At 71.2% G+C, this 106,960-nt stretch carries 94 protein-coding genes and 3 pseudogenes; 56 read left to right on the top strand and 41 right to left on the bottom strand.

What is annotated here, in order from left to right; genetic code table 11:
- A partial coding sequence (locus tag ABT294_RS17160; RefSeq protein ID WP_350806675.1) for an SDR family NAD(P)-dependent oxidoreductase occupies positions 1 to 650 on the top strand: 650 nt, incomplete at its 5' end.
- Here the strand turns inward: ABT294_RS17160 and hpnH are convergent.
- The 8 genes from hpnH to ABT294_RS17200 all read right to left on the bottom strand — a co-directional run bounded on the left by hpnH (position 616) and on the right by ABT294_RS17200 (position 9,487).
- Positions 616 to 1,614: an adenosyl-hopene transferase HpnH gene (hpnH, locus tag ABT294_RS17165; RefSeq protein WP_350807082.1), complete on the bottom strand. Its 999-nt coding sequence runs from the start codon at positions 1,612 to 1,614 to the stop codon at positions 616 to 618. The two genes, ABT294_RS17160 and hpnH, sit on opposite strands and share 35 nt — an antisense overlap.
- Before the next feature lie 2 nt (positions 1,615 to 1,616).
- Positions 1,617 to 2,240 carry a phosphorylase family protein gene (locus ABT294_RS17170; RefSeq protein ID WP_350806676.1) on the bottom strand — a complete coding sequence of 208 codons (624 nt, stop codon included), beginning with the start codon at positions 2,238 to 2,240 and terminating at the stop codon, positions 1,617 to 1,619.
- Complete coding sequence (shc, locus tag ABT294_RS17175) at positions 2,237 to 4,258, bottom strand: squalene--hopene cyclase (protein ID WP_350806677.1); 2,022 nt, start codon at positions 4,256 to 4,258, stop codon at positions 2,237 to 2,239. The genes ABT294_RS17170 and shc overlap by 4 nt, the downstream gene beginning before the upstream one ends.
- Before the next feature lies 1 nt (position 4,259).
- A complete protein-coding gene (locus ABT294_RS17180) occupies positions 4,260 to 5,270 on the bottom strand; it encodes a polyprenyl synthetase family protein (protein WP_350806678.1) in 1,011 nt (336 codons plus the stop codon).
- Positions 5,267 to 6,631 carry a hydroxysqualene dehydroxylase HpnE gene (gene hpnE, locus ABT294_RS17185; protein ID WP_350806679.1) on the bottom strand — a complete coding sequence of 455 codons (1,365 nt, stop codon included), beginning with the start codon at positions 6,629 to 6,631 and terminating at the stop codon, positions 5,267 to 5,269. The genes ABT294_RS17180 and hpnE overlap by 4 nt, the downstream gene beginning before the upstream one ends.
- A gap of 56 nt (positions 6,632 to 6,687) precedes the next feature.
- Positions 6,688 to 7,575 carry a presqualene diphosphate synthase HpnD gene (hpnD, locus tag ABT294_RS17190; RefSeq protein ID WP_350806680.1) on the bottom strand — a complete coding sequence of 296 codons (888 nt, stop codon included), beginning with the start codon at positions 7,573 to 7,575 and terminating at the stop codon, positions 6,688 to 6,690.
- Positions 7,562 to 8,386, bottom strand: coding sequence for a squalene synthase HpnC (gene hpnC / locus ABT294_RS17195; protein ID WP_350806681.1), 825 nt, complete (start codon positions 8,384 to 8,386; stop codon positions 7,562 to 7,564). The genes hpnD and hpnC overlap by 14 nt, the downstream gene beginning before the upstream one ends.
- A gap of 294 nt (positions 8,387 to 8,680) precedes the next feature.
- Positions 8,681 to 9,487: a polysaccharide deacetylase family protein gene (locus ABT294_RS17200; RefSeq protein WP_350806682.1), complete on the bottom strand. Its 807-nt coding sequence runs from the start codon at positions 9,485 to 9,487 to the stop codon at positions 8,681 to 8,683.
- A gap of 29 nt (positions 9,488 to 9,516) precedes the next feature.
- On the opposite strand from ABT294_RS17200, the gene ABT294_RS17205 reads away from it, so the two are divergent.
- On the top strand, positions 9,517 to 10,620 hold the full coding sequence (locus tag ABT294_RS17205; protein WP_350806683.1) for an MGDG synthase family glycosyltransferase: 1,104 nt from the start codon (positions 9,517 to 9,519) through the stop codon (positions 10,618 to 10,620).
- On the opposite strand, the gene ABT294_RS17210 is transcribed toward ABT294_RS17205, so the two are convergent.
- Entirely contained in the window at positions 10,562 to 11,434 is an 873-nt protein-coding gene (locus ABT294_RS17210; protein ID WP_350806684.1) for a DMT family transporter, read from the bottom strand. The two genes, ABT294_RS17205 and ABT294_RS17210, sit on opposite strands and share 59 nt — an antisense overlap.
- Before the next feature lie 409 nt (positions 11,435 to 11,843).
- On the opposite strand from ABT294_RS17210, the gene ABT294_RS17215 reads away from it, so the two are divergent.
- The 3 genes from ABT294_RS17215 to ABT294_RS17225 all read left to right on the top strand — a co-directional run bounded on the left by ABT294_RS17215 (position 11,844) and on the right by ABT294_RS17225 (position 14,483).
- On the top strand, positions 11,844 to 12,773 hold the full coding sequence (locus ABT294_RS17215; protein ID WP_350806686.1) for a CPBP family intramembrane glutamic endopeptidase: 930 nt from the start codon (positions 11,844 to 11,846) through the stop codon (positions 12,771 to 12,773).
- 172 nt (positions 12,774 to 12,945) lie between these two features.
- A complete protein-coding gene (locus ABT294_RS17220) occupies positions 12,946 to 13,794 on the top strand; it encodes an ion transporter (protein WP_350806687.1) in 849 nt (282 codons plus the stop codon).
- A 62-nt stretch (positions 13,795 to 13,856) separates the two neighbouring features.
- On the top strand, positions 13,857 to 14,483 hold the full coding sequence (locus ABT294_RS17225; protein ID WP_350806688.1) for a hypothetical protein: 627 nt from the start codon (positions 13,857 to 13,859) through the stop codon (positions 14,481 to 14,483).
- 5 nt (positions 14,484 to 14,488) lie between these two features.
- Here the strand turns inward: ABT294_RS17225 and ABT294_RS17230 are convergent, their stop codons facing one another.
- Both ABT294_RS17230 and aztA read right to left on the bottom strand, forming a co-directional pair.
- Positions 14,489 to 15,118, bottom strand: coding sequence for a hypothetical protein (locus tag ABT294_RS17230; RefSeq protein WP_350806690.1), 630 nt, complete (start codon positions 15,116 to 15,118; stop codon positions 14,489 to 14,491).
- A 39-nt stretch (positions 15,119 to 15,157) separates the two neighbouring features.
- Positions 15,158 to 15,868, bottom strand: a complete 711-nt coding sequence (gene aztA, locus ABT294_RS17235; protein WP_502912069.1) for a zinc ABC transporter ATP-binding protein AztA — start codon at positions 15,866 to 15,868, stop codon at positions 15,158 to 15,160.
- Positions 15,869 to 15,920: 52 nt separating this feature from the next.
- Between aztA and aztB the strand changes: the two are divergent.
- The 3 genes and pseudogenes from aztB to aztD form a co-directional block, all read left to right on the top strand.
- A pseudogene (aztB, locus tag ABT294_RS17240) lies at positions 15,921 to 16,739 on the top strand (zinc ABC transporter permease AztB); the annotation flags it as partial.
- Positions 16,740 to 17,905: 1,166 nt separating this feature from the next.
- The gene (aztC, locus tag ABT294_RS17245) at positions 17,906 to 18,811 is read left to right on the top strand and encodes a zinc ABC transporter substrate-binding protein AztC (RefSeq protein WP_350806692.1); all 906 of its coding nucleotides are present in this window, start codon (positions 17,906 to 17,908) and stop codon (positions 18,809 to 18,811) included.
- 37 nt (positions 18,812 to 18,848) lie between these two features.
- Positions 18,849 to 20,009, top strand: coding sequence for a zinc metallochaperone AztD (aztD, locus tag ABT294_RS17250; RefSeq protein WP_350806693.1), 1,161 nt, complete (start codon positions 18,849 to 18,851; stop codon positions 20,007 to 20,009).
- A gap of 21 nt (positions 20,010 to 20,030) precedes the next feature.
- Here aztD and ABT294_RS17255 read toward each other — a convergent pair whose 3' ends face one another.
- Complete coding sequence (locus ABT294_RS17255) at positions 20,031 to 21,152, bottom strand: aminotransferase class V-fold PLP-dependent enzyme (protein WP_350806694.1); 1,122 nt, start codon at positions 21,150 to 21,152, stop codon at positions 20,031 to 20,033.
- A gap of 98 nt (positions 21,153 to 21,250) precedes the next feature.
- Between ABT294_RS17255 and ABT294_RS17260 the strand changes: the two genes are divergently transcribed.
- The 3 genes from ABT294_RS17260 (at position 21,251) to ABT294_RS17270 (ending at position 23,311) form a co-directional block, all read left to right on the top strand.
- Positions 21,251 to 22,123, top strand: coding sequence for a LysR family transcriptional regulator (locus ABT294_RS17260; RefSeq protein WP_350806695.1), 873 nt, complete (start codon positions 21,251 to 21,253; stop codon positions 22,121 to 22,123).
- Positions 22,124 to 22,243: 120 nt separating this feature from the next.
- On the top strand, positions 22,244 to 22,948 hold the full coding sequence (locus tag ABT294_RS17265) for a ubiquinone/menaquinone biosynthesis methyltransferase (protein ID WP_350806697.1): 705 nt from the start codon (positions 22,244 to 22,246) through the stop codon (positions 22,946 to 22,948).
- 99 nt (positions 22,949 to 23,047) lie between these two features.
- Positions 23,048 to 23,311, top strand: coding sequence for a hypothetical protein (locus ABT294_RS17270; protein ID WP_350806699.1), 264 nt, complete (start codon positions 23,048 to 23,050; stop codon positions 23,309 to 23,311).
- Positions 23,312 to 23,627: 316 nt separating this feature from the next.
- Here ABT294_RS17270 and ABT294_RS17275 read toward each other — a convergent pair whose 3' ends face one another.
- Positions 23,628 to 23,981 carry a DUF6004 family protein gene (locus ABT294_RS17275; RefSeq protein WP_350806700.1) on the bottom strand — a complete coding sequence of 118 codons (354 nt, stop codon included), beginning with the start codon at positions 23,979 to 23,981 and terminating at the stop codon, positions 23,628 to 23,630.
- Between the two features lie 131 nt (positions 23,982 to 24,112).
- On the opposite strand from ABT294_RS17275, the gene ABT294_RS17280 reads away from it, so the two are divergent.
- The 4 genes from ABT294_RS17280 (at position 24,113) to ABT294_RS17295 (ending at position 27,218) form a co-directional block, all read left to right on the top strand.
- Positions 24,113 to 25,570: an FAD-binding protein gene (locus ABT294_RS17280; protein WP_350806702.1), complete on the top strand. Its 1,458-nt coding sequence runs from the start codon at positions 24,113 to 24,115 to the stop codon at positions 25,568 to 25,570.
- A 287-nt stretch (positions 25,571 to 25,857) separates the two neighbouring features.
- On the top strand, positions 25,858 to 26,238 hold the full coding sequence (locus tag ABT294_RS17285) for an RICIN domain-containing protein (protein ID WP_350806703.1): 381 nt from the start codon (positions 25,858 to 25,860) through the stop codon (positions 26,236 to 26,238).
- A gap of 226 nt (positions 26,239 to 26,464) precedes the next feature.
- Complete coding sequence (locus ABT294_RS17290) at positions 26,465 to 26,722, top strand: NucA/NucB deoxyribonuclease domain-containing protein (RefSeq protein WP_350807084.1); 258 nt, start codon at positions 26,465 to 26,467, stop codon at positions 26,720 to 26,722.
- Positions 26,723 to 26,726: 4 nt separating this feature from the next.
- Positions 26,727 to 27,218 (top strand): hypothetical protein, encoded by a 492-nt coding sequence (locus ABT294_RS17295; protein WP_350806705.1) that lies wholly within the window; start codon positions 26,727 to 26,729, stop codon positions 27,216 to 27,218.
- 15 nt (positions 27,219 to 27,233) lie between these two features.
- Here the strand turns inward: ABT294_RS17295 and ABT294_RS17300 are convergent, their stop codons facing one another.
- The 3 genes from ABT294_RS17300 to ABT294_RS17310 all read right to left on the bottom strand — a co-directional run bounded on the left by ABT294_RS17300 (position 27,234) and on the right by ABT294_RS17310 (position 28,794).
- Entirely contained in the window at positions 27,234 to 27,824 is a 591-nt protein-coding gene (locus tag ABT294_RS17300) for a hypothetical protein (RefSeq protein ID WP_350806708.1), read from the bottom strand.
- On the bottom strand, positions 27,785 to 28,027 hold the full coding sequence (locus ABT294_RS17305; RefSeq protein ID WP_350806710.1) for a DUF6545 domain-containing protein: 243 nt from the start codon (positions 28,025 to 28,027) through the stop codon (positions 27,785 to 27,787). Before ABT294_RS17305 ends, ABT294_RS17300 begins: the two co-directional genes overlap by 40 nt.
- A gap of 80 nt (positions 28,028 to 28,107) precedes the next feature.
- On the bottom strand, positions 28,108 to 28,794 hold the full coding sequence (locus ABT294_RS17310; protein WP_350806711.1) for an alpha/beta fold hydrolase: 687 nt from the start codon (positions 28,792 to 28,794) through the stop codon (positions 28,108 to 28,110).
- A gap of 236 nt (positions 28,795 to 29,030) precedes the next feature.
- Here ABT294_RS17310 and ABT294_RS17315 point away from each other — a divergent pair, with 236 nt between their 5' ends.
- Complete coding sequence (locus ABT294_RS17315) at positions 29,031 to 29,684, top strand: class I SAM-dependent DNA methyltransferase (protein WP_350806713.1); 654 nt, start codon at positions 29,031 to 29,033, stop codon at positions 29,682 to 29,684.
- A gap of 333 nt (positions 29,685 to 30,017) precedes the next feature.
- Complete coding sequence (locus ABT294_RS17320) at positions 30,018 to 30,767, top strand: phosphotransferase family protein (RefSeq protein WP_350806714.1); 750 nt, start codon at positions 30,018 to 30,020, stop codon at positions 30,765 to 30,767.
- On the opposite strand, the gene ABT294_RS17325 is transcribed toward ABT294_RS17320, so the two are convergent.
- On the bottom strand, positions 30,750 to 31,022 hold the full coding sequence (locus tag ABT294_RS17325) for a hypothetical protein (RefSeq protein WP_502912070.1): 273 nt from the start codon (positions 31,020 to 31,022) through the stop codon (positions 30,750 to 30,752). The genes ABT294_RS17320 and ABT294_RS17325 overlap by 18 nt on opposite strands.
- A 213-nt stretch (positions 31,023 to 31,235) precedes the next feature.
- On the opposite strand from ABT294_RS17325, the gene ABT294_RS17330 reads away from it, so the two are divergent.
- Positions 31,236 to 31,847 carry a major capsid protein gene (locus tag ABT294_RS17330; RefSeq protein WP_350806716.1) on the top strand — a complete coding sequence of 204 codons (612 nt, stop codon included), beginning with the start codon at positions 31,236 to 31,238 and terminating at the stop codon, positions 31,845 to 31,847.
- Between the two features lie 102 nt (positions 31,848 to 31,949).
- On the opposite strand, the gene ABT294_RS17335 is transcribed toward ABT294_RS17330, so the two are convergent.
- Positions 31,950 to 32,900, bottom strand: coding sequence for an AraC family transcriptional regulator (locus ABT294_RS17335; RefSeq protein ID WP_350806717.1), 951 nt, complete (start codon positions 32,898 to 32,900; stop codon positions 31,950 to 31,952).
- 81 nt (positions 32,901 to 32,981) lie between these two features.
- Between ABT294_RS17335 and ABT294_RS17340 the strand changes: the two genes are divergently transcribed.
- A complete protein-coding gene (locus ABT294_RS17340; RefSeq protein WP_350806718.1) occupies positions 32,982 to 33,827 on the top strand; it encodes an NmrA family NAD(P)-binding protein in 846 nt (281 codons plus the stop codon).
- A gap of 23 nt (positions 33,828 to 33,850) precedes the next feature.
- Here ABT294_RS17340 and ABT294_RS17345 read toward each other — a convergent pair whose 3' ends face one another.
- The 7 genes from ABT294_RS17345 to ABT294_RS17375 all read right to left on the bottom strand — a co-directional run bounded on the left by ABT294_RS17345 (position 33,851) and on the right by ABT294_RS17375 (position 41,401).
- Positions 33,851 to 35,083 carry an erythromycin esterase family protein gene (locus tag ABT294_RS17345; RefSeq protein WP_350806719.1) on the bottom strand — a complete coding sequence of 411 codons (1,233 nt, stop codon included), beginning with the start codon at positions 35,081 to 35,083 and terminating at the stop codon, positions 33,851 to 33,853.
- A gap of 1 nt (position 35,084) precedes the next feature.
- A complete protein-coding gene (locus ABT294_RS17350) occupies positions 35,085 to 35,840 on the bottom strand; it encodes a hypothetical protein (RefSeq protein ID WP_350806721.1) in 756 nt (251 codons plus the stop codon).
- Positions 35,837 to 36,550, bottom strand: coding sequence for an ABC transporter ATP-binding protein (locus ABT294_RS17355; protein WP_350806723.1), 714 nt, complete (start codon positions 36,548 to 36,550; stop codon positions 35,837 to 35,839). The genes ABT294_RS17350 and ABT294_RS17355 overlap by 4 nt, the downstream gene beginning before the upstream one ends.
- A gap of 128 nt (positions 36,551 to 36,678) precedes the next feature.
- Positions 36,679 to 36,948, bottom strand: coding sequence for a hypothetical protein (locus ABT294_RS17360; RefSeq protein WP_350806725.1), 270 nt, complete (start codon positions 36,946 to 36,948; stop codon positions 36,679 to 36,681).
- Between the two features lie 157 nt (positions 36,949 to 37,105).
- Positions 37,106 to 39,337 carry a catalase/peroxidase HPI gene (gene katG, locus ABT294_RS17365; protein ID WP_350806726.1) on the bottom strand — a complete coding sequence of 744 codons (2,232 nt, stop codon included), beginning with the start codon at positions 39,335 to 39,337 and terminating at the stop codon, positions 37,106 to 37,108.
- A 33-nt stretch (positions 39,338 to 39,370) separates the two neighbouring features.
- A complete protein-coding gene (locus ABT294_RS17370; protein ID WP_350806727.1) occupies positions 39,371 to 39,808 on the bottom strand; it encodes a Fur family transcriptional regulator in 438 nt (145 codons plus the stop codon).
- Positions 39,809 to 39,961: 153 nt separating this feature from the next.
- Positions 39,962 to 41,401 carry an MFS transporter gene (locus ABT294_RS17375; RefSeq protein WP_350806728.1) on the bottom strand — a complete coding sequence of 480 codons (1,440 nt, stop codon included), beginning with the start codon at positions 41,399 to 41,401 and terminating at the stop codon, positions 39,962 to 39,964.
- A gap of 170 nt (positions 41,402 to 41,571) precedes the next feature.
- Between ABT294_RS17375 and ABT294_RS17380 the strand changes: the two genes are divergently transcribed.
- Entirely contained in the window at positions 41,572 to 42,843 is a 1,272-nt protein-coding gene (locus ABT294_RS17380) for an MFS transporter (protein ID WP_350806730.1), read from the top strand.
- Here the strand turns inward: ABT294_RS17380 and ABT294_RS17385 are convergent.
- Both ABT294_RS17385 and ABT294_RS17390 read right to left on the bottom strand, forming a co-directional pair.
- A complete protein-coding gene (locus ABT294_RS17385) occupies positions 42,832 to 43,449 on the bottom strand; it encodes a beta/gamma crystallin domain-containing protein (RefSeq protein ID WP_350806731.1) in 618 nt (205 codons plus the stop codon). The genes ABT294_RS17380 and ABT294_RS17385 overlap by 12 nt on opposite strands.
- Before the next feature lie 229 nt (positions 43,450 to 43,678).
- Positions 43,679 to 44,086: a VOC family protein gene (locus ABT294_RS17390; protein ID WP_350806733.1), complete on the bottom strand. Its 408-nt coding sequence runs from the start codon at positions 44,084 to 44,086 to the stop codon at positions 43,679 to 43,681.
- 82 nt (positions 44,087 to 44,168) lie between these two features.
- Here ABT294_RS17390 and ABT294_RS17395 point away from each other — a divergent pair, with 82 nt between their 5' ends.
- The 3 genes and pseudogenes from ABT294_RS17395 to nuoH all read left to right on the top strand — a co-directional run bounded on the left by ABT294_RS17395 (position 44,169) and on the right by nuoH (position 46,926).
- The gene (locus ABT294_RS17395) at positions 44,169 to 44,780 is read left to right on the top strand and encodes a TetR/AcrR family transcriptional regulator (RefSeq protein ID WP_350807085.1); all 612 of its coding nucleotides are present in this window, start codon (positions 44,169 to 44,171) and stop codon (positions 44,778 to 44,780) included.
- Positions 44,781 to 44,991: 211 nt separating this feature from the next.
- Entirely contained in the window at positions 44,992 to 45,792 is an 801-nt protein-coding gene (locus ABT294_RS17400) for a helix-turn-helix transcriptional regulator (RefSeq protein WP_350806735.1), read from the top strand.
- 56 nt (positions 45,793 to 45,848) lie between these two features.
- Positions 45,849 to 46,926 (top strand): annotated as a pseudogene (gene nuoH / locus ABT294_RS17405) (NADH-quinone oxidoreductase subunit NuoH).
- Positions 46,927 to 47,036: 110 nt separating this feature from the next.
- Here nuoH and ABT294_RS17410 read toward each other — a convergent pair.
- Complete coding sequence (locus ABT294_RS17410) at positions 47,037 to 47,834, bottom strand: alpha/beta fold hydrolase (RefSeq protein ID WP_350806737.1); 798 nt, start codon at positions 47,832 to 47,834, stop codon at positions 47,037 to 47,039.
- Between the two features lie 92 nt (positions 47,835 to 47,926).
- Positions 47,927 to 49,468: an MFS transporter gene (locus ABT294_RS17415; RefSeq protein ID WP_350806738.1), complete on the bottom strand. Its 1,542-nt coding sequence runs from the start codon at positions 49,466 to 49,468 to the stop codon at positions 47,927 to 47,929.
- Positions 49,469 to 49,694: 226 nt separating this feature from the next.
- Here ABT294_RS17415 and ABT294_RS17420 point away from each other — a divergent pair, with 226 nt between their 5' ends.
- Positions 49,695 to 50,048 carry a YciI family protein gene (locus ABT294_RS17420; protein WP_350807087.1) on the top strand — a complete coding sequence of 118 codons (354 nt, stop codon included), beginning with the start codon at positions 49,695 to 49,697 and terminating at the stop codon, positions 50,046 to 50,048.
- Between the two features lie 186 nt (positions 50,049 to 50,234).
- On the opposite strand, the gene ABT294_RS17425 is transcribed toward ABT294_RS17420, so the two are convergent.
- The 3 genes from ABT294_RS17425 to ABT294_RS17435 form a co-directional block, all read right to left on the bottom strand.
- Complete coding sequence (locus ABT294_RS17425) at positions 50,235 to 51,929, bottom strand: hypothetical protein (protein ID WP_350806739.1); 1,695 nt, start codon at positions 51,927 to 51,929, stop codon at positions 50,235 to 50,237.
- Between the two features lie 295 nt (positions 51,930 to 52,224).
- A complete protein-coding gene (locus ABT294_RS17430; protein ID WP_350806741.1) occupies positions 52,225 to 57,762 on the bottom strand; it encodes an ATP-binding protein in 5,538 nt (1,845 codons plus the stop codon).
- 546 nt (positions 57,763 to 58,308) lie between these two features.
- Positions 58,309 to 59,046, bottom strand: a complete 738-nt coding sequence (locus tag ABT294_RS17435; RefSeq protein WP_350806743.1) for an SDR family oxidoreductase — start codon at positions 59,044 to 59,046, stop codon at positions 58,309 to 58,311.
- 98 nt (positions 59,047 to 59,144) lie between these two features.
- Between ABT294_RS17435 and ABT294_RS17440 the strand changes: the two genes are divergently transcribed.
- Positions 59,145 to 60,053 carry a LysR family transcriptional regulator gene (locus ABT294_RS17440; RefSeq protein ID WP_350806744.1) on the top strand — a complete coding sequence of 303 codons (909 nt, stop codon included), beginning with the start codon at positions 59,145 to 59,147 and terminating at the stop codon, positions 60,051 to 60,053.
- A 108-nt stretch (positions 60,054 to 60,161) separates the two neighbouring features.
- Here the strand turns inward: ABT294_RS17440 and ABT294_RS17445 are convergent, their stop codons facing one another.
- Both ABT294_RS17445 and ABT294_RS17450 read right to left on the bottom strand, forming a co-directional pair.
- Positions 60,162 to 60,818 carry a response regulator gene (locus ABT294_RS17445; protein WP_350806746.1) on the bottom strand — a complete coding sequence of 219 codons (657 nt, stop codon included), beginning with the start codon at positions 60,816 to 60,818 and terminating at the stop codon, positions 60,162 to 60,164.
- Positions 60,815 to 62,017 carry a sensor histidine kinase gene (locus ABT294_RS17450; RefSeq protein ID WP_350806748.1) on the bottom strand — a complete coding sequence of 401 codons (1,203 nt, stop codon included), beginning with the start codon at positions 62,015 to 62,017 and terminating at the stop codon, positions 60,815 to 60,817. Before ABT294_RS17450 ends, ABT294_RS17445 begins: the two co-directional genes overlap by 4 nt.
- Before the next feature lie 448 nt (positions 62,018 to 62,465).
- Between ABT294_RS17450 and ABT294_RS17455 the strand changes: the two genes are divergently transcribed.
- The 19 genes from ABT294_RS17455 (at position 62,466) to ABT294_RS17545 (ending at position 87,778) form a co-directional block, all read left to right on the top strand.
- Entirely contained in the window at positions 62,466 to 63,368 is a 903-nt protein-coding gene (locus ABT294_RS17455; protein ID WP_350806749.1) for an alpha/beta hydrolase, read from the top strand.
- A 33-nt stretch (positions 63,369 to 63,401) separates the two neighbouring features.
- The gene (locus tag ABT294_RS17460; protein ID WP_350806751.1) at positions 63,402 to 64,637 is read left to right on the top strand and encodes an acyltransferase family protein; all 1,236 of its coding nucleotides are present in this window, start codon (positions 63,402 to 63,404) and stop codon (positions 64,635 to 64,637) included.
- A 166-nt stretch (positions 64,638 to 64,803) separates the two neighbouring features.
- Complete coding sequence (locus ABT294_RS17465) at positions 64,804 to 65,127, top strand: YybH family protein (RefSeq protein ID WP_350806752.1); 324 nt, start codon at positions 64,804 to 64,806, stop codon at positions 65,125 to 65,127.
- 345 nt (positions 65,128 to 65,472) lie between these two features.
- Positions 65,473 to 66,759, top strand: coding sequence for an ROK family protein (locus ABT294_RS17470; RefSeq protein WP_350806753.1), 1,287 nt, complete (start codon positions 65,473 to 65,475; stop codon positions 66,757 to 66,759).
- 325 nt (positions 66,760 to 67,084) lie between these two features.
- Positions 67,085 to 68,605, top strand: a complete 1,521-nt coding sequence (locus tag ABT294_RS17475; protein ID WP_350806754.1) for a sugar ABC transporter ATP-binding protein — start codon at positions 67,085 to 67,087, stop codon at positions 68,603 to 68,605.
- Positions 68,602 to 69,630, top strand: a complete 1,029-nt coding sequence (locus ABT294_RS17480; RefSeq protein ID WP_350806756.1) for an ABC transporter permease — start codon at positions 68,602 to 68,604, stop codon at positions 69,628 to 69,630. Before ABT294_RS17475 ends, ABT294_RS17480 begins: the two co-directional genes overlap by 4 nt.
- 31 nt (positions 69,631 to 69,661) lie before the next feature.
- Positions 69,662 to 70,720, top strand: a complete 1,059-nt coding sequence (locus ABT294_RS17485) for an ABC transporter substrate-binding protein (RefSeq protein WP_350806757.1) — start codon at positions 69,662 to 69,664, stop codon at positions 70,718 to 70,720.
- Positions 70,717 to 71,874 carry a Gfo/Idh/MocA family protein gene (locus ABT294_RS17490; protein ID WP_350806758.1) on the top strand — a complete coding sequence of 386 codons (1,158 nt, stop codon included), beginning with the start codon at positions 70,717 to 70,719 and terminating at the stop codon, positions 71,872 to 71,874. Before ABT294_RS17485 ends, ABT294_RS17490 begins: the two co-directional genes overlap by 4 nt.
- On the top strand, positions 71,871 to 72,878 hold the full coding sequence (locus ABT294_RS17495) for a sugar phosphate isomerase/epimerase family protein (RefSeq protein ID WP_350806759.1): 1,008 nt from the start codon (positions 71,871 to 71,873) through the stop codon (positions 72,876 to 72,878). The genes ABT294_RS17490 and ABT294_RS17495 overlap by 4 nt, the downstream gene beginning before the upstream one ends.
- Before the next feature lie 60 nt (positions 72,879 to 72,938).
- Positions 72,939 to 74,090, top strand: a complete 1,152-nt coding sequence (locus ABT294_RS17500; protein WP_350806760.1) for an inositol-3-phosphate synthase — start codon at positions 72,939 to 72,941, stop codon at positions 74,088 to 74,090.
- The gene (locus ABT294_RS17505) at positions 74,087 to 74,314 is read left to right on the top strand and encodes a hypothetical protein (RefSeq protein ID WP_350806761.1); all 228 of its coding nucleotides are present in this window, start codon (positions 74,087 to 74,089) and stop codon (positions 74,312 to 74,314) included. Before ABT294_RS17500 ends, ABT294_RS17505 begins: the two co-directional genes overlap by 4 nt.
- Positions 74,295 to 75,440, top strand: a complete 1,146-nt coding sequence (xylA, locus tag ABT294_RS17510) for a xylose isomerase (RefSeq protein ID WP_350806762.1) — start codon at positions 74,295 to 74,297, stop codon at positions 75,438 to 75,440. The genes ABT294_RS17505 and xylA overlap by 20 nt, the downstream gene beginning before the upstream one ends.
- A gap of 176 nt (positions 75,441 to 75,616) precedes the next feature.
- A complete protein-coding gene (locus ABT294_RS17515; protein ID WP_350806765.1) occupies positions 75,617 to 81,391 on the top strand; it encodes a ThuA domain-containing protein in 5,775 nt (1,924 codons plus the stop codon).
- Positions 81,392 to 81,608: 217 nt separating this feature from the next.
- Positions 81,609 to 82,226 (top strand): hypothetical protein, encoded by a 618-nt coding sequence (locus tag ABT294_RS17520; protein ID WP_350806767.1) that lies wholly within the window; start codon positions 81,609 to 81,611, stop codon positions 82,224 to 82,226.
- Positions 82,223 to 82,810, top strand: coding sequence for a hypothetical protein (locus tag ABT294_RS17525; protein WP_350806768.1), 588 nt, complete (start codon positions 82,223 to 82,225; stop codon positions 82,808 to 82,810). The genes ABT294_RS17520 and ABT294_RS17525 overlap by 4 nt, the downstream gene beginning before the upstream one ends.
- Positions 82,811 to 82,858: 48 nt before the next feature.
- On the top strand, positions 82,859 to 84,259 hold the full coding sequence (gene xylB / locus ABT294_RS17530; RefSeq protein WP_350806769.1) for a xylulokinase: 1,401 nt from the start codon (positions 82,859 to 82,861) through the stop codon (positions 84,257 to 84,259).
- 334 nt (positions 84,260 to 84,593) lie between these two features.
- Entirely contained in the window at positions 84,594 to 85,550 is a 957-nt protein-coding gene (locus ABT294_RS17535; RefSeq protein WP_350806770.1) for a D-alanine--D-alanine ligase family protein, read from the top strand.
- Positions 85,547 to 86,926 carry a UDP-N-acetylmuramoyl-tripeptide--D-alanyl-D-alanine ligase gene (locus ABT294_RS17540; protein ID WP_350806771.1) on the top strand — a complete coding sequence of 460 codons (1,380 nt, stop codon included), beginning with the start codon at positions 85,547 to 85,549 and terminating at the stop codon, positions 86,924 to 86,926. The genes ABT294_RS17535 and ABT294_RS17540 overlap by 4 nt, the downstream gene beginning before the upstream one ends.
- 159 nt (positions 86,927 to 87,085) lie before the next feature.
- Complete coding sequence (locus tag ABT294_RS17545; RefSeq protein WP_350806772.1) at positions 87,086 to 87,778, top strand: aspartate/glutamate racemase family protein; 693 nt, start codon at positions 87,086 to 87,088, stop codon at positions 87,776 to 87,778.
- A gap of 28 nt (positions 87,779 to 87,806) precedes the next feature.
- Here the strand turns inward: ABT294_RS17545 and ABT294_RS17550 are convergent, their stop codons facing one another.
- Entirely contained in the window at positions 87,807 to 89,867 is a 2,061-nt protein-coding gene (locus ABT294_RS17550) for an ATP-binding protein (protein WP_350806774.1), read from the bottom strand.
- 120 nt (positions 89,868 to 89,987) lie between these two features.
- Positions 89,988 to 90,560, bottom strand: a complete 573-nt coding sequence (gene vanY-N / locus ABT294_RS17555) for a D,D-peptidase/D,D-carboxypeptidase VanY-N (RefSeq protein ID WP_350806775.1) — start codon at positions 90,558 to 90,560, stop codon at positions 89,988 to 89,990.
- A 190-nt stretch (positions 90,561 to 90,750) separates the two neighbouring features.
- Here vanY-N and ABT294_RS17560 point away from each other — a divergent pair, with 190 nt between their 5' ends.
- From ABT294_RS17560 to ABT294_RS17575, 4 genes are all read left to right on the top strand, one after another.
- Complete coding sequence (locus ABT294_RS17560) at positions 90,751 to 91,425, top strand: response regulator (protein ID WP_350806776.1); 675 nt, start codon at positions 90,751 to 90,753, stop codon at positions 91,423 to 91,425.
- A 7-nt stretch (positions 91,426 to 91,432) separates the two neighbouring features.
- Positions 91,433 to 92,920, top strand: coding sequence for an ATP-binding protein (locus ABT294_RS17565; RefSeq protein ID WP_350806779.1), 1,488 nt, complete (start codon positions 91,433 to 91,435; stop codon positions 92,918 to 92,920).
- Complete coding sequence (locus ABT294_RS17570) at positions 92,917 to 93,405, top strand: hypothetical protein (RefSeq protein ID WP_350806780.1); 489 nt, start codon at positions 92,917 to 92,919, stop codon at positions 93,403 to 93,405. Before ABT294_RS17565 ends, ABT294_RS17570 begins: the two co-directional genes overlap by 4 nt.
- 109 nt (positions 93,406 to 93,514) lie before the next feature.
- Complete coding sequence (locus ABT294_RS17575) at positions 93,515 to 93,970, top strand: ester cyclase (RefSeq protein ID WP_350806783.1); 456 nt, start codon at positions 93,515 to 93,517, stop codon at positions 93,968 to 93,970.
- 145 nt (positions 93,971 to 94,115) lie between these two features.
- Here the strand turns inward: ABT294_RS17575 and ABT294_RS17580 are convergent, their stop codons facing one another.
- Positions 94,116 to 95,519, bottom strand: coding sequence for a serine hydrolase domain-containing protein (locus ABT294_RS17580; RefSeq protein ID WP_350806785.1), 1,404 nt, complete (start codon positions 95,517 to 95,519; stop codon positions 94,116 to 94,118).
- A 159-nt stretch (positions 95,520 to 95,678) separates the two neighbouring features.
- Between ABT294_RS17580 and ABT294_RS17585 the strand changes: the two genes are divergently transcribed.
- From ABT294_RS17585 to ABT294_RS17605, 5 genes are all read left to right on the top strand, one after another.
- Entirely contained in the window at positions 95,679 to 96,593 is a 915-nt protein-coding gene (locus tag ABT294_RS17585; RefSeq protein ID WP_350806786.1) for an ABC transporter ATP-binding protein, read from the top strand.
- A 1-nt stretch (position 96,594) separates the two neighbouring features.
- Complete coding sequence (locus ABT294_RS17590) at positions 96,595 to 97,392, top strand: ABC transporter permease (RefSeq protein ID WP_350806789.1); 798 nt, start codon at positions 96,595 to 96,597, stop codon at positions 97,390 to 97,392.
- A gap of 10 nt (positions 97,393 to 97,402) precedes the next feature.
- Positions 97,403 to 98,551, top strand: a complete 1,149-nt coding sequence (locus ABT294_RS17595; protein WP_350806790.1) for a sensor histidine kinase — start codon at positions 97,403 to 97,405, stop codon at positions 98,549 to 98,551.
- Positions 98,542 to 99,186 carry a response regulator gene (locus tag ABT294_RS17600; RefSeq protein WP_350806793.1) on the top strand — a complete coding sequence of 215 codons (645 nt, stop codon included), beginning with the start codon at positions 98,542 to 98,544 and terminating at the stop codon, positions 99,184 to 99,186. Before ABT294_RS17595 ends, ABT294_RS17600 begins: the two co-directional genes overlap by 10 nt.
- A 102-nt stretch (positions 99,187 to 99,288) precedes the next feature.
- Positions 99,289 to 99,558: a GlsB/YeaQ/YmgE family stress response membrane protein gene (locus ABT294_RS17605; RefSeq protein ID WP_350806794.1), complete on the top strand. Its 270-nt coding sequence runs from the start codon at positions 99,289 to 99,291 to the stop codon at positions 99,556 to 99,558.
- A gap of 21 nt (positions 99,559 to 99,579) precedes the next feature.
- On the opposite strand, the gene ABT294_RS17610 is transcribed toward ABT294_RS17605, so the two are convergent.
- Positions 99,580 to 100,221, bottom strand: coding sequence for a class I SAM-dependent methyltransferase (locus ABT294_RS17610; protein WP_350806795.1), 642 nt, complete (start codon positions 100,219 to 100,221; stop codon positions 99,580 to 99,582).
- A gap of 90 nt (positions 100,222 to 100,311) precedes the next feature.
- On the opposite strand from ABT294_RS17610, the gene ABT294_RS17615 reads away from it, so the two are divergent.
- Together ABT294_RS17615 and ABT294_RS17620 are read left to right on the top strand one after the other, a co-directional pair.
- The gene (locus ABT294_RS17615) at positions 100,312 to 101,535 is read left to right on the top strand and encodes a hypothetical protein (RefSeq protein ID WP_350806797.1); all 1,224 of its coding nucleotides are present in this window, start codon (positions 100,312 to 100,314) and stop codon (positions 101,533 to 101,535) included.
- Between the two features lie 208 nt (positions 101,536 to 101,743).
- Positions 101,744 to 102,379: pseudogene (locus ABT294_RS17620) on the top strand (serine/threonine-protein kinase); the annotation flags it as partial.
- Positions 102,380 to 102,595: 216 nt separating this feature from the next.
- Here the strand turns inward: ABT294_RS17620 and ABT294_RS17625 are convergent.
- Entirely contained in the window at positions 102,596 to 103,342 is a 747-nt protein-coding gene (locus ABT294_RS17625) for a helix-turn-helix domain-containing protein (protein ID WP_350807090.1), read from the bottom strand.
- A gap of 96 nt (positions 103,343 to 103,438) precedes the next feature.
- On the opposite strand from ABT294_RS17625, the gene ABT294_RS17630 reads away from it, so the two are divergent.
- Positions 103,439 to 103,813 (top strand): DoxX-related protein, encoded by a 375-nt coding sequence (locus ABT294_RS17630; RefSeq protein WP_350807093.1) that lies wholly within the window; start codon positions 103,439 to 103,441, stop codon positions 103,811 to 103,813.
- A gap of 79 nt (positions 103,814 to 103,892) precedes the next feature.
- On the opposite strand, the gene ABT294_RS17635 is transcribed toward ABT294_RS17630, so the two are convergent.
- Together ABT294_RS17635 and ABT294_RS17640 are read right to left on the bottom strand one after the other, a co-directional pair.
- Positions 103,893 to 104,393: an anthrone oxygenase family protein gene (locus ABT294_RS17635; RefSeq protein ID WP_350806799.1), complete on the bottom strand. Its 501-nt coding sequence runs from the start codon at positions 104,391 to 104,393 to the stop codon at positions 103,893 to 103,895.
- Between the two features lie 403 nt (positions 104,394 to 104,796).
- Positions 104,797 to 106,407 (bottom strand): membrane dipeptidase, encoded by a 1,611-nt coding sequence (locus ABT294_RS17640; RefSeq protein ID WP_350806800.1) that lies wholly within the window; start codon positions 106,405 to 106,407, stop codon positions 104,797 to 104,799.
- Between the last annotated feature and the right edge of the window lie 553 nt (positions 106,408 to 106,960).

Below are 106,960 nucleotides of genomic sequence, written 5' to 3' on the forward strand. Positions count from 1 at the left end.
CCCGGCTCGCCGCCGTCGCCGCCGAGGTCGGCGGCCAGGCGCTCGCCGCGGACCTCGTCACGGAGGCCGCCGCCCTGGCCCGGCGCGCGGGGCCGGTCGACGTCCTGGTGAGCAACGCGGGCGTCGGCTGGGCGGGGCCGCTCACCGGGATGCCCGGCGGTACCGCCGAGGGGTTGATCGCGGCCAACCTGACGGCCCCCATCGAGCTGACCCGGCTGCTGCTGCCGGCCATGATCGACCGCGGCCGGGGGCACCTCGTCTTCGTGGCCTCGATCGCCGGCGCCGTCGGCGTGCGCGACGAGGCCGTGTACTCCGCGACCAAGGCCGGGCTCATCGCGTTCGCCGAGAGCCTGCGCTACGAGCTGGACGGGGTCGGCGTCTCCGTCGTGCTGCCCGGCGTCGTCGACACGCCGTTCTTCGCGCGGCGCGGCACGCCGTACGCCCGGCGACGGCCCGCGCCGATCCCGCCGGAGCGGGTCGCCCGGGCGATCGTGTCCGCCGTCGAGCGCGAACGGCCGGAGACGTACACGCCGGGCTGGCTGCGGCTGCCCGCCCGGCTGCGGGGCGCCGCGCCGGGGCCGTTCCGCGCGCTGGCCGGGGTGTTCGGCAAGCCGGTCAGCCGCCGCGCACGGCCCGGAGCGACTCCTTGAGCGAGGAGAGCGTGGCGAACACCGCCGTGGGCTCGTAGCCGCAGTGCGCCATGCAGTTGGCGCAGCGCGGGTCGCGGCCCCGGCCGTAGGAGTCCCAGTCGGTCTCCTCGACCAGCTCGCGGTAGCTGGCCGCGTACCCGTCCGACATCAGGTAGCAGGGACGCTGCCAGCCGAACAGCGAGTACGACGGGATCGCCCACGCCGTGCACGGGAAGTCGACCTTGCCCTCCAGGAAGTCGAGGAACAGAGGGGTGTGGTTGAGCCGCCACCGCCGGCGGTTGCCGCCGGAGAACGCCTTGCGGAACAGCGCGCGGGTCTCCTGGACGCCGAGGAAGTGCTCCTGGTCGGGAGCCTTCTCGTAGGCGTACCCGGGAGAGATCATCATCTCGTCGACGCGCAGGTCGTCGTTGAGGAAGTTGAGCACCTCGACGACCGTCCGCGGGCTGTCGGTGTTGAAGAACGTGGTGTTCGTGGTGACGCGGAAGCCGCGCCGCCGGCACTCCCGCACCGCGGCGACCGCCTCGTCGAACACCCCGTCCTTGCACACGGACGCGTCGTGCCGCTCGCGCAGCCCGTCGAGGTGCACCGTCCAGGCGAAGTACGGCGACGGCTTGAACTCGTCGATCTTCTTCGGGATGAGCAGCGCGTTGGTGCACAGGAACACGTAGGTCTTCCTGGCGACGAGCCGGCGCACCATCTCGCCGATCTGCGGGTGCATGAGCGGCTCGCCCCCGGCGATGGACACCATCGGCGCGCCGCACTGCTCGGCGGCGGCGAGGGCCTCCTCGACGGACATGCGCCGCTTCAGCACGCCGGCGGGGTGCTGGATCTTGCCGCAGCCCGAGCATTTCAGGTTGCAGGCGAACAGCGGCTCCAGCTCCAGCAGCAGCGGGAACTTCGAGCGGCCCCGCAGCTTCTGACGCAGGACGTAGCCGCCGATGCGCAGGGCCTGGCGGACGGGCATCGTCACGTTGACCGCACCTCCTCGGGGGGCGGGCACTGTTCGGGCTGCCCGCCGAGCCCGAGCGCCCAGCGCGCCAGCGCCCGGCCGACGTGCCGGAGCGTGCGCAGCGCACGCACGCCGCCGAGCAGCGTGGCCGGGTGCAGCAGCGGGGCGGCCGGCGTGTCGACGATGACGCGCACCGCCGCGAACGGCCGCCCGCCCGCCGCGGCGGCCACCGGCCCGGACTCCATGTCGACCGCGAGCGCCCCCCGCGCCGCCAGCCGACCGCGTTCCGCTCCCGTCACGAGATGGCCGGACGTCACCAGGGCGCCGGTGCGCACCGGCAGTCCCGCGCCGGCGAGCTCCTCGGCGACGAACGGCGCCGACGGGCAGGGCAGCACCCGCCCGTCGAAGCGGACCTCCTCGGCCACCACCACGTCGCCGGGACGCAGCCCCTCGTCGAGGGCGCCGCCGAACCCCGCCACGGCCAGCGCCTCGGCGTCGGCGAGAAGCGGGAAGGCGGACGCCGCGTTGCCGGGCCCCATCCCCATCCGGATCACCTCCACGCCGTCCGTCGTGGGCGTCAGCCCTTCCCGCAGGGCGCGCGCCTCGATGCCCAGCGCGGTGCAGATCAGCAGACCGGTCATGGCGCCGCCTTCTCCCCGACGCCATCGGCCCCGTCGCGGACGCCCGCGCCGTCGCGGGTCTTCGCGCCGTCGCCCACGCTCGCGCCGTCGCCCACGCTCGCGCCGTCGCCCACGCTCGCGGTGGCGCCCGCTCCCGGGCCGGAGTTCAGATAGCGGCCCAGCGCGCTGATCGGGAAGACCAGCCGGTAGAGGTGGTAGTTGATGAAGAAGTCGCCGGGGAACCCGGTGCCGGTGAAGAACGGCTCGTCCCAGGTGCCGTCCGGGCGCTGGCGGGCGACCAGCCACGCCACGCCGCGCTCCACCGCGGAGGTCCGCTCCCCGGCGGCGAGCAGCGCCAGCAGCGCCCACGCGGTCTGAGACGGCGTCGAGGCGCCCCGCCCGATCCACGCCGGATCGGTGTACGAGCGCAGGTCCTCGCCCCAGCCGCCGTCCTCGTTCTGGTGGCGTTCCAGCCAGGACACCGCCCGCCGGACGCACCGCGCCCCGGGCCGTACCCCGGCGGCGATCAGGGCGGGCACCACGGCGCCGGTGCCGTACACGTGGTTGGCCCCCCAGCGGCCGAACCACGACCCGTCCGCCTCCTGCGCCTTCAGCAGCCAGACGACCGCCCGCCGCACGACCTCGCGAGACGGCGGCGGCTCCACCGCCAGCGCCTCGACGACGTGCGCGGTGACGTCGGCGGACGGCGGGTCGATGACGGCTCCGAAGTCGCAGAACGGCAGGCGGGTGCAGAGCGTGCGCGTGTTGTCGGCGTCGAACGCGGCGAAGCCGCCGTCGCGCGACACCATGCCGGCCATCCAGCGGACCGCGCGGTCGACGGCGGGGCGGACGTCCGGATGCGCCACCCGCCGCAGGGCCAGGACGGCCTCGGCGGTGTCGTCCACGTCGGGGTAGCCGTCGTTGTCGAACTCGAACGCCCAGCCGCCGGGCGGCAGCGACGGCCGGCGCACGCTCCAGTCGCCGGGGCCGGTGATCTCCTCGTCCAGGACCCAGCCGGCCGCCCGCACCAGGGCGGGATGGTCGCGGGGGAGGCCCGCGTCGCGCAGCGCGTTGATCGCGAGCACGGTGTCCCACACCGGTGACTGGCACGCTTCCAGCCTGCGTCCCTGCTCGTCGCGGACGGTGAACCGGTCGAGCCCCTCGATGCCCTTGCGTATCACCGGGTGGTCCAGGCCGTAGCCGGACAGGCGCAGCGCGATCAGGGAGTAGACCCACGGCGGCTGGATGCCGCCCCAGGATCCGTCCCGCTCCTGCCGGGCCACGATCCACTCGGCCGCCCGCCGCAGCGCCGCCCGGCGCAGCCCGGGGACCGGACGCCGCTCGTAGCCGTGCAGCGCGCGGTCGAGGGCGGCGAACACCCCGTCCCAGCCGCCGCGCCCGCGCCGGACGGGACGCCCGGTGCGCAGCTCGGCCAGCCCGAAGGGCAGCGGACGGACCGGGCGGCGGGCGCTCACGATGGTCAGCGGCACGATCGTCTGCCGCGCCCAGCAGGCCCAGTCGTAGATGTTGAGCGGGAACCACGGCGGCAGGAACACCATCTCGGGCGGCAGGACGGGAAGGTCCTGCCAGCGCCACTGCCCGAACAGGGCGAGCCAGATGCGGGTGAACACCCGGCTCGCCTCGATCCCGCCGGACTCGCGGACGAAGCCGGCGGCCGCTCGCATGTGCGCGGCGTCGGCCGGGTCGCCGGCGAGCCGCAGCGCGGTGTACGCCTCGACCGTGGTGGACAGGTCGCCGGGGCCGCCGTGGAAGGTGGCCCACGTGCCGTCGTCGCGCTGCCGCGAGCGGATCCAGCGGGCCGCCTCCGCGGTGTCCCGCTCGGCGCGGATGCCGAGGAACTCGCGCAGCAGCAGGTCCTCGGCGTCCATGGTGATGTTGGTCTCCAGCTCGCCCTTCCACCATCCCTCGGACGCCTGGAGCCCGAGCAGGTGGTCGCACGCCGCGTCGAGGGCGAGCGCGGCGGCGGTGGACCCAGTGGAGGTGGGCCCAGTGGAGGTGGGCGCGGCGACTGTGGTCATGTCAGTGACCTCGCGAGGTGAGGAAGCGGGCGATGTCCAGGAACTCGGCGCGCACGGCCGGGGGCAGGTCGGCGTCGGCGAGGTGGCGTCCGGCGGTGTCGAGGCGGTGCTTGGCCTCGCTCTCCGCCCAGGAGCGTCCGCCCGCGTCCTCGACCAGCGCGGCGGCGTCGCGCAGGTCGCCTTCCGACAGCGGGTGCGGGGCGGACAGCAGGGCGGCCAGCCGCGCCGCCGCCCGGGTGCCGCTCGTGAGGGCGGCCACGACCGGCAGCGACTTCTTGCGGGCGCGCAGGTCCGACAGGACCGGCTTGCCGGTGGCCGCCGGGCTGCCCCAGATGCCGAGCAGGTCGTCGGCGAGCTGGAAGGCCAGGCCCACCTCGGCTCCGAACGCCGCCAGGGACGCAACCAGCGCCGCCGGGGCGTCCACCGCGATGGCGCCGATCGAGCAGGCGCAGGCCAGCAGCGCGCCGGTCTTGTGCGCGGACATGTGCCGGCATTCGTCCAGGCTCACGTCGTCGCGCCGCTCGAACTCCAGGTCGAGCGCCTGCCCGGCGATCAGCCTCCGGGTCGCGGTGGCCAGGCAGCGCGCCGCGGACACCCGGCCCGGGCAGGAGTCCTCCAGGAGCAGCTCGCCGGCCAGCGAGAGCAGGGCGTCGCCGGCGAGGATGGCCGCCGGCTGCCCGAAGACCGTCCAGGCGGCGCGGCGGTGCCTGCGCATCCGGTCGCCGTCCATGATGTCGTCGTGAAGCAGCGAGAACGCGTGCACCAGCTCGACCGCGGCCGCGGCGGCGAGTGCCCGCTCGGCGCCGGCCGCGCGGGCCGACAGCACGGCCAGGGCGGGACGCAGCGCCTTGCCGCCGCCGGCCGTGACGGGCAGGCCGTCCTCGTCGGCCCAGCCGAAGTGGTAGGCGGCGACGCGCGCGGTGATCGGATCGAGCCTGATCACCGCGGCGCGCAGGACGGGCTGGACGAGCTCGCGGGCGGCCACGACCGCGGGCGGGACGACGTCGCTCACCGGATCGCCTTCCGTTCCAGATGGTGCCTGGCCGATCTGGCGGCGTTGAGTCCGCTGCGCACGGCAGCCTCCATGGTGTCGGGCCAGCCCGTGTCGGTCCACGCGCCGGCGAGGAACAGTCCCGGCCATCGGGTGACGGCCTGGGGACGGAGCGCGCCGCTGCCGGGCCCCTGCCGGAACGTGGCGCGGCGCTCTCTGGTGACGAAGAAGTCGACGACCTGGGCGTGCCGCGCCTCGGGGAAGAGGCGTTCCAGCGCGGGCACGAAGACGGCGCGCGCCTGCGCGGCCGGGCAATCGATCCACCGGTCGGCGGCGGAGACGGAGACCGCCAGGTACTGGCCCCGGCGCAGCCCGCCCGCCCGCGTCTTGTCGAACACCCACTGCACCGGCGAGCCGACGACCGCGGCGAACGGCACGTCGGTGACCCGCCGGTCGTAGACGACGTGCACGTTGACGATGGGGCTGGCGGACAGGGCGCTCCACCGGTCCCGGTCGGGGACGGCGTCGAGCGGGGTCAGCGCCGCGGCCTGCTGGTGCGGCGTGGCGACGATCACCGCGGACGCCTCCACCCGCGTGCCGTCCACGACGATCGCCGGGCCGGGCTCGACGGCCGTGACCTTCGTCGCCAGCCGCACGGTGCCGCCCTGCCGGGTGATGGCGGACTGCGCCGCCTCGCCGTGCAACTGCCCGAGAGGAACGGCGGGCACGCCGATGTCGGCCGCGTCGGCCCGGCCGAGCAGCGCCGTCCTGAACACCATCGCCGCGAGCCCGAGCGCGGCGTCCTCCGCGCGGACGTTCAGGGCGGCCACCGCGAACAGCTCCCACAGGGCGTTCTTCGCGGCGTCGCGTTGCCCGTGCGCGGACAGCCAGCTCGCCAGGTCGATCCTGTCGAGCGCCGGGTCGGCCGGGTCGAGCCGGCGCAGCGCGAGCGAGCCCCGCAGCGCACGCAGCCGGTCCGCCGGACGAAGCAGCGGGTAGGACGCCAGCGACGGCACGAGGTGGAACGGGCCGGGCAGCGCGCGGCGCCGCAGCCGGGCCGATCGCCCGTCCGGGGTGAGCACCCGCACGTCGAACCGCTCCTGCAGCTCGACGTGCCGGGTGGCGCCGAGCCGGTCGAGCAGCCCCCGGTAGGCCGTGCAGCAGCGCAGGAAGACGTGCTGCCCGTTGTCCACCATGAGCCCGTCGCGGGCGAAGGAGTGCGTGGCGCCGCCCAGCCGGGGGCGGGCCTCGTACAGGGTGGTCCGGTAGCCGGCCTCTCCCAGCGCGAGCGCGGCGGCGATGCCGGCCAGCCCGCCGCCGACGATCGCGACCGGCGCGCCGCCCACGGGTCCGTCGCCTCCCCCGTCCGGTGCTCTGCCCATCGGTTCTCCGCTCGTTCGCTGGAGGTCCAGCGGTCTGTCCGCTGTCGGCGTCCCGTTCATCGGGCCGCCCTGGTGAGGGTGAGCGCCCGCGCCGCGATCATGGCCTTCTCCCACGCGGGCAGCGACAGGCGGGTGGCCAGCGCCCCGGCAGGGTCGGCCGTGATGCGCTCCAGCAGGGACCGGTAGATGCCCGCCATGGCCGCCGTGCAGGCGGCGCTGCGCGCGTCGAGCAGGGGCAGCAGGCGCATCCCGGTGGCGAACCAGTCGCGCGCCCGGCCCGCCTCGAACCTGAGGAGCTCGGCCAGCCGCTCCGGCGGGTCGGCGAAGAAGCGGCCGCTCGGATCGAGCTCCAGCGTGCAGCCGAAGCGTTCGAGGTCGGCGGCGGGCAGGTAGACCCGCCCGGCCAGCCGGTCCTCCCGGACGTCCCGCAGGATGTTGGTGATCTGCAGGGCCACGCCGAGGGCGTCCGCGAGCGGCCGGGCGGCGTCGGGGTCGTCGGCGCCGAACACGCCCAGCGACAGCCGGCCGACCGACCCGGCGACACACCGGCAGTAGGCGACCAGGTCGCCGAACGTCGCGTACGTCGTCCCGCGCACGTCGGCGGCGCAGCCGTCGATGAGCTCCGCGAACGCGCCCAGCGGCAGCCGATAGCGGAGGGTGGCATCGTGCAACGCCACCAGCACCAGGTCGGGCGAGCCGGGAACGCCGCCCGCCAGGCCGGAGGCGGGCGCGTCCAGCGTGTCGCGGGCCGCGGACAGGCGGGCCAGCCGCTCCCCGGTGGTGGCGTCCCCGTCGGCGATGTCGTCGATCCGGCGGGCGAACGCGTAGACGGCGCTCAGCGCGCGCCGCTTCGGCGCCGGCAGCAGCCGCATCCCGTAGGAGAAGTTACGCGCCTGCCTGCGCATGATCTGCTCACAGTGCCGGTACGCCTCAGGGACGCCCACCGCCGCACCCCCTTCGCGCGAGGATGCGCAGCCACGCCGTCAGCAGGGGCGTGCCACGCGGCCGTACCGCCTGGCCGAGCACGTCGAATCCGGCCTGCCGCAGCGCCGTGACCGTGGCCAGGCCGCCCGCGACGTACCCCGCGATGGCCAGCCGGGCCAGGCCGGTCACCGAGGCGACGAGCAGGTCGCCCTCGCGGAGCAGCCGCTCGGCGCGCTCCGTCTGGAGCGCGACGACCTCGCGGACGCGGTCCGGCGTGGCGGGTCCGGCCAGGTCGGACTCGGTGCAGCGGAACCGTGCCAGGTCCTGTTCCGGCAGGTAGATCCGGCCGCGCGCGTAGTCCTCGCCGACGTCCTGGCAGTGCTCGAGGAGCTGCAGCGCCGTGCAGATCCGGTCGGACAGGGGCAGGCGGCCGGGGCTGGCCATGCCGAACACGTGCAGCACGATGTGGCCCACCGGGTTGGCCGACAGGTCGCAGTAGTCCAGCAGGTCGGCGAAGGTCTTGTACCGGGTGACCGACTGGTCCCGCCGGTTGGCCTCCACCAGCTGCCGGAACGGTGCGAGGGGGATCGAGCAGGCCGTGACGGTCGGCTCCAGGTCGCGGACCGCCTTCAGGAGGGGGGCGCGTCCCGCGTACAGGCGGAGCAGGTCGGCTTCGACGGCGTCCAGCAGGCGCAGCGGGTCGTCGTGTCCGGGTTCGTCACCGATGTCGTCCACCAGGCGCGCGAAGCCGTACACCGCGAGCAGGTGACGGCGGTATCCGTTCGGCAGCAGCCGGGAAGCGACCGGGAAGTTCTCCCCACGTGCTCTCATTACGACGGTCACCTGTCACGTCTCCCCCCGGATGGCATGAATGAAGGCTGTCCGTCGCGAGCAGCCATAAAACGCGGCCACCTGCCTCATTGGGGTTTACCGGGCATGATCTGGGCGAATATTTGGGATCAGGACGTATGACCGCGTTTCTGGAAAGCCTGTGCATTTCTTTTATGTGTAGACAGGTCAAACGGTATCCAGATGAAAAGTGGCGTAAAAGATGGCACGGGTGTGATGCCGTTTCTGCCGGTGTATTCCACAGGAATCGTGAAATCGTGGAGGAAAGGCGTGTGCCTAACGCACTCCGTGCTCCCGCAGGGGGCCGACCCGCAGCCCCGCCTCCCGGCAGGCGTCCACCAGCAGAGGCAGGGCACCGAGGGCGGAACGCCACGAGCCGGGCGCCGAGGTGTGGTCCGAGTCGTGCAGGAGCAGGGTGGCTCCGCCCCGCAGACCGGACGCCATCGTCGCCGCCACGGACGCCGGGGTGGCCGAACGCGTCCAGTCCCTGCCCCAGGCGGTCCACAGCACCGGGCGCAGCCGCCGACGGCGCGCGGCGAGGAGGATCTCCGCGCTGAGCACCCCGTAGGGCGGCCGGTACCACCGCGGCGCCGTCCCGGTCACGTCGGCCACCAGGTCGGCGGCCCGCCCCATCTCGGCCGCCATCCGTCCGGGCCGGGTCAGCAGGGCGTTGTCGTGGTGCCAGCCGTGCACGGCGAGCTCGTGGCCGTCCGCCACGATGCGGCGGCCGAGCGCCGGGCACCGGTCGAGCATCTCGCCGAGGACGAAGAACGTGGCCCGGCAGCCCAGCCGGTCCAGCTCGTCGAGGAAGCACGGGGTGGACGTCGGGTCGGGCCCGTCGTCGAAGGTCAGCGCGACGTGCCCGGCCGCGCCCACCCCGGCCAGGCGGGGCAGCAGCCGCCGGACGGGCGGCAGCCAGGTCGCGGCGGGACCCGCGTGCACCAGCCCCAGCGCGCCGGCGGCCAGCGCCGCGCGGGCCGCCCCGCGCACCGCTCCACGCGCGACTCTCCCCGCGTCGGCTTGCCCGGCGGGCGGCCGTTCTGCGCGGGCCGAGCCGGGGCGGGTGGTATTTCCGCTGGTCATCACGGTAAGTCTGAGGGAGGGGCGCGGCGATGCCAACACGGCGCACGGTACTGATCCTGAGCGCGAGCATGGGCGCCGGGCACGACGCCGCGGCCGCCGAGCTGGCCCGGCGGCTGGCCGTCGCGGACGTCGACGCCGAGGTGGTGGACGTCCTCGGACTGCTCCCGCTGCGCCTGGGCGCGGCGCTGCGCGGCTGGTACGGCTGGATGATGCGCTCGGCCCCGTGGATGTACGCGCTGATCTACCGCATCTTCTTCGTGTCCGGCCACGCCGGATCGGCGTCTCCGCTGACGAGGCTCACCGCCGCGCGGCTGCGCGGGCTGCTGCGGCGCAGGCCGCCGGACGAGGTCGTCTCGGTCTTCCACCTGGCCGCCCAGGCCGCCGGGACGCTGCGGGAGCGCGGCCTGCTCCCCGTCCCGAGCACGGTGGTGCTGACGGACTTCGCCGCGCACCGGCTGTGGCTGCATCCCGGCAACGATCGCTACCTGTGCCCCGACGCGGCCACCGCGCGCCAGGTCAGCGCCGCCACCGGCCGTCCGGCATCCTGTTACGCCCCCCTCGTACGTCCCGCCTTCCCGCGAGGCGCGGCGCAGGCCCGTCACGGGGTGGGCCGCCGGCTGGTGCTGGTCTCGGCCGGAGCGTGGGGGGTGGGCGACGTCGAGCGGACGGCGCGCGTCCTGGCCCGCTCCGGCAGGTACCTGCCGGTCGTCCTCTGCGGGCGCAACGCCGGGCTGCGCCGCCGCGCCAGGCGTGCCGGGGGACTGGCGCTCGGCTGGTACGAGGACATGCCCGGCCTGATGGCGGCCGCGTACGCCCTGGTCGACAACGCCGCCGGGCTGACCAGCAGGGAGGCGATGGCGTCCGGGCTGCCGATCGTCACGTACCGGCCGATTCCCGGTCACGGCAGGGACGGCGTGCTGGCCATGGCGCGGGCCGGGCTGAGCGTCCACGCGCGGACCGCCGCCGAGCTTCTCGCGGCGCTGGACCGCCTGGACGCCGGCGAAGGGGCGGAAACGGGGAATCGGGACGCGCTGTTCGCCGCCGCGCCCGCCGAGTCGTTCTTCGCGGCACCCCTCATCTCGCCGGCTGCTGAGACCCCTTCCGGCGGATGTGCGGCGACTGAGACAGCTTGACGCTGCCGTAGAACACCAGCGCGACGCCGGCGAGCTCGGGGATCACCCAGGGGCCGAGCCGGATCGAGTCGTCGAACAACGCGACCCCGTACACGATGCTCGCCACCGGGTCGGTGATGGTGAGCGCCGGCTGCACGACCACCAGGGTCCCGGTGTGCAGGGCGTACTGCAGCAGGAACAGCGCGGTGATGCCCGCCGCGACCATGGCGTACACCGGCCACGTGGTCAGCAGGGCGGCCGGGTTCTCGGCGAGGACGCGCATGCTCTCCTTCATCAGCGCGGCGGTGAAGGCGAAGCACGCCCCGGACGCGACGCCGAGCAGCGCGGGCCGGTACGCGCCGCGGCCGATCCGCGCGGCGGCGACGAGGCAGGCGACGCCTCCGACGGTGGCCGCGGTGCTGAGCAGCCAGTCGGTGGCGTCCGGGATCTGCTCGCCGCTGCTCGGGTTGGCGGCGGACAGCAGCACGGCCAGCCCCGCGGTCACGGACAGCACGGCCAGCCAGTCGCCCCCGCCGAGCCTGGTCTTGAACAACCACCGGACGATGAACATGGTGAACGGCAGCTCGGTGACCAGGATCGGCTGCACGAGCGTCAGCCCGGCCAGGCTGAGCGCGCCCGCCTGCAGCAGGAACGCCAGGATGAGCACGCCGATGCCGGCCATCCAGGCGGGCTGCCGGGCCTGGCTCCATGCGACCGCGAGCGAGAAGTCCCGGTCGGGCGGGACGGCGCGGGCCGCCCGGCGTTGCAGCACCGAGGAGAGCGCGTTGGCGGCCGCCGCGCACAGCGCCAGGATCACCGCGATGGCTGTGCTCACCGGCGAGTGGCCTTCCGGTCCTGGGCTGTCCGCTGTCGGTCAGTGGCGGTCATCAGCGGGGTGGTCATCAGCGTTCCGGCGCGGCGCCCCTCCTCGAACGGGGACGACCCGCCAGCCTCCCTTCCACGGCTCTGACCTGGCAGTTACCACGAGCCAGGGCGTACGTGCCCCGCACGCGAACGCCCCACGCTGCTCGCGGCCATAGCAGGGACCAGCCTTTGCGCTTCGCGGGGACCGGTCCAGAGCTGCCCATCCGCTGTCGTACCCCGCACACCTTCACCAAACGGGGATGGCTTCCCCAGGTCGCAGGGGCACGCGTCGTCAGCGAACCCGCCGTATGACATTTGTCCTCACCAGGTCGTGACTTCGACGTCTACGTCGGCTGAGCCGGTCGTGCGGATCATGAGTCATGCGCTCGAAAACAACGCTCTTCCTCGGTGTCGCCCTCGTGGGCGCATGGTTGGTGGTCCTGCCTGCCTGGCTGTCGGGCAAGGGGCTGGAGTTCCCGCTTCTGCCCGTGCTCGCCGGGGCGATGATGTTCACGCCCGCCATCGCCGTGCTCGTCGTGTGGCTGCGGTCGCGACGCGAGGGCCTCACCTTCCGCCTCCTGGCCCGCGAGACCGGCCTGACGCTGGGCCCGCGAAAGGGCCGCACGCTGGCCGTCCTCGGCGCCATGTGGCTCGGCGTGCCGCTGCTGGTCGCCCTCACCCTCGCCGTCAGCGCGCTGGTGGGAGCCGCCGAACTCGACGTGGACGGACTGTCGGGGCTCAGGCGGGCCCTGGAGTCGGCCGGCGTCGACTCCTCCAAGACGTCGATCGTCGCGATCGGCATGCTCGTCGGCATGTTCGTGACCTCGCTGATCACCGCGGTCCTCGCCTTCGGTGAGGAGTGGGGCTGGCGGGGATGGCTGCTGCCGCGCCTGCTGCGGCACGGCACCCTGCCCGCCGTCCTCGTCTCGGGCGTGATCTGGGCGGCGTGGCACGCCCCGCTCACCCTGCTCGGCTACAACTACCCCGACCTGGGCCCGTGGGCGGCGTTGATGTTCGTGCCCTTCTGCACGGTGTTCGGAGCCGTCCTGGCGTGGACGCGGCTGGTCACGGGCAGCGTGTGGCCGGCGGTGATCGGACACGCCATCTTCAACGAGAGCGCCACCACGCTCATCGTGCTCAGCTCGGACGCCTCCGCACCCTTCAACCCGGTCCTCGCGGGACCGGGCGGCTTGGTCGGTGGGCTGATCATCGCCCCGCTCGCCGTCCTGCTGCTGCTGGGCGCGGGTCGAGGGGGACGGGCCCTGCCGCTGCCGGGCCACCGCCTCCCGACGGTTCCCGAACCACGCTGACGTCCCCGAGGGAACCGGCGCCGGGGGAGCGATCCTGCGACGGCCGGCGTGCCCTGGGACGGAAGCATCGAATGTGATCGGTATCTCACTCCTGCCGCCACGTGAGGGTGTCGCCCGCACCTACGATGATCAACAATTTGTTGGTTCCACCCCCGAGGGAGCGGTCGAAGAGGTGTCAGGGCAAGAACGCGTGCGCGCCCTCCTGGAAAACCGGCTCATGCAGCGGGCGATCATCGTGGTGATCGTGGTCAACGCGGTCACCATCGGCTGCGAGACCAGTTCCTCCCTGATGGAGCGGGCCGGCGACGTCCTGCACGCGATCGACCGGATGGCGCTCGCGATCTTCGCCGTCGAGCTGGCCGCCCGTCTGTACGCCTACCGCAGGTCGTTCTTCAGCGACCCGTGGAACTGGTTCGACGCCGTCATCGTCGTCGTCGCGCTCGTCCCCGCCTCGGGGCCGACGTCCGTGCTGCGGGCCCTGCGCATCCTGCGGGCCCTGCGCCTGGTGTCGGCGGTGCCCAGCATGCGCCGCGTCGTCAGCGCGCTGCTGGCGGCCGTGCCCGGCATGGCGTCCATCATCGGCCTGCTCGTGCTGATGATCTACATCGCGGCGGTGATCGCGACCAAGCTGTTCGGCGACCTCGTGCCCGAACGCTTCGACGAGCTGCCCCGCTCGCTGTTCACCCTGTTCCAGATCATGACCGGTGACGACTGGGGCAACGTCGCCCAGGAGGTGATGGAGCACAAGCCGTGGGCGTGGATCTTCTTCATCGCCTACATCCTGATGTCCACGTTCGTCGCGCTGAACCTGTTCATCGCGGTCGTCGTCAACGCCATGAACGACACCGAAGACTCACCGGCCGAAGCCCGCACCCAGGCCGAACTCGAGGTACTCAGGCAGGAACTCGCGGCGGTGAACGCGAAACTCGACCGGCTCTTGCTGCACTCGCCGGCGCCGCGCCCGCGGCCTCGCAGGGCCACCGTCGTCCGCAACCGGCGGGCGCGACCGCAACGCGGGTGAACCAGAGCGGTATCGCGTGCATCGAAGCAGTGGACTGATCATTCCAGGAAAGGGTGTTCACGATGAGACGTCTGATGACCGGGCTGCTGGCCGCGGGGGTGTCCGTCCTGTTCCTCGCTGCCCCGGCGGCCGCGGCCGCCGGGCTTCCCAAGGGCTTCCTGAAGTACGAGAGCGAGCAGGCGCGCAAGCCGTTCGGCGAGGCGGAGATCTCCTGGCGGGTGAGCGACAAGCGCACCGAGGTGGCGGCGCTGGAGCTCTGCGCCGGGGACGAGCTGCTCTCCCAGGCGAAGAGCCTGCGGTCGGTGTTCGCCGACGGGGACGCCGACTACCACTACCGCGAGCAGGTGGCCGTCTTCGCCGACGAGAAGGCGGCAGCCGGGGCGATGGCGAAACTCAGGAAGGCGGTCAAGGGGTGCGCCAAGGTGGTGATCTTTGGGGGCACGGCGGCCTACCGCGGCGCGAAGCTGCCGCTCGGTGACGAGGCGCTCCAGGTCAGCAGGTACAACCTGGAGTCCAAGAGCGCCTACGGGGAGAGGTCCGTCGTGGCGCGCAGGGGCAGCGCTGTGATCGTCTACGCGGAGGTAGCCCTGTACGCGAGCAAGAAGCCGAAGGCGAGCGACTTCAGGAGCCAGGTGCGCGACGCCAAGGCGATGGCCGTCAAGGTCTGCGACCTGCCGGGCGTGTGCTGACGGCGTTACGCGGAACCCGCGTCCGGACCCCTGAGCGGACGAGCCCGTCGGTAGGCCCAGGCGAGGCCCGCCACCGCGACCACCCCGGCCGCGACCACGATCGCCACCAGCCCGGTGCGGTCGGGAGCGGGCGCGCGGGCGGGCTTGGCGGGCCTCACCTGGGTGGGCGTGCCCAGGGCGCTGATCAGTTCGGCAGTGAGCGGCTCGATGCCCTGGGTGGCGTCCGAGAGCCGCAACGGCCGGTCCCCTGAGGGGAGGAGCCTGTTGCCCGAGCACAACGTCGTGACCAGCCCCGACCCCTGGGCCCTGGCGAACACCAGGTAGCGACCGCCCTTCACGAACTCGTATCCGCAGGCCGGCCCCTCCGCCCTGGTGAACACCGTGAACTCGGCGTCGACGTCGCCCTTGTAGACGTGGTCGGCACGCAGCGTGGCGGTGAGGCTGCCGCCGTTCAACGTCGGCTCATCCACACGGACCTCCGTGGCGGTGGCGGTGAAGACGGCCGTCGCCTCCTCGACGCGCTGCTTCGCCGTGGGCGCCGCGCAGGAGCAGGCGGCGCGGGCGCCCGCCGCACCGGCGGAGAGCATGAACAGCGGAGCCACCAGGCAGAGCACGGCGAGTATGCGCACCATCATGTCCAGCCAGACGTACGGCGGGCGTGATCGGTTCAGCCGTCACGCCTGAGACGCCGCCCGGAGCGGGTCGCGGAAGACCTGCCGCAGCGTCTCGGAGGTCAGGACGGCCGCGGGGGGACCTTCCGCGACGAGCCGTCCCTGATCGAGCAGAAGGCAGTGGTCCGCGCGCATGGCCGTGTCGAGGTCGTGCGTCGCGTGGACCACCGTGACGCCGCTCGCCTTGACGCTGTCGAGGACGTCGCGGACGTGCCGCTGGGCGTCCAGGTCGAGGCCGGTCGCCGGCTCGTCGAGCAGGAGCAGGCCCGATTCCTGTGCGAGGCCCTGGGCGACGAGGGCGCGCTGACGCTGCCCGCCCGACAGCGCGCCCAGCTGGCGCGAGGCCAGGTCGAGGACGCCGAGCCGGGCCATGCAGGCGTCGACGACCGACCAGTCCTGCTTCGACAGGCGTCGCCACGGGCCGCGGCGCGCCCAGCGGCCCATCGCCACGGTCTCGCGCACCGTGATCGGCAGCGCGTCGGAGACCGCGCTGCGCTGCACCACGAAGGCGGGACGGTCGGCGCCGCCGCGCTCGACCCCGCCCCGCGCCGGCTTGACGATCCCGGCGAGCACCCCCAGCAGGGTGGACTTGCCCGAACCGTTCGGCCCGATGATCGCCGTGACGCCGGAGCCCGGCAGCCGGGCGGTGAGGTGGTGCAGGACCATCCGCCGCCCGTACCCAGCCGTGACGTCGCGCAGCGTGCAGTCCTTCATGAGCCCCTCTGGGTTGAAATCGATAACGGTTTTCATTGTAGAGTCCTTTGCCATGGAATGGTTGCTTGATCCCTTTCAGGTGTCGTTAGTGCGGCAGGCGCTCTGGGGCGGGATCCTCGTCTCCCTCATCTGCGCCCTGGCCGGGACGTGGGTGGTGCTGCGCGGCATGGCCTTCCTCGGCGACGCGATGTCGCACGGGATGCTGCCCGGAGTGGCGCTCGCCTCGCTGGCCGGAGGCAGCCCGCTGGTCGGCGCCCTGGTCAGCGCGGGCGCGATGGCGGTCGGCGTGAGCGTGCTCAGCAGGTCGGCCCGGCTGTCGCAGGACACCGCCATCGGCCTGCTCTTCGCCGGGATGCTGTCCCTGGGAGTGATCGTCGTCTCGCACTCCCGCTCCTTCGCGGTCGACCTGACCGCCTTCCTGTTCGGCGACGTCCTGGCGGTCCGGCCACGCGACCTGGACAACCTGGCCGTCGCCCTCGGCGTCGCCGCCCTCGTCTCGGCCCTCGGGCACCGGCTCTTCGTCGCCCTCGCCTTCGACCCGCGCAAGGCGCGGACCCTGGGAATGCGGCCGAGGCTGGCCCACGCCCTGCTGGTGGGGCTGGTCACGCTGGCGATCGTCGCCTCGTTTCACATCGTCGGAACCCTGCTCGTGTTCGGCCTGCTCATCGCGCCACCGGCGGCGGCAGCCCTGTGGGCCCGCCGAATCCCGATGATCATGCTGGGGGCCGCGGCGCTCGGCGTCGCCTCGACCGTGACGGGGCTGGTCGTGTCGTGGCACGCCGGGACGGCGGCGGGCGCCACGATCGCCGCGGTCGCCGTGTCGCTGTTCTTCCTGTCGGCCCTCGCCGACTTCCTGCGGCGCCGGTCGAGGACGGCGGTGGCCGCGGTCGTCTCCGGGGGCACGCTGCTGACCGGGTGCGCTCCGGCGAACGGGACCGAGGTGGACGCCGGCACGCGGGACGTTCCGCACGGGTACGTCGAAGGCGCCGAGGAGGCGGCCGAGCCGCAGCCCCGCCTCGTCCTGGCCGCCGGCGACACGGGCGCGGTCCACGTCCTCGACCTGGCCTCCGAGAAGGTCACCCACGTCGGCGACGTCCAGGACGTCAGGGGAGTCGCCGGCGACGGCCGCTTCGCCCACCTGAGCGTCGGCACGGACGCGATGCGCGTCATCGACAGCGGCGCCTGGACCGTCGACCACGGCGACCACGTCCACTACTACCGGGCTGCGGCGCGCGACCTCGGCACCGTCACAGGGCAGCGCCCGCAGGCCGCCATCAGCGACACGGCGGTCACCGCCGTGCGGTTCGGCGACGGCACGGTCCAGCTCCTGGACCGCACCCGCCTGGACCGGGGTGAGATCGCCGGGACCGGCACGCCCGCCCTCGCCGCCGCCGCCGTCGTGCCGTACGGGGAGCGCCTGCTCGTGGCCGACGGCGACGCCGTGCGGGTGCTCACCAGAACGGGCGAACCAGACGGCACGGTCGAGGAACCCTGCCGCGAACCGCAGGGGACGGCCGTGACGCGCCGCGGCGTGGTGTTCGGCTGCGCGGACGGCGCCCTGCTGGTCAGCGAGGACGGCGGCACGTTCGGGGCCCGGAAGATCGGCTATCCCCGCAGGACGCCGGCACGCGACCGGGCCAGGGAGTTCCACCACCGGCCGGGGAGCACCACACTGGCGGCGAAGGCCGGTGACACCGGCATCTGGGTCCTCGACGTCGCGGCCGGGACGTGGAAGCGCGTGCGGAGCAGGTCCGTGGTGGCGGTGACGGGCGTCGGCGACGGCTCGCCGGTCCTGTCCCTGACCGGCGACGGCGTGTTGCACGCCCACGACCCCGCCTCCGGCAAGGAGACCGCCAGGAGGAGGCTGCTCTCCGTCCCTCTGACCGGTCGGCCGGTCATCCAGGTGGACACCGGCCGCGCCTACGTCAACGACCCGGCAGGGAAGGCCGTCCACGAGATCGACTACAACGACGGCCTCAGGCTCGCCCGCACGTTCACCCCCGGCTTCACGCCCACGTACATGGCGGAGACCGGACGATGACCGCGCTGCGCCGTGCCGCCTGCCTCCTCGCGGCGGTCGTGCTCCTGGCGGCCGGATGCGCGGGCACCGGCCGGAACGGCTCGGGGGTGGTCGTCACCACGAACATCCTCGGCGACGTCACCCGCAACGTCGTCGGCGACGAGGCCGGGGTGACCGTGCTGATGAAGCCGGACTCCGACCCGCACTCCTTCGGCGTCTCGGCCCGGCAGGCGGCCCTGATCGAGCAGGCCGGACTGGTCGTGTCGAACGGCCTCGGGCTCGAAGAGGGCGTGCTGCGCAACGTCCGGGCGGCCGAGGACGCCGGCGTGCCCGTGCTGGCGGTGGGGGAGCGCGTCGACCCGCTCCGGCTCACCGGCGGGCAGCCCGACCCGCACTTCTGGACCGACCCGCAGCGGGTGGCCGAGGCCGCCGATCTGATCGCCGAACGGGTCATCGCGGAGGTGGACGGCGTCGACGCCGCCGCGGTCCGCGCGAACGCGGCGGCCTACAGAAAGCGGCTCGGCGAGCTCGACACCTGGATGGGCGGGCAGTTCGCGGCCATCCCGCCCGACCGGCGCAACCTGGTGACCAACCACCACGTCTTCGGCTATCTCGCCCGGCGCCACGGCTTCACGGTCATCGGCGCCGTGATCCCCGGCGGCACGACGCTGGCCTCCCCGAGCGCCTCGGACCTGAGATCGCTGGCGGACGCCATCCGCCGCGCCAAGGCGAGGGCGATCTTCACGGACTCCTCCCAGCCTGACCGCCTCGCGCAGGTCCTCGCCTCGGAGGCCGGGCTGAACGTCCGGATCGTCCCCCTGTTCGCGGAGTCGCTGAGCCTGCGGGCACCAGGCGCCTCCACATATCTGGACATGATGCGGACCAACACCAAGGCCATGGTCGACGGCCTGAACGGGCGCTGATCCTTCCCCACTGTTTCCCAAGAAAGGTGCACAACACATGACCGTTCGGCTTCGGACCGGCTCCGCGCTGCTCGCCACGGGACTCCTGCTGGCGGCCTGCGGCTCCCAGCAGCCCGCGGCGAAGCAGGCGACCGCCACCCCGTCGCAGACGCCGGTGACCGCTCCCGTCGTCGCCACCTACGACGGCGGGCTCTACGTCCTCGACGGGCAGAGCCTCCGGCTCGCCAGGGACATCCCCCTCGCCGGGTACAACCGCGTCAACCCCGCGGGAGACGACCGGCACGTCCTCGTCTCCACCTCGACCGGGTTCCGCGTGCTCGACGCCGTCTCGTCCACGCTCAAGGACGAGTTCGCGGCGAGCAAGCCCGGCCACGTCGTCAGGCACGCCGGCACCACCGTCCTGTTCGCGGACGGGACCGGCGAGGTCACCGTCTTCGACCCCGCGGACCTCGCCCACGGCCTGCCCAAGGGCGAGGTCTACACCTCGGCCGCGCCGCACCACGGCGTCGCGATCCAGCTGGAGAACGGCGAGCTGGTCGTCACGCTCGGCACCGAGGAGAAACGCCTCGGCATCCTCGTCCTCGGCAAGGACCGCAAGGAGATCACCCGCAACGAGGACTGCCCGGGAGTCCACGGCGAGGCCACCGCCAAGGGCGAGGCCGTCGTGATCGGCTGCGAGGACGGCGTGCTCGTCTACGAGGACGGCAAGATCAGCAAGATCGACAGCCCGGACGACTACGGCCGCATCGGCAACCAGTCCGGCACCGACGCGTCGGCGGTCGTGCTCGGCGACTACAAGACCGACCCCGACGCCGAGCTGGAACGCCCCACGCGGATCTCCCTCATCGACACCGAGACCGGCACCATGAAACTTCTCGACCTCGGCACGAGTTACACCTTCCGCTCGCTGGCGCGTGGACCGCGCGGCGAGGCGCTCGTCCTCGGCACCGACGGCCGCGTCCACGTGATCGACCCCACCGCGGCGAAGGTCGTCGACACCATCCCGGTCATCGACCCGTGGACGGAACCGCTGGAGTGGCAGCAGCCCCGGCCGAACATCTTCGTCCGCGACCAGACGGTCTACGTGAGCGACCCGGCCCGGAAGCGGCTGCACTCCATCGACCTCGGCACAAGGAAGATCCTCGGGACCGCGGCACTGCCGGCGACCCCGAACGAGCTCACCGGGACGACCGGCTGAACCAGCGGGAGTCCGGGCCCGTCATCGGGCGGCCCCTGACGGCACCGCCGCCGCGAGCGCGGACAGGGCGCGCGAGACGTCCTCGGCGGTGTTGAAGCCGTGGAAGCCGAACCTGAGCACGCCGGCGCGCGCGGTGGCGCAGACCCCCTGGTCGTCCAGGGCGCGCACCGCGGCGTCGGCGTCCGGCACGACGAGCCCGACGATGTGGCTGGGACGCTCGCTGGGCAGGCACCGGAAGCCGAACTCGCCGGCGCCGTCGCGCAGCAGCCCCGCCAGGCCGAGGCTGTGCCGCTCCACCTGGACGGGGTCCAGGGAGCCGAGCAGGTCCAGTGCCGCGGTCGCGCCGGCCCAGGTCGGCCAGCACAGGGACATGTCGAGCTTGCGGGCGTCGGGGGCGTAGGACAACGGGCCTCCGTAGGAGTTCGCCCACGGGTGCGCGGTGGCCTTGGGGTTGGGGGCCAGGGGCGTGAGCGCGCCGAGCCGGTCGGGACGCACGTAGAGCCACGCGGCCCCGCGCGGGCACAGCAGCCACTTGTAGCCGTGCACGGCGACGTAGTCGGGGTCCACCGTGCCGGGCAGGGACAGCACGCCGGCGCTCTGCGTCGCGTCCACGAACAGCTGGGCCCCGACCTCGCGGCAGCGGGCGGCGACCGCCGCCAGGTCGGTACGCCAGCCCGTGGCCGACTGCACGTCGCTGACCGCCACCAGCGCCGTGTCCTCGGTGACGGCGGCGACCAGCGCCTCGGCGCCGAGGCGTCCCTGCGGCATCGGCACCTGGTGGACGCGCACGCCGCGCTCCTCGGCGGCGAGCCACGGGAAGAGGTTGCTGCGGTACTCCTGGGCGCCGACCACCACCCGGCTGCCCGCCGGCTGCGCGGCCGCCACGGTCGCGGCGGCCTCCGCCATGGACTGCACGAGCGCCACGTGCGCCGCTTCGACGCCGAGCAGCCCGGCGACCTGCTCGCGGCAGCGCTGGGCGGCGCGGTCGCGCCGCGGCCAGGAGACGTCGCTGGCGGCCCAGCCGTCCACCTCCTCGTGGAGGGCGCGGGTCACCTGCCGGGCTGCCGGGGCGCTGCTCGGCGTGGCCAGCCAGGCGACCCGCTCCAGGATGGGGAACTGCGCGCGAAACAGTTCGAGGTCCACGTCCGCTGCCTCCTTGGACTTGTCCGGTCTTACAACAGTGGGCAAGCTCGGCTTATGAGTCAAAGGACGGCTTCTCATGCCGATCATGAAAGCGATCGATGATGGAGTTGCAGCAGCTGCGGTGCTTGATCGCCGTGCTGGACACCGGTTCCTTCACGAAGGCGGCTGAGGCCCTCCAGGTGACGCAGGGCGCGGTCAGCCACGCGGTGAACGGGCTCGAGCGCCGGCTCGGCGTGCCACTGGTGCGGCGGGGGCGCGGCCTGGCGACCGCGACCGAGGCCGGCGAGCGGGTCTCGGTGCACGCGCGGGCGGTCTTCGCCCGCCTGCTGGCCGCCGAGGAGGAGGTCCTCGCGCTGCGGGGGTTGCGGGCGGGCCGCCTGCGGGTGGGCAGCTTCAGCAGCGCGTCGACGCGGCTGCTGCCCCGGCTGCTCGCCGCCTATCGCCGCCGACACCCCGAGATCGAGGTGACGCTGCGTGAGGGCAACGACGTGCAGGCCAGGGCCTGGCTCACCGGCGGCGAGGTGGACGTCGCCTTCGTCGTGCTGCCGGCCGACGGTCTTGACGTGATGCCGCTGGCAGAGGACGAACTCGTCCTGGTGCTTCCGCGGGAGCACCGGCTGGCGGGGGAGGAGGTCGTCCAGCTCGCGCGGCTCGCCGAGGAGCCGATGATCCTGTCCACCGGAGGCTGCGCGGCGCTCGTGCGGTCCGCCTTCCAGCGGCACGGGCTCGAGCCGCGCGAGGCCGGCGTGACCCAGGAGGGGGCCACCGCCCTGGCCATGGTCGAGGGCGGTCTCGGGGTGACGCTCATGCCGCAGCTCGCGGTGCCGCCCCTGCCCGACGCCCTGACCGTCCGTCCGGTCAGCCCGGCCGGACGGCGCCGCCTCGGGCTCGCCACCCGCCACGAACCACGCGGCCCAGCCGTCGAGGCGTTCCTCGCACTCGCGGACGAGCAGGCTCCGGGCAGGCCCTGACAGCCTCACCCACGCGAGCCCGATGATCCCCCGCGCGAGGGGCATGATCCCCCGTGCGGGGGAGGAGGGCCGGGCGATGACCCCGGCAGGGTGGCAGGGTGACTGAGGAGCCGCGCACCGATGCCATCGCATGATCCGCCGTCGTCCAAGGGCCGAGAGGTCCAGCGAACGTTCAACAAGATCACTGACTACTACGACCGGATGAATCGCCTCATGACGCTGGGGCGACATGCCGCCTGGTGTCGTGACGTCGCAGTGCGGACGAAAGTCCCTTCAGGCGGAAAGATGCTCGATGTCGCCACCGGAACCGGCGTCATCGCTCTTGCCGCACTGGAGAAGTATCCGAACTCAACCGTCTATGCCGTCGATTTCTCGGAGCGGATGCTGACGGAAGCAGCGAGCAAACCGGGGGCCTCCGCCATCCTGTGGCAGCATGCGGACGCGAACGATCTGCCCTTCGGCGACGAGTCCTTCGACGCCGTCACGCATGGTTATCTCCTCCGTAATGTCGAAGATGCCGAGCGCGTGCTCGAAGAGCAGTACCGGGTGCTCAAACCCGGAGGCCGGGTCGTCATTCTGGAGACTTGCCCGCCACGAGGGCTGCTCCGTTATCCGGTGGCTCTGGGCGTTCGAGTTCTGATTCCCCTTCTCGGCCAGATAGTCGCTCGCGATCGTGAGTCATACGCATACCTGCAAGAATCCACACTCGGATTCATGACTCCCAAGGAGGTCGTCGCGATCCTTCGTCGAGTCGGTTTCGCCTCCATAGCGTGGAAGAAGAAGTTCTTCGGCACCCACATGATCATCTCGGCCCGGAAACAATAGCCTTCGGAGCCTCCGCAGGGAATCGTGGGTCCGCACGGCCACGGGCCACCGAAGGCCCGTACCAATTGACCGAATGAGCGTTCGACTACATTAACCGCCGTGGATGATGTCGAACCCTTGCGAATCCCGCCACAGGTCCTCTGTATGGGCAAGCGCCGCGCGTTCCTGCTGCGGTCGCGACGCCGCAACGAGGGCGGCATCGCCCGCTGGTACGGCGAGCTGGTGGTCATGCAGTCGGAGGTGGCTCACAACGGCGAGACCGCGCTGTCGCTGACACCGCCACGGTGGGTAGCCGCGATCGTTATCTTGGGTTCTTGGCCCTTTCTCGCAGGTCAGGGCGAGAAGATCTTGTCAGGCAGGTAAGGCACGGTGCTGAACCGGGCAGCCATAAGCGCGAGGTCCGCGGCCCTGTCCCGCAAGCGCGGAGATCACAAGGTGGTCGGCGTTCGGGGCGCCGGGTCTGGATATGCCTGCGCGACACCTCTCGCGGGGACCGGGCGAGCGTAATCGATCATTTCGCGCGGTGTTTCGTGCACAGGCGCGAAGGCAGGTCTTCGAGGAGGATGCGTGCGGGAATTGGCGCTGGGCGGGCGATCTTCGTTCGGTGCCTGAGCGTGCCTGACGCCGACAGCCGTTATCGATTCGGTCCGCCCGGATGCCTTTCCTCCTCGGCGGGTTATCAGACGTTGACGGCTGCGTGCTCGTCGACGAACGCGTCCCGCATGGTGAACCGCACGCCGGTCAGACGCGCCTTGACCGTCTCGTCGGCGCTCAAGAGCGGCGTGTCCACGCCGGCCATAGCCTGTTCGCTGCCGGCGGGCTCAAGGTCCTTGAGCTTGCCACCGAGGTGTACCGTGTTGGCCGCATACAGGGCGCCGGCCGGGGAGACGATCTCAAATTCGGCGTCGATGTGCAGATCGCTGGGGAACCGCGCCCGGCTCAGGCTGTCCTCGTACCCCTCGCCGATTGTAGGCCGGCCAGGCACGCGAAACTCATCGGTCCATCCTGCCCCGATGATGCTCGCCTGCCCCACGGCTCGCCCGTCGAGGCCCGAAGCGCCGTAGTAACCCTTTTGTAGCTGTCATCCGGTTTCGTTCGGGTAGCGCCGCCGGGTGCCGTCGGTGATTATCGACGCGACGTGACCGCGCTGCGAAAGGATCGGATATGACGTGGCATCCGTGGAGACGGGCGTTTTTCACGGCGGGGGCGGCCGTGGTCGGCTTCGACCCGTCCACGCGCATGTGGGTCACCGACGCCGCCCAGTCTCAGGGGATGGTCGACCTGCCGCCGCTGAAGGGCAAGGTGGTGACCGATCCCGCCTCGCGCGGCCAGGCGGCCGACGACTTCGGGCACCTGGTCCATCGGACCCCCGGGGCCGTGCTGGAGCCCGGCGCCGTGTCGGACATCATGGTGATGATGAAGTACTGCCGGACGCACGGCCTGCAGGTGGCCGCGCGCGGCCAGGGACACGCCACCTTCGGTCAGGGCCAGGTCGCGGGCGGTCTGATCATCGATATGACCCCGCTCAACGCGGTTGAGGTGCGGGAGGACACGGCCGTCGTGGAGGCGGGCGCGCTCTGGAGCAGCTTGGCGCAGGCGACCCTGGCCCACGGCCTGACCCCTCCGGTCTTCACCGACTACCTGGAGCTCTCGGTCGGCGGCACGCTCTCGGTGGGCGGTGTCGGCGGCCAGACCCACCACCACGGATCCCAGGTGGACAGCGTCGTGGAGCTGGAGGTCGTCACGGGGGAGGCCAGCCTGAGGAGGTGTTCCGCGCGGCTGCGCCCCGACCTCTTCCGCGCGGCGCTGGCTGGAAGAGGACAGTGCGGCATCATCACCAAGGCCACCGTGCGCCTGCTGCCCGCCCCCGCGACGGTCCGCCACTACCTGCTCTCCTACCCGAGCGTCGCCGCGCTGACCGCCGACCAGCGGCGCGTGGTCAACGACGGCCGCTTCGCCTACGTGGAGGGAGAGCTCGGGCTGCCGACCGGCTCCGCTGGCTGGAGTTACCAGCTTGAAGCGGTCGCCTTCTTCAACGGCACGACCCCGCCCGACGACGCCAGGCTTCTCGACGGGCTGGGCGACCAGCCCGGCGACCGGCAGATCCAGGACATGTCCTACTTCGACTTCCTCAACCGGCTCGCCGCGGGCGTCGCCGATCTGAAGTCCACAGGCGAGTGGTACCGCCCGCACCCCTGGTGGAACATGTTCCTGCCCGCGAGCCGCACCGACGCCTTCGTGGAGGCCGCCATCAAGGACCTGACCGAGACCGAGGTCGGCGCCAGCGGCGTGGTCCTGCTCTATCCCTTCCCCCGCGCCCGCCTGCACCTGCCCTTGCTGCGCATGCCCGACGAGGAGACGGTCTTCCTCTTCACACTGCTCAGAACCGCCTCGCACGGAGCCGAGAGCCCGCAGGACATGGTGGAGGCCAACCGTTCCCTCTACCTGCGCGCCCAAGCCGTCGGGGGTTACCAGTACCCGGTCGGCTCCATACCCACCACGCCTGAGGAGTGGCGCACCCACTACGGCCCCGCATGGGCCGCCTTCGAGGCGGCCCATGAACGCTACGACCCCGACGGAATCCTCACTCCGGGCCAGGGCGTCTTCCCTCCGGGACCGTGAAGTCCGCGGCCGGATCACCCGTGCCGAGTTTCGCCGCCAGGCGAAGGGCGCGGTGTTGCAGGGGGACGGCCGGAATACGCCAGAAAGGGATCGCGGACCAGCGTTGTAGCTGGTGGGGCTGTGGGAAGACGCCGGGATGGCTCTGGCCGGTCCGCCTCCGGGCTCCAGGCCGCCTCAGTGATGACGGCCAGACCCTAGCTTGATCAACATGCCTCTGGCATGGTGGGTTTGCGGCCGATTCTGCTCGGCTGCCTCGCCCCGACCTGTGGTTCGGAAAGGACATCTCCGTGGTTCAAGCAGGGGGTATCTACGTGCTGGTGAACGTGAACACCGACACGTGCCTGGATGAGAACCTCGGTAACAATTGGGTCAGGGCGTGGGGGCGCAACATCGGCGATAATCAGAAGTGGCTGTTGGATCGGCAGGGCCCCGGCCGGCGGTGGTCGGTTCGGAACGTCGCGAGTGGCCGCTTCCTTTGTCCCGAGTCTGACGACCCGGGAACCGGACTTCGCACTGAGGAAAGCCCCTACCTGTGGCATATCACGTCCGACGAACAAGGGCCCCGTTTGTGCATCTCCGCAGCCCATGCTGATGAAGAAGACAACAAAAGGGTCCTGTTGCCGGAACGCAAGGGCGACAAGCAAGTCTGGTACTTCGAAGAGGCATGAGGGAGCGTTTGGTCCTGTCTGATCCCGGGGTTTAGGCGCCGGCCAGGCCGGCTGTCAGACCCGTAAGTATCGCGACCGACGTCAACTCCGTGGCCTAGGCAGAGGACAGCGGCCCTCAGAGGTGTCGTGGACGTCAGACGGCGCTAAGGGCACAAGAATCCAGTAATCCACCTCCACTCAACCCGGGACACACCACCCGCTGCATCGGCTGACGGACCCCGTTCTAATCAAAGAAGACCGGACTCAGTCCTGCCTCGACGAGCGGGACCCGCGGCCGCAGGGTAAGGAGTGCGACGAATACCCGTTCGCCTCGACGTGGGAGGGGTCCGTCACCAGTGGCTTCGACGCCAGTCATCGTCTGATTGACGCCACCCAGAACCGTGACGGCGGCACCAATCTGCAAGTCTGGTACGGGGAGCAACGCGTTATTGAGAAGGACGCGTTCTATGTCCAGGTTCCGGCTATTCGCTACCGGCTAGCCTGATCCGATGGACAACGACTCTCCAGGTCCGCCCTACCCCTACGACTGGGTACCCGGTCTGCTGTGGGGCAAGGCGCTCGTTCGCGAGCGTCGAATCGTGATCCGCGACCCCCTGGAGCCGCTTCCAGATGGCGTCAAGGACAGCGGCGGCCTGGTCAGTGTCGTTTCTAACGCGGTGGTGATCTGGTCTCGAGTGGACGCTGGGCCGGTCCATATCCGGGTCAACTACGGATTCGAGCCTCTTCGCGCCCCTACCTCAACGTGGGAAGGGCGCGAAGAGGTCGCGTTCGTCTCCTCCACCGGCGTGATGGAGATCGACGACCTCATACCGATCGGCGAGCCGGGCGACCACGGATACCCGTTGAACCTGGCCTTCCGCGGCCCCGGCCGGTACGGGCTGCTTGTGCATGGACGGTCCCGCCGGTTGAGCGCGCGCGTGGCGCCCAAAGAAGTCGGCGAAAGCTACATGCTCTACGTCTGGCCTCAGGAGACCACCTGAAAGATGAGGCCGACCTTATAGCAGGACTGCCAGCGTTGCCGTCGCGGCCGCTGCGCCCGCCGCGGCACCCGCGAGGGCCTGGGCGGGCGTGTGATGCGAGACCCGCACGCGGGCCCACCCGATCACCGCCACCAGCACCGTCCCAACCACCAAGACCGGTAACGCGGGGAGCACGTGCGCCAGCACCACCGCGCTCCCTGCCGAAACCCCCGTATGGAAGCTGATCTTCCACACGAGGGTCACCAAGCCCATCACCAGCACCCAAGCCAGCATCACGGCCGCGCACGAAACGACCACCCTGGGCGCGTCCAAGAGCGCGAGGACGGCCAGACCCACGATCACCGCGGCGAAACCGGCGAGCATCGGCCCCTTGCGGGATTCCCTGTTGACCAGGTGGATCGAGTCGAGGCGGCCCCGCCGTACCCCGACAGCGATCACAGCGGCGGGCGCGCCCGCGCACAAAGCCGCAGCCAGTAGCCCCCACGCCAACCCCGCCCAGCCGTACGCGAGCAGCCCGGCCAACGGCGGCATGGCGATCGCCACGTACTGCGGCGCGAATACCTCCGTCACCGCGCGGGCGAACCCGCCGCCTCCAGCTTCTTCCACGCCACCCACACGCTGATCAGCCACTTCGCCTCCTCGGCGATCTCCGTACCCGCCTGAACCTGGACCCCCTCGGCCGTTCGCTCGGCCATGGCCCCGGACTCCTTCGCCGCCAGCGCGTCGCGCAACCGCAGCGCCGTCGCATCCGGGTCCACCCTGCCGGTCTCGTAGGTGCCCGGCGGCAGGTGCGCCCACAGGCGGCGCATCGCGTCATGGCACTCTGCTGCCGACCGGGATCGCATCGCTGACCCGGCTGATCAGCGAGGAGCGATGGCCGGCGGCTGTGTCAGACCTCAGGGGCCGCGGCGGCCAGAAGCCGGGCGAGCTCGGCAGGCCGTGTGATCATGGGCCAGTGGCCCGAGTCGATGTCCACAAGGTCAAGGTGTTCGGCCTTGGCCAGCTCGGGCACGTCACCGGCGGCTATCCACTCCTGAGCCTGGGCGGGGGTGAACTCGGGGCACACGACGAGAACGGGTACGTCGAATCGTCGCTCGTCCGTCATGCGTATTACGCCCTTCGTCACCCCGGCGGGGACGGCAATCGCCGCGGACGTGAAGTCGCTCCTTGCCTCCTCGTCGAGGTCAGCTGAGTCCGGTCCTTCGAACGGACCCCAGCCGGGGAAGGGCATGACGCCGTCCTTCACCTCGAAGAAGTCGGCGTAGGGCTGCCCGTCCGCGGCCGGGAAGCCGCCGATGAACGCGACCTTGGCGACCCGCTCCGGACACGCGTCGGTGGCCAGCCAGGCCAGGGTGCAAGCGGCGGAATGCCCCACCACCATGGGCTTTCCTGACGCCGACGCCACGGCGGCGAGCACGGCTGCCACCTGGTCGTCGAGAGTGGCCGAGGCAGATCCGTCACCCTGCCCGGGCAGGGTGATCGGTATGGGGCGGTGGCCGAGCGCCTGAAGGACGGGCACGACGTCGTCCCACGCGGATCCGTCGAGCCACAGGCCGGCGATGAGCAGGATATCCATGGTCAGTTCTCTTTCTTCAGCGTGTTCCGGCGAGGACGGAACTCGGTCAGGACGTCAGGCTAGGACCGATTCCGGACGTTCTACTTCCTGTTCACCTGACCTCGTCATGTGCTCGTGTGCCGACCGATCCCAGTCCCACCGCACGAGCTCTGCGCGCCATGGAGATTCTCCAGGCCTGCCCTGGCGTGACGGCGTCATCACGGCACGCCTTGATCACTGAACTACCATGTCCGGGTATGAACGCCGAAGGCTGGTTGGCAGACACCCGGACGTCCTACGACACCGTCGCCACCAGCTATGCGGACCAAGTGCGCGAGCTCCTGGATCAAACGCCCTACGAGCGTGCGGTCCTGGCGCTGTTCGCAGACCTGGTGCAGACCACCGGCGGGGGGCCAGTCGCGGACGTGGGATGCGGGTCAGGGAGGATTACGGCCTACCTGCGTGAACTGGGCGTGGACACGTTCGGGATCGACTTGTCGCCCGCGATGATCGAGGTAGCTCGGCGTGATCACCCCAGCCTACGGTTCGAGGTCGGTTCCATGACGGACCTCGACCTCGCCGACGCTTCGATGGCTGGCCTGATCGCCTGGTACTCGCTGATCCACGTCCCCGACGACGAGATCGGCTCGGTCTTCACACATTTCCAGCGAGTGTTGCGGCCCGGTGGCCCACTGCTTCTCAGCTTCCACGTCGGTGATGAGTCGCGGCTGAAGACGCAGGGCTACGGTGGCCACCCGATGAAGGTCTACGTCCATCGCCGCCAGCCTGGCCAAGTGGCAGCCTGGCTCAACGATGCCGGCTTCACGGTCGAGGCACAGATGACTCTCAGCTCAGCCGAGAGCACGCTCGGGGGAATTCTCTTGGCGCGTCGGCAGCCTGATATTCAGTAGGGGTCCGTAGCTCGACTGAGGCGTCAGGCTACGAGCAAGATCATTCACGCAAGTGCGGTCAGAGCCAATTTCGAGGAGCCTCATCACCGCTGCCAGGGTCGCGGTTCAGCAACGATCGGGCCCTGGTGACAGCGCCACGGGCAGCCTTTGCGGCTGGTGACGCGTACCCGAGCGGGAGGCCGACCAGGGCTAAGCCAGGCCGTCGGCGCGCGTGTGAGAGGCCTGGACATGATCGAGTCCTGGTCCCAGCGAGCACCGGGCCAGCGTCGCCCGCTGCGACGCTGGAGGTGCTGCACGGAGCGCATCGCCCCATGGCTGGTTCAATATCCACTCATGCAGACCCACGATGTGCAGATCGAGGGCGACCTGGTCCGCAAACGCTTCATCGACGGCAAGCCTGGCGGTGCCGAGCGGGAATGGCGGGCGCTGCAGCTGCTGGCAGAGCACGCGCCTGGGCTCGCGCCCTCACCCGTGGAGTACGGGGCCGATCTGGTGGTGATGTCGCGCATCGAGGGCACGCCGCTCTTCCTATTGCCTGCCGTACCGGAGAGAGAACTGGTGGAGGCGGTGGACCGGCTGCATAGCGCCGTGCCCCGGCAGGTACTCGACCGAGTACCGCAGCGGTTGTGGCCGGTGGAGCGGATCAGGGATCAATTGCTCGCGTGGGCCGGGCGGTGGCAGCCGAAGAACGAGCTCGCAGACCAGGCCGTCAGAGAGGGTGCGCGGTGGTTGTCCGGATGGGAGCCGGGCGAGCGTGGGGTTCGACCGGTGTTCGGGGCCAGTGATGGCAACACGGCGAACTTCCTGTGGGACGGCGTGCGCGTCAGGATTGTCGATTTCGAGGAGTCGGGGCGCAGCGATCGGGCGACCGAGGTCGCGGAGATGGCCGAGCACGTGTCGTGCTGGGTACAAGGGGAGAGCGAGGTGTGTTTCGAACTCGACTCCGCTGAGGAGCGCAGGCTGTTGGAATGTCGCAGGTTGTTTGCGCTGATGTGGGTCTTCCTGCTGAAGGACGAGGGGCCGAGAAATCCGCCCGGTACGTTCATGCGAGCAGTCGGGCGGGCTTTAGATCGGCTCGGTTAGGTACGGCTTCCTCCCGAAGTCCGCCTGCGGTCTACACCCCATCCGCATCCACGCCGCCGCCGTTGGGGAGGTCAGGGATCTCGCCGAGCCGCCGCAGGCCTTCAACCGGGGCGGAGGAGGAGATGGAGTAGCGGCCCAGGACGTTAAGGTGGGCGTGGCCGAGCGGGCTAGCCGGGCGGCGTCCCTGTCCCTCACCGGCACGCCTTGGACGCGCAGTAGGTCGACTGCGGCTGAGAGGTACTTCGAGTTCCACAGCGCGACCGCGTTGACGACGAGACCAAGCGCCGCAGGCTGATCTTAACCGAAATGATCTTGAAGGCTGCTTCTGGCAGACGATCGACGCGCAGGGTCACGGAGCGTGATGCGAAGATTTTCGGCTCGTGTCCGTCGTCGGCGTGTCGCTCCGAGGGGGTGTCAGGAGGGGCGGCTGACGCGGCCGACGTCACGGCGGAAGTCGGGCATGCCGAGGTGGATGTCGACGGCGATCTGGTGGACCGAGCGAACATGGCGTGCCCGGAGATGCTGTGGGATCTGCCGGAGGTGCAGCTTGCCCGCGGCGGCCTGCGGTTCTTCCCCATGCCGAGCCTGGATGTCGGGTCGATGACGTGGATCCACACCGAGGCCGACGACATCTCCGGCGCGCAGAAGCCGTGCTTCAAGATCCCATGTCCTGAGCCTCAGGAAGTGAGGTGTGACGCGGTCGGCATCTGCCTGGAGGCGGGCATCCTGACGCAGCGGCACTTCCCCGAGCTGGTCGCGCACTACCAGCGGCTCGCGATGGTCGCGCACGAGATCCGCATCCGGCAGGAGCTGTTCAACCAGGCCGTCGCCCAGTCCACGTCGGTGACCATCGCCGCCACCTTCGGCGCGTTCTCCGCGCTGTTCGCCGCCGTCGCCCTCCAAGCGGCCGACATGACCGAGCGACGCCGTCACCTTCGTCACCGCCGGCGGCCGTCGGCAGCTTGCCATATCGGCCACCGTGAGCGTCGACGACCTCAGGTCCCTCGATCGGACCGTCAACCAGGCCGCCGAGGCCGTCTTCTGCCCGAAGGGCTAGGACTTCGCGATCTTGGGCTTTGAGGCGGCATGAAGACGGCCACCACGTGATCATTCGGAGGGCTTGGCGGGTGACGCATCCAGCCCGGCTGAGCCCTGAGCTTCCCGTCCGATCAGGCGGTCCCGTCAACCCGTCCGGCGCGCCTGCGGCGTGAACGTGGCGCGGTGCTCGGACGGCGTGATGCCGCGGAGCCGTTTGAAGGCGACGCTCAGGGCGAAGGCGTTCGCGTAGCCCACTTCGCGGGCGATCGCGCCCACCGTGGCGCCGGTGTCGCGGAGCCGGTCGGCCGCCAGGGCGATGCGCAGGCTCGTGAGGTAGGCCATGGGGGACTGGCCGACCTGCTCGGCGAACCGGCGGGCGAACAGGGCGCGCGAGACCCCGGCCTCGGCGGCGAGGTCCGCCACGGTCCAGGGGCGGGCGGGGTCGTCGTGAAGCAGCCGCAGGGCCTGGCTGACGATCGAGCCGCCCGTGCTGCGGTACCAGGCGGGTGCGTGCGCCCGCGGCTGGTCGAACCAGGCCCGCAGGGCCGAGACGAGCGTCAGGTCGAGCAGCCGGTCGAGCACGGCCTGCTGCCCCGGCCTGTCGCGGGCGACCTCCTCGGCCACCAGGTTCAGGCCGGGGGAGTGACGCTCCGGCACCACCAGCACGTCAGGCAGGGCGTCGAGCAGGTGGTCGCTGATCCCGTCCCTGGCGTCGTAGGCGCCGCTGAGCAGCACGGCCGCGGCGTCCTCGGCGACGCCGCAGGTCCGAGGCGTGGGCGCCAGTCCCTCGCCGGCCAGCGTCCGCGCACTGCGGGCGCAGTAGTCGGCGCTGGTGATCACCTGGTCCGGCGGGACGGACGGATCGTCGGAGACGGTGTAGGGGGCGGGGCCGCGGATGATCGCGATGTCGCCGGCGCCGATCGGCACCGGGCCGGCGTCGGCGAGCACGATCCAGGCGTGGCCTCGCAGCATGCTCACCAGGGTCAGGGGAGCGCCGCTGGCGAAGCGCAGCGACCAGGGCGACGCCATGTTCGACTGGGTGATCAGCGCGCCGCGGGCCCGGACCTCGTCCAGGAGTTCGGCCAGCGCGTCCACCCCCGCCAATATAGACGCACAGAGAGCAAACCGAGCGTTCCGGACATGGCCTGCGGTCCCGGGGGCGGCTTGACTGGCTGCATGATTCAGCAACCGATTCTGGTCCTTGGCGGTACGGGGAAGTCCGGTGCGCGGGTCGTGTCCCGGTTGACGGAGATGGGAGTGGCGGTCCGCGTGGGAACGCGGTCCGGCGAACCGGGCTTCGACTGGACCGACCGCGATACCTGGGACACCGTCCTGGAAGGTGTGAAGAGGGTCTACATCGTGCCGTTCGACGGCGAGCGGCTGACGCGGCCGTTCGTTCGGCGGGCGCGGGAGTTCGGTGTCGAGCGGGTGGTGCTCCTGTCGGGGCGCGGGGTGGACGTGCCCGGTTACGCGGGCGAGAACAGCGTCGCGGGCCGGACTCACCTCGACGGCGAGGACGCGGTACGTGAGTGCGGCATGGAGTGGACGATTCTGCGGCCGGGCTGGTTCGCGCAGAACTTCAGCGAGGGGTTCTTCCGCGACGCCGTCCTCGCGGGCGAGTTGCGGCTGCCCGCCGCTGACGGCGCCGCCAGTTTCGTCGACGCCGAGGACATCGCCGCGGTGGCGGTCGCCGCGCTGACCGAGGACGGGCACGCCGGTCAGACCTACGAGCTGTCCGGGCCGCGCGCGGTGACCATGGCCGAGGCGGTGGGCGAGATCTCCGAGGCGATCGGCCGTCCGGTCCGTTACGTGCCGCTGCCTGACGGGGAGTTCGTCGCGGAGCTCGTCGCGCAGGGCTGGCCGGAGGCCGACGCGGAGGACTACGCCATGGCGGTGGGTCCGATTCGCCGGGGAATGGACAGTCATGTCTCCGACGGGGTGCGGCGCGCGCTCGGCCGCCCGCCTCGCGACTTCGCCGAGTTCGTCGAGGCCGCCGTGGCGGCGGGGGCGTGGCAGGGCTGACGGGCCCTTCCGGGTACGGGTCGTCACAGAGGGGTGACCGGGCCGGCGTGCGGGACGTAGACGAGGGCGTCGTACGCTCTGGCGGGCACCATGCTCACGGTGTAGGTCCAGCTCAGATTGCTGTAGACCGAGCGGAACTCGTCGCCGACGCTGCCCATCCGGATCTCCGAGTCGAGCACCTGGCGATTGCCTGGCTCGGACGAGGCCCGCGCGATGTCCACGTAGCCCAGCGGTTCGTCGCCGAAGAGCCTGGCCAGAGGCGTGTCGTGGCTGACGGTGAACCGGCGGCGCTCGCCGGAGGACGCGTCCTTGCTGACGAAGGTGCTCGTGCCGAACTCGGTGCCGATCGCGAAGTACTCCTTGCCGTACGTTCTGGCCAGGCGCCGGCCCATCGACTCGTAGGCGAACGCGGCGCCGCTCTTGTCGATGTGGCCGTTGTGGCCGCCCACTATGATCTTGTTTCGTCCCTGCTGCGCCTCCATGGCGGCGATCCAGTTGATGTTGTCGGCCATCCAGGCGTCCCGTTTGGCGCCGTAGTCGCTTCCTGAGGCCTGGAGTCGCGTGCCGAGCTGGATCGTCTCGGCGTAGTGGAGGGCGAGCATGAACGACTCGCGGGAGCCGGACCGCACGTACCTGTCCTGGTTGTTCCTCAGCTGGGTGACGAGCTGCTCGGCGGCGGCGACCTTCTCCTTGTCCCGTTCGGATCTGGTGGCGTCGGTGAGGCCGGCCAGGGCTGCTTCGGCCCGGCCGGCCTGGGCCGGGTCGACGTCCTTGAGGTAGCGCACCAGCCGCTGCTTGTTCTGGTCGTAGCGCTGCATGTCGAAGCCGTAGAGGCGGACCTTGTCCTTGGCGGGGACGCCGGCGTTGTGGTCGTGGATCCACCGGATCAGGTCGGCGGTCTCCCGGGTTCGGTAGATGTCGAAGCCGAGAGCCTTGGCGGCGCTCTCGGCGCTGCCCTGGTCGTTGACGACGTAGTCGTTGGCCGTGGCCGTGCCGCCGTAGTCGGCCTCGAGGGCGACGGTGCGGAAGCCGTGCTCCCGCACCAGCTTCTGGATGACCAGCTGGCGGGCCTGGACGAACTCCTTGTTGCCGTGCGTGGCCTCGCCGACGGCGACCACGCGCTTGCCGGCGGCGGTGTCGAGCGTCGCCTGGGCGAGAGGCGCCACGGCGTCGGAGGTGATCCGGGAGGTGTCCACACCCCCACAACCGGTGGCCGTCAGTGCCGCGAGGGTGATGGCGGCGAACGCGCGTCTCATGTCAGCTCACTTCCTTGCGGGTGACGCGCAGCACGCCGACCGCCATCGGGAGGACGATCCACAGGGTCGCCGACGCGGCCAGCCGGAGGGCGTCGCCGCCGGTCATGTCGCCGTTCATCAGCGGAGTGAGGGTGGTGTTCAGGTCGAGCCATTCGGTCAGGGCCTCGCCGGTGGCGCCGAGTTGACGGACGACGCTCCACAGGACGGGGGTCGACAGGTAGATCACGATCGCGGCCGGCGCGTTCAGGAGCAGCATGCCGAGGGCGAGTCCTTCGGCGACCATGAGGATGTTGGTCCCGGTCCAGGCCAGGAGGGCGAGTGGCGCGATCCGCCAGTCGGCCGGGGTGTCCTGGACGCCGGCGCTGACGGCGGTGGCGGGCACCGCGACCAGCACGGCGAACAAGGAGGCCGCCACGGCCGTGATCAGGGGTGGCAGGCATTTGGCCGCCAGTACCCGGGTGCGGCGGGGTTCGAGCGTGAAGGTGGTCAGGGCGGTGCGATGGCTCCACTCGCTGGTGACGGTGAGGATGCCGAGCACGGGGAGCAAGGTACCGTACCCGATTCCGGCGGTGGTGATCAGGGTGTCCAGGTGCGGGCCGGAGTAGAGGCCGCGTCCGGCGATGGAGGCGACGGTCAGGGCGACGAGGATCGCGGTCATGATCTTGCTGCTGCGGGTGTCGAAGAGTTTGCGGGTCTCGACTGTCAGCAGGCGGTGGAACGGGGTCGAGGCGCGGCGGGTGGTCACGGTGGCGGTCACGCTGCGCTCCGGGCGGTGTCGGCGGTCAGTTCGAGGTAGGTCTGTTCGAGGCTGCGGCCCTGGCTGAGCTCGTCGATGCCGCCCTGGGTGAGGACGCGGCCGCGTCCGATCAGCACGATGTGGTCGGCGACCTGCTCGACTTCGTGCAGCTGGTGCGAGCTGAGCAGCACCGAGCAGCCGGAGTCGGCGAGGTCGCGGAGCAGCCCGCGCATCCAGTGGGTGCCTTGGGGGTCGAGGCCGTTGGCGGGTTCGTCCAGGACGAGCGCCTTGGGGTGGCCGAGGAGGGCGTGGCCGATGCCGAGGCGTTGCCGCATGCCGAGGGAGTAGCCGCTGACCGTCCGTCCCGCTTCGCGCCGGGTGAGCCCGACCAGGTCGAGGACTTCACCGACGCGTGCGGTCGGCAGGCCGAGCGTCAGGGCGCCCAGGGTGAGGATCTCCCGTCCGGTGCGGCCGGGGTGCTGGGCGGTGGCGTCGAGCAGGGCGCCGACCTGGGAGCCCGGGTTGTCCAGCTCGGTGTAGGGGCGGCCCAGTACGGTGGCCGAGCCGGTGGTGGGGTGGGAGAGCCCGACGAGGATGCGCATGGCGGTGGACTTGCCGGCGCCGTTGGGCCCGAGGAATCCGGTGACGCATCCCGGTTCGACGGTGAAGGACACGTCGTCGAGCGCTCTGACCGTTTTGTAGATCTTGGTGACATGACGGAACTCGATCATTGACCCAGTTCACCGCATGCGCGGGTCGTTGATCATCGCCCCCGGGGCCAGGACTGCCGCCCGGGTTGTAGACCTGCGGCCATCCGGAGGTCGACCCAGGTCGCTGGTGGCGCTCGCCGTTCGGTGACTCAGGCCGCCTCGGCGGCCTGCCCCAGCTGCTGCAGGAGGCGGTAGCGGTGCTGGCTGGACAGCAGGTGGCCGACTCCGACGATGAGCACGACGGGCCACTCGACGATCTCCAGCGCGCCGAGTATCCCGAGCACGGTGTAGAAGACGAGCTGGTTCCCCTCGGGAACGGGGACGGGGCCGAGCACCGGCAGGTTGATCTCTGGCCGGTGCTGCCTCGGCTTGGAGGACGACGGCGTGCGCTTCCGGGTGGTGGTGCGCCTATCGTTCATCGAGACTCCTCGAGCCGTGGAAACGACACCGTCCGGCTGCCCTCCGACCGCCGGGGAAAGCTCGAGGCAGGGCAAAGTTTCCGCCGGGCCCGCGTCGCCCGGACGGACTCAGGACGTCCAGACCGGTCGGCCTGGACGTCCTGTTCAGACGTCCTGATCAGACGAGGTCGAACCGGTCGAGGTTCATCACCTTGTCCCACGCCGCGACGAAGTCGTTCACGAACTTCTCCTTCGCGTCATCGCTCGCGTAGACCTCCGCGAGCGCGCGCAGCTCGGAGTTCGACCCGAAGACGAGGTCGGCACGGCTGCCGGTCCACTTGACCTCGCCCGTGGCGGCGTCGCGACCCTCGAAGGTGTTCGCGTCCTCGGACGTCGCCTTCCACGTCGTGCCCAGGTCGAGCAGGTTGACGAAGAAGTCGTTGGTCAGGGACCCGGGGGTCGTGGTGAAGACGCCGAGCGGCGACTGCTGGGAGTTCGCGCCCAGGACGCGGAGGCCGCCGACGAGGGCCGTCATCTCCGGGGCGCTCAGGGTCAGCAGGTTCGCCCGGTCGATCAGCAGGTACTCGGCCGGCAGCCGGTTGCCCTTACCGAGGTAGTTGCGGAACCCGTCGGCGATCGGCTCGAGCGCGGCGAACGACTCCACGTCGGTCTGCTCCTGCGCCGCGTCCACGCGGCCCGGCGTGAAGGAGACCGCGACGTCGAAGCTGGCGTCCTTGGCGGCCTTCTCGACGGCGGCACCGCCGGCGAGCACGATCAGGTCGGCGAGCGAGATCTGCTTGCCGCCGGTCTGGGCGGTGTTGAAGGCCTGCTGGATCCCCTCCAGGGTGCGCAGCACCGTCGCCAGCTGGTCGGGGTCGTTGACCTCCCACCCGCTCTGCGGCTGGAGGCGGATGCGCGCGCCGTTGGCGCCGCCGCGCTTGTCGCTGCCGCGGAAGGACGAGGCCGACGCCCACGCGGTGGACACGAGCTGGGACACCGACAGGCCCGAGGCGAGGATCTGGCCCTTGAGGGCGGCGATGTCCGCGGCGTCGACGAGCTCGTGCGTCACCGCGGGCAGCGGGTCCTGCCACAGCAGCGTCTCGGACGGGACCTCCGGGCCGAGGTAGCGCACCTTCGGGCCCATATCGCGGTGGGTCAGCTTGTACCACGCCTTGGCGAACGCCTCCGCGAGCTCCTCGGGGTGGTCGAGCCAGCGCCGCGTGATCTGCTCGTAGACCGGGTCGAACCGGAGCGAGAGGTCGGTCGTCAGCATCGTCGGGGCGTGGCTCTTCGACGAGTCGTGGGCGTCGGGGACGGTGCCCGCTCCGGCGCCCTCCTTCGGCCGCCACTGGTGCGCCCCGGCGGGGCTCTTGAACAGCTCCCACTCGTACCCGTACAGGATCTCGAGGAAGCTGTTGTCCCAGGTGATCGGAGTGTTCGTCCAGATGCCCTCGAGACCGCTGGTGATCGCGTCGCCACCCTTGCCGGTGCCGTACGTGCTCTTCCAGCCGAGACCCTGCTGCTCGAGCGGGGCGGCCTCGGGGTCCGGGCCGACGCTCTCGGCCGGGCCGGCGCCGTGGGTCTTGCCGAACGTGTGACCACCAGCGATCAGGGCAGCGGTCTCCTCGTCGTTCATCGCCATCCGGCGGAACGTCTCACGGATGTCGCGGGCCGCGGCGATCGGGTCCGGGTTGCCGTTCGGGCCCTCCGGGTTGACGTAGATGAGGCCCATCTGGACCGCGGCGAGCGGGTTCTCCAGCTCACGGTCGCCGGTGTAACGCTCGTCGTCGAGCCAGGTGGTCTCCGGACCCCAGTAGACGTCCTCGTCGGGCTCCCAGACGTCCGCGCGGCCGCCGGCGAAGCCGAAGGTCTTGAATCCCATCGACTCCAGGGCGACGTTGCCGGAGAGGATCATGAGGTCGGCCCATGAGAGGCTCTTGCCGTACTTCTTCTTGACAGGCCACAGCAGACGGCGGGCCTTGTCCAGGCTCGCGTTGTCCGGCCAGCTGTTGAGCGGGGCGAAGCGCTGCTGCCCGGCTCCGGCGCCGCCGCGGCCGTCGCTGATCCGGTAGGTGCCCGCGCTGTGCCAGGCCATCCGGATGATGAGCGGGCCGTAGTGACCGAAGTCGGCCGGCCACCAGTCCTGCGAGGTCGTCAGCACCTCCAGGATGTCCCGCTTCACGGCCGGGAGGTCGAGGCTCTGGAACGCCTCGGCGTAGTCGAACTCCTCGCCGAAGGGGTTGGCCACGGCGGGGTTCTTGGCGAGGATCCTCAGGTTCAGCCGATCCGGCCACCACTGGCGGTTTCCGCCGCCCTGAGTCGGGTGCGGGGCGCGTCCGTGCGCGACCGGGCAGCCACCTTCACCCTCTGTCTTCGGGTCTGTGACGATCGCATCATGGTTCTCAGACATGGGAATCCTTCCGGAATAGGCGGATCACAGTGCTCAGGAACTGCCGCCGGTGGAACAGGCGGGGCACAGGCCCCAGTAGATGACCTCGGCCTCGTCGATCGAGAAGCCGTGGTCGTCGGATGAGCTCAGGCAGGGCGCCTCGCCGACCGCGCAGTCGACGTCGGCGACGACGCCGCACGACCGGCACACGACGTGGTGGTGGTTGTCTCCGACGCGTCCCTCGAACCGGGCCGGGCTGCCGGCCGGTTCGATGCGGCGTACGAGCCCCGCTGCGGTGAGCGCGTGGAGGGCCTCGTACACGGCTTGAAGGGAGACATGGCCCACGCGATCGCGCACCCCGGAGGCGAGCGCCTCGACGTCGAGGTGGTCGCCGTCCCGGACGGTCTCGAGCAGCGCGACGCGGGCGGCCGTCACCCGCAGGCCGACACCGCGCAGCTCCTCGGCGGTGGTCGGAGTCGTGGGTGCGGTCATAGCGACAAACCTACCCCCATAAACACGAATAGTACAAGATAAGGAATAGTCCAAGTTTATGGCCTCATATGCCGTGTTGTGGCGTGACGCACCGTTCCAGGAGCATCAGCGCGCCGTAGAGCGTGCCGGGCTCGAGGCGACTCGATCCCGGCGTCATCCGGAAGGTTCCACCGACGTCGCCGTGAGCGGCGCCGCGATCTCCTCCAGCCCCTTGCGCTCGGCCTTGACGCCGAGGAACACCTCGACGAGCCCGGCCGCGATCATGATCAGGGCGCCGATCGTGAACGCCAGGGCCGTGTCGCCGGGGACGCCGGTAGAGACCAGGTCGGCGAAGACCAGCGGCCCGGCGATGCCGCCCGCCGCGGTGCCGACCGCGAAGAAGAACGCGATGGCCATGGCCCTGGTCTCCATCGGGAAGATCTCGCTGACCGTCAGGTAGGCGGAGCTGGCCCCGGCCGAGGCGACGAAGAGCACCGCGGACCAGCAGGCGGTCAGCGTGACGGCGGTGAGCGCCCCCTGGGCGAACAGCCAGGCCGTGCCGAGCAGCAGCACTCCCGAGCCGATGTAGGTGGCCGAGATCATCGGTACCCTGCCGACCGTGTCGAACAGCCTGCCGAGCAGCAGCGGGCCGAGGAAGTTGCCGACCGCGATGACCGCGAAGTAGTAGCCGGTGTACGTGTCGATCTTGAAGAACGTCGACAGGATCTGGGCGTACCCGAAGGTGATCGCGTTGTACAGGAACGCCTGCCCGACGAACAGCGACAACCCCAGGACGGTGCGCTTGGGATAGCGCGCCACCATCGTGTGCGCGATGCGGACGAACCCGATGGACCTGCGCTGGTGGATGGTCACCGAGCCCTTCGGCTCCGGCAGGTCCCGGTCCAGCTTGCGTTCGATCTCGTCGACGAGTTCCTCCGCCTTGCGCGCGTGTCCGTGGATGAACAGCCAGCGGGGGCTTTCCGGCACGTGCCGCCGGACGAACAGGATGGCGATGCCGAGCACCACGCCCAGGCCGAACGCGACCCGCCAGCCGACGTTGACCGGCAACTGGTTGAGCAGCGGGACGGTCAGCAGCGCGCCGCCCGCGGCGCCGAGCCAGTAGCTGCCGTTGATGATGATGTCGATCCTGCCTCGGTGGCGGCTCGGGATGAGCTCGTCGATGGCCGAGTTGATGGCCGCGTACTCGCCGCCGATGCCGAATCCGGTCAGGAACCTGAACAGGAAGAACCACCAGGCGCTGAACGACAGCGCGGTCATCAGCGTCGCCACCAGGTAGACGACGAGCGTGATGAGGAACAGCTTCTTCCTGCCGTACCTGTCGGTCAGCCAGCCGAAGAACAGCGCCCCCGTACACGCTCCGGCCACGTAGAGCGCGGCGGCCGTGCCCGCGACCTGCGCCTGGGTGATGTCCAGGCCGCTGCCAGGCTTGGCGAGCTGGGCCGACAGGTTGCCCACGATGGTGACTTCGAGCCCGTCGAGGATCCAGACGGTGCCGAGCCCGATGACGATCATCCAGTGCCAGCGTGACCACGGCAGCCGGTCCAGCCGGGCGGGCACTTTGGTACTGATGGTGCCGGTCTCCACGTCGCTCATGGACGTCACCCGCTACCCGCACCCGGACGATCAAACCGGGGCCGCCGGTCCGTCCGCCCCCGCCGGAGGCCAGGCCGAACGACTCCCCGCTAGAGTTCGCGTTCGACGTACAGGCCGGCACACCGTCGCGCGTGAGCTGCCGCACCCCTGCCGACCAGGAAGCCTGACACATGCCCAAGCCCGCCCGAGCCGCCTCCGACCGCCAGGCGCTGACCGTGATCGTGAGCGTGCAGCTGGCCATCTCGCTCGGGTTCTTCGCGGTGATGGCGCACCTGGTGGCGCATCTGCGGCACGATCTCGGCTTGCTCGCCGGCACCATCACCCTGGTGCTGGGGGTGCGTATCGCCGTCCAGTACGGGTTGCTGCTGCCGGTCGGGGCGGTCGCCGACGTGATCGGCCCGGCCCGCGCCGGGGCGCTGGCCTGCGCGGTGCGAGCGGCCGGGTTCGCGCTGCTGGGCGCGGCGGGCGGGCTCACGGAGCTGCTGGGGGCGGCGGTCCTGCTCGGCGCGGGAGGCGCGCTGTTCCACCCGGCCGCCCAGTCGCTGCTCGCGGGGGTGGCCCCCACCGGACGGGCGCGCGGGTTCGCCGCGTACGTGGCGGCCGGCCAGGTGGCGGCGGTGGCGGGCCCACCCGCGGGGCTGGCGCTGCTGGCGGGCGGGTTCGGGACGCTGGCGGGTGCGGCAGCGGCGGCGTGGGCCGTCGCCGCCCTGCTCTTCCTGCTGCTGCCCCACCGGAGTGCCGCCGCGCGGCCGGCGGGCGTGCTCGACGGCGCGGCCACGGCGGCCAGAGATCGGACGTTCCTGCGCTTCGCCGTGGCCGCCGCGCCGAGCACGCTGCTGGCCGACCAGGTGATGACCGTGGTCCCGCTCAAGGACGTCGGATCGGGCGCGACCACGGTGTTCCTGTGTGTGGTGGCGGCGGTCGCGAGCGCCGTGCAGCCGTGGTGCGCCGCCCACGGGCGCGCCGGCCGGCCGTGGGTCCTGCGGGCCGGGCTGCTGTGCTCGGGCGCGGGCTATCTGGTGCTGATGGCCGTCCCGGCGGGCGGGGGGCCGATGGTCGTGCTGCTCGCGGCGGCAGCCCTCAACGGCCTGGGCAACGGCCTGACGCAGCCCGCGGTGTTCCAGGCCATAGCGCGGTACGCGCCCGCGCACCGGTTCGGGGCCTACTTCGGGGTGCTCGGCTTCCTGGCGGGGGCCGTCACCGTGGCCGGCGGACTGGCCGTGGGGCGGCTCTTCGACGCGGGGAGCACCGGCGCGGCGGCGGCACTCGCCGGCCTCGCCCTGGTCGCGGTCGCGTCCGCCGCGGCCACCCGGACCCCGGCTGCGCGCAGCGAGGCCGTCGATCCGGGACGCGCCTCGGACGTCGAGACCTGCCCGCTGACGCGGGCGGGCCCCGCCGGTCACGCTCCCGGCGGGGCCCGTCGTGCCAGGTCAGGCCAGTGAGGGGATCTTCTCCAGCGAGATGACGAACCGGTTGCCCGTCGCCCTCTCCCACTTGAGGTAGCTGGGGAAGTTGGTGCTGTCGGCGACGTCGACCTGCTTGGTCTCGTCGTTCCAGCGCAAATGCAGCGACCCTACCGGGTCCAGGTACTCGCCGGTCTTCTCGTCGCGGACGTAGACGGCGGTCGTCACAGCGGGGCCGCCGGCCGGCATGATCCCGATCAGTTTGAACTCGCGGTCGTCGGCGCACGACTTGACCATGCCGTCGGAGACGCCCGCCGCCTTGACGTACAGGCAGTAGCGGCCGGTGCCGACGTTGTTCTCGAACCGGACGGCGACGGCCTGGGTGCTGTTAGCGATGATCTTGAACTTCGACAGGCCGCCGATGGCGCTGATGTCGGGGCAGTCCTTCTCCCAGACCTCGTGCTTGCCGCCGCCGTCGCTGTGCTGCCAGGCCAACACCTTCACCAGGGCGCCGACCTTGACCGACTTGAACCGGTCGTTGAGGTATTCGGGGTAGGTGAACGTCACGTCGTCGTTCTCGTTGTAGTAGTGCTCCTTGCCGGAGTAGTTGGCGTCCTCGTAGAAACACACCTGGGTCTGCTCCATGCGCCCGTCCTTTCGTGAAGTATGGCGGGCTGGTGGTGCACGATCGCCGGCTCCTTGTTCCGGTGCCGCAGCCGGTGGCGTCCCTGCTGATACGGCCGGATTTCGGCGAACTCCCGCCACGATCAGTAACTGATCAGCTACTTTCCGTGGTTGATGGCGGTGAAACGTGGACGTCATCCCCTTTTGGTGATCTTTGAGGGGCTGAGTGCGGAGGTTGACTGAATCGCACTCACGTGGACGCGTATTGGGCCGCGTACGACTCGGACGGGGTGATGGGCGTGATGACGTCCACCAGCACTCCATTGGGGTCGGCGACGATGAAGTGCCGCTGGCCGAAGTCCTCGCTGCGCAACTCCAGTTCGGGAGTCAGTCCTTCGCCGGCGACGAGGCGTTCCCATTCGGCGTCGACGTCCGCGACCTCGAAGTTGAGCAGCAGGCCCCTGGCCGGCGCCCGGTACGGCTCGGGCAGCGTCGGGTGCGTGTGGTCGAGCAGGGCGAGTTCGTGGGGTCCGCGCCGCAGGCTGACGTACCAGTCGGCCTCGAACGTCACCTCGAACCGGAACAGGCGGACGTAGAAGTCTCGCGACTCGGCCAGGCGGGCCGTGCAGATCACCGGATAGCAACTGCTGAGTTCCATGGTCACCTCTATTTCGCATACCGACGGTATGTCGGGGTACGCTATTGACATACCATCGGTATGTCAACGTGGGGACGTGGAGATGACGGCCAGGGCCGAGCGGCGGGAGCGCACGAGACGGACGCTGATCGCCCAGAGCAGACGGCTGTTCACCAGCAAGGGCTACGCCGCGGTCGGCCTGGCCGAGATCGTGCGCGAGTCGGGGGTGACCAAGGGGGCGCTCTACCACCACTTCGAGGGCAAGGCCGATCTCTTCCGCGCCGTCCTGGAAGAGGTCCAGCAGGAGGTGGCGGCGCGGGTGGCCGCCGCCGCCGAGGCGGCAGGCGACCCCTGGTCGCAGCTCAAGGCGGGATGCGCCGCCTTCGTGAGCGCGGGCGCCGATCCGGAGGTCCAGCGGATCATGCTGATCGACGGCCCCGCGGTGCTGGGCTGGAACGAGTGGCGGGCGATCGACGAGGCCACGTCCGCCAGGCACCTGGCCGAGGCGCTGACCACGCTGGTCGAGGAGGGCGCCATCGCCCGCCAGCCGGTCGCGCCCCTGGCCCGCCTGCTGTCGGGCGCGATGAACGAGGCCGTCCTGTGGCTCGCCCAGTCAGCCGGCCCGGACGACCTGGCCGACACGCTGGCGGCGCTGTCACGACTGCTGGAGTCGCTACGCCACCCGCCGACGCCGTCGCAGGGAGAGGCCGCATGAGATCGCAGCGATGTCTGCCGCGCCCCTACCTTCCCCAGGGGCCACGCGTGGCCCGTCGCCGCATTCGTCTCCAGGACTTCGAGTCGCGCCAGTGGCGCAACCGAACGGAGCCTTCGGCCGAGGGGAGGAGAGTGAACCCGTCCGCGGGCCCGCGCCACGCAGCCCGGACACCTCGTCGGCGCGGACGTACTAGGGCAGGCTTGCTGGTGTGATGGCGATTCATTCGCTCCCCACGCAGCCGCAGGCGGAGCCGTACCAGATGATCACCCGCCTGTCACCGCCGCACCTGCGCCCGTACGTGCTGGGGTGGGCGGGCTTTCGCACCCGGGCGGGAGAGCCCGCCCACCCCAGCCGGATGCTGCCGCTCAACGTGGCCACGCTGATCATCGACTTCACCGGCAGGGGCCCGATCGTCACCGGTCCCCGCGCCACGGCGACGTTCTCGGCCCATACGCCGTGGCGTCACGGGGTGGCGGTCGGGCTCACCCCCGCCGGGATGTCGGCGCTGACGGGGACGCCCATATGCGAGGTGGCCGGCACGACCGCGCAGCTGGAAGATCTCCTCGGCACCCGTGCCGCGGAGCTGACCGACCGGCTGATCGCGTCGGCGAGCTGGGCGGACCGCTTCAGCCTGCTGGAGGAGCGGCTGACGGCGTGGCTGCGCCCCGACGCCAACCCCGACGACCTGATCATGCACGCCTGGCGGCGGCTGCAGGAGCCGTCTGGCCCGCCCACCATCGGGTCCCTCGCCGGTGAGCTGGGCGTCAGCCGTCGTTACGTCGAGCTCGGATTCCGCCGGGTGGTGGGACTGTCGCCCAAGACGGTGGCCCGGATCGCCCGATTCCAGCGGGCCATGGACACGTGGAGACGGCCCTCGGCCACCCTGGACGAGGCCGTCGCCTGCGGTTACGCCGACCAGCCTCACCTCACCCGCGAGATCCGGGCGATGGCGCAGATGACACCGAAGCAGCTGTTCGCATTCGTTCAATACACCGATCGGCTCACCGGCTAGCGTGACCTTCCACTCCGGACCGAACGAGTGCCGGGGGAGAGGAAGGGCAACACGTCATGGCAGGCGTTCTCGCGACCGATCCCACCCTCGCCGACTTCGGCAAGGACCCGCTGTGGATCACCCTCGTCAAGGCCGTGACGCTGTTCCTCTTTCTGGCGCTGGGAGTCGTCTTCGGGGTCTGGTTCGAGCGCAAGCTGATCTCGCGGATGCAGCACCGCTACGGCCCCAACCGGGCCGGCACGTTCGGCCTCCTGCAGTCGGTCGCCGACGCGATCAAGATGGGCTTGAAGGAGGACATCCTCCCGCGCACGGTGGACCGGGTGCTCTACCTGCTGGCGCCGGTCATCATGGTGGCCGGCGTTCCTGGCCTTCTCCATCGTGCCGTTCGGGCCGGTCGTGAACCTGTTCGGCGTGCAGACGCCGCTGCAGCTGGTGGACCTGCCGGTGGCGGTGCTGTTCATGCTGGCCATGGGTGCGGTGTCCGTCTACGGCGTGGTGCTGGCCGGGTGGTCGTCGCGCTCGCCGTACGCGCTGCTCGGCGGTCTGCGCTCGGCGGCCCAGGTGGTCTCCTACGAGATCGCGATGGGGCTGTCGTTCGTGGCCGTCTTCCTGTTCGCCGGGACGCTGTCGACGTCCGAGATCGTCAAGGCGCAGGAGCAGACCTGGTTCGCGGTGCTGCTGATCCCTTCGTTCCTGGTCTACGTGATCTGCATGTTCGGTGAGGCCGCGCGCATCCCGTTCGACCTGCCGGAGGGTGAGGGCGAGCTGGTCGGCGGGTTCCAGACCGAGTACTCCTCGTCACTGAAGTTCGCCCTGATCATGATGGGGGAGTACCTGCACACCTTCACCGCCGCCGGCATCGCCGTCACGCTGTTTCTGGGCGGCTGGCGCGCGCCGTTCCCGATCTCGCTGTGGGAGGGCGCCGACCAGGGCTGGTGGCCGGTGCTGTGGTTCTTCATCAAGTTCGTGCTGACCTTCAGCTTCATCGTGTGGGTGCGGGCCTCGCTGCCGCGCGTGCGCTACGACCAGCTGATGTCGCTGGGCTGGAAGGTGCTGTCCAACGAGCCGACGGCCGGCGGCTTCCCTGTGCCACCGCTAGACCTGCCGCACTACCACGGCCTTCCCCGGCCGTGAGCGCCTCGGACAGGTTCCAGTTCGTCAACGGGGTGTGGAGGGACCACGGACGCCGGGCCATCATCGTCGAGATGACCCGCGCCGCGGCCCCCACGAACTCCCGGTAGGCCCTACGACAGCGCCTTCCGCAGCACCTCCGCGAACTCCACCGGCTTCCAGAGGAAGCCGCCGTGGTCGCCGGGGAACACGACCGGCGGCGTGCCCAGCAGCTCGGCCAGCGCCGTGGACGTCGGGTGCGTGACCAGGCCGCCCGAGGTGGCGCCGATGCCGACGACGACACGGGCCGGGCCGGCCGTCAACGCGGCCACGTCGGGCACGTAGCGGGTGGTGCCGCGCAGCTCGTGGGCGAAGAAGCGGGCGCTGTCGGCGAGGTCCTGCTGCGACGGCTCTCCCTGCTGCGGGGGCGCGGCGTCCTCGTCGAACCCGGAACTGATCATGAACTTCCGCCACGCCGCCTCGTGCCCCTCCCGGTGGAAGGTCGCGACGATGTCCTCGACCGTGGCGCGTCGCTCGGCGGCGTCGGGAAGCAGCTCCAGCAGGGGCGGCTCGTGCGCGACGAGTGTCCGCACCCGCCCCGGATGCCGCGCGACCAGCGCGAGGCCCGTCACCGCGCCGCCGCTGCTGCCGAACACGTCGGCGGACTCGGCCCCGAGGGCGTCCAGGAGGGCGGCGACGTCGTCCGCCCGCAGCTCGGGGGTGGAGTCCTGCTCGGGGTCGTCGAGCGGGCTGCCCGCGATGCCCCGCGGGTCGTGGGTGAGCACGGTGTGGTCGGCCGCGAGCGCGTCGGCCAGTGGCGCGAAGGCCGCCGCGCCCATCGGCGCCCCCACGACCAGCAGCAGCGGTCCGCTGCCGCGGATCTCGTAGCGAAGGCGTCCGCCTGGGATGTCGAGGGTGCGGGTGGTGGTCATGGCCGGGTGTCCTTCCTTGAAGGTCGTCGTTGACGACGGTAGGACTCCGGCCGAGGGCGAAACTCACCGCAGCGCTCACCACCGAAAGCGAGCTACCCGTGCTGGGCTGATGGTTCTGGCCGGAACAGGCCCGCGATGAGGGCGGCGAGGACGGCGAACAGGGCGGCGCTGATCAGCCCGACGGCGTGCAGGCCGCCGGTGAACGCGTCGTGTCCGGCCTGGACGAGGGCGGCGGCGTCCGCCGGAGGGAGGCCCGCCGCCGCGGCGCCGACGCCGGCGACCGTCTCCTGCGCGCGCCGCGCCGCCTCCCCGAGGACGTCGGCCGGGACGGCGCCGGCCATCCGCTGACGGTAGATCGTCGCGGCGACGGTGCCGAGGACGGCCATGCCGAGCGTCCCGCCCAGGTAGTTGGCGGTCTCCGACATCGACGCCGCGGACCCGGCCTTCTCGGGCGGGACGGACCCGACGACGATGGCCGTGCCGAGCGCGAACAGTGGGCCGGTGCCCAGCGCCAGGACGGTGACTCCCGCCACCGCCATCGCGGGGCCGTCGCCGCTGCCGACCCCGGCGAGCAGCGCCGCGCCCACGGCGGACAGGGCCAGCCCGCCCGCGATGGCCGTCTTGGGGGTGATCAACCGGGTGAGGGCCGGGGTCAGCAGGGTGCCCAGGGCGACGGCCAGCCCCATGGGCGCGAACCACAGCGCGGACTGGGCCGGCGCGTATCCGAGAACCGTCTGCAGGTACTGGGTGACCAGCAGGCCCGTACCGGCCATGGCGACGCCCGCGAGCATGAGCGCGGTCAGGACCAGGGTGAACGGCCGCTGCGCGAACAGGCGCAGGTTCAGCAGCGGGTGGTCGAGCCGCAGCTGCCGCCGGGCGAACGCCACCCCGAACGCGCCTCCGGCCACGATCGCCGCGATCGGCTCCGTCGGCGAATCGGTTCCGGCGGCGAGGTTCTTGATCCCGTAGACGATCGGCAGGATCGCCAGCAGGGACAGGGCCACGCTGGTGAGGTCCAGGCGGCCGGCGTCCGGACCGCGGTACTCGGGCAGCACCACGGGGCCGGCGAGGAGCAGCACGGTGATCACCGGCACGGCCAGCAGGAACACCGAGCCCCACCAGAAGTGCTCCAGGAGTATCCCGCCGACGACCGGGCCCAGGGCGCCGCCGGCGAACTGGCAGGTGGCCCATACGGCGATGGCCGCGCCGCGCTGCTTCGCGTCGCGGAACATGTTGGTGATCAGCGCCAGGGTGGAGGGCATCAGGGTGGCGCCGGCGATGCCGAGCAGGATCCGGCAGGCGATCAGCATGGCCGGGCTGATCGAGTACGCGGCCAGCACGGAGCCGACGCCGAACGCCGCTCCACCCGCCAGCAGGAGGCGGCGCCGGCCGATCCGGTCGCCGAGGGTCCCCATGGTGGTCACGAAGCCGGCCACCATGAAGCCGTAGATGTCGACGATCCACAACTGCTCGACACCGCTGGTGCCGAGGTCCGCGCTCAGCTGCGGCAGCGCCATGAACAGCGCGGTGATGTCCGCTGCCACGAGCAGGGTGGGCAGGGCGAGCACCGCCAGCCCCAGCCACTCCCGCAGTCCGGCCCGTGTCGGGGCGGCTGCCGACGCTATGTCCTGCACGATGATGCCTCTCTTGTCCTTGACGGTCTCGGCGCCCAGCGGGCGCCGACGCAAGGGAGTCGGAGCGGGCGTCGCGGGATCGACATCGGGCAGGGGACAGGCTCGGGAAAAGGCAGAATTCTTCTTCCGCGACGATGTCGAGGACGCCGAGGCGGCTCCGACCCACCTCACGAGAGGCTTCCGAAGGGACGCCGGAGCTCAGCGCAAGGAGTGAACCGTGAAGTACATGCTGTTGATCCATAACCGGCCGGGGTTCGTCGACGAGATGTCCGAGGCCGAGCGCGACACGTTGATGGGGGAGGTCGACGCCATCATGAAGGAGCTCACCGAGTCCGGTGAGCTGATCCGGGGTGAGGCGCTGGCCGACCCGTCCCAGACCAGGACGGTGCGGGTGCGCAACGGCGTCCCGGCGATCACCGACGGGCCGTACGTCGAGGCCAAGGAGCAGTTCGCCGGCTACCTGCTGGTGGAGTGCGACACGCCCGACCGGGCCGTCGAGATCGCTGCGCGCTGGCCCGACGCGCGGCAGTGGGCGATGGAGGTCCGTCCCGTCGTGCACCAGTCCGGGCCGCAGGTGTGACGCTCGCCCGGCCCGCCGGAGGAGGCCGTGGCCAGGCGCTTCCGGTGGGCCGGGACAGGCCGGCGGCCGATCCGTGACGAGGCCACGGCCGGGTACTTCCGGCGGTCTGGCCGCGACCAGGCCACGGCCGGGTACTTCCGGCGGGCCGAGGCGCGCCGCCGGTCTGTCCGCGCCGAGGTCACGGCGTCAGGGGTGTCGACGGTCGCAGCCAGGGCCTGACCAGCTCGTCCAGCCCTGGTGGGTACCGCCGTCGCCCGAGGACGTCCAGCCTGCCGGGGGCGGACCCGCCGTGGGCGGCACCACGGCGGTGCAGGCGCCGGCGGGAGGAGCCTGGTGCTCGCCGTCGTACCTTTCCAGCTTCGTCCACCACACCCGGTGCGTCAGCGGGACCCAGACGTTCCATGGCACCCGCGAGTCGACCGCCACCCGGCCGGGCGGCGGGGCGGGCAGCCAGTCCCGGCCTCCCGCCGGCGCCGACTTCGGCGCCAGATCCACGGCGAACGCCACGTTGACCGCCGCCAGCGCGGCCACCACCGTCAGCGTCCTGCGCGGGACGAGGGCCGCCACGACCAGGCAGGCCAGCAGCGCCAGCGCGACCGCCGAGGCGGCGACCATGTCCAGCGAGTCCCGCACGCCGCTGAGGAACGACACCTCCGGGAAGTCGAAGGCGATGAACGCGTAGCGCCGCAGCCGGTCTCCGGCGTACCAGGCGGCCACGCCACCGGTCGCGGCGAGCAGCCCCGCCGCCACGGCCGCGTACCGCAGGACGGCCGCGCGGCGGGCCCGGACGAGCACGACCAGGCCCGCCAGCAGCCACGCCACCGCGACGCACGCCAGGTACCGCCCGTAGACGTAGTTGCCGACGCGGTGCTCGTCCGGCAGCGCGGCCGACGAGGCGTACGCGATGCCCAGCGTGGTGACCAGCAGCGTCGCCGCGGTGACGCGGAGGGCGAACGGCGCGCCCCGCCGTACCGTCAGCGCGACCGCGGCCGCCAGGCCGATCCCGGCCAGCCCCCAGGTGCCGGCGATCAGATACCAGAGCTGGCCGACCGCCCCCGACAGCGCCCACGCCTGCCCTTCGACGCCGGTGAGCCGGGACGCCAGCAGCCCCGACAGGTCGCGCGGCCCTCCCGGGTAGAGCGCGGAGGACAGCGCGTCGTTCAGGACCTTGCCCGCCGCCGCCACCGCGGCCGCGACGCCGAGCGACACCAGCCCCGCCCGTCGCGGCACCCGCCTGGCGACCAGCAGCCCCGCCACGACCACGACATACACCGCCAGGACGACCGTGCCCCGCAGGTGCACGGCCATGGCGAACGCCGCCAGCCCGCCGGCCACCGCGCCCGCCCGCGCCGACCCGCTCCGCGCGAGGTCGTGGACGGCGAGCAGCCAGCCGAGCAGCACCGTGGGCAGGATCGCGTCGGCCAGCGCCAGCCCCGAGAACAGCAGCAACGCGGGCGCGAGCGCCGCGACGAACGCCAGGACCAGCGCCGCCCGCCTGCCCAGCTCCAGGCGCCGCAACCCGAGGTAGGCGAGCGGGTACGCGCCCGCCGCGACCACCGACCCGGCGACGACCACCGCCCGGTAGACGGTGGCGGGGTCGGAGGTGAACCAGTAGATCGGCGCCAGCAGCAGCGCGTAGCCGCCCTGATAGAACGTGGAGCCGGTGAAGTCCGCCCCGGGGCCGCCCGCCAGCCAGCGTGCCGCGATCAGGTAGCCGGTCTCGTCCGGATTGGCGACCGGGCCCGCGTGGTACCTGAAGAGCCACAGCCGCAGCACCACGTGCGCGAGGAACCCCCCGGCCAGGAGCCATCCCGGCGACCGGCCTGCGGGCCCGCTCACGTGAGTGCGTCGCGGCGTGCGGGGCCGGGCAACGGTCAGCATGATCTCCCCCTCGTCCGCCGGCGGGATGTTCCGCCGGTGCGGGGAAGTTCAGCAAGAGCGCGCTAACGCGCCCGTCACCACTTTTGGTTATGCGGGGGTTATGCGTGGGTCGTGATGAGCGGGCTCCTCGCGTCCCGTGCGCGTGCTCGCGCGGAAGGGGGAGGCCGCACCAGCCGGCGGATGTTCCTCGCCGACCGGCGCGCCTCCACCTCCGGGCGCCGCGCGCCCGCACGGCCGGCCTCGGGCGCGCCGTGTCCGGCCCGGCGAGGTGTCCGATCGCGCGCGGTCGCGCCTTTCAGGCGAGGGTGGCGGTCACAGTGTCGACACGGGACGAGTCCGCCACACGGGCCATTCCCTGCTCGATGGCCTCGATGATCCGCGGCCGCAGCTCGGCGGCGCTGATGATCGCGTCCACCGAGCCGACCTCGACCGCGCGCTGGATGCTGTGCACCCGGTCGAACTCGGCGGCGACCTCGCCGAGCTTCTCCGCCCGGACGGTGGACTGCACCTCGGCGAGCTGGGCGCTCAGCGCCGCCCGCTCGGCGCCGCCGGCCGCCGAGACCTGCGTCTGCAGCTCGGTCACCCGCGGGTCGGTCGCGGTGCGGTTGTTCACCTCACCGGAGAACACCACGGCAGCCGCCGGGGCACCGCCGAGCACCGAGGCGAACGAGCCCTCCAGCGCCAGCACGGTCATGTTCGGGTTGAGCGCCTTGGAGAACACCACGAACGCGCCGCCGTGGTAGCGGGAGATCACGCAGAACACGATCGGCCCGTCGAAGTTGACGATCGCCCGGCCGATCTCCGCGCCGTACTCCAGCTGGAGCTTGCGCATCGACTCCGGCGAACCGTCGAATCCGGACAGGTTCGCCAGCACCACCAGCGGCCGGTTGCCGGACGCCGAGTTGATCGCCCGCGCGGTCTTCTTCGACGACCGCGGGAACAGCGTGCCCGCGGTGTAGGTGTCCGGCCCGTCAGTGGGCGGGAAGCCGCGCCGCGGCACCGACCGTGACTCGATGCCGATCAGGCAGACCGGCCGGCCGCCGATGTGCACGTCCTGCACCGCGGACGTGTCCGCGTCGGCCATGCCTGCCCAGCGCTCCAGCACCGGGTGATCCTGGTCGGACAGGGCGCGCATCACCGTGCGGATGTCGAACGGCTTCTTGCGGTCGGGGTTGTGCTCGGCCGAGAAGATCTGGCCGACGGTGGTGAAGTCGCTGCCGGCGATCGCGTGCGGAAACTCGGAGACGTCGCGGTCGACCGGGTCGATGGTGTGGGCCCGCCGCGGCGTCGTCTCGCCGGGCACGACGTAGGTGTGGTCGTAGTGCGCCATCAGCACGTCGCGGGCGGCCGGCAGGTTGGGCGCCCAGTACTGCGCCTGGCCGTTCGGCCCCATGACGCGGTCGTAGCCGCCGATGCCGAAGTTGTCCTCGGCCGACACGCCGCCGGAGAAGTCCAGCGCCTGCTTGCCGGTGAGGACCATCGTCGAGTCCGGCGTCATCACCAGGATGCCCCTGGTGTGCATGAGCATCGTCGCTTCGGCGTTCCAGTACGGCTGGGCGCCGACGGTGATCCCGGCGACCACGATGTTGATCTCACCGCCGTCCTGGGTGAACGTGACGATCCGCTTGAGCGCGGCCGCGACCCAGTCCATGTTCTCGGTGCCCGAGGTCATCGAGATCCGCGCGCCTGCCGACAGCGCGAACCACTCCAGCGGGACCCGCATCCGCTCGGCGAGGTCGAGCGCGGCGATCACCCGGGAGCACTCCGGCTCCGACAGCGCGCCCAGCGCCTTCGTCGGGTCGCCGAGCAGGACCACGCGGGTGACGCCTTCGGGGTGCCGCTCGGTCGGCGTCGTGACGACGCCCGCGATGATCGCCGCGGAGTTCTTCCCCTTCGGCCGGTCCACCGGCACGAGCGCGCCGTGCTCGTCGAGGTCGTGCTCGACGAAGCCGCCCTCGGGCCCGGCGAGCAGGCCGGTCAGCTCGTACGGGTAGACGTTCCCGCGCCGGGCCGCGCGCAGCACCTTCTGGCGGTAGTCGTCCAGCGGCTGCACCGGCTCCGTTGACGGCGCGCCGACGTGCAGGCTCGCGCCGTGGCCCGGGTCGAGCGTGATCCGCACGGCGACCTCGGTCAGCTCGCCTGCGGAGTTGCGCTGGCGGGCCACGAACTGGACCTCCTCCAGCCCCGCTCCCGCCGTGGTCGGCAGGACGCGCTGGACCAGCGCGTTCAGCTCGTCGGTGGACAGCTCGGTCGACGGCCAGACGTACATCATGATCCGGTTGGTGTCGAACCGCTTGTTCTGGGGGCGCTGCGCCTGGATGTTGCGGATCGCGTCCAGGCACGCGGTGATCGCGTCCTCCACCGCGGGCAGCGCGACCAGCGTGCCGTCAGCCTCGCGCAGCGGCGTCAGGTCTCGGACCTGGCCCATCGCGATGAGCCGCTCGTCCGCTGGGTTGCTGCGCGCGACGGCCTTGAACAGGTAGATCTCCTCGTCCGCGGACGGCAGCCGGGTGAGGTCGAACTCGCGCAGCCGCTGCAGCTGCAGGCGCTGCGCGATCTGCGGGTGCAGGCCGCGGATCAGCCGGTCCTCGGCGAAGCCCGCGCCGCGAGCTCCGTCGGGCCGGAAGGTGAAGTGGTGGTGCATCACGGCGCCGCTGGTGCCGACGACGGTGGTGGTGATCCGCCGGACGCCCGCGGGCTGCGGGTGCTCGGCGAGGAGCTGTCCGAGGCGCACCGCCATCGCGTCGGCGTCCGGCTGGTCCTCCCACGTGACGTAGAGGTCGGCGACCAGCCCGCGCTCGGCGACGTCGGCGGCGAACGAGCCGACGGCGCCGATGGCGTCGGGCAGGGCGGTGATGTCGACGGCGGTGGTGACCACGCGGGTCACGCCGCGTGAGCCGGTGTGCTCGGCGGTGACGAACCGGCAGCCCGCGGCCTCCCGCGCGGTGACCTCGGACAGCCCGCGGTTGCCGTAGTAGCGGCGGGTCAGCACTTCCAGCAGCGGCGCGTGGTCCCGTCCGAGCCGCCCGATTTGCTGGCCGATCAGCCGGACCAGCGGCTCGGCGCTGGCCACCATGTTCTGGATCCGCTCGGCGCGGTCCGGCGCGTCCGGGTCGCGGTCCAGGTAACGCAGCTCGTCGCGCACCGCGGCGTAGACCTGGGCGCGGTTGCGGCGCAGCAGCGGCTGGGTGAACCAGCGGAACACCACGCCGAGGGCCAGGTCGGACACCGTGGGGAAGCGCACCTGCGTGGCCTCGACCAGGTACTCGAGGGTGAGCGCGGCGCGTTTGCCGAACGACTCGAGCGGCGGCACGCCGGCCAGCCACCGGCGCAGCAGCTCCGACACGATCGCGACGTCGGTGCTCATCCGCTGCTGGGCCAGGAAGATCCGGAAGACCGCGGCCTCCAGCTCCGGCGTGCGGTCGAGGCCGTCGATGCCGTAGTGGGCGAGGACCTTGGTGAGCGTGGCCCGGAAGCTTTCAGTGACGCCGGCGCGCTCGACGTCGAGGCTCTGCAGGTAGCTGTGGAAGAACTCGCGCGGGCTGTGCACCGGGCTGCCCGGCTCGACGTCGAGCTCGCCGCCCGGCTTGTTGCGGCTCAGCTCGGACAGGTCGGCGAACAGGGTGAGCAGGTCCAGCTCGCCCTCGTGCGGCCGCCCGCCCAGTTCGGCGCGCGCGTCCAGGTACGCCGACAGCACCCGCTTGTGGTCGTGCGGGTCGACGTCGAAGCCGAGCAGCAGGCTGCGCAGGTCCTGCAGGCCGCGCTCGACGCGCTCGCCCGCGGACGCCCCCGCGGGCTCCGCGGGCAGTTCGATCTCGACGGCCTCGGCGGCCGACTCCGTCTCCTCGGCGCGCTCGTCGGGCAGCGGCTCCAGCCGCATCAGCGGCGCGCCGGTCTCGACCTGGCTGCCCACCGACACCGGGCACTCACGGACACGGGCGCGGAACGGCGCGCGCAGCACCGTCTCCATCTTCATGCTCTCCAGCACCACGATCGGCGCGCCCGGCTCGACCTCGTCGCCGACCGACAACGGCGTCGCGACCACCAGCGCGGGCGCGGGGGAGCGGACGACACCGCCGTCGTCGCGGCTGATCCGGTGCGTGACGCCGTCGACCTCGACCAGGTGGATCGGCCCGTGGGTGGCCGACACCAGCCGGAACCGGCGGCCGTTGACCACGATCTGGCCGCTGTGCGCGTCGAAGCGCTCCACCTCGACGTCCGCCGGGTGCACGGCACCGCCGCCGGAGACGCCGACGCGGAACCGCCTGTGCCCGACCCGGGCCACACTCACCCGGTAGCCGACGCCGCGGAGCTTGAGGTCCAGCGGACGGCCCGAGTCGTGCTGCACCTGCGGGCGCCCGCCGTACGCGGTGGACAGCAGCCGCTGACGGCTGACCTCCTCCTCGTCCTGGTAGGCCTCGATCGCGGCGGCGGCCAGGGCGATCGCGGAGTGCCGGTGGCTGACCAGGCGGCCCTCGGCGCGCACGCGGTCGATCCAGCCGGTGTCGGCGCTCGCGTCGATGACCTCGGGCTGGTCGAGGAGGTCGAGCACGAAGCTCTTGTTGGTGGCGCCACCCTCGATGATCACGGTGGTCTCGGCCATCGCGCGGCGCAGCCGGCCCAGCGCCTGTTCGCGGTCGCGGCCGTAGGCGATGATCTTCGCGATCATCGAGTCGAAGTCGGCCGGGATGGTGTCGCCCTCGCTGACGCCGGTGTCCACGCGGATGCCGGGCCCGGCCGGCAGCACCAGGCGCGCGATGCGGCCCGGGGCGGGCGCGAAGTCACGGTCGGGGTCCTCGGCGTTGAGCCGGGCCTCGATGGCGTGGCCGGCCTCGCCCGGCTGGGCGCCTTCCAGCCTCCCGCCGTTCGCCACGTGCAGCTGCAGCCGGACCAGGTCGGTGCCGGTAGTGATCTCGGTGATCGGGTGTTCGACCTGCAGCCGGGTGTTGACCTCGAGGAAGGCGAATAGCTTCGCGCCGGGGTGGTAGAGGAACTCGACGGTGCAGGCGCCGCGGTAGCCGACGGCCACGGCGAGCCGCTCGGCTGACGCCTTCAGCTCGGCAGCCTGCTCGATCGCCAGGACCGGGGAGGCGGACTCCTCGATGATCTTCTGGTTGCGCCGCTGCACCGAGCAGTCCCGGACGCCCAGCGCCCACGCGGTGCCCTGCCCGTCAGCGATGACCTGGACCTCGACGTGCCGGGCGCCGGTGACCAAGCGCTCCAGGAAGACCACGCCGGAGCCGAACGCACGTAGCGCCTCCTGGCTGGTGCGCTCGTAGGCGTCGGTCAGATCCTCCTTCGAGGCGACCATGCGGATGCCGCGCCCGCCGCCGCCCGCGGTCGCCTTGAGCATCAGGGGGTAGCCGATCTCGTCGCCGGCGCGCAGCGCGTCCTCGAGGGTGGCGACCTCGCCGCGGCTCCACGGCGCGACCGGGACGCCGACCTCCTCGGCGATGAGCTTGGCGCCGATCTTGTCGCCGAGCTTGCGCATCGCCTCCGCGCTCGGACCGACGAAGGTGACGCCGATCTTCTCGCACAACTCGGCGAACGCCGGGTCCTCGGCGACGAACCCCCAGCCGACCCACGCGGCGTCGGCCCCGGTCTCCACCAGCGCCCGCTCCAGGACGGCGTGGTCGAGGTACGGGCGGGCCGAGGCGGGCCCCAGCGGGTAGGTGACGTCCGCTTCACGGACGAAGGTCGCGTTGCGGTCAGCGTCGGTGTAGAGGGCGACCGTCTCGATTCGCGCCCCGGTCTCCGCTGAAAGATCCCGGACGGCGTGAATGAGCCGCATCGCAGCCTCTCCACGGTTGACGATGGCGACACGACTGAACACCGGCTGAGCCTCCCCATTTCCCACGCGCAGCAGGCGACGTCCGGGGGGAGCGTCGCCTGCACCTATCTCTACCCTGCTCGATATCCGCCGGGTTCACCAATGTCCCGCATCGCGCATGGCGGAGCGGATGCGTTGTGGGAATCCCACAAAAGGCGAGTCGGCCACACCGCCCGGCCGCCGTTTCACGCAAGGTCTGCCACAAACACGCCTGCACCCTGCGGTGTGCTCACATCAAACCCCGGTCCGCGATCGTCAGCACATTCCCCTCAGGCTCGCCGACCACTCCTGATCAGCGCGGAACCGGTGCCACGGCTCCCGTCCCCCGAAGCTTGCGGGGCGAGGGGCATGGCGGGCCAGTCACCCGCGCCGGCCACGATGAGCAGGTCGGCCTCGGGGACGTCGTCCAGAGTGGCGACCGCGACCGGATCACCCGGCGCGACACGGCTCGCGCCGCTTCGGCAGGCGGCGGCGTTCGCCGGCGCGCCGGGCGAAGCGGCCGGGTATCACCCGAGGTCAGCGGAGGGATCGGCCGCGTTCGGCGGCTGGTCACGCGTTCGCTGACGGCACCTCCAGGCGTCCGCCGCCGTCCACGTGCAGCGTGGTGCCGGTCAGGAACGGGTTGGTCAGCGCCATGAGCGCCGCGGCCGCGATGTCGGCGGGCTGTCCGACCCGTCTGGCGGGGTTTCGGACGGCGACGTCGCGGAAGAAGGCGTCCTTCTCCGCGCCCATCCGGTCCCATGCGCCGGAATCCACCACGCCGGGGGAGAGGGCGTTGACGCGGACCGGCGCGAGCTCCACGGCCAGAGCCGCGGCCAGGAAGCTGACCGCCCCGTTCGTCGTGGCCATCACGGAAAGGCCAGGTGACGGCCGCCATGCCACGAAACCCGAGAACAGGAGCATGGCCCCGCCCGCGGCGAACCGCGGCGCGAGATGCTTGGCGAGCATGATCGGGCCGATCACCTTGGCGTCGAACGCGCCGGCGACCGCCGTCCTGTCCAGCTCGCCGACCGGGCCGTTGGCGTGCGCCGCGGCGAGCGAGACCAGGTAGTCGAGCTCCCCGACCTGCTCGGCCAGCGCGCGGATCGACGCCTCGTCGCCGAGATCCACGCGCGCCGCGCCGACGCCGTTTCCGATCCTGGACGCGGCGGCCTCCACACGGGCCGGGTCGCGCCCCGCGAGCGTGACGATCGCGCCGGCGGCGGCGGCCTGCGCCGCGATCTCCCGCCCGATCCCCGAACCGCCTCCGACGACGACGAGCCTCTTGCCGGCCAACTGGGTTGTCATGTGCTCCTCCTTGGTGTCGCTCCTTTCAGCACGTCGCATCCCCAGCTCTCATCCCTTCGTGATCCGCATAGTTTTGATGCCTGCCATAAGATGAGCGAATGGCTACGTTGCGAGCCCTGGAATGCCTTCTCGCCGTGCTCGACGCGGGATCGATCACCAAGGCGGCCACCCGCCTGCACATGTCCCAGCCCGCGCTGTCGCATCAGCTGGCCGCGCTCGAACGGGAGATCGGCGCGCCCGTCGTCGAGCGCCTCCCCCGGGGAGTGCGGCCGACCGCCGCGGGCCGGGCCATGGCCGACGACGCGCGAGCCGCGCTGCTGGCCGCCGGCCGGGCCGTGCACGCCGGACGCGAGGCCGCCCGCGGCTCGGCCGGCCTGCTGCGCATCGCCTGCGCGGAGAGCATGACGGCCGGGCTGCTGGCACCTGTCCTGCGCACCTGGCGACGCCTGCGCCCCGATGTGCGGCTGGCGCTGACCGAGACCACCAGCGCTGACACGCTCGCCCGGCTCGTCGAGGCCGAGGAGGCCGACATCGCCCTCGGCCCGCGCCCCACCCGATGGGCCGGGCACACCGTCGTGATCGGAACCGAGGAGATCGTCGCGGCCATGCATCCCGAGCACCCGCTGGCCGCGGGCACATCCGGCGTGACCTTCGCCCAGCTCGCCGAGGAGCCCGTCGTCGGATACCACCCCGACAACGGGCTCGGCGGCTGGCTAGACACCGTCGCCGCCGGGCACGGGGTCACCCTGACCGCCGTCACGCGTACCCGGCAGGCGGCCACCGCGGCACAGCTGGCCGGTGCCGGCATCGGCGTCGCGCTCGTCCCGACCACCGCGCTCACCAGCCCCTTCCCAGGAGCCCTCCGCCGCCTCCAGCCGCAGCTCACCCGCGAGGTGATCGCGCTCGTCGCCAACCCCAGCGACACTCTCGTGCGCCGGTTCGCCGCCGACATCCGCCGCAACGGAGTTCCCGTCCCCGAGCCGATCACGGCCGAACTCCAGTCGTGACGTCTGATCGGTGGCCGCGGCGTCATCTGGGCGTCACCCGACGCGGCGCCGAGCAGGCCGCCGGTAGCCCGCGGGTCGCCGTGCCGCTTCGAGGATCTCAGAGGGCGATCATCGGGACGGCGACGCCAGGCCGGCCTCGTAGGCGATGATGACGAGCTGGACCCGGTCGCGGGCGTCGAGCTTGGCGAGCAGCCGCGTCACGTACGTCTTGACGGTGGCGACGCTGATGAACAGGTCGGCGGCGATCTCGGTGTTGGACCTGCCGTGCCCGACGAGGGTCAGCACCTCGCGCTCCCGCTCGGTGATGCCGTCGAGCGGACGGTGGCGCGGGGCGGACGCGGGGCGTCCCGCGAACTCCTCGATCAGCCGGCGGGTGACGCTCGGCGCGATCAGGGCGTCGCCGGCGGCGACGACGCGGATCGCCGCGAGGATGTCGTCGAGGGCCATGTCCTTGACAAGGAACCCGGACGCGCCGGCGCGCAGCGCGCCGTAGACGTGGTCGTCGTCGTCGAAGGTGGTCAGGACGATGACGTGGGCTCCGCCGGTGCCCGCGGTGATCAGGCGGGTGGCGTCGATGCCGTCCATGCCGGGCATGCGGATGTCCATCACCACGACGTCGGGGTGGACGTTCTCGGCCAGCTGGACCGCTTCCGCGCCGGTGCCGGCCTCTCCGACGACCTCGAGGTCGGGGGCGTCGGCGATGACCATCCGCAGGGCGGTGCGGACCAGAGGCTGATCGTCGGCGAGCACGACGCGGACGGTCATCGGACCCCCGCCGGGACGGGCAGGCGGGCCGCCACCCGGAAGCCGCCCTCGGGGCGCGGCCCGGCGGAGAACTCCCCGCGCAGCAGGCCGACCCGCTCGCGCATCCCGACCAGGCCGTACCCGCTCACCCTGGCGCCGCCGCGGCCGCGGCCGCTGTCGAGGACCTCGATGGAGAGCTCCTCGTCGCGGTAGTCGATGGACACCTGGCACGAACGGGTGCCCGCATGGCGGACCACGTTGGTGACCGCCTCCTGGATGATGCGGTAGGCGGACACGTCGATCTCCGCGGGCATCGGACGCATCTCGCCCCGCCACCGCACGTCGACGTGGACTCCCGCATCTGTCGTCGTGGCGGCCAGCCGGTCGACGTCGGCCAGGCCGAGCCCCGGATCGGACGCCGCCGGCGCCCCATGTTCCGGTTCCCCCTCACGGAGCGCGCCGAGGGTCCGGCGCAGCCCGGACAGCGTCTGCCTGCCGACCGTCTCGATCTCGCCCAGCGCGTCGCGCGCCCGCACCGGCTGCGTGTCGATGACCCGCCGTGCCGCGCCGGCCTGCAGGGCGATGACGCCGATGCTGTGCGCGACCGCGTCGTGCAACTCGCGCGCGATGCGGAGCCGCTCGCCGGTGACCGCCTGGGCCGTGGCCTCGGTGTTCAGCCTCTCGGCGTACTCGCGGGCCTGGTGCACCGAATGGCCCACCAGCCAGGCGATGACGGCCGTCATGCCCACGGCCAGCTCCGCCGAGGTTCCGATGACCCAGCCGAACAGCAGCCGCATGGTCAGGTAACCGGCCAGCACGGCGAGCGCCATGGCGACGGCGACGACCCCGGCCCGGCGCGGCCTGGTCGCCGCGATGAAGTACAGCGCGACATCGACCGCCAGGAACTGGGCCAGTGGGATCTCCCCCACGCCCAGAGGGACGGGGGCGATGGCCGAGGCGGCGAGCAACAGGACCATGGCCTGGAGCGGTCGGCGGTGCAGCCGAGCGCTGCCGGCCAGCGCCAGGGCGGTGGCCACCGCCAGGAACACCAAGCCGTCCCACCGGTAGACCAGGACGCCGGCGGGCACGGCGGGCTCCGCCTCGCCGGGCAGCCTGACCCGTACGAGGAACGTGAACGCCAGCCCCGCACACCAGGTCAAGGCCGTCCAGGCGCCGGGAGGCACCCGCTTGAGCAGGGGGAGCGGTGGTGTGACGTGCATGGGCAGATCGTAGCGACGTGGCCTTCGACCAGGCATCAGACCCTGGTTGTACATCCATGGTCCACCTGCGCTCCCGCAAAAGCCACCAGCGGTCCGATGTGGTGCGACGCCGCCCTGCGGCACCGTCGTTCCGGTGATCGAAGCCAACGAACCGACCTGCACGGCCCATGCCGGGGTCCCCGGCCCTGACAGCGCCCCCAACGGAACGCGGCGGACATCCGGCCCGGCGCCGCACCCGCACGGGGGGCGCGCCGACCGGTTGCCGTATTCAGGCGGGGATCGTGCTGATTGGGTGCCGTATCCAAGCGGAGGGCGCGCCGATCGGGCGCCGTATTCAGGCGGGAGCCGCGCGGGCCTGGAGCCGCACCCACGCCGGGGGCGTCTGCGCGGTGACCGGCGCGGGGGGCGTCTGCGCCGTGGGCTGCTTGCCGCGCTCGTCGTCGCGTCGGTGGCCGTGCCGGTGGCGGGTGCGGCGCGCTCCGCGTCCGTTCCGGCGCCCGTCCCGCCTGTCCAGCCCCTGCTGCGGTCCGCGACCCCCGCGGCCCTGGCCGAGCGGTACGCCGCCAGCCACGCCGCCATCCTGGCGGCCGAGCAGATGGCCGCCCGCAACGGTCACCAGGGCCGGGCCGCGATGCTGCGCGCCATGGCGGACCCGTCGCGGCGGTTCCTGTCCTTCGACGGCCGCGACGGCGGCCGCACCGTCGAGGTCTTCGGCGAGCTGTCGCGGGCCGAGCGGATCGCCGTGCTGGTCCCCGGCTCCGACACCAACCTCGACAAGTACGGACTCCTGCGAGGCGGCTCCATCAGGCTGCAGCAGGCGCTCGGCGACCGGTCCGCGGTGATCGCCTGGCTCGGATACCGGACGCCGAGCACCGTGAGCTTCCAGGCGGCGACGCCCGGCCGTGCCGACGAGGCCGCCCCCGCCCTGCGCGCGTTCGTGCGGGAGCTGGGCGCGGCCCTGCCCGCCGCCCGCATCTCCATGCTGTGCCACTCCTACGGGTCCGTGGTCTGCGGCAGGGCCGCGCCCGGGCTGGACGTCGCGAACATCGTCCTGTACGGCAGCGCCGGGGTCACCGTCGACAACGCCGCCGCGCTGCGCACCCGGGCGACCGTCTGGGCGGGCCGGGGCTCCGGCGACTGGATCGCCGCGATCCCGCACACGCGGCTCCACCTGCCGTTCACCACCTTCGGGTTCGGCGTGGACCCGGTCTCCCCGCGGTTCGGCGCCCGAGTGTTCGCGGCGGGCGACGGCGGCCACAGCGACTACCTGAAGCTCGGCTCGCTGCCGCTGAGGAACATCGCCCGGATCGTCTCCGGCCAGGCTCCGACCGAGGTGGGCCGCGATGCGTGACCTCATCAGGGTAGTGACATCAGGGGCAGCGCAATGAGTGGCATCGACATCAGGGGCATCGACGCGGCGACCCCGCCCGACCGCGACCGTGGCGTCGACGCGCTGCGCGCCCTGGCCATCCTCGGCGTGGTGCTCGGCCACTGGCTGGTGACGGCCCTGGTCGTCGACAGCGGCACGGTGCGCGGCGCCAGCCCCCTGCGCCAGCTGCCGCAACTCACCCCGGTCTCCTGGGTGTTCCAGACCCTGGCGGTGTTCTTCCTGGTGGGCGGGCACGTGGGGGCGAATGGCTACGCGTCCGCCCGTGCCAGGGGCGGGACGTACGGGCGGTGGCTCGGGGCTCGGATGTCCCGGCTGTTCAGGCCGGTCGCGGCCGTGCTGGTGGTGTGGACGGCGGCGGCGGGCGCGATGCTGGCGTCCGGGGCCGATGCGGAGGCCGTGCGCACGCTGGTCAAGCTGGTGCTGTCGCCTCTGTGGTTCCTGCTGGTCTTCGCCGTGCTGACGGCGGTGACGCCGCTGGCCGCCAGGTTGCACCCGGTCGTGCCGCTCGCCGTCGTCGCGCTCGTCGACCTCTTCCGGCTCGGTCTGGGCGGCCCCGCCTGGCTCGGCTGGGTCAACGTGGCGGCCGGCTGGCTGGTGCCGTACTGCCTGGGGGCGGCCTGGGCGAGAAGTGCGGAGCGTGGCCATGCGGCCTGGGCCAAGGGAGGGCTGACCAGCCGTGCGGCCTGGGTCATGGGAGGGCTGACCAGCCGTGCGGGCGGGTGGGCGCTGCTGCTCGGTGGGGCCGCCGCCAGCGCCGGGCTGGTCCTGTGGGGTGGGTACCCGGCCGCCATGGTCGGGGTGCCCGGCGCCGCCGTCTCGAACCTGGACCCGCCCACCCTCGCGGCCGTGACCTTCGGGCTCGCCCAGTGTGGGGCGGCGCTGCTGCTGCTCGGCCCGCTGCGCCGGGCGCTGCGCCGCCCTGCCGCGTGGGCGGCGGTGGCGCTGGTGAACCTGTCCGCGATGACCGTCTTCCTCTGGCACCAGACCGCGATGATCGCGGTCACCGCGATCGGCCTGCTCGCGGGGGTGTTGCCGGGCCTGCACACCGTCCCGGACGGGTTCGGCTGGGTGCTCGCCCGGCTGGCCTGGCTTCCGGCGTTCGCGGTGGCGCTGCTGGTGTGCTGGGCCGCGTTCCGCACGTACGAGCAGGGACGTCCGCAGACGCGCGGCGGGGCCACGACCGTACGCGAACGTCCGCCCGCCGATTCTCCGACTGCGCGGCACGCCTAGGACGGCGTCCCGCGGCTCACGCCCGCCATGGACGTCTCAGGACGGGACCCCAGTGAACCACAAGCTGTGATATGATCATTTTGTCATGAACAGTCATGACACTTCACAGCCTCGCATGGTCCTCACAGGTGACCCCGGCAGCCCGGCTTCACTCTTCGTGGCAGCCATGAACTCCGGCGACCCCGACGCCATCGACCGCGCCTACGAGGACGAAGGCGTCCTCGTCCCAGTGCCCGGCCATCCCGTCACCGGTGCGGCGCGGTTCGCCGCCAACGAGCACCTGCAGAGCCTGGGCCTGCCGATCGAGGCGCGTCCCCGGCACGCCTACGTCGCGGGTGACATCGCGCTGCTCATCGTGGACTGGTCGATTCGCGGCACCGCGCGGGACGGCAGCGCCGTCGACATGAGCGGGACCGCCACCGACGTCGTCCGGCGCGGTTCGGACGGCCAGTGGCGCTACGTCATCGACAACCCCCATGGCACCGCCTGACGAAGGAAGCCGGTAGCCGCCCCGCACGCCACGACGATCACCGGGATGGTCATGGACGTGCGGGGCGAACCCGGGCGAGCGCGACCACCACCGCCGCGGCAGGCCAGATCGGATACAGGTAGACCACCAGGAACCCGGGCGGGCACGCCCGACCTCGTCTATCTCACGGGCATGGGCGGCGGCAGATGTCGGATGCGCCCTCGGGTTCGGCGCCTACCGCAGGTCACCGCCGAAGTCGGCTTACGTTGCCGAAACGTTACATTCTTTGAAACGATTTTTCACTTGCCTCGATCAAGGGCGGATGCCTTTAATTTGGCCAGCCATCCAAACTAATTGGAGCGTGGTGTGAACCAGAACAGGGGCGGCGGCCGCATCGCGGACCCGACGAGTCGCACCAGATCTGCGGGAACCCCCGCGGACCAGGCCAGCGTGCGCCGCTCCAACCTTGCCCTGGTCCTGCGGCACGTGAGCGATCACGGCCCCTGCGCCCGCTCGGCTGTCGCCGTCGAGACGGGGTTGAACAAAACCACTGTCACCAGCCTGGTGAGCGAGCTGCAAGCGCGCGGACTGGTCAAGGAAGCGGGGCCGCAGCACGCGGGCTCAGTCGGTCGGCCGGGCCTCGCGCTCGTCCTCGACGGCTCGCGGGTGGGCGCTCTGGGCGTGGAGGTCAATGTCGACTACATCGCCGCCTTCGTCACCGACCTGGCCGGCAGGGTCCTCATCGACCGGCGCATCAGCTTCGACGCCATGGGATCCGGCCCGGAACGCTCGCTGGACGAGCTGACCCGGGCGGTCGAGCGCGCCATGGCCGACCTCGACCGGCTCGGTGTCGTACTGGCGGGGATCACGGTGGCCGTCCCCGGTCTGATCGACACGACCACGGGCACCGTCGTCTTCGCCCCGAACCTGGGCTGGCACGAGGTGGCAGTAGCCGAGCGGCTGTCGCGCGCCGGCATCCCGCAGACCGTACCCGTGGCGGTGGACAACGACGCCAACCTCGCCGCGCTGGCCGAGTACACCTCCGGTGTCGCCGCGGGAACATCCGACCTGGTCTACCTCACCGGAGAGGTGGGCGTCGGCGGCGGCGTGATCTCAGGCGGCCGGCTGCTGAACGGCGCCGACGGGTTCGCGGGCGAGGTAGGCCATATGGTGGTCGACCCCGAAGGCGAGCGATGCGGCTGCGGACGCATCGGCTGCTGGGAGACCAAGGTGGGGCTCGCCGCGCTGGTCCGCATGGCCACTCCCGACCACGCCTACGGGACGAGCCGACACGTCGTCCGTGATCCGGAGGAACGGCTCGCCGACATCGAGCAGCGGCGGGCCGAGGGGGATCCTCGGGTCGACGCGGCCGTCACGCACGTAGGCCGGTGGCTCGGCCGCGGCTCCGCCTTGCTGGTCAACCTGTTCAACCCACGGGTGATCGTGCTGGGCGGCTATTTCGCCAGGCTCGCTGACAGGTTCATCCCTGTCGCCCTGGCGGAGCTGGAACGCCTCGGCGTGTCCGCAGCCACACAGCGCTGCAGGTTCGTCCCCTCCGATCTCGGTTTCGGCGCTGCCTCGCGGGGGGCGGCAGGTGTCGCCATCGAACGAGTGCTCGCCGACCCCACCACCATCGCCATCACTCAGCCATGAGCCCTGGATAGCACAACAACGAGACCCCACCTCCCCGACCTCCCACCCTGTCCCCTCTCGCCCTGACCGTCCCGCCTGCCTGACCACTCGTCCGGAGCCACGCTTCCCGCCCAAACAGGGGCGCCGTGGCCGCGGTGCCTTCCGCAGTGCCGGATCCCACACCCTCTACTCGCCCCCGCTGAACGTCCCGTCCGTCTGTTCGGCTGACCGGAGTCGCGTAGGCAGCGTCAACGCCGACCTCGGTGCGTCGCGGCAGTGCCGTCGGCGCCGCTTCAAGCGGACAGGATCCAACCCCTCGGCCTGCCCCACCCCCCAGGAGGCCCCTATGCCGCGGTCATCTTCCGACTCGGCGTCCCTCCTCGTCATGCGAGGAATCGTCAAGCAGTTCCCCGGCGTGCGCGCCCTGGACGGCGTCGACCTCGACGTCCGTGCCGGGGAGGTGCACTGCCTGCTCGGCCAGAACGGCGCGGGCAAGTCCACACTCATCAAGACCCTGGCGGGGGCGCACCAGCCCGACGAGGGCAGCATCAGTTTCGGCGGCCAGGAAGTCCGCCTGACCAGCCCGACGGCCGCGATCCGGCTCGGCATCTCCACCATCTACCAGGAGCTCGACCTGGTGGACGGGCTCAGCGTGGCGGAGAACATCTTCCTCGGCCACGAGCCCGCGCGGCTCGGGTTCGTCCACCGGCGTGCGGCCAACCGGGCTACCCGCGAGCTGCTGGCCAGGCTGGGACACGGGGAGATCCGCCCGACCACCGAGGTGGGCCGGCTCTCGCCTGTGGCCAAGCAGGTGGTGAGCATGGCTCGGGCGCTCTCCCACGACACCCGGCTGATCGTGATGGACGAGCCGTCGGCCGCTCTCGCGCACGATGAGGTCGGCAACCTGTTCCGCATCATCAGGGAGCTGACGTCGCAGGGCGTGGCGGTGATCTACATCTCGCACCGGCTGGAGGAGATCCGCGAGATCGGCGACCGTGTCACGGTGCTCAAGGACGGCCGCACGGTCGCAGTCGGGCTCCCGGCCGAGCAGACGTCGACGTCCCAGGTGGTCTCGCTGATGACCGGCCGTAGCGTCGAGTACGTATTCCCGCCCCGAGCGTCGCGCGAACCGGGGGCGGAGGTGCTGCGCGTCGAGGGCCTGACGGTGCCCGGCCGAGTCCGGGACCTGTCGTTCTCGGTGCGGGCCGGCGAGATCGTAGGGCTGGCGGGCCTGGTCGGTTCGGGCCGTTCAGAGATCATCGAGGCCGTCTACGGGGCGCGCCGTTTCTCCGGGCGCGTCTTCTTGGAGGGCCGTCCCGTCCCGCGCCGCCGCGGCACGACGGGCGCGGTGCGGCTGGGCATGGGTCTGGCCCCCGAGGAGCGCAAGGCCCAGGCGCTGCTGCTGGGCGAGAGCGTCACGCGCAACATCTCGCTGGCCAGCCTGGGCCGCTACTCCAGGTTCAGCTGGATGGACCGGCGCCGCGAGGCCGAGGACGCCCGCGCCATGGTGCGGGCGCTGGACATCCGGCCTCCGGACCCCGACCGGCCGGTCGGCACCCTGTCCGGCGGTAACCAGCAGAAGGCCGTGCTGGCCCGCTGGCTGGTCAACGGCCGCAAGCTCCTGCTGCTGGACGAGCCCACGAGAGGCGTGGACGTGGGCGCCAGGGCCGAGCTCTACGCCGTGGTGCGCCGGCTGGCCGACGAAGGCGTCGGAGTGCTGCTGGTCTCCAGCGAGGTGCCCGAGGTGCTCGGGCTGGCCGACCGAGTGCTGGTCATCAACCAGGGACGCCTCGTCAAGGAGAGCGACGCCCGTGACCTCGACGAACACGACATTCTCGACATGATCATGGAAGGGGCTCCGGCATGAGCGAGCCTTCGGCGCCTGCGGTGAGTGGGCAGAGCACCGTCCCCGCCCAGGCGGGCACACCCGCTCCCGCCGGGAGACTGCGGACCGGGCTGACAGGGATTCCGCACCTGGGACTGATCGTCGCGCTGGTGCTGCTGTCCGCCGTGGGGCTGGTGACGGCGCCCGATACCTTCGCCACCGTCTCCAACCTGGTGAGCATCCTGTCCCTGGCCGCCACGATCGGCGTCATCACGGTCGGCGCCACCTTCGTGATCATCGGCGGTGGCATCGACCTGTCGGTCGGCGCGGTCATGGCGCTGGCCTCAGTCTGGGCGACCACGCTGGCGACCCAGTCCTATGGCCCGTTCATGATGATCGTCTGCGCCGTGCTCGTGGGCACGGGGGCCGGGCTGGTCAACGGCCTGCTCATCGCGTACGGGCGGCTGGTGCCGTTCATCGCCACGCTGGCGATGCTGGTGGCCGCCCGCGGCCTGGCCCAGCGGATGTCCGACCGCAAGACCCAGCTCGTACAGCAGGGCAACCAGGCGATCGTGGACCTGTCGACGACCCGGCTGCTGGGCATCCCCGTGCTGGTGTACATCTTCGCGATCATGGTGTTGCTGGGGTGGGTGCTGCTCAACCGGACCACGTTCGGCCGCCGCACGTACGCGGTCGGCGGCAACCCCGAGGCGGCCCGCCTGGCCGGCATCGACGTCCGGCGCCACACGATGCTGCTGTACGCGCTGTCCGGGCTGTGTTGCGGCATCGCCGCGGTGCTCATCATGGCGAGGACGACCACCGGCTCCTCCACCCACGGCGACCTGTACGAGCTGGACGCCATCGCCGCAGTGATCATCGGCGGCACGCTCCTCACCGGCGGGCGCGGCACGATCATCGGCTCGATCCTCGGCCTGCTGATCTTCACCGTGATCACCAACCTGTTCATCCTCAACGGGCTCAACACCAGCGACCAGCTGATCGCCAAGGGTCTGATCATCGTGGCGGCCGTGCTGCTCCAGCGACGCTCTCTGCGATCACCCGTCTGACCCGTCACCCCCCTCGCAAGGAGAAATGCTCATGTCCGACTCCGTCCCACGCCGGGGACTCCTCTTCGGCGGCGCCGTCATCGGGGCCGGCGCCTTGGTGAGCGCGTGCACCAGTAACGAGCCTGCCGCCACGCCGAGCAGCGCCGCCGCGCCCGCACCCGCGGCCACCGCCGGCAACGACGCGCCCGGCGAGAAGGTCGTCATCGGCTTCTCGGCTCCGGCCGCCGACCACGGCTGGATCGCCGCCATCGCCAAGAACGCCGGGGACGCCGCCAAGCAGTACTCCGACGTGGAGTTCAAACCGGTCGAGCCGACCAACGACATCAACGCCCAGATCAGCGCCGTCGAGTCGCTGATCGCAGCCAAGGTGGGCGCGCTGGTGATCCTGCCCAACGACGGCCAGCAGCTCAACCAGATCGCCCGCCAGGCCACCGACGCCGGCATCCCCGTGATCAACCTCGACCGGGTCTTCCCCGACAAGCTGTCGTACCGGACCTGGATCGGTGGAGACAACTACGGCATGGGCGTCGCGGCCGGACACTTCATCGGCAGGCGGCTCAAGGACAAGGGCGTGTCCGATCCGGTGATCCTGGAGATCCAGGGCATCGCCACTTTGCCCCTGACGCAGGACCGCAGCAAAGGCTTCGACGACGCGCTCAAGACCTACGGCTACAAAGTCACCGCCCGGCAGGACGCCCAGTTCACCGTCGAGTCGGGCACCAAGGTCGCCACCAACCTGCTGCAGGCCCACAAGAAGATCGACGCGATCTGGAACCACGACGACGACCAGGGCATCGGCGTGCTGGCCGCGATCAAGGAGGCCGAGCGCGGCGAGTTCTTCATGGTGGGCGGCGCCGGCTCGGCCAACGCGATGCGTGAGATCCAGGCCGACTCCGGCGTGCTGAAGGCCACCGTCACCTACAGCCCCACCATGGCCGCGTCCGCGATCAAGCTGGCCCGTCTGATCGCCCAGGGCAGAGGCATGAGCGACCTGCTGGAGAAGCAGGTGCCGCAGTCCATCACGCTGGCCTCGGAGACGGTGACCAAGGACAACGCCGCACAGTACCTGCCCCTCGGGTTCGAATCATGAGTGCGCGCATCGGGGTCGGCCTGGTCGGGTACGCGTTCATGGGGCGCGCCCACTCCCAGGCGTGGCGCAACGTCGCGGCCTTCTTCGACGTGCCGTTGCGGCCCGCCATGGCGGCGCTGTGCGGCAGGTCCGCCGAGGCCACCGCGCAGGCCGCGGAGCGTCTGGGCTGGGCCGCCGCGGAGACCGACTGGAAGCGCCTGATCGAGCGGGACGACGTGCAGATCGTCGATATCTGCACCCCTGGCGACAGCCACGCCGAGATCGCCATCGCCGCGCTTGCGGCGGGCAAGCACGTCATCTGCGAGAAGCCGCTGGCCAACACCGTCGCAGAGGCCGAGGCCATGGCTGCCGCCGCCCGTGCGGCAGCCGGGCGCGGCGTGCACGCGATGGCGGCGTTCAGCTACCGCAGGGTCCCCGCCGTCGCGCTCGCCCGGCGCTACGTCCAGGAGGGCCGGCTCGGTCAGATCAGGCACGTACGAGCCCAGTACCTGCAGGACTGGATCGTCGACCCGGAGTTCCCGCTCGTGTGGCGGTTGCAGAGCGACAAGGCGGGCTCCGGGGCGCTGGGCGACATCGGCGCGCACGCCATCGACACCGCCCACTTCATCACCGGCGAGCACCTGACCGAAGTGGCGGCGCTGACCGAGACCTTCATCAAGGAGCGCCCCCTGGCCGGCAGCTCCTCGGGGTTGACCGCCGGAGGAGCCGACGGCAGGGGACCGGTCACCGTCGACGACGCCGCCCTGCTCATCGGCCGGATGTCGGGCGGCGGCCTGGCCTCCTTCGAGGCCACCCGCTTTGCCACCGGCCGCAAGAACGCGCTTCGCATCGAGGTCAACGGCGCACTGGGCAGTCTGGCCTTCGACTTCGAGTCGATGAACGAGCTGTGGTTCTGCGAGGGCACAGGCGGATTCCGGCGCATCCTTGTCACCGAGCCCGACCACCCGTACACCGGCGCCTGGTGGCCGCCCGGTCACGGCCTCGGCTACGAGCACGCCTTCACCCACGAGGTGAAGGACTTCCTGGAAGCGATCGCCGCAGGCACCGCCCCCGAACCGTCCTTCGACGACGGCCTGCGGGTGCAGCGCGTGCTGGGCGCGGTCGAGGATAGCGCGGCTCACGGGAGCCGGCTGACCCCTACGGAGGACGTATGACCAGGCCGATCACGCTGTTCACCGGCCAGTGGGCCGACCTGCCGTTCGAGGAGGTGTGCCGCCTGGCCTCAGAGTGGGGCTACGACGGCTTGGAGATCGCCTGCTGGGGCGACCACTTCGAGGTGGACAAGGCGCTGTCCGACGACTCCTACGTCGGTCGCAAGCTGGAGCTGCTGGCCAAGCACAACCTCAAGGTGTGGACGATCTCCAACCATCTGGTCGGGCAGGCCGTCTGCGACGATCCCGTAGACGAGCGGCACAAGGGGATCCTGCCTGCCCGCGTCTGGGGCGACGGCGAACCCGAGGGCGTGCGCCGCCGCGCGGCCGAGGAGATGAAGGACACCGCCCGCGCCGCCGCGAAGCTCGGCGTCTCCACCGTGGTCGGGTTCACCGGATCCGCCATCTGGCACACGGTGGCGATGTTCCCACCGGTCCCGCCGTCGATGATCGAAGCCGGATACCAGGACTTCGCCGACCGGTGGAACCCGATTCTGGACGTCTTCGACGAGGTCGGCGTCCGCTTCGCGCACGAGGTGCACCCGAGTGAGATCGCCTACGATTACCACACCACGGTCCGCACGCTGGAGGCGATCGGCCACCGGCCGGCCTTCGGCCTGAACTGGGACCCCTCGCACATGGTGTGGCAGGAGATCGACCCGGCCGGCTTCATCCTCGACTTCGCCGACCGGATCTACCACGTGGACTGCAAGGACGCCAAGGTGCGCGTGGGCGACGGTCGCCGCGGCCGGCTCTCGTCGCACCTGCCCTGGGCCGATCTGCGCCGGGGCTGGGACTTCGTGTCCACCGGGCGAGGGGACGTCCCGTGGGAGGACTGCTTCCGCGCGCTCAACGCGATCGGCTACGACGGCCCGATCTCCATCGAATGGGAAGACGCGGGGATGGACCGTCTGCATGGCGCGCCGGACGCGCTGGCGCTCATCCGCGCCTACAACGCGATCACCCCGCCCTCCTCGGCGTTCGACGCCGCCTTCTCCGCTGAATGAAGCCGCCACGGGCGGCTGCCGGCAGCCGCCCGTCGGACACCCCCTCGTGAAGGAGATCAGATGAGCACGGGAGTATGGCTGATAGGCGCGCGGGGCTCGGTCGCCGTCACCAGCATGATCGGAGCGCTCGCGGTACGGGCCGGCCTGGCCGCGCCGGCCGGGTGCGTCCTGGAGTCGGCCGAACTGCGCGGCCGCGTCCGGCCCGACCTCGGTGACCTGGTCTTCGGCGGCCATGACATCTCCTCGGTTCACCTGGGCAAGAAGGCCGAAGCACTGGCGGAGGCGGGAGTCGTCCCGGCGGCGCTGGCCGATGCCGCGCGCGGCGAGCTGCTCGCGATCGAGCAGGACGTACGGCCGCTCCCGGCCGCCGGCACCCAGGCCGAGGCGGCCCGCGCCATCGGCGCCGACCTCGAACGCTTCCGGCTCAGGCACGGCCTGGACCGCGTCGTCGTGATCAACGTGTCGTCCACGGAGCCCGCCCCACGAGAGCACCCCGCCCACGCCGATCTCGACGCGCTTCGCGTCGCGCTCGCCGGCCCGGAACCCGTCCTGCCGCCGAGCGCGCTGGCCGCCTACGCCGCCCTGCTCGCCGGCTGTCCATACGTCGACTTCACCCCATCGACCGGCGCTCGCCTGCCCGCGCTCGACAGGCTCGCCGCAGAGCAGGGCCTGCCGTACGCCGGGCACGACGGCAAGACGGGGGAGACGCTGGTCAAGTCGGTGCTCGCCCCGATGTTCGCCCAGCGCAACCTGACGGTGCGGACCTGGTCAGGGGTCAACCTTCTGGGTGGCGGCGACGGCGCCAACCTCTCCCAACCGGCCGCCAACGCGGCCAAGGCCGCGAGCAAGCAGCGCGTGCTCGCGGAGACGCTGGGCTACGCCCCGCAAGGTGACACCCGCATCGACTACCTGGAAGACCTCGGTGACTTCAAGACCGCCTGGGACCTGGTCACCTTCGAGGGCTTCCTCGGCACCCGCATGCGCATGGAGTTCACCTGGCACGGATGCGACTCCGCCCTGGCCGCCCCGCTGATCCTCGACCTTGCGCGACTGGCCGCCGCGGCCCACCGTGCCGGGCGGACCGGCCCTCTCACCGAACTGGCCTTCTTCTTCAAGGACCCCCTCGGCCGGGTCCCGCACGGCCTGGCCGCCCAGTGGCGCACGCTCAGCGACCTCGTCGCCGCCCTTGACACGCCGGAGGCCGCGCGGTGACGTTCCGGTGCGGCGCGCACGAGCACCTGGAATTCGGCGACGGCGAGATCGACTTCCCGCCGGTGCTGCACGCGCTCGCCGACTCCGGCAACGCCCCCGTCCTGCTCTGCTCCGACCCGTCCGCGGCTCGCGATCGGTTCGAGGCCGTGGAGATCAAGGACCTTCTCCTGCGACTCACCCCATCCGCCCACAAGGGAGACCATTATGTACGAACCCACCCCTGACGACCGCTTCGCCTTCGGCATCTGGACAGTCGGCTGGGAGGCCCGCGACCCGTTCGGCGACGCCACCCGCGCTCCGCTCGACCCCGTCGAGACCGTGCACCGGCTGGCCGAGCTGGGCGCGTACGGCGTCACCTTCCACGACGACGACCTGCTCGCCGTCGAGCCCGACAGGGACAAGGCCATCGCGGGCTTCCGCAAGGCGCTCGACGAGACCGGCATGAAGGTGCCGATGGCCACGACGAACCTGTTCACCCACCCGGTGTTCAAGGACGGCGCGTTCACCAGCAACGACCGCGACATCCGCCGTCACGCCATCCGCAAGGTCATACGCAACCTCGACCTCGCGGTCTCGCTCGGCGCGAAGACGTACGTGTGCTGGGGCGGCCGTGAGGGCGCTGAGTCGGACGCCGCCAAGGACATCAGGGCCGCCCTGGCCCGCTACAAGGAGGCCATGGACTTCCTCTGCCGGTACGTCCTCGACCAGGGCTACGACATCCGCTTCGCCATCGAGCCCAAGCCGAACGAGCCGCGGGGCGACATCCTGCTCCCGACGATCGGCCACGCGCTCGCCTTCATCAACGAGCTGGAGCACCCCGAGATGGTCGGCCTCAATCCCGAGGTCGGCCACGAGCAGATGGCCGGGCTCAACTATGTGCATGGTGCCGCGCAGGCGCTGTGGCATGGCAAGCTGTTCCACCTCGACCTGAACGGTCAGCACGGTCCGAGATACGACCAGGACCTGATCTTCGGCCACGGGGATCTGAAGAGCGCCTTCTTCCTGGTGGACCTGCTGGAGCACGGTGGCTACGACGGCCCGCGCCACTTCGACTACAAGCCTCTGCGCACCGAGGACGCGCAGGACGTCTGGGACTCCGCCGCGGCGAACATGCGCACGTACCTGATCCTCAAGGAGAAGGCGCGCGCCTTCCGCGCCGACCCGGAGGTGCAGGAGGCGCTGCGGGCCTCCCGGGTGGCCGACCTGGCCCAGCCCACGCTCGCGCCCGGCGAGACGCCGGCCGACCTCCTGAGCGACGACTTCGACCTGGAGGAGGCCTCGCTCCGCGGCTACCACTTCACCCGACTCAACCAGCTCGCCCTCGAGCATCTGATGGGAGTACGCGGGTGAGCGTCGGCGGGGCCTGACTCTCCCGCATGACCTCGTGCCACCGACCCGATACCTCCCTTCACGGCGCGGCCACCCGCGCGACCGCCCTGCCGCGACCGGCGGCACGCCGACATCAGCCTGTCCGATCCACCCCGACCCGATGAGTTCGCACTCACCTCACCCCCCAAGGAGCTGCTTTGACAGTTCACCGATTTCGCGCCTTACGACGGGTGGCCGCGACGATGGCCCTCGGCCTTGTCCTGCCCTTACTGGCTCCGTTCTCGCCGCCGGCACAGGCGGTGACGGCGCGAGCCGCCGCCGCGGCCGATTCCTTCAAGGTGCTCGTCTTCTCCAAGACCACCGGATTCCGGCACGACTCGATCCCTGAGGGCATCGCGGCCATTCAGAAGCTCGGCCAGGACAACGGCTTCGCCGTCGACGCCACCGAGGACAGCACGAAGTTCACCGACGAGAACCTGGCGCAGTACCAGGCCGTCATCTTCCTGTCCACGACCGGCGACCCACTGGGCGCGCAGGAGCAGAAGGACGCCTTCCAGCGCTACATCCAGAAAGGCAACGGTTTCGTGGGCGTCCACGCGGCCGCCGACAGCGGTTACAGCTGGTCGTGGTACGGCAAGCTCGTCGGGGCGTACTTCAAGTCGCACCCGGCGATCCAGCAGGCCACCGTCACGGTCGAGGACCCGGCACACCCGTCCACCGCCGGTCTGCCCACGTCGTGGAGCCGCACGGACGAGTGGTACGACTACCAGGCCAACCCCCGTGACACCGTGCACGTGCTGACGTCGCTGAATGAGAAGTCCTACTCCGGCGGCACCATGGGAATCGACCACCCGAACACGTGGTGCCAGGACTACGACGGCGGCCGCTCGTGGTACACGGGCCTCGGCCACACCAAGGAGAGCTTCACCGAGCCGCAGTTCCTGAGCCTGCTTCTCGGCGGCATCAAGTCCGCGGCGGGCGCGGTGAAGGCCGACTGCTCGGCTTCGCAGACCGGCAGCTTCGAGAAGGTCACCCTCGACGACAACACGTCGAACCCGATGATGCTGGACGTCGCCAAGGACGGCCGGGTCTTCTACATCGACCGGATGGGCGAAGTAAAGATCATCAAGCCCGCCGGCGGCACGGTGTCGGCCGGCAAGCTGAGCGTGTTCACCGCCAACGAGAGCGGGCTGCTCGGGCTGGCGCTGGACCGCGACTTCGCCACCAACAACTGGGCCTACCTCTTGTACTCGCCGGCTGGGGAGAACGTGGACCGGCTCAGCCGGTTCACCCTCAAGGGGGACGCCCTGGACATGGCGAGCGAGAAGAAGATCCTCGACGTTCCGGTGCAGCGGGCCGAGTGCTGTCACCACGGTGGCGGCATGCTCATGGATCACAAGACCGGTGACATGTGGATCGCCACCGGTGACAACACCAACCCGTTCGCCTCCGACGGCTACGCGCCGATCGACGAGCAGTCGGGCCGCGCGTCGTGGGACGCGCAGCGCACCTCGAGCGACACCAATGACCTGAGCGGCAAGCTGTTGCGGATCCACCCCGAGGCGGACGGCACCTACACGGTGCCGCAGGGCAACCTGTTCGCGCCGGGTACGGCGAAGACCAGGCCGGAGATCTACGGCATGGGATTCCGCAACCCCTTCCGCATCGGCCTCGACCCGAAGACCGGACATCCCCTGGTGGCCGATTACGGCCCCGACGCTGGGTCCGCGAGCGCGACGCGGGGCCCGCAGAACACGGTCGAGTGGAACCTGATCACCAAGCCGGGCAACTACGGCTGGCCCTACTGCATCGGCAACAACAGCGCGTACATCGACTACGACTTCGCCACCAAGACGTCCGGGTCGGCGTTCAACTGTGCCGCGCCGGTCAACAACTCGCCCAACAACACGGGCCTGACCAATCTGCCGGCGGCGACCCCGGCGACGGTCTGGTACCACTACGCGACCGACGCGCAGAACTTCCCTGAGCTCAGCGGCGGCGCGCCGATGGCAGGCCCGGTCTACCGCTACGACCCTGACCTGCAGTCGGACGTCAAATGGCCCGGGTACTGGGACGGCAAGGCGATCTTCGCCGAGTGGAACAGCAGCAAGATGTTCTCGTTCCAGCTCAACGAGGACACCACCAAGCTCGTCAAGATCAATCAACTCTTCAAGACCATGGGCTTCAAGAAGCCCATGCACTTCAGGTTCGGCCCGGACGGCGCGTTGTACCTGATCGAGTGGGGATCCGGGTTCGGCGGCGACAACGCCGACTCAGGCGTTTACCGCATCGAGTACGTCAAGGGCAACCGGCCGCCCATCGCCCATGCCTCGGCGGACAAGACCGACGGACCGGTTCCGCTGGAGGTGAAGTTCTCCAGCGAGGGAACGCGGGACCCGGACGGCAAGCCACTCACCTACGCGTGGGATTTCAACAATGACGGCACCGTCGACTCGACCGACGCCAACCCCACGTACACCTACACCAAGGCGGGTCAGTACAGCGCGGTCCTGAAGGTGACCAACGCCGACAAGAAGACCGCGACGGCGAGCGTGGCGGTCGTGGCGGGCAACACCCGGCCGAAGATCACCTTCGACCTGCCGCCGAGCGGCGGCTTCTTCGAGTTCGGCGACCAGGTCAAGTACAAGGTCACGGTCACCGACCCCGAGGACGGCACGATCGACTGCGACAAGGTCCAGATCCAGGCGATCCTCGGCCATGACAGCCACGGCCACCCCCTCGACCAGCACAAGGGCTGCGAGGGTGTCCTGCAGACGCTCACGGACAGCGGTCACGGCACCGACGACAACCTGTTCTACGTCATCGAAGCCAGCTACACCGACAACGGCGGCTCCGGCGGCGCCCAGGCGCTGACCGGGCGCGGTCAGGTCATCTTGGAGACCAAGCGCAAGCAGGCCGAGCACTTCACCGAGACCGGTCGCGTGGCGGACGGCAAGGGGACCGACGCCGCGGGCGTGCAGACACAGCCCACGGAGGACTCGGCGGGCGGCAACCTGAACATCGGGTGGACCCAGGACGGCGACTGGTGGTCGTTCGCCCCGGTCAACCTGACCGGCATCACCGGCATCCGGCTGCGGGCCGCATCCGGCGCCTCCGGCGGGACCGTGCAGGTCCGGCTGGGCAACCCCGAGAACGGGACGCTGCTCGGCTCGGTCAACGTGCCGGGCACCGGCGGCTGGCAGACCTACCAGGATGTCACGCTGAACCTGACGAACCCGCCGGCGGACAGCGGACCGTTGTACTTCGTCGTGCGCAAGCCGGCGAACGTGGCCGACAACACCTACCTGGTCAACGTCAACTGGGTCGACTTCATCGGCACCGGAGTCACGGCGAACCAGCGCCCGAAGGTGACCGTCTCGGCGAACCCGACATCGGGCGTCGCTCCCTTGAAGGTCGACTTCACGGCGGCGGCCACCGACCCCGACGGCGACACGCCGCTCACCTACAAGTGGAACTTCGGGGTGAACGGAGCCCCGGAACCGACGACCGCGAACGCGAGCTACACCTACGCCGCGCCGGGAACCTACACCGCCACGGTGACCGTGACCGACGCCAAGGGCGCGACGACCAAGGGGCAGATCCCCGTCAAGGTGGACGCGCCGAACACGGTGTGCCTGTCCGGCCGTTCCGACGACTTCCTCGGGACGGAGCTCGACCGCGGCCGCTGGTCGGTCATCAGGGAGAACCAGACCCTCAAGGTCGCGGACGGCAAGCTCGTGATCCCGACGTCGAACACCGACATCTACGGAGCAGGCGGCAACACCTCGAACATCGTCGTGCAGCCGGCGCCGTCGGGAGCCTGGACGGCCACGGCCAAGGTCACCCTCAACGCGCGTGACCAGTACCAGCAGGCGGGCCTGGTCCTCTACGGCGACGACGACAACTACGCCAAGATGGTGCTGGAGGCGCGCGGCACCAACGACCACGCCAACCGCATCTTCCAGTTCATCCGTGAGGAGGACGGCAAGCCGAACGAGGTGGCGCAGAGCAACACGGCCGCGCTAGGGGACGCCTATCCCGACACCGTGTACGTCCGGTTCGTCAGCGACGGCACCAACCTGACCGCCTCCTACTCGGCCGACGGCGTCACGTTCACCGCGATGCCGCAGTCGAAGCCGCTCGCCGGGATCCAGACCCCGAAGATCGGACTGCTCTCCCTGTCCAGCACCGGCAGCCACCCGGTGATCGACGCGTCCTTCGACTGGTTCCAGATCACTCCCGACGACAAGGCGACCACGCCGGGGGCGGACGACGAGTTCGACGGCGCGGCGCTCGACGGCTGCCGCTGGAACGCGATCGTGCGGTCCGACCCCTCGGCCGTACGGATGACCGGCGGCAACCTGGAGATCGACACCTCGCAGGGCGACATCTTCGGGACGAGCAACACCGCGCCGAAGAACTTCATCCTGCAGAAGGCGCCGGACGGTGACTGGACGCTGGAGACCAAGATCGACGCGTCGGCGTTCAACCAGGCCTATCAGCAGGGCGGGCTCATGGTGTACGCCGGTGACGACGACTACGTGAAGTTCGACTTCATCACCGACAACGCTCCAGGCTCGGCGGTGCAGCGCAGGCTCGAACTGCGCAGCGAGGCCGGCGGGGTCGTGCAGCAGCCGCAACCGCAGGTCACCTCGCTTTCCGGCGGCGTGTGGTGGCTGCGGCTGAAGAAGGAGGCGGACACCTTCCACGGGTACTACTCCTCCGACGGCGCCAAGTGGACCGAGATGTCTGCCAGCGGAGCGCCGGCACCGGTGAAGAACGCCAAGGTGGCGAGCGGCGCGAAGGCCGGCGTGTTCGCCTTCGGCGTCAACCAGACGGAGTCGAAGACAGCCACGTTCGCCTACTTCCACCTCTCCCAGGGCGGCGCCGGAACCGACGACAAGACCGCGCCGTCGACGAGCGCCACGACCGATCCGGCGCAGCCGGGGAGCGGCTGGTTCACCGGTCCGGTCACGGTCACGCTGACGGCCGCCGACGAGGCGAACGGCAGCGGGGTCGACCGTACCGAGTACCAGCTCGACGGCGGCGCCTGGACCGGCTACACCACCCCGGTCATCGTCTCCGGCGACGGCGCGCACACGCTGGCCTACCGCTCGGCGGACAAGGCGGGCAACGTCGAGAACGCCAAGACCCTCGGGGTCAAGGTGGACGCGGCGGCGCCGGTGACCACCGCGGAGTACGCCGCGGGTAACGACGACGGATGGCACAACCAGGCGGTGCCGGTGAGTCTCACCGCGAAGGATGAGACGTCCGGCGTGGCGGGTATCGAGTACTCCCTGGACGGCGGCCCCTGGACGCCGTACACGGACGCGGTCACCGTCTCGGGCGAGGGGCAGCACGAGCTGCGCTACCGCTCGACCGACAAGGCGGGAAACGTCGAGAACGTCAAGGCCGTAACCGCCAAGATCGACACCAAGGCCCCGACCGTCCTGATCTCCGGCGTGGCGGCCGGCGAGAAGTACGGCGACAGTCAGGACCTCGGCATCAGCTGGGAGGCCGCCGACTCGGCGTCCGGCATCAAGTCGGTGAGCGGCACGCTGGACGGCAAGCCGCTCGAGTCGGGCACGGTCCTGGCGCTGTACGCGCTCCCACTGGGCGAGCACACGCTCACCGTCACCGCCACCAACAAGGCCGACAACCAGACCGAGCAGGTGGTGTCGTTCTCCGTCGTCACGTCGACGGGTGATGTCGGCAACCTGATCGACCGCTTCGAGGCAGCCGGGAAGCTCACCGACAAGAGCGCGCACACCCTCCACAGCAGGCTCGCGAGCGTCCGCGACGCGGAGACCAAGGAGAAGAACAACGCCAAGATCGTCAAGGAACTGGAGAAGTTCAAGGAACTCGCGGGCGACACCTCGACCGTCACGGACGACCAGGTCCGAGCCGGGCTCATCCGTGACGCCGACGCGCTGATCGCTCAGTACGGCGGCAGCCCGAAGGCCGCACGATGAGCGAGGTCAACCCCCTGGAGGGCAGCACCGGACGAGACCCGGCACCTCGCTGAATCCCTCGCGGGTGCCCCGCGACGCTCGTCGCGGGGCACCCGCCCCACCGCACTCTGATCATCGGGAGGTGGCGGCCATCAGCCGACACAAGACAGTGATGGTGTCCCGGTCCTCGGCGCGAAGCCGGGCGGCGGCGGAGGCCCGGCCTGCGACCCGGCGACGGGTGTTCGCCCTCGTGGCCGCGTTCACGCTCGGCGCCCTCGTCGCGGGCGGCTCGGTGTTCGCGGTGGCCCGCCCGAGCTCCACCGAGCGGACGGTCGAGCGGCTCCAGGCGGAGGCCGCCCTGCGCGACAAGGAACAGATCAAGGCGCTCACCGAGCTGGCCCGCACCACCCGCGACCGGCTCACTCCCGTGCTCGACGGACTGGAGCGGATCCTGCCCATCGAACCGCCCGCCGAAGGCGGCACCGCGCCCCCGGCCGATGTCGCGAAGTGGCGGCAGGCGGCCGCCGCGGCCGTCAAGGACTTCGCCGACCCGCCGTCCGGCGAGACCGCCACCAACGTGGCACGCTCGAGTCTTGCCTCCGCCGTACGACAGATCGCCACCACCGTCGACACATACGCAAGCTCGCAGGCACTCACGGGGCCGACCCGCGAGACCGTGACGGGCCTCGCCATCCGGCAACGCGCTGACGCGATCTTCACCTGGTCCGTCGGCGCCACCGCCCTCGACGCGGTGAACGTCGACGCAGGCTACGGGCACCAGCACGTCTTCCTGCCGGTCTCGCCCGGCAGTGGGGCACTCACCGCCGATCCCGAACACGAGGGGAGTCATTCGTGAACCTGACTCTGCGGAACACCGCCGCGGCTGTCCTGCTCGCCGTACTCGTTCTGCTGCTTGGCGCGCCTGCGGCTGACGCGCACGGCGGGCCGATCGTCCTGGAGGTGGCCGGAGACGGCGACCATGGCGTCAACGTGGTGGTCACCTGGAAAAAGGATCGTCATCCGGTCAGAGACACCGTCATCGGGACGGTGTCCGCGACCTCCACCGACGGCCGCTCCTTCGGACCGGTGAAACTGGTCTCGGCGCCCGAGGGCCAGAATCTCTACCGCGCCGCCCAGCCGCTGCCGACCGGCGAGTGGCGTGTCACGGTCACGGCGGCAGAACCGTCCAGGGCGAAGAAGACGGTGGACGTGATCGCACGAGACATCGCCGCACCCGAGCCGTCGCAGGCTGCCGGAGCGCCGCCGCAGCTCGCCGAGGCACCGGCGCGGGCCGTCGCCGCAACGGACCCGGGAAGTCCGGCCGGCTCGTCGCTCACCACGATCGCCGTCATCGTGGTGGGGATCCTCGCCGCGGTGGTGGCCGGTGTCGTGGCCGGGAGGAACCTGCTCCGTCGCAAGCAGCCGGACATCCGGCTCTAGGCACGTGATCAAGTCCGGCACCGTCACCGATGGGGGGACCCGCGGCACATGACACTCGTCGCAGGCGTCGATTCGTCCACTCAGAACTGCAAAATCGTGATCAGAGACACCGCGACAGGACAGCTCGTCCGCTCCGGCAGGGCAGGTCACCCGCAGGGCACCGAGGTGGATCCCGCGCACTGGTGGGAAGCGCTGCGGGAGGCCATCGCCCGAGCCGGCGGCCTCGACGACGTCGCGGCGATCGCCGTCGCGGGCCAGCAGCACGGCCTCATCGCCCTGGACTCCGGCGGCCACGTGATCCGGCCGGCACTGCTCTGGAACGACACCAGGTCGGCCGCCGCCGCACGTGACCTCATCGCCGAAGTGGGCGCGAAGGCCTATGCCCGGAGGACGGGAACCGTGCCCGTGGCCTCCTTCACCGCCGCCAAGCTGCGCTGGCTGCGCGATCACGAACCGGGCAACGCCGCCGAGGTCGCCGCCGTCGCGCTGCCGCACGACTGGCTGACCTGGCGGTTGCGCGGATACGGTCCCGCCGGTTCGAGCGAGCTCGGGCCGGACCTCGGCGAGCTCGTCACGGACCGATCAGACGCGAGCGGCACGGCGTACTGGAACCCCGCCACCGGCCGGTACGACCAGGAACTCTTCGAGCGGGCGCTCGGGCACGCGGCGATCGTGCCGCGGATCCTCGGGCCGTCAGAACGCGCCGGCACGGTCGCCGGAACCGCGATCGTCGTCGGCGCCGGCGCGGGCGACAACGCCGGAGCGGCGCTCGGACTCGGCGCGGTCCGCGGCGACGTCGTCGTATCGATCGGGACGAGCGGCACCGTCTTCGCCGTCACCGACCGTCCCACCTGCGACGACACCGGCGTCGTCGCCGGCTTCGCGGACGCGAGCGGCCTGTTCCTGCCGCTGGTCGCGACGTTGAACGCGGCCCGTATCCTCGATGCCGTGGCGGGCATCCTCGACGTCGACCACGACCGGCTCGGCAAGCTCGCGCTCGAAGCTCCTCCGGGCGCGCACGGGCTCGTGCTCCAGCCGTACTTCGAAGGAGAGCGCACCCCGAACCTGCCCGATGCCACGGCCACCCTGTTCGGGCTGACGCTGAGATCGACGACCCGGCCGGCGTTGGCGCGCGCGGCGATCGAGGGCATGCTGTGCGGTCTCGCCAACGGTCTCGAAGCCGTCCGCCGGCAGGGCGTCGAGGCCCGCCGCGTGCTGCTGATCGGCGGTGCGGCCCAGAACGCCGCCGTGCAGGAGATCGCCGCCCAGACGTTCGAGCCGCCGGTGATCGTCCCGTTGCCCGGCGAGTACGTCGCGGACGGGGCCGCCACGCAGGCGGCATGGGCGCTGACGGGGACGCGGCCGCGCTGGCCGCTGTCCATCGCGGCTGAACCGGTACCCGACTACCGGCCCGTCATCCGCGAGCAGTACACCCGATACGCGCGCTGAGCGGGATCATGCAGGGGTGGCGTGCCCCGCGAGCTCACACACCGTGGCACGCACACCCCGCGTGCGCAGGCACGGCCCGACGAACCGCCGCTCGGCGGCGAGGCCCGGCCGGCGCGAGCGCGGCACGATCAGCATCACTCGGGCAGAGGGGCGGGGCGTCCAGAATCGACCCGGTCGCAGCACACCGCGGGCGCGCTTCGGTCAGGAACTGGACAGCGAATGGCCTGGGAACTGGTCAGGCGAAGAGCCGACACTCGGCCGGCTGGTCCTGCGACGGCGCACACCGTGCCGCCGGCGGTGCTGTCTCCGTGCCACTGAGGAAGGCTGATCGATCGTGACCGAACGCGTACGCGTGGCCGTGCTGGCGGGTGGGCCGTCCGCCGAGCATGAGGTGTCGCTGCAGTCAGCGCAGGCCGTGCTCGATGCTCTGCCGAGGGATCGGTACGAACCCGTCGCCGTCATCATCGACCGGCAGGGCCGGTGGCCGGTGGAGCTGCGACGCGACCTGGCGGACGTGGTCTTCCCCGTGCTGCACGGGCCGTTCGGCGAGGACGGCGTCGTCCAGGGTCACCTGGAGACGCTGGGCATCCCGTACGTGGGCTGCGGCGTCCTGGCCTCTGCCGTGGCCATGAACAAGGTCGCGATGCGGCGCACGTTCCTGGCGGAGAACATTCCGGTCACCTCGCATGTGTGGTTCACCGAGCACGAATGGCGCACCACCACCGACTCCTGGGGTCTGGTGAAGTCGCTCGACTGGCCGATGTACGTCAAACCGGCCAACATGGGCTCCTCCATCGGCATCTCACGCGTCACCTCCATGGAGGAACTGCGCGCGGGCGTAGATCTGGCACTGGCCTACGACCGGGTGATCGTCGTCGAGCAGGAGGTGACCGCGCGCGAGGTCGTCTGCGGCGTGCTCGGCGGCTATGACACGCCGGACGCTTCGGTGCCCGGCGAGCTCATCGTGCCCGGCGACTGGCTGGACTATGAGGCCAAGTACCTCAGCCAGGCCGAGATCGCCATCATCCCTGCCGTGCTGCCAGAACGGGTGGCCGATGACGTGCGCGAGCTGGCCCTGCGCGCGTTCCGGGCGATCGGTGGCTACGGCCTGTCCCGTGTCGACTTCCTCTATGAGGAGGACACGGGATGCCTGTACGTGCTGGAGATCAACACCATGCCCGGCTTCACCTCCCGTTCCGTCTACGCCAGGGCCTGGGCCGCAAGCGGTGTCCCGTACCCGGACCTGCTGCGCCGCCTCATCGACCTCGCGTTCGCCAGGAGCGGCTCATGATCCCCATGACGCTGAACAAGATCGCGCAGGTCGTCGGCGCAAGCCTGTATGACGTGCGCGACCCACAGGCGCTGGTGACGGCGCCCTCGGCGGTCGACTCCCGCGAGGTGGTGCCTGGCGGCCTGTTCGCCGCGACGGTCGGCGCCCGCGTTGACGGTCACGACTACGCGGCCGGTGCCATCGCGGGCGGCGCCGTCGCCGTGCTGGCCTCAAGGCCCGTCGGCGTGCCCGCCCTCGTGGTCGAGGACGTCCAGCTCGCGATCGGCCTGCTGGCCAGGAACCTGCTCGAACACATCAGCCCGACCGTGATCGGCCTGACCGGCTCCGTGGGCAAGACCACGACCAAGGACCTGCTGGCCCAGGTGCTCGAACGGCATGCCGCGACGGTCGCCACCAACAGGTCGTTCAACAACGAGCTCGGGCTGCCGCTCACCGTGCTGCGTGCCGATGCCACCACCCGATACCTGGTGCTGGAGATGGGTGCAGGCCGGAAGGGCGACCTGACGTACCTGACCGGGCTCGCACCGCCCCAGGTCGGGCTGGTGCTCAATGTCGGCACCGCACATGTGGAGCGTATGGGAGTCGGGCCGGCCGACGTGGCCGAGGCCAAAGGCGAGCTGGTCGAGGCACTTCCGGCGGACGGGTTTGCACTGCTCAACGCCGACGACCCGTACGTCATGGGCATGGCCGGCCGCACCAAGGCCCAGATCCTGTTGTACGGCAGGTCGGCGGAGGCACCGGTGCGGGCCGAAGACCTGCGGATGAGCGAGCGCGCGCGAACCGCGTTCGAGCTGGTGACACCCTCCGGCCGCGCCCGGGTCGAGCTCGACCTCATAGGCGAGCACCAGGTGAGCAACGCCCTGGCCGCCGCCGCCGTCGCCACCACTCTCGGCCTGGGCGCCGCCGAGATCGCCGATGGCCTGAACGCCGCCCGGCGGCGCGCCGCGGGCCGGCTGGAGATCGTCGAACGACCCGACGGCATCACCATCGTCAACGACGCCTACAACGCCAACCCCGAATCCATGCGGGCCGGGCTGCGGGCGGTGAAGGCCCTGGCCGGCACCCGTCGTACCGTCGCCGTGCTCGGCGCGATGGGGCAGCAGGCGGACGCCTCCCGCGCCCGGCACGCGGAGATGGGCCGGCTCGTCGCCGGCCTCCGCTTCGACGTGCTGATCACGGTCGGAGCAGGGGATCCGCTCGCGATGGCGTGGGCAGCGGCGTCCTCGAACCAGGGCGTGGCCGTCCATACCGTCGAGGACGTGGCCGGGGCCCTCAGGCTGGCCACCGCGCTTCTCGAACCGGGAGACGTGGTGTTCGTCAAGGCCTCCAGCGAGATCGGGCTCGGTGCCTGCGCCCGTGCCCTGGCCGGCGCCTGACCGTTGGATCTCCGCGCCGTGATGCTGGACATTCTCGACTGCACGACAGAGGACCTGATCGAGCCGGTCCAGAGCCCGGAGGGTTGAACAGCTTTTGGTCTGCTGAATGAGCAGGCACTCCGTCTAGCCTGCCGGCACAAGCGGGCGAAACGGAGTTCCATGCGCACTATCGGTCTCATCGGCGGGTTGAGCTGGGAATCGACGGTGATCTACTACCAGATCATCAACCAGCGGGTACGCGAGCGACTCGGCGGCAGCCATTCCGCCGACAGCCTCATCTGGTCGGTCGACTACACGACCGTCGAGGACCTCATCTTCGCCGACCGCTGGGACGAGGTGAGTACATTGCTGACTGGTGCGGGCCGGAAACTGGAGGATCTCGGCGCCGACCTCCTGCTCATCTGCAGCAACACCTTCAGCAGGGTGAGCGACGACGTGGAGCGGGCCGTGAGCGTGCCCGTGCTGCACATCGCCGACGCCCTGGGCGCCGAGGTCCGCGCCAGGGGCATGCGCAAGGTCGGTCTGCTGGGCACTCACTTCACCATGGGACAGCCCTTCTACCGGGATCGGCTGGCCGCCCACGGCTTCGACGTGGTCGTCCCGCGGCGTGAGCAGCGGGAACTGGTCCATCGCGTGATCTTCGACGAACTGGTGCGCGGGGTGCTCCGGGAATCGTCCAGGGACGCGTACGCCCAGATCATCGATGATTTCGCAGACGACGGCGCTGAAGGCGTCATCCTCGGCTGCACGGAGATCGAGCTGCTGATCAGTGAGAAGGACAGCGCCATCCCGGTGCTGCCGAGCGCTCGACTGCACGCGGAGGCGGCGGCCGGCTTCGCGCTTGCCGACTGACACGCCCGCGCCGGCACAATGTGGCGGCTCAGGTGGATCGGTACGCCGGTGCGTCGGTGCCGTACAGCTCCCGGTGCCACAGGTCGGCGCAGACACGTTCGATGCCGGCCGTCAGATGGCGGCGGTAGGTGGTGAAAGGGAGGCCGAGTCGTTCCGCGGCCAGCTCCTGGGTGGGCGTGCCGCGGAGGAACGTGACGGACAGCGCCCGGTGGAACTTGACCGAGCGCGGATCCTCACGCAGGTCGTCGATCGCCTGACGTAGCAGGTCACCCAGTGCCGTGGCCGGGTTCTGCCCGGCCCGCTCGGCGATCAGCCTGGTGCGCGTCAGGGGGGAAGCGGCCAGCGCGTCCAGCCGCGACAACTGGCGCAACGCCTTGCGAACCGCCTCGGCGAACTCGGCCTGGGACAGCACCGCCAGTTTCGCCGTCGCGGCACTCGGGCCGCCGGCAGGCTCCGCGACGAGCCGGTGGTTCATCCGCTCCAGCCACGCCTGCGCCGGCACCGCGCGCCAGTCATGAACGAACAGGGAGTACGCGTCATCCCCCAGCCGTGGCTGCTCGGAGATGTCACGCATCCCGTAATGCCGCCGTAAATGCTCCACCCACGCTTGGTCCGGATGCCGGATCTCGATATATGACCATGCCATCCGCTCGGCCCGCAAACAATTGCCGATCACTCGCCACTGGATCACATCCATCACCGGCGAGTTTCCACGGTACGGCGGCAGCGCCCATACCCGGCTGACCGCCACATGTTCACCGGCGCGCAACGGCGTGGTGGCACGCGCATGCGCCCACGCCATGGCCACCATGGGATCGGCCGTCAGCTCCTCCTCATCGAGTTCCGCCAACCGCAACCACGCGGAGAAAGCCACCGGCTCGCCGGTTTCGGTCCGTCGATACAGCCGGAACGCCTCCAGCTGACGTTCCGCCCAGAAGGCGGCGCAGCCCGCGGACGCCGCACCCTCCGCTGCCGTCGCCACCCGGCGCAACATGCCGACGTCCTCCTCCCGCAACGCCTCTTCCCGGAACTCGCCCTCGTCGTGGCGGCCGTGGAAGGCGGCCGGCGCCCCGTTGTCGCGATGCCGGTAGAGCAGTGCCGCCACCGCGCCGGGCACGTCCACATCGCTCGCCGTGCGCACCCTCTCCGCCAGATGCGCATGAATGCGGTCGTGCATCACCGCGTACCCCTCGGGATCCCGCCATCGTAGGTCCGCCTCCAGCAGTTCCCGCACCACCTCATGCGGAAACAGCCCGAGACTGCTCGACTCCACGAACGGCAACCGCCGCAACCACCGGAACAACGGCCCGGCGTCCTCCGGCAAGGCCGCCCGCAGCAGGTCCTCCGTCGTCATGGACGCATGCGCGCAGATCTCCAGAGCACGCCGATGCGCCGCCGAAGGCGACTCGCCCACCAGCTGATCAAGCAACGTGGCCACCACGTCCTGATTCGGCGTCCACCGCCTGCCGGCCCCGCCGTCCTTCACCGCCACGGCCGCCCCCAGGAGCAGCGCCAGCGGATGACCACCGGCGAAGGCCAGCAGCGGCTCGCGCAACTCGGCCGGCACCCCGGAGGAGTCCATCAGGGCCTGCGCATCTCCGGCCGGCAGGTCGCGCAGCGGCAGCACCTCCAGCGCCCCCGCCCATCCCGGATCCGCCTGCCACCGCACATCCGGCGGGTTTCGCCCCGCGATCACCACCAGCGCCCCCATGGGCACCCGCGGCAGGAACCGCTCGCGCAGCCATCCCTCCAAGCCCTGAATGCGTTCGAAGTCGTCGACCAGCAGCACCGCGTCCGCATCGCGAAGCACCGGCTCGGCCTCGGCCTCGGACGCCGACGGCTCCAACAGGCGCCCGTCCACCAAGGACACCGGCCGCCCCGCCACCGCGGCCTCGTGCGCGAACCGCCGCAACAAGGCCGACTTCCCGATGCCGCCGGGACCGTGCACGTACAGAACGCTGCAGCCGCCGCCGTACAACGCCGCGTTGAAGACCGCGAGCTCCTCCTCCCGACCTACAAACGCCCTCGCGCGCGCTGCTTGCAGGCGGCATCCCAGCAATCCGGACTTGTCGTCACTCCCCGATGACATACCTCTTACCCCTCTCCGAACGCCCGGGCCGAACCCTTGGGCGCTGGTCGGATGACCGGTTCTCGGGCGCAAACCCGTCAATGTCCCCAAATCGCACACCTGGGTGGACCCGGACCCGGGCTATATCTGGTCCCCGTTCTCGACTACATGGCCCACGCCGGGGTGGGGTCGTCGTCGTGGTGGCGTGCCGCCGCGGTCTGGGCGGTACTCGAAGTGCCACCACTCGTTGTCGTACATGCGGTAGAGGTCGTAGCGGGCGCCGTGTTCCTCGAGCCAGCGCGCGCCTTCGTGGGGGCGCACGTCCAGCGCGATGCCCTTGACGTGGTTGGATTCCGCCGGTGGTAACACGAGCATGCGTGCTGAGGCCAGGGAGCCGGAGCGGCGCACCTCCTCGTCGAACAGCCGTTGCTGGACAACGGGATCGCGATATCCCGAGGTGAGGCCGATGAGCTGGCCGTAACGCCAGAGCGCCTCGGTGCGCGCCGCGGTGAACGCCGCCCTGGCGCCGTCGGTGAGCCCGGTGAGGTCCTCGGCGGGGAATCGCATCCCCAACGCCCAGCGGCAGGCCAGTTCGCGGGCGCGGCCAGGATGGCGAACGAACGCCGCGGGCAGCAGGAGCACGGCGAGCACCAGCGTGACCGCGGCGAACAGCCAGTCACGGGGCCGAGGTGGGATGGTGTGTGGTTCGTCCATGACGAACTACGATTGGCGCCGAATGTCCGCGCGTTGTCCGCCGCATGTCACCGTTTGTCGACGGCGGCCACGGTCGGCGCGTCGTGACACAACCATGACACGGCGCGGACGAAGCGGAGACACGGCCGGCCGACAGTGGATGGGGTTGACCGACGGGCGAGTTACGGAGCGTGCTGTGAAACTCGGCAGCGTGTCGCGAGTGTTGTTGATCGAGGATGACCCGGCCGTGCGCGAGGGCCTTGAGCTGGCCCTGACCCGGCATGGGCACCGGGTGCGCGCGGTGGAGTCCGGCGAGCAGGGGCTGGACCGGCTGCGTACGGACCTTCCCGACGTCGTCGTGCTCGATCTGATGTTGCCTGGCATGGACGGGTTCGAAGTCTGCCGCCGCATCCGCGCCGCCAGGGAGGTACCGATCATCATGCTGACCGCGCGCGGCGACGACATCGACGTGGTGGCCGGGTTGGAGGCGGGCGCCGACGACTACGTGGTCAAGCCGGTGCGGCCCAGGGTGCTCGAGGCACGCATTCGCGCCGTGCTCCGGCGGATCGGCCGGGATCAGGCGGAGCTGGAGCGGCACGGGAGCCTGACCATCGATCGGGCCGGGCTGGTGGTCGCCAAACACGGCGAGCCGGTCGGCCTCACCCCGACCGAGCTGCGCCTGCTGCTCGAGCTCTCCGGCGCGCCGGGCCGGGTGCACAGCCGCCAGCAGCTGCTGGAGTCGGTGTGGGAGCACGGGTATTTCGGCGACTCGCGTCTCGTGGACGCGTGCGTGCAGCGGTTGCGCGCGAAGATCGAGGACGACTCGGCGGCGCCCGTCTACGTGCAGACGGTGCGTGGGTTCGGGTACCGGTTCGGGCCGGTGTGAGCCACCGGTGACACCTCGGCCGAGCCTGGGGCTGCGTGCCCGGCTGTTGTTCGCGTTCGCACTGCTGTGTGTGGTCACCGCGGCGGCGGTGGCCGGCGCGATCTACGTCCAGGCCCGCAACGACATCCTGCAGCGCGCCCAGGATGCCACGGTGCAGGCGGTGACAAGCCGCCTGGAGGCGTTCTACCCGTTGCGGAGTGCGGCGCCGGGCCCGACCGAGCTCGGCCAGATCGCCGCCGCCGTGACCGACCAGAACAGCAGCTTTGCGGTCGCCTTCTACCGCGAGACGCACTCGCCGGTCCCCCTGCCGCCGGGTCCCCCGCCGCCGGGGGACTGGAGGCCGGGCGAGAGGCCGCTGGTCTTGGATCTCGGGGTGATCTCACCGGAGTTGCGGAGGGTAGTGGCCGGCGGCCGTACCGCGTGGCAACGTGTGGTGCTACAGGACTCGCCCTGGCTGATCGTCGGCACGCCGTTGCTGATCGTCGAGCGGGATCGGACGCGGGTGTCCGGCATCGAGGTCTACGTCGCGCGTAGCCTGCTTGCCGAACAGCACAGTATCGACGGGCTCGCCGTATCCGCCTGGCTCACCGGCGGGGCGGCCCTGGCGTTCGCGGTCGTCCTCGCGTTGCTGGCCACCCGCGGCGTGCTGCGCCCGGTGCGCGAGCTCGGTCGGGCGGCACGCCTGCTGGGCGAGGGCGAGCTGCGGACCAGGATCGCGGTGAGCGGCTCCGATGAGCTGGCCGACGTGGCACGCACGTTCAACAACACCGCCGCGGAGCTGGAACGGCACGTCAAGCAGCTGCGCGAGATGGAGGCCGACGCCCGCCGGTTCGTGGCCGACGTGTCCCACGAGCTGCGCACCCCGCTGGCCGCGCTGGCCGCGGTCGCCGACGTCCTCGAGGAGGAGGCGGCCCAGTTGCCCGAGCCCGCCGGCAGGGCCGCCAGGCTGGTCAGCCAGGAGACGCTCAACCTCACCGGGCTGGTGAACGACCTCATCGAGATCAGCAGGTTCGACTCCGGCGTCGCGGCCCTCGCGCTGAACGAGGTCGACGTGGCCGATCTGGTGCGCGCGACCCTGCGTGCCCGGGGCTGGTCGGAGTCGGTGCACACCGTGCTCGCCCCCGCGGTGATGGCGGGGCTGGACCCGCGCCGAGTGGACGTCATCCTCGCGAACCTGGTCGGCAACGCCCTGCGGCACGGCGAGCCGCCGGTGTCGGTACGGCTTTGCGCCGACGCGCACTGGATCGCTCTCGAGGTCCGCGACCACGGACCGGGGCTGGACGAGGCGGTGCTGCCGCACGTGTTCGACCGGTTCTACAAGGCCAGCGCGGCCAGGGCCAGGTCCGAGGGCAGCGGCCTGGGCCTGGCCATCGCGCGGGAGAACGCGCGTCTGCACCGAGGCGACCTCACCGTCACCAACGCCCCGGACGGCGGCGCCCTGTTCACGCTGCGCCTGCCACGCCGGGCACCCGATCCGGACGGAGGCCCCGAGTGAGGACCGGCCTCGCCCGCCGCATGCTCGCCGCGGGCCTCGTATCGCTCGTCGCCGTGGCCGGCTGCGGCGTGCAACCCAGCGACGTCATCCCCGCCGGCGCCCCGCCGAGCGGACGCGTCGCCCCCATCATGAAGATCACCCTCTATCTGGTGAAGAACGGCCGACTCAGCGCGGTGACGCGGCCCAGTGATCGTCCGATGTTCCGAGCGGACACGCTCGCGCTGCTGGCAGGCGGACCCACCGCGAGGGAACAGACGCACGGTTTCACCACCGACGTCCCGCCCGAAGCCGGCCCGTTCTCGGTGACCGCCGAGTCGGCCGGCCACGTGGAGGTGACCTTGTCCACTCCGGCCGGCGAACTGTCCACACTGGCTGTCGAGCAGATCGTGTGCACGGCCGCCGCCGCCACGGCGTCGGAAAGCCCTCCCCGGGTCACCATCGTCGGTGCTGGGCAGAGCGTCGGCCCCCGGAACTGCCCGGGGTAACGTCTATTCTGAAGTTCAACGAGCTGATCATGCTCGTGGACACCTCGATGCTCACCGCCTGGCACGAGACCGTTAGGGTGGCTGTGCAGGCTGAGCAAGGGGGAGTGGCATGCCTAGCGCTCTTGACCTCCAGGATCAGCTGTTCGACGCGGTCAACAATCATGATCTTGATCGGATACTGGAGTGCTTCAGCGCCGACGCCGTCTACGTCGCTCCCATCGGCGTGATGGAAGGACACGAGCAGCTCACCTGGTACTTCGAGCAGCTCTTCGCGGGGTTCCCGGATGTGAGCGTCACCCCGTGGAGCAGGGCGGCCTATGAGGATTCGGCTGTCGCCGAGTGCACGGTCACCGGCACCCAGTCGGGGATCTTCTTGTTGCCCGATGGCCGCATGCTGCAACCAACGGGACGTCGCATCACGATCCGCTGCTCCTGCTTCACCTCCGCGGAGCACGGCAAGATCATTTCCTGTCGTGTCTACTTCGACCAACTGGAGCTGTTCAGCCAGCTCGGCGTCGACTCCTTGCCTGGTTCGAGAGGCGCTCCACCCCCGGCGTCTGAATGAGAAGCGGCCCCAAGCCTCGAAAAGGGGCCCTGACTCGTACGCCGACCTCGCCCACGATCGAAGAGCGCCGACCGACGACCGATCGCACGGCTGAGCCGCATCTCTCGTCCCTACGTCGCGGGTGCCATCGCGCTGCTCATCGTGGTCAGGGACGTGCGGGGCGAACCCGGGCGAGCCGCGCGGCCACCACCGCGACACCCGCGGCCGCGGCCGTCACCAGCCAGAGCATGAACGTCGGGTACAGGTAGACCACCTGGATCCACATGATGTCGCCGCCCCGGGCGAGGACGCGGAAGATCGGGGCGACCGCCACGCACACGGCGAGCGGCGCAAGATGGGGCAGCAGCCGCCACCGCTGCCATCCCGTACGGCGGGCGGCCCATCGCCGCGAGCGGGCCACGCCGCGCACGGCCAGCCCGACGGTCGCCAGCGTCAGCAGCACGAACACGATGTCGGTGACGAGGGTGGGCGGCGAGGAGGGGATCGTCGGCGTGGCTCCCTCGATCATGGCGACCAGACCGTCCATGAGGGCGGTGGCGTCGGCGAAGGTCATGCCGGTGTTCGCCATGACCGCGACGCCGTAGCCGGATTCCGGCATCAGCAGTTGATCGGCGGTGGAGGTGAAGAGGTCGCCGCCGTGCTCGATGACGGGGGTGCCGCGCTCGGTCCTGCCGAGCGACCAGCCGAGGGCGTACGTGCCGTTCTGCCTGGACGGGGTGCGCATCTCCTTGACGCTCTGGGGGGACAGGACGCCGTCGTTCTGCGCGATCAGCCACCGGGCCATGTCGTCGGCGGTGCTGAGGACCCCGCCGGACCCGTTGCCGAACCCGGTCGGCTCCGGCAGGGCGATGGCCTGTCCGAGGACGTACAGATGGCCGCGGGCGCTGCCGGGCAGGTCGCGGTCGGTGTCGATGGTCCTGCTGTGACGCATGCCGAGCGGCGTGAACACGTGCGCGTCGAGGTAGGCCGCGAACGGCCGGCGGCTCACCACCTCGACGAGCCGCGCGGCGACCTGGTAGTTGGTGTTGTGGTAACTGAAGGCGGTTCCCGGCTCCGCGGCGAGCCCGGCCGTCCTGAGGCGGGCCACGGCGCCTTGGAGGGTGCCGGGCTGGGGCAGGCTCTTCTCGTGGAAGGCCGAGTCGGCCATGCCCGATGTCTGGTTGAGCAACTGCCGGACGGTGATCTTCGCCGCCCTGGGGTCCGCCATGGTGAACTCGGGCAGGTACCCGCGCACCGGCTTGTCGAGCGAGATCTCCCCCTTTTCCACCAGTTGCATGACGGCGAGCGAGGTGAAGGACTTGCTGACCGACGCGACAGCCATGGGGGTGTCCGCTGTCAGGGGATCGCCGGAGGCCGTCCTGCCGTACCCGGCGGCGTGGAGGACCTGTCTCCCCTTGGTGATCGCGACCGCGACGCCGGGCAGTCCTGTCGCGTCGCGGTATCGGGCGACGAACGCGTCCACCGCCGCAGGGGTGATGTCGTGCGACGGGACCTGCCCTGACGAAGGGAGAAGGGCGAGGCAGATCGCGGCGAGAGTGTTTCTGAGCACCCGTCGACGCTAGTTACGGGCTCCTTCCCGGACCATTGCGGATCTCCTTCGCGTTCCTTACGGGAAACCGCTATGCCGGAAATTTACGGTTTTCCGCCATCGAAGTCGGAGGTTCGCCTCCATGGTGACCGTCCCGCAGGCCGCCTACCGTGGGCCGACATGATCAGTCTCAGGGGCTTGTGCAAACGCTACGGCGATCGGATGGCCGTCGACGGCCTGTCGCTGGAGGTGAGACCGGGCACGGTGACGGGCTTCCTGGGGCCCAACGGGGCGGGCAAGTCGACGACGATGCGCATGATTCTCGGGCTCGACCGCCCCACCGCGGGCACGGCGCTGATCGGCGGTGTGCCGTACCACCGGATCAGGAACCCGCTGCGGACGGTCGGCGCGATGCTGGACGCCCGCGCCCTGCACCCCGGACGCAGCGGGTACGCGCATCTGGTGGCGCTGGCGCGCAGCAACGGCATCGCGCGGAGCCGGGTGGCAGCGGTCCTGGAACGGGTCGGGATGTCGGACGCGGCGCGCAAGCGGGCCGGCGGGCTGTCGCTGGGCATGAGCCAGCGGCTCGGCATCGCCGCGGCGCTGCTGGGCGATCCGGAGGTGCTGCTGTTCGACGAGCCCGTCAACGGCCTGGACCCCGACGGCGTGCGCTGGGTGCGCCACCTGATGCGCTCGCTGGCCGGCGAGGGACGCACCGTGTTCGTCTCCAGCCACCTGATGAGCGAGATGCAGCTCACCGCCGACCACCTGGTCGTGATCGGCAAGGGACGGCTCATCATGGACGCGCCGCTGACGGAGGTCATCGCCCGCAGCTCCCTGACCGCCGTGGTCGTCCGCACCCCGCACGCCGCCGACCTGTCCGTACGGCTGAGTGCCGCCGGGATCACGGTGGAACGGCCCGGCGAGAACGAGCTCGTGGCCAACGGCGCCACGGCCGAGCACGTCGGCGACATCGCGTACGAGGCGGGCATCCGGCTGCACGAGCTGCGCACCCGCGAGGCATCGCTGGAGCAGGCGTATCAGGAGCTGACCGAGACCAGCGTGGAGTACGGCACGAAGAGGGCGGGGGTGTGACATGCGGGTCAGAGAGTTGGGGCAGGCGGTCGGCGCCGAGTGGACGAAGCTGTGGTCGGTCCGCTCCACCTGGTGGTGCCTGGCCGGCGCGGCGGCGCTCATGATGGTGAGCGCGCTGACGCTCGGCGGGGCCACGGCCACGGACCTGCTGCGCGAGGGCCGCGGGGGGATCCGCTTCCCGGCGAGCCAGCCGGTGATCTCGGCGACGTCGTTCGCCCAGTTCGCGCTGGTCACGCTGGCGATGCTGGCAGTCACCTCCGAGTACGCGTCGGGCGGCATCCGGGCCACGCTGCAGGCCACGCCGGTCCGCGGCCGGATGCTCGCCGCGAAGGCGCTGGTGGTGGGGCCGGTGATGGCGGTCGCGGGAGTGGCGTCCGGAGGCGTGGCCACGGCGGTGGTCTTCCTGGCGCTGTCCGCCGAGGTGTTCGGCGGCCTGGTGGTGCTGCCGCCGGCGCAGGTCGCGCTCGACCTGCTGAGGGTGGGGGTGTTCTGCGCCCTGGTGTCGGTGATGACGCTCGGTGTGGGCGCCGCGATCCGCAGCGCGGCGGGCACCCTGACCGTGGTGTTCATGGTGCTGATGGGCCTGCCGCTGATGCTGCTCACGACGGGAAGCCAGGCGGCGCTGGCGGTGTCCCTGCGCATGCCGCTGTTCGCCGGGCTGGCCTTCATGGGTAGCACCGACAACCTGACCGGCGGCCCGATCCCGTACTCGGCGGGGGAGGGGCTCGCCTGGCTGCTCGCGTGGACGGCGGCGGCGTTGGCGGCGGGCCATGCCGTACTACGCGGACGCGATGCCTAGACTTCGGGCCGTGTCAGCCAAGCGCATCGGACGGACCCTGGTCGGAGTGCTCGTGGGCATGCTCCTCGGGGCCGTCGAACTGGCCTTTCTCGCCGTGGCCTGGCCGGCCCGCCTGATCTCCGCCGCGCGGCCCGCCGCCGACCGCGGCCTGGCCGGGCTGGTGGCGCTCGAGCGGGCTCGGCTGGCCACCTGGCTGGACCATGACACACCGCAGACCGGCGGCGGCTACGGTTTCCTCGCGGCCCGCGCCGCTCTGGGTGTCGTCGGCGGGTACGGCTGCGCGGTCGGCCTGTTCGTCGGCGGGCTGCTGCTGTTCGGAGGGGTGTGGGACCTGTCGTGGGGCGAGTCCGAGTCGGTGCCGCTGAACCTGCCGGGCGTGCGGCTGGTCACCAGCAGCGGGGTGCTCGGGCTGACCAGCGCCGCGGTCGTGCTGACCCTGGTCGCGCTCGGGGTGTTCGCCGTGGGGGCGGCCGAGCGGCGGCTGGCCGACAACCTGCTCGGGCCGGGCAGTCAGGAGCTGATGCGCAGGCGCATCGCCGAGCTGACCGCGACCCGTTCGGGCATCGTCAAAGCGGTGGACGACGAGCGCAGAAGGATCGAGCGCGACCTGCACGACGGCGTACAGCAACGGGGGGTGGCGCTGGCGATGCTGCTCGGCCGCGCCCAGCACAGCCCCGACCCGGTCCGGACCGGTGAGCTGGTCGCCCAGGCCTACAGCGAGTCGCGCCGGCTCCTGGACGAGCTGCGCAGCGTGGCCTGGCGGATCTACCCCACCGCGCTGGACGAGCTGGGCCTGCGCGCCGCGCTCGCGGGCGTCGCCGAGCGCTCCGGCGTCCCGGTCACCGTGCACTACGGGCTGGCCGGGCGGCCCGTCTCCGAAGTCGAGACCGCCCTGTACTTCGTCGCCCGCGAAGCGATCACCAACGCGATCAAGCACGCGCGGGCGCATGACATCCTGGTCGTCTTGACCGAGGACGAGCGGACGGTGAGCGTGGCCATCTCAGACGACGGCGAGGGCGGCGCCGATCCCTCGGGAGGCGGGCTGTCCGGGCTGGCCAGGCGCGTCCTGGCGCTCGACGGAGCGTTCGGCGTCGACAGCCCCGAAGGCGGCCCCACGAAGATCACCGCGACGCTGCCCAAGGAGCCGTCGTGCGGTTGATCCTCGCCGACGACTCGGTGCTGCTCCGCGAGGGCCTGATCCGGCTGCTCGACGACGCCGGGCACGAGGTCGTCGCCGCCGTCGGAGACGCTCCGGCGCTGCTCGACGCCGTCGCAGCGCACCGGCCCGACGTGGCGGTGGTCGACGTGCGCATGCCGCCGACCTACACCAACGAGGGGCTGCGGGCGGCGCTGGAGATCCGCGAACGTTGGACGGGTGTCGGCGTCCTCGTGCTGTCGCAGTACGTGGAGAAGACCTACGCCGCCACGCTCCTGGCCGGAAAGACCGAGGGGTTGGGGTACCTGCTCAAGGACCGGGTTTCGGAGGTGGCCGACTTCCTGGAGTCGCTGGAGCGGGTGCGTGCGGGCGGCACGGTCTTCGACCCGGAAGTGGTCCGCCAGCTGCTCGCCCGTACCACCCACGCCGACCCGCTGAGCAGGCTGAGCCCGCGCGAGACGGAGGTGCTGCGGCACCTCGCGCAGGGCTTCGTCAACGCGGCGATCGCCGATCGCCTGCACGTGTCGCTCAGCACCGTCGAGAAGCACGTCAACGCCGTCATGGACAAGCTCGACCTGCCGCGCGACCCCAGCTACAGCCGCAGGGTGCTGGCCATCCTGCGCTATCTCGACGACTGATCGCACAGCTGAGCCGCATCTCTCGTCCTGCGCGGAACCCCGGCGGGGCGGGGCTCGTTGTCCAGGACGACGGTGGATCGCCGAGCTTTCAGGAGTCGCAGCGTGGAAATCACCGGCATCATCTCCGGCATCATCATCGGCGCCGTGATCGGCGCCCTGGGGCGACTGGTCATTCCGGGACGCCAGCGCATGCCTGTCTGGCTGACGATCGTGATCGGCGTGGTCGCGGCCCTGATCGGTACCGCCATCGCGACCGTGCTGGGCGTGGCCGACACCCGAGGCGTCGACTGGATCGAACTCGGCATCCAGGTCGCGCTGGCCGCCCTGGGGGTGTCGCTGACGGCGGGCCTGTACGGCAAGCGCGGCGGGTAGGGGAGCCTCCGCCGGGCCGGTTCAGGTCCGGCGGGCCAGCAGGTAGGCCCGGCGCGTCGCCACCTCGGAGGCGTAGTTCGTGCGTTCGATCCGCGTCTCCACGGCGAAGCCCGCGTCCTCCAGCGCCTTGGCGACGTCCGAGGGTTCGAAGAAGCGGAAGTCGACGTCAACCTTGTGTCCCAGCCACTCGTCCAGGTGCCTCACCTCTGAGCCGATGTGGAACGAGACGAGGAGGAGGCCCGAGGGGCGCAGCGCCCGGCGGGCCTCCTCGAAGGCGCGGCGCAGTTCGGACGGGGCGAGGTGGATGATCGAGTAGAACGCGACGGCCGAGCCGAACTCGCCGTCGGCGGCCGGTAGCGCCAGCAGGTCCCCTTCGCGGAACTCCACGGCCGGATGCTCCCGGCGTCCCACGGCGACCATGGCGGCGGACAGGTCGATGCCGACCGTGCTCGCGCCGCGTCCGGCGAGCCAGGCCGCGACGTGCCCAGGTCCGCAGCCGAGGTCGGCGATCGTCGTGCCCGGCTCTGTCTGCTCGACGAGGCACGCGAGCAGCGCCCGGTCGAGCGGCTTGGCGGCGAGCTCGTCGCGGAAACCGGCCGCGTAGTTCTCGGCGACGGTGTCGTAGCTGCGGCGGGTGGAGTCGTGGCTTCCGTGATCTTCCACGGGGACAGCATGTCACATGCCTCCCAAACCACACATTTGGCGCCCGCGCGGGGCAGGCGGCTGTCGGCGACGCCGACTAACGTCCCCCGCATGCCACTTGACGATGCACTGACGGCCCGGATGGCCGAGCCCGACTTCTGGGCCGCGTACCTCTTCGAGGACGACGCGGACGAGGACGAGGAGCCGCTCCGGGCGGAGTTCGGTTTGGGCGGCGAACTCGCGCTCGTGCTCGACCTCGACATCACCGACGGGTTGGTCGAACTCGCCCTGACGGCCCCTGGGCTGGCGGAGCCCGCCGAACTCGGATGGGACGACCAGGCCCACTTCCATCCACACGTGATGCGCTGGGCGGAGCTGGACCTGCTCGCCCGGGCCCTGGCGCTGCACGACCCGCAGATGCGCCACCCCGGTCCGGCTCTCGCGCTGCTCGCCCGCTTCGTCGTCCTGGACGAGCAGGACGACCTCGACACCGTCACCCCCTTGCTGGACGCGGCCTTCCGCATGCTGCGCCCCGGTCCGCGCGACGGTGTCCGCCCCGAGACCCGCGACTGGTTCGAACTGCGCGACCTGCGCGGCACCGGCCTGCGCTGGACGGCCGGACCGGACGGTCACCCCGCGGTCGAGCAGACCCACACCGGCGCCGTCGCGCGACCGCTCTACTCGCTGCGCACCCCCGACTCCGCGGACTTCCCCTTCGCCGCCTGGGCGGCCCTGCTCGACCGCGCCAGGCAGATCCTCGCCACCGCGACGGCCGATCCGTCCCTGGACGACCCCGCCGTCCGCGCCGCCCTGAGGCGCTGCACCGCAACCAGGGGGTACGCCCATCTCGCGCCGCTCGCCGAGGCGTTGCGCGCCGCCGGCGGCGCTCAGCCCGTCCTCCTCCGTGCCCTGGACGAACCGGTGAGCAGGGCGGAGTCCTGCTGGGCCGTGGAGGTGCTGGCCGGGCTGCCGCAGGGCGCGCTGGTGAAGCGGTGGTTCGGGCTGAGCCCGCTGTCCACCGCCCGGTCATGGGAACTGAGCCTGACCCTCGCCATCGAAGGACGCGCGGCGGAGCACTCCCGCGTCCTGACCTCCGATCTGGCCGGCGCGCTGAAAGAGGCGGGGCTGGGCGGGGCGGAGATCGCAGGCGGTTCCTCCCGCCGGGCGGCCGACGGAACGTCCGTCGACGTGTCGACAGCGGTGGACGTGCTGGTCCGCGACGATCTGGCGCGGGGAGTGTCGCTGATCTCCGAGATCCTGCGTCGCCACGACGCGGCCGCCACGGCCGAACTCCGCCACACCTCCCCGCCGTACGACCTCATTGCGCCGCTCTGACAGCGATGATCAAACCAGTGCGCAGGGCGCGGACCCGCGGGGCGATCTCGGCGGATCAAGGACCGGAAGGGGCGTTTCTTGAAAGGATCCATGCCTGTCGTGCGTACCGGATTGTTCTTCTGAAAGAGGGTGTATGGAGCCGTTACGGGCGGGGGATCCGCGCCAGGTGGGGCCATACCGGCTGAAGGGGCGGCTGGGCGGCGGCGGTATGGGGCAGGTGTTCTTGGGCCGTTCGCGGGGCGGCCGGCCGGTCGCGGTGAAGGTGGTGCGGCCGGAGCTGGCCGACGACGCGGGGTTCCGGCGCCGGTTCGCGATCGAGGTGGAGGCGGCCCGGCTGGTCGGCGGGTTCTACACCGCGCAGGTGGTGGACGCCGACACCGACGCGGATCCGCCGTGGCTGGTCACCGCCTACATCCCCGGCCCGTCCCTGCATCAGGCCGTCGCCACGCACGGACCGCTCCCGTCTGCGGCGATCCGTGTGCTGGGGGCGGGGCTGGCCGAAGGGCTGGCCGTGATTCACGGCTGCGACCTGGTGCACCGCGACCTCAAACCCGGCAACGTGATCCTGGCCGCCGACGGTCCCCGGGTCATCGACTTCGGCATCGCCCGCGCGCTGGACGCCACCTCCCACACCCTCTCGGGAGCCGTGGTCGGCACTCCTGCGTTCATGTCCCCCGAACAGGTCCGAGGCGGCGAGGTCGGTCCTGCCAGCGACGTGTTCGCCCTGGGGGCGGTGCTGGTGTTCGCCGCCACCGGCCGCGGCCCCTTCGGCGCCGGCCAGGGCCACGCGATCATGTTTCGCGTCGTGCACGACGATCCCGACCTGACCGGCCTGCCGAGGGACCTGGCCGACCTGGCGGGCGCCTGCCTGGCCAAGACACCCGAGCACCGGCCCGATCATCAAGCAGGCCATGGGCACGACTGTCGGCCCGAACGCCAAGCGCGCCCCATAGCGCCGCCCCGGATCCTGTCTCACCCCGCGTCTCCCGTCCGGCCAGGGCCCTCCGCGGCCCGGCGCCGGCGCCCGGCCGTCAACGGCGTGCACCCGATCGCGATCCGGCTACGGTTGACGGCCGCTCGGGCACGTCGCCAGATGGGAGGCGAGCGAGACGGGGGTGCGTCCGATGAGGTCGCGGGCCGTGCGGGCGAGGTGCGCCTGGTCGGCGAAGCCCGCGCCGGCCGCCGCCGTCGCGACCGACGTGCCGGGCAGGGCGGCGACCGCCGCGCGCAGCCGCGCCCACTGGCGCAGCCGCACCAGCGGCGTCCCGACCGACTCGCGGACCAGGGCGCGCAACCGCGGCGCCGAGAGCCCGACGTCCGCGGCGATGGCGGTGATGGGCCCGGGACGGGTGAGCTGCCCGAGCGCGTGCACCACCCTGGGATCGGGGACGCGCCCGGCTCCGACGAAAGCGGCCACCTCTGCCCGAGCCGCACCGAGGTCGGGAGCGCTGGGACGCCCGAGAGCGGCGAGCATCCGCCGCACTTCGGCCTCGCCGAGCGGGACCACCCCCGCGCCGGGGCGGAGCAGCCACGGGTCGATGAACAGCGCGACGTAGGAGGACGTCGCCGCGCAGGTGTGGGGGAGGTGCGGCGGCACGATCACCCCGGCCGTCGCGACCGGCCCCGCCCCGTGCACCCCGGTCTCCACCTGCCCGCCGACCGGCAGCACGACCTTCCACACCGGCTGCCGGTGCCCGCGGACGCCGAAGCCGCCGGACTCCGCGAACATCGTCACCCCGTCGCCGGAGGCGAGCACGCGCCGGTGACCGTCGCGGAGGAGCGCGTCGAAGGCGGGGACGGCCGTCATCACGGGCGAGACCCGGGACGGAGGCCGGCAACCGGGAGCGGAGGCGCGATCGTTCTGTTCAAGCGTCCGCTGACTGACTGGGAACATCATCGCAGCATGCACGATACCGCTGCGGTCGCCCTGGCGATCTTCCTGGTTCTGGTGGGGATCTCCCACTTCCTGTTTCCCGGCTACTTCCGCACCCTGGTCCCGTCCTGGCTGGGCGGCTGGGCGGGCACGCTCGTCGCGGGCAGTGGGGTGGCGGAGGTCGTGGTCGGCGGGCTCGTCCTGGTGCCGGGAAGCCGGGCGGCCGGTGGCTGGGCCGCCGCCGCGCTCATCACCGCCTACCTCGCGTCCCACCTCGACGCGCTGCGTCACGCACGCCGCGACCGGCCGCGTCTGCTGGAGCGGCCGGTGGGCGTGGTGGCGCGGCTGGCGGTCAACGTCCTGTACATCGGCTGGGCGGCCGCGGTGGCGCTGACGGCGGCGTGACCCCTGGCGGCCTGTCCGTGCGGACGTTCATGGACGCCATCATCGTCGCCGACCTGGACCGGCTTCGACTGGTTCATCCTCACGCCGACGATCGGCCGAAGACGATCAGAGCCCACGTGAGGCAGCCGAACGCGGCCGTGTTGGCCAGGGCGCGGACGGTGTTCCAGACGACCCAGGCCGACTCGAACCGCTCCCGCACGGCCGCGACGTCCGCGATGTGGCCGGGCTTGCCGGCGGCGGCGAGCCGATCGTTGAGCGGGACGTTGACGGCGCTGGTGATGACGAACATCACCAGATACAGGACGAGCCCGGCGATGATCCACGGCAGCGCCTCGCGACCTTGCCCGCGCCAGGCCAGGAACGCCGACAGCGCGGTGAACCCCAGCGCGCCCAGGAAGCTCAGCATGAACCAGCCGTTGACGATGGTCACGTTGATGCGCTGCATCACGTCCACGAACGTCCGGTCGCCCGCCGCCTTGAGCGCGGGCATGATCGCGTAGGCGAAGGCGGCGAACAGCCCGGCCATGAGCCCGGTGGTGATCGTGGCGGCGATCAGCGACACGGTCTGCGCGAGTCTCATGGCGTCCAACTCCCTCTATCCGCGGAACGGCCGCCCGGCCGCTCCCGTGTGTTCGACATACCGACCATTGAAGTGCGGCGAGGTGAGACGTTCCATAGCCAGGAAGCGCAACTCCATACGTAATCGTCTAAGCGGACGCTGCCTAACGCGCGTGTTGGCTCCACCCGCAGGTGATGGTCGAATTCCACGACGGCTCCGCCCTTGCCCAGATCGCGCCGCCGGACATCCGGATGGCGCCGGCCTTGGGCGTGAGCCGGCCGGGCATGAGGCCGCATGCCCTCCTGGGTCCTGCCGCGCCGTCTGCCTGGTCAGGGCCGCCTGGTTGCGCGCGTTCTGCGAGCTGCTGCGCGGCCGATGCCTGGCAGGCCAGATCCGGAGTGTGGCCTGCCAGGGCACTCGGTTGTCAGGTCTGCCTGTGGTCCTCGGATCCTCCCCACGTCTTCAGATACGCTTCCGCCCCGGCCAGCATGTCCTGGGCGAACTCGTCACCGGCGTACTTGCGCATGTCCTCGATCCAGTCGGGGACCAGGCCGTAGTGGGCCACACCGTCGGTGTTGACGTCCCAGACCCGGTCGCCGGTGCGCAGCTTGTCGAGCGTGACCGCGCCGTCCAACGAGGTGAACGGATAGGTGACCGCACTGCCCTGGCGCGCCCCGGGGAGCGGGCCCATGCCGTTGGTGTCGAGGCCGTAGCCGTACCCGGGACGTCCGAACTCGTCACGGAGGGGCTTCGTCGCTCGCCAGCCCGCGGTGAAGGAGTCGGCGGGCGAGCCGTACGCGGTCACCAGGCCGCCGAGCCGGTAGATGCGGCGGAAGAAGCTGGGGTCCGCCCAGCTGTGTGAGGAGATGACGCCCGGATACTTGGCGCTCTCCAGCAGGTCGAGCGTCTGAGCGGCGGCCTTGACGCTCATGTGGTCGATCTCGACCATCATGCCGCGCTTCATCATGCCCTGGACCATGTAGGCGCCCAGCGAGGTCAGGCCTCTGGTGTTGCAGTGCGGCGCCGGGGGATAGATCGGCAGGCCGACGCCGTTCGGCAGCCACTTGGCCACCTCGGGCGGCAGCACTCCGGCCGGGTCGATCGTGTTGTCGTGCTCGGGTCCCGTGCAGGTCTTGGCGTTCCAGAACGAGCCGCTCGACAGGAAGTTGCCGATGTTGACGATCACGCCGGTGGTCCCGGGGTCGAACCGGACGCCGCACAGCGCGTTGTCGTACTTGTGGCAGACGAACATGCTGCGCACGCCCAGCTGGTACATCTCGTCCAGGCCGCGGTCGATCTGCGCCTTGGTGCAGTGCGGGATGCCCCAGGTCTGGCGGCAGCCGAACGGCTCCGAGGTCTCGACGCCCAGGACCACGGCCAGCTTGCCGGCCGCGATCACCTGCCTGGCCTCGGCGCTCGACTTCACCACCCGGAACCAGCCCTGGCCCGGGCCGCCGCTCTGGGCGTCGATGTAGCTCTGCAGCTCGAGGGTGCGCTGCGCCTCGAGCCTGAGCGTGGCCATCTCGTCGCAGGTGTTGTGCTTGAGCGGGTAGATCTCGCAGAGCTGCCGGTTGGCGACCAGGTCGTTGACGAACACGCGGAGCCCGCCGCGCCAGGCCCGCTCGATCCACTTGTAGTAGCCCTGCTGGTGGGTGAGGGAGTCGTGGGCCGGCCAGTCCTTGAACGTGGGCCAGCCGACCGGGTCGTGCTTGCCCACGGGGGTGCCGTGGCGGGTGAAGTTCTCGAACCAGGCGAGCGAGCCGTCGGGCTGGTGGTCGGGGCAGTCGACCAGGGCGTGCTCGATGCCGTCGGGGTCGAACGGCTTGCCACAGATCAGGCCGCCGCCGAAGGCTTCGTTGGCCATGAGATGGCTGTGGGCGTCGACGAAGCCGCGGGCCGGGTTCGCGGAGCCCGGCGGTTGCCCGACCGCCCCGACCTCGGACTCTGGGGCCGTCTGGGCGGTGGCGGTGGCGCCCGCCAGAGGTAGGGCGGCCAGTAGGGCAACCCCGATGATCCTGGTGATGCTACGTAACATGAGCGCACCTCACAATTCGGCTGCTTCATGGTCCGTCTTTGTTACTCGCCGGTCAAGATGTGAGTCGGGCTCGAATTCAGTCAAAAAGCGGTCAGTTGGCCGCGCCGTACCTGACCTCTCGGTAAAGCGCATCGCTCCGGGATCCAGCGGCACGGGATCGGTCCGGACGGCCGTCCGTCGCACAGCTCGCGGTGCGCGACAACGCGAAGCTTCTCCCTCGATATCGACGGCAAACCGGCCCAGTACGCCCTGTGCCACCTGCCGGCCGGGCTCAACGAATGGGCGGTGCATCCGAGCACCGGCAGTGCGGAATCGCGGCTGGCGGGTGCACCGGAGCGACTACGAGTTCCTGACCTCACCGGAGGCTCGCGAACTCCTCCGACAGGGTGATCGACCACCGGGGCATCCAACAGGCCTGGTCCCACCGGTTCCGGCGCGCCGGGGCCGCTTTCGACGAAGCGGCCCCGGCGTGACACCGGTCCGTCAGGCGACGTTCTTGATCTGGCCGTTCTGGACGATCCACCTCAGGTTGGATGAGGGGTTGGAGCAGTCT

Source organism: Nonomuraea sp. NPDC000554, assembly GCF_040300065.1.
Lineage (GTDB): Bacteria > Actinomycetota > Actinomycetes > Streptosporangiales > Streptosporangiaceae > Nonomuraea.

Bases quoted from the DNA above. Each gene is read 5' to 3' on its own strand.
- ABT294_RS17375 (WP_350806728.1), bottom strand. From the start codon at position 41,401: ATGAGCGACGTGGAGACCGGCACCATCAGTACCAAAGTGCCCGCCCGG.
- ABT294_RS17615 (WP_350806797.1), top strand. From the start codon at position 100,312: ATGCCACTTGACGATGCACTGACGGCCCGGATGGCCGAGCCCGACTTC.
- ABT294_RS17475 (WP_350806754.1), top strand. From the start codon at position 67,085: ATGCCGCGGTCATCTTCCGACTCGGCGTCCCTCCTCGTCATGCGAGGA.
- ABT294_RS17225 (WP_350806688.1), top strand. From the start codon at position 13,857: ATGAGACGTCTGATGACCGGGCTGCTGGCCGCGGGGGTGTCCGTCCTG.
- ABT294_RS17315 (WP_350806713.1), top strand. From the start codon at position 29,031: ATGAACGCCGAAGGCTGGTTGGCAGACACCCGGACGTCCTACGACACC.
- ABT294_RS17360 (WP_350806725.1), bottom strand. From the start codon at position 36,948: ATGAACGATAGGCGCACCACCACCCGGAAGCGCACGCCGTCGTCCTCC.
- ABT294_RS17540 (WP_350806771.1), top strand. From the start codon at position 85,547: ATGATCCCCATGACGCTGAACAAGATCGCGCAGGTCGTCGGCGCAAGC.
- ABT294_RS17460 (WP_350806751.1), top strand. From the start codon at position 63,402: ATGAGTGGCATCGACATCAGGGGCATCGACGCGGCGACCCCGCCCGAC.
- ABT294_RS17440 (WP_350806744.1), top strand. From the start codon at position 59,145: ATGGCTACGTTGCGAGCCCTGGAATGCCTTCTCGCCGTGCTCGACGCG.
- ABT294_RS17320 (WP_350806714.1), top strand. From the start codon at position 30,018: ATGCAGACCCACGATGTGCAGATCGAGGGCGACCTGGTCCGCAAACGC.
- ABT294_RS17630 (WP_350807093.1), top strand. From the start codon at position 103,439: ATGCACGATACCGCTGCGGTCGCCCTGGCGATCTTCCTGGTTCTGGTG.
- ABT294_RS17205 (WP_350806683.1), top strand. From the start codon at position 9,517: ATGCCAACACGGCGCACGGTACTGATCCTGAGCGCGAGCATGGGCGCC.
- ABT294_RS17640 (WP_350806800.1), bottom strand. From the start codon at position 106,407: ATGTTACGTAGCATCACCAGGATCATCGGGGTTGCCCTACTGGCCGCC.
- ABT294_RS17200 (WP_350806682.1), bottom strand. From the start codon at position 9,487: ATGACCAGCGGAAATACCACCCGCCCCGGCTCGGCCCGCGCAGAACGG.
- ABT294_RS17480 (WP_350806756.1), top strand. From the start codon at position 68,602: ATGAGCGAGCCTTCGGCGCCTGCGGTGAGTGGGCAGAGCACCGTCCCC.
- aztC (WP_350806692.1), top strand. From the start codon at position 17,906: ATGACCGCGCTGCGCCGTGCCGCCTGCCTCCTCGCGGCGGTCGTGCTC.
- ABT294_RS17355 (WP_350806723.1), bottom strand. From the start codon at position 36,550: ATGATCGAGTTCCGTCATGTCACCAAGATCTACAAAACGGTCAGAGCG.
- shc (WP_350806677.1), bottom strand. From the start codon at position 4,258: ATGACCACAGTCGCCGCGCCCACCTCCACTGGGCCCACCTCCACTGGG.
- ABT294_RS17485 (WP_350806757.1), top strand. From the start codon at position 69,662: ATGTCCGACTCCGTCCCACGCCGGGGACTCCTCTTCGGCGGCGCCGTC.
- ABT294_RS17465 (WP_350806752.1), top strand. From the start codon at position 64,804: ATGAACTCCGGCGACCCCGACGCCATCGACCGCGCCTACGAGGACGAA.
- ABT294_RS17435 (WP_350806743.1), bottom strand. From the start codon at position 59,046: ATGACAACCCAGTTGGCCGGCAAGAGGCTCGTCGTCGTCGGAGGCGGT.
- xylA (WP_350806762.1), top strand. From the start codon at position 74,295: ATGTACGAACCCACCCCTGACGACCGCTTCGCCTTCGGCATCTGGACA.
- ABT294_RS17590 (WP_350806789.1), top strand. From the start codon at position 96,595: ATGCGGGTCAGAGAGTTGGGGCAGGCGGTCGGCGCCGAGTGGACGAAG.
- ABT294_RS17385 (WP_350806731.1), bottom strand. From the start codon at position 43,449: ATGGAGCAGACCCAGGTGTGTTTCTACGAGGACGCCAACTACTCCGGC.
- ABT294_RS17500 (WP_350806760.1), top strand. From the start codon at position 72,939: ATGAGCACGGGAGTATGGCTGATAGGCGCGCGGGGCTCGGTCGCCGTC.
- ABT294_RS17550 (WP_350806774.1), bottom strand. From the start codon at position 89,867: ATGTCATCGGGGAGTGACGACAAGTCCGGATTGCTGGGATGCCGCCTG.
- hpnH (WP_350807082.1), bottom strand. From the start codon at position 1,614: ATGCCCGTCCGCCAGGCCCTGCGCATCGGCGGCTACGTCCTGCGTCAG.
- ABT294_RS17260 (WP_350806695.1), top strand. From the start codon at position 21,251: ATGATGGAGTTGCAGCAGCTGCGGTGCTTGATCGCCGTGCTGGACACC.
- hpnE (WP_350806679.1), bottom strand. From the start codon at position 6,631: ATGGGCAGAGCACCGGACGGGGGAGGCGACGGACCCGTGGGCGGCGCG.
- ABT294_RS17420 (WP_350807087.1), top strand. From the start codon at position 49,695: ATGCTGTTGATCCATAACCGGCCGGGGTTCGTCGACGAGATGTCCGAG.
- ABT294_RS17585 (WP_350806786.1), top strand. From the start codon at position 95,679: ATGATCAGTCTCAGGGGCTTGTGCAAACGCTACGGCGATCGGATGGCC.
- ABT294_RS17215 (WP_350806686.1), top strand. From the start codon at position 11,844: ATGCGCTCGAAAACAACGCTCTTCCTCGGTGTCGCCCTCGTGGGCGCA.
- ABT294_RS17280 (WP_350806702.1), top strand. From the start codon at position 24,113: ATGACGTGGCATCCGTGGAGACGGGCGTTTTTCACGGCGGGGGCGGCC.
- ABT294_RS17265 (WP_350806697.1), top strand. From the start codon at position 22,244: ATGCCATCGCATGATCCGCCGTCGTCCAAGGGCCGAGAGGTCCAGCGA.
- ABT294_RS17410 (WP_350806737.1), bottom strand. From the start codon at position 47,834: ATGACCACCACCCGCACCCTCGACATCCCAGGCGGACGCCTTCGCTAC.
- ABT294_RS17400 (WP_350806735.1), top strand. From the start codon at position 44,992: ATGGCGATTCATTCGCTCCCCACGCAGCCGCAGGCGGAGCCGTACCAG.
- ABT294_RS17495 (WP_350806759.1), top strand. From the start codon at position 71,871: ATGACCAGGCCGATCACGCTGTTCACCGGCCAGTGGGCCGACCTGCCG.
- ABT294_RS17345 (WP_350806719.1), bottom strand. From the start codon at position 35,083: ATGAGACGCGCGTTCGCCGCCATCACCCTCGCGGCACTGACGGCCACC.
- ABT294_RS17340 (WP_350806718.1), top strand. From the start codon at position 32,982: ATGATTCAGCAACCGATTCTGGTCCTTGGCGGTACGGGGAAGTCCGGT.
- ABT294_RS17545 (WP_350806772.1), top strand. From the start codon at position 87,086: ATGCGCACTATCGGTCTCATCGGCGGGTTGAGCTGGGAATCGACGGTG.
- ABT294_RS17380 (WP_350806730.1), top strand. From the start codon at position 41,572: ATGCCCAAGCCCGCCCGAGCCGCCTCCGACCGCCAGGCGCTGACCGTG.
- ABT294_RS17575 (WP_350806783.1), top strand. From the start codon at position 93,515: ATGCCTAGCGCTCTTGACCTCCAGGATCAGCTGTTCGACGCGGTCAAC.
- katG (WP_350806726.1), bottom strand. From the start codon at position 39,337: ATGTCTGAGAACCATGATGCGATCGTCACAGACCCGAAGACAGAGGGT.
- ABT294_RS17425 (WP_350806739.1), bottom strand. From the start codon at position 51,929: ATGCTGACCGTTGCCCGGCCCCGCACGCCGCGACGCACTCACGTGAGC.
- hpnC (WP_350806681.1), bottom strand. From the start codon at position 8,386: ATGAGAGCACGTGGGGAGAACTTCCCGGTCGCTTCCCGGCTGCTGCCG.
- ABT294_RS17305 (WP_350806710.1), bottom strand. From the start codon at position 28,027: ATGCGCCGCCTGTGGGCGCACCTGCCGCCGGGCACCTACGAGACCGGC.
- aztD (WP_350806693.1), top strand. From the start codon at position 18,849: ATGACCGTTCGGCTTCGGACCGGCTCCGCGCTGCTCGCCACGGGACTC.
- ABT294_RS17310 (WP_350806711.1), bottom strand. From the start codon at position 28,794: ATGGATATCCTGCTCATCGCCGGCCTGTGGCTCGACGGATCCGCGTGG.
- ABT294_RS17635 (WP_350806799.1), bottom strand. From the start codon at position 104,393: ATGAGACTCGCGCAGACCGTGTCGCTGATCGCCGCCACGATCACCACC.
- ABT294_RS17625 (WP_350807090.1), bottom strand. From the start codon at position 103,342: ATGACGGCCGTCCCCGCCTTCGACGCGCTCCTCCGCGACGGTCACCGG.
- ABT294_RS17230 (WP_350806690.1), bottom strand. From the start codon at position 15,118: ATGATGGTGCGCATACTCGCCGTGCTCTGCCTGGTGGCTCCGCTGTTC.
- ABT294_RS17370 (WP_350806727.1), bottom strand. From the start codon at position 39,808: ATGACCGCACCCACGACTCCGACCACCGCCGAGGAGCTGCGCGGTGTC.
- ABT294_RS17490 (WP_350806758.1), top strand. From the start codon at position 70,717: ATGAGTGCGCGCATCGGGGTCGGCCTGGTCGGGTACGCGTTCATGGGG.
- xylB (WP_350806769.1), top strand. From the start codon at position 82,859: ATGACACTCGTCGCAGGCGTCGATTCGTCCACTCAGAACTGCAAAATC.
- ABT294_RS17445 (WP_350806746.1), bottom strand. From the start codon at position 60,818: ATGACCGTCCGCGTCGTGCTCGCCGACGATCAGCCTCTGGTCCGCACC.
- ABT294_RS17395 (WP_350807085.1), top strand. From the start codon at position 44,169: ATGACGGCCAGGGCCGAGCGGCGGGAGCGCACGAGACGGACGCTGATC.
- ABT294_RS17390 (WP_350806733.1), bottom strand. From the start codon at position 44,086: ATGGAACTCAGCAGTTGCTATCCGGTGATCTGCACGGCCCGCCTGGCC.
- vanY-N (WP_350806775.1), bottom strand. From the start codon at position 90,560: ATGGACGAACCACACACCATCCCACCTCGGCCCCGTGACTGGCTGTTC.
- ABT294_RS17170 (WP_350806676.1), bottom strand. From the start codon at position 2,240: ATGACCGGTCTGCTGATCTGCACCGCGCTGGGCATCGAGGCGCGCGCC.
- aztA (WP_502912069.1), bottom strand. From the start codon at position 15,868: ATGAAGGACTGCACGCTGCGCGACGTCACGGCTGGGTACGGGCGGCGG.
- ABT294_RS17450 (WP_350806748.1), bottom strand. From the start codon at position 62,017: ATGCACGTCACACCACCGCTCCCCCTGCTCAAGCGGGTGCCTCCCGGC.
- ABT294_RS17295 (WP_350806705.1), top strand. From the start codon at position 26,727: ATGGACAACGACTCTCCAGGTCCGCCCTACCCCTACGACTGGGTACCC.